Origin of the sequence: Sphingobacterium sp. xlx-96, from assembly GCF_011007365.1 — a bacterium.
In the GTDB taxonomy this organism is placed as follows: domain Bacteria; phylum Bacteroidota; class Bacteroidia; order Sphingobacteriales; family Sphingobacteriaceae; genus Sphingobacterium; species Sphingobacterium luzhongxinii.
Genome location: NZ_WFKM01000015.1, coordinates 57,672 through 151,173, shown reverse-complemented (window position 1 = coordinate 151,173; position 93,502 = coordinate 57,672). Strand labels below are relative to the sequence as shown.

General features: G+C 39.8%; 86 protein-coding genes (1 of these 86 running past the window's edge). 39 read left to right on the top strand and 47 right to left on the bottom strand.

Annotation, left to right across the window (positions count from 1 at the left end; translation table 11 throughout):
• Positions 1–201: 201 nt before the first annotated feature.
• Together G7B20_RS18320 and G7B20_RS18315 are read left to right on the top strand one after the other, a co-directional pair.
• Positions 202–1,155, top strand: a complete 954-nt coding sequence (locus G7B20_RS18320; RefSeq protein WP_164112870.1) for a TIGR01212 family radical SAM protein — start codon at positions 202–204, stop codon at positions 1,153–1,155.
• A gap of 360 nt (positions 1,156–1,515) precedes the next feature.
• Positions 1,516–3,069: a gliding motility-associated C-terminal domain-containing protein gene (locus tag G7B20_RS18315; RefSeq protein WP_164112869.1), complete on the top strand. Its 1,554-nt coding sequence runs from the start codon at positions 1,516–1,518 to the stop codon at positions 3,067–3,069.
• A gap of 29 nt (positions 3,070–3,098) precedes the next feature.
• On the opposite strand, the gene G7B20_RS18310 is transcribed toward G7B20_RS18315, so the two are convergent.
• Both G7B20_RS18310 and G7B20_RS18305 read right to left on the bottom strand, forming a co-directional pair.
• Positions 3,099–3,566 carry a nucleoside triphosphate pyrophosphohydrolase family protein gene (locus G7B20_RS18310; protein ID WP_164112868.1) on the bottom strand — a complete coding sequence of 156 codons (468 nt, stop codon included), beginning with the start codon at positions 3,564–3,566 and terminating at the stop codon, positions 3,099–3,101.
• A gap of 97 nt (positions 3,567–3,663) precedes the next feature.
• Entirely contained in the window at positions 3,664–5,007 is a 1,344-nt protein-coding gene (locus G7B20_RS18305) for a pseudouridine synthase (protein ID WP_164112867.1), read from the bottom strand.
• A 398-nt stretch (positions 5,008–5,405) separates the two neighbouring features.
• Here G7B20_RS18305 and G7B20_RS18300 point away from each other — a divergent pair, with 398 nt between their 5' ends.
• The 7 genes from G7B20_RS18300 (at position 5,406) to G7B20_RS18270 (ending at position 12,025) form a co-directional block, all read left to right on the top strand.
• Positions 5,406–6,005, top strand: coding sequence for a lytic transglycosylase domain-containing protein (locus G7B20_RS18300; RefSeq protein WP_240452888.1), 600 nt, complete (start codon positions 5,406–5,408; stop codon positions 6,003–6,005).
• Between the two features lie 176 nt (positions 6,006–6,181).
• Positions 6,182–8,326: a cytochrome-c oxidase, cbb3-type subunit I gene (gene ccoN / locus G7B20_RS18295; protein ID WP_164112865.1), complete on the top strand. Its 2,145-nt coding sequence runs from the start codon at positions 6,182–6,184 to the stop codon at positions 8,324–8,326.
• Positions 8,327–8,359: 33 nt separating this feature from the next.
• On the top strand, positions 8,360–8,560 hold the full coding sequence (locus G7B20_RS18290; RefSeq protein ID WP_164112864.1) for a hypothetical protein: 201 nt from the start codon (positions 8,360–8,362) through the stop codon (positions 8,558–8,560).
• The gene (locus G7B20_RS18285; RefSeq protein WP_240452889.1) at positions 8,557–9,462 is read left to right on the top strand and encodes a cbb3-type cytochrome c oxidase N-terminal domain-containing protein; all 906 of its coding nucleotides are present in this window, start codon (positions 8,557–8,559) and stop codon (positions 9,460–9,462) included. The genes G7B20_RS18290 and G7B20_RS18285 overlap by 4 nt, the downstream gene beginning before the upstream one ends.
• A gap of 31 nt (positions 9,463–9,493) precedes the next feature.
• Positions 9,494–10,885, top strand: coding sequence for a cytochrome c oxidase accessory protein CcoG (ccoG, locus tag G7B20_RS18280; RefSeq protein ID WP_164112863.1), 1,392 nt, complete (start codon positions 9,494–9,496; stop codon positions 10,883–10,885).
• A 12-nt stretch (positions 10,886–10,897) separates the two neighbouring features.
• Positions 10,898–11,323 (top strand): FixH family protein, encoded by a 426-nt coding sequence (locus G7B20_RS18275; RefSeq protein WP_164112862.1) that lies wholly within the window; start codon positions 10,898–10,900, stop codon positions 11,321–11,323.
• Between the two features lie 9 nt (positions 11,324–11,332).
• Entirely contained in the window at positions 11,333–12,025 is a 693-nt protein-coding gene (locus G7B20_RS18270; protein WP_164112861.1) for a sulfite exporter TauE/SafE family protein, read from the top strand.
• A gap of 11 nt (positions 12,026–12,036) precedes the next feature.
• Here the strand turns inward: G7B20_RS18270 and G7B20_RS18265 are convergent, their stop codons facing one another.
• Positions 12,037–13,398, bottom strand: a complete 1,362-nt coding sequence (locus G7B20_RS18265; protein WP_164112860.1) for an MATE family efflux transporter — start codon at positions 13,396–13,398, stop codon at positions 12,037–12,039.
• 134 nt (positions 13,399–13,532) lie between these two features.
• Between G7B20_RS18265 and G7B20_RS19700 the strand changes: the two genes are divergently transcribed.
• Both G7B20_RS19700 and G7B20_RS18255 read left to right on the top strand, forming a co-directional pair.
• On the top strand, positions 13,533–14,054 hold the full coding sequence (locus G7B20_RS19700) for a twin-arginine translocase TatA/TatE family subunit (RefSeq protein WP_164112859.1): 522 nt from the start codon (positions 13,533–13,535) through the stop codon (positions 14,052–14,054).
• An 80-nt stretch (positions 14,055–14,134) separates the two neighbouring features.
• A complete protein-coding gene (locus G7B20_RS18255; protein WP_164112858.1) occupies positions 14,135–16,357 on the top strand; it encodes a Tex family protein in 2,223 nt (740 codons plus the stop codon).
• 27 nt (positions 16,358–16,384) lie between these two features.
• Here the strand turns inward: G7B20_RS18255 and G7B20_RS18250 are convergent, their stop codons facing one another.
• Positions 16,385–20,662: a translocation/assembly module TamB domain-containing protein gene (locus G7B20_RS18250; RefSeq protein ID WP_164112857.1), complete on the bottom strand. Its 4,278-nt coding sequence runs from the start codon at positions 20,660–20,662 to the stop codon at positions 16,385–16,387.
• A 144-nt stretch (positions 20,663–20,806) separates the two neighbouring features.
• On the opposite strand from G7B20_RS18250, the gene tsaD reads away from it, so the two are divergent.
• Positions 20,807–21,814 carry a tRNA (adenosine(37)-N6)-threonylcarbamoyltransferase complex transferase subunit TsaD gene (gene tsaD, locus G7B20_RS18245; RefSeq protein ID WP_164112856.1) on the top strand — a complete coding sequence of 336 codons (1,008 nt, stop codon included), beginning with the start codon at positions 20,807–20,809 and terminating at the stop codon, positions 21,812–21,814.
• 2 nt (positions 21,815–21,816) lie between these two features.
• Here the strand turns inward: tsaD and G7B20_RS18240 are convergent, their stop codons facing one another.
• Positions 21,817–22,962: a calcium:proton antiporter gene (locus G7B20_RS18240; protein WP_164112855.1), complete on the bottom strand. Its 1,146-nt coding sequence runs from the start codon at positions 22,960–22,962 to the stop codon at positions 21,817–21,819.
• A 264-nt stretch (positions 22,963–23,226) separates the two neighbouring features.
• Positions 23,227–24,423: an ADP-forming succinate--CoA ligase subunit beta gene (gene sucC, locus G7B20_RS18235; RefSeq protein ID WP_164112854.1), complete on the bottom strand. Its 1,197-nt coding sequence runs from the start codon at positions 24,421–24,423 to the stop codon at positions 23,227–23,229.
• 141 nt (positions 24,424–24,564) lie between these two features.
• Here sucC and G7B20_RS18230 point away from each other — a divergent pair, with 141 nt between their 5' ends.
• From G7B20_RS18230 to G7B20_RS18210, 5 genes are all read left to right on the top strand, one after another.
• On the top strand, positions 24,565–25,218 hold the full coding sequence (locus G7B20_RS18230; RefSeq protein WP_205600281.1) for an ABC transporter ATP-binding protein: 654 nt from the start codon (positions 24,565–24,567) through the stop codon (positions 25,216–25,218).
• An 85-nt stretch (positions 25,219–25,303) separates the two neighbouring features.
• Positions 25,304–25,774, top strand: a complete 471-nt coding sequence (locus G7B20_RS18225; RefSeq protein ID WP_164112852.1) for a hypothetical protein — start codon at positions 25,304–25,306, stop codon at positions 25,772–25,774.
• Complete coding sequence (locus G7B20_RS18220; RefSeq protein ID WP_164112851.1) at positions 25,771–26,331, top strand: HAD family hydrolase; 561 nt, start codon at positions 25,771–25,773, stop codon at positions 26,329–26,331. Before G7B20_RS18225 ends, G7B20_RS18220 begins: the two co-directional genes overlap by 4 nt.
• A 19-nt stretch (positions 26,332–26,350) precedes the next feature.
• Positions 26,351–27,931, top strand: coding sequence for a S41 family peptidase (locus G7B20_RS18215; protein WP_164112850.1), 1,581 nt, complete (start codon positions 26,351–26,353; stop codon positions 27,929–27,931).
• A gap of 139 nt (positions 27,932–28,070) precedes the next feature.
• Positions 28,071–29,078, top strand: coding sequence for a LacI family DNA-binding transcriptional regulator (locus G7B20_RS18210; RefSeq protein ID WP_164112849.1), 1,008 nt, complete (start codon positions 28,071–28,073; stop codon positions 29,076–29,078).
• Positions 29,079–29,121: 43 nt separating this feature from the next.
• On the opposite strand, the gene lpdA (G7B20_RS18205) is transcribed toward G7B20_RS18210, so the two are convergent.
• Positions 29,122–30,510, bottom strand: coding sequence for a dihydrolipoyl dehydrogenase (gene lpdA / locus G7B20_RS18205; protein WP_164112848.1), 1,389 nt, complete (start codon positions 30,508–30,510; stop codon positions 29,122–29,124).
• A 238-nt stretch (positions 30,511–30,748) separates the two neighbouring features.
• Between lpdA (G7B20_RS18205) and G7B20_RS18200 the strand changes: the two genes are divergently transcribed.
• A complete protein-coding gene (locus tag G7B20_RS18200; protein WP_164112847.1) occupies positions 30,749–31,084 on the top strand; it encodes a DUF3817 domain-containing protein in 336 nt (111 codons plus the stop codon).
• Between the two features lie 26 nt (positions 31,085–31,110).
• Here G7B20_RS18200 and G7B20_RS18195 read toward each other — a convergent pair whose 3' ends face one another.
• The 7 genes from G7B20_RS18195 to G7B20_RS18165 all read right to left on the bottom strand — a co-directional run bounded on the left by G7B20_RS18195 (position 31,111) and on the right by G7B20_RS18165 (position 40,570).
• Positions 31,111–31,521, bottom strand: a complete 411-nt coding sequence (locus G7B20_RS18195; protein ID WP_164112846.1) for an acyl-CoA thioesterase — start codon at positions 31,519–31,521, stop codon at positions 31,111–31,113.
• Between the two features lie 66 nt (positions 31,522–31,587).
• Positions 31,588–32,994 carry a dihydrolipoyl dehydrogenase gene (lpdA, locus tag G7B20_RS18190; RefSeq protein ID WP_164112845.1) on the bottom strand — a complete coding sequence of 469 codons (1,407 nt, stop codon included), beginning with the start codon at positions 32,992–32,994 and terminating at the stop codon, positions 31,588–31,590.
• Positions 32,995–33,335: 341 nt separating this feature from the next.
• Positions 33,336–33,869: a plastocyanin/azurin family copper-binding protein gene (locus G7B20_RS18185; protein WP_164112844.1), complete on the bottom strand. Its 534-nt coding sequence runs from the start codon at positions 33,867–33,869 to the stop codon at positions 33,336–33,338.
• A 186-nt stretch (positions 33,870–34,055) separates the two neighbouring features.
• Positions 34,056–35,678, bottom strand: coding sequence for a response regulator (locus tag G7B20_RS18180; RefSeq protein WP_164112843.1), 1,623 nt, complete (start codon positions 35,676–35,678; stop codon positions 34,056–34,058).
• A complete protein-coding gene (locus tag G7B20_RS18175; protein ID WP_164112842.1) occupies positions 35,675–36,253 on the bottom strand; it encodes a chemotaxis protein CheB in 579 nt (192 codons plus the stop codon). Before G7B20_RS18175 ends, G7B20_RS18180 begins: the two co-directional genes overlap by 4 nt.
• A gap of 82 nt (positions 36,254–36,335) precedes the next feature.
• Entirely contained in the window at positions 36,336–37,172 is an 837-nt protein-coding gene (locus G7B20_RS18170) for a CheR family methyltransferase (protein WP_164112841.1), read from the bottom strand.
• Positions 37,160–40,570, bottom strand: a complete 3,411-nt coding sequence (locus tag G7B20_RS18165) for a response regulator (protein ID WP_164112840.1) — start codon at positions 40,568–40,570, stop codon at positions 37,160–37,162. The genes G7B20_RS18170 and G7B20_RS18165 overlap by 13 nt, the downstream gene beginning before the upstream one ends.
• Positions 40,571–40,818: 248 nt before the next feature.
• Here G7B20_RS18165 and floA point away from each other — a divergent pair, with 248 nt between their 5' ends.
• The 3 genes from floA (at position 40,819) to G7B20_RS18150 (ending at position 43,428) form a co-directional block, all read left to right on the top strand.
• Entirely contained in the window at positions 40,819–41,802 is a 984-nt protein-coding gene (floA, locus tag G7B20_RS18160) for a flotillin-like protein FloA (protein WP_164112839.1), read from the top strand.
• A 509-nt stretch (positions 41,803–42,311) separates the two neighbouring features.
• Positions 42,312–42,830: a KdsC family phosphatase gene (locus G7B20_RS18155; RefSeq protein WP_164112838.1), complete on the top strand. Its 519-nt coding sequence runs from the start codon at positions 42,312–42,314 to the stop codon at positions 42,828–42,830.
• Between the two features lies 1 nt (position 42,831).
• Complete coding sequence (locus tag G7B20_RS18150) at positions 42,832–43,428, top strand: Maf family protein (RefSeq protein WP_205600279.1); 597 nt, start codon at positions 42,832–42,834, stop codon at positions 43,426–43,428.
• Between the two features lie 32 nt (positions 43,429–43,460).
• Here G7B20_RS18150 and G7B20_RS18145 read toward each other — a convergent pair whose 3' ends face one another.
• Both G7B20_RS18145 and G7B20_RS18140 read right to left on the bottom strand, forming a co-directional pair.
• Positions 43,461–46,106: a TonB-dependent receptor domain-containing protein gene (locus G7B20_RS18145; RefSeq protein ID WP_240466036.1), complete on the bottom strand. Its 2,646-nt coding sequence runs from the start codon at positions 46,104–46,106 to the stop codon at positions 43,461–43,463.
• Positions 46,107–46,277: 171 nt separating this feature from the next.
• Complete coding sequence (locus tag G7B20_RS18140) at positions 46,278–46,703, bottom strand: hypothetical protein (protein WP_164112836.1); 426 nt, start codon at positions 46,701–46,703, stop codon at positions 46,278–46,280.
• A gap of 317 nt (positions 46,704–47,020) precedes the next feature.
• Between G7B20_RS18140 and G7B20_RS18135 the strand changes: the two genes are divergently transcribed.
• On the top strand, positions 47,021–47,899 hold the full coding sequence (locus G7B20_RS18135; RefSeq protein WP_164112835.1) for an energy transducer TonB: 879 nt from the start codon (positions 47,021–47,023) through the stop codon (positions 47,897–47,899).
• Positions 47,900–47,970: 71 nt separating this feature from the next.
• Here the strand turns inward: G7B20_RS18135 and G7B20_RS18130 are convergent, their stop codons facing one another.
• From G7B20_RS18130 to G7B20_RS18120, 3 genes are all read right to left on the bottom strand, one after another.
• Entirely contained in the window at positions 47,971–49,290 is a 1,320-nt protein-coding gene (locus G7B20_RS18130; RefSeq protein WP_164112834.1) for a carboxypeptidase-like regulatory domain-containing protein, read from the bottom strand.
• Positions 49,283–49,855, bottom strand: a complete 573-nt coding sequence (locus G7B20_RS18125; RefSeq protein ID WP_164112833.1) for an RNA polymerase sigma factor — start codon at positions 49,853–49,855, stop codon at positions 49,283–49,285. The genes G7B20_RS18130 and G7B20_RS18125 overlap by 8 nt, the downstream gene beginning before the upstream one ends.
• A gap of 80 nt (positions 49,856–49,935) precedes the next feature.
• The gene (locus G7B20_RS18120; protein ID WP_164112832.1) at positions 49,936–50,835 is read right to left on the bottom strand and encodes a hypothetical protein; all 900 of its coding nucleotides are present in this window, start codon (positions 50,833–50,835) and stop codon (positions 49,936–49,938) included.
• A 195-nt stretch (positions 50,836–51,030) separates the two neighbouring features.
• Between G7B20_RS18120 and G7B20_RS18115 the strand changes: the two genes are divergently transcribed.
• Positions 51,031–51,594 carry a C40 family peptidase gene (locus G7B20_RS18115; RefSeq protein WP_164112831.1) on the top strand — a complete coding sequence of 188 codons (564 nt, stop codon included), beginning with the start codon at positions 51,031–51,033 and terminating at the stop codon, positions 51,592–51,594.
• Positions 51,595–51,652: 58 nt separating this feature from the next.
• Here G7B20_RS18115 and G7B20_RS18110 read toward each other — a convergent pair whose 3' ends face one another.
• From G7B20_RS18110 to G7B20_RS18085, 6 genes are all read right to left on the bottom strand, one after another.
• Positions 51,653–53,833, bottom strand: a complete 2,181-nt coding sequence (locus tag G7B20_RS18110; RefSeq protein WP_164112830.1) for an alpha-galactosidase — start codon at positions 53,831–53,833, stop codon at positions 51,653–51,655.
• A gap of 17 nt (positions 53,834–53,850) precedes the next feature.
• Positions 53,851–55,542 (bottom strand): RagB/SusD family nutrient uptake outer membrane protein, encoded by a 1,692-nt coding sequence (locus G7B20_RS18105; RefSeq protein ID WP_164112829.1) that lies wholly within the window; start codon positions 55,540–55,542, stop codon positions 53,851–53,853.
• A gap of 18 nt (positions 55,543–55,560) precedes the next feature.
• On the bottom strand, positions 55,561–58,953 hold the full coding sequence (locus G7B20_RS18100; RefSeq protein WP_164112828.1) for a SusC/RagA family TonB-linked outer membrane protein: 3,393 nt from the start codon (positions 58,951–58,953) through the stop codon (positions 55,561–55,563).
• Positions 58,954–58,957: 4 nt separating this feature from the next.
• On the bottom strand, positions 58,958–59,920 hold the full coding sequence (locus tag G7B20_RS18095; protein WP_164112827.1) for a FecR family protein: 963 nt from the start codon (positions 59,918–59,920) through the stop codon (positions 58,958–58,960).
• A 59-nt stretch (positions 59,921–59,979) separates the two neighbouring features.
• Positions 59,980–60,549 carry an RNA polymerase sigma-70 factor gene (locus G7B20_RS18090; RefSeq protein ID WP_164112826.1) on the bottom strand — a complete coding sequence of 190 codons (570 nt, stop codon included), beginning with the start codon at positions 60,547–60,549 and terminating at the stop codon, positions 59,980–59,982.
• Positions 60,550–60,650: 101 nt separating this feature from the next.
• A complete protein-coding gene (locus tag G7B20_RS18085; RefSeq protein WP_164112825.1) occupies positions 60,651–61,823 on the bottom strand; it encodes a hypothetical protein in 1,173 nt (390 codons plus the stop codon).
• 129 nt (positions 61,824–61,952) lie between these two features.
• Here G7B20_RS18085 and G7B20_RS18080 point away from each other — a divergent pair, with 129 nt between their 5' ends.
• Positions 61,953–64,418 (top strand): phosphocholine-specific phospholipase C, encoded by a 2,466-nt coding sequence (locus tag G7B20_RS18080; RefSeq protein ID WP_164112824.1) that lies wholly within the window; start codon positions 61,953–61,955, stop codon positions 64,416–64,418.
• Positions 64,419–64,425: 7 nt separating this feature from the next.
• Here the strand turns inward: G7B20_RS18080 and G7B20_RS18075 are convergent, their stop codons facing one another.
• The gene (locus G7B20_RS18075; RefSeq protein WP_164112823.1) at positions 64,426–65,520 is read right to left on the bottom strand and encodes a hypothetical protein; all 1,095 of its coding nucleotides are present in this window, start codon (positions 65,518–65,520) and stop codon (positions 64,426–64,428) included.
• A 2-nt stretch (positions 65,521–65,522) separates the two neighbouring features.
• A complete protein-coding gene (locus G7B20_RS18070; protein WP_164112822.1) occupies positions 65,523–66,323 on the bottom strand; it encodes a sigma factor-like helix-turn-helix DNA-binding protein in 801 nt (266 codons plus the stop codon).
• A 680-nt stretch (positions 66,324–67,003) separates the two neighbouring features.
• On the opposite strand from G7B20_RS18070, the gene G7B20_RS18065 reads away from it, so the two are divergent.
• The 6 genes from G7B20_RS18065 (at position 67,004) to G7B20_RS18040 (ending at position 71,840) form a co-directional block, all read left to right on the top strand.
• A complete protein-coding gene (locus tag G7B20_RS18065) occupies positions 67,004–67,279 on the top strand; it encodes a GIY-YIG nuclease family protein (protein WP_240452891.1) in 276 nt (91 codons plus the stop codon).
• A gap of 1,080 nt (positions 67,280–68,359) precedes the next feature.
• Positions 68,360–68,812 carry a helix-turn-helix transcriptional regulator gene (locus G7B20_RS18060; protein ID WP_164112821.1) on the top strand — a complete coding sequence of 151 codons (453 nt, stop codon included), beginning with the start codon at positions 68,360–68,362 and terminating at the stop codon, positions 68,810–68,812.
• An 82-nt stretch (positions 68,813–68,894) separates the two neighbouring features.
• Positions 68,895–70,130 carry a hypothetical protein gene (locus G7B20_RS18055; RefSeq protein ID WP_164112820.1) on the top strand — a complete coding sequence of 412 codons (1,236 nt, stop codon included), beginning with the start codon at positions 68,895–68,897 and terminating at the stop codon, positions 70,128–70,130.
• Between the two features lie 100 nt (positions 70,131–70,230).
• Positions 70,231–70,620 carry a VanZ family protein gene (locus tag G7B20_RS18050; RefSeq protein ID WP_164112819.1) on the top strand — a complete coding sequence of 130 codons (390 nt, stop codon included), beginning with the start codon at positions 70,231–70,233 and terminating at the stop codon, positions 70,618–70,620.
• A gap of 201 nt (positions 70,621–70,821) precedes the next feature.
• Entirely contained in the window at positions 70,822–71,298 is a 477-nt protein-coding gene (locus G7B20_RS18045) for a CPBP family intramembrane glutamic endopeptidase (RefSeq protein WP_164112818.1), read from the top strand.
• Between the two features lie 56 nt (positions 71,299–71,354).
• The gene (locus G7B20_RS18040) at positions 71,355–71,840 is read left to right on the top strand and encodes a hypothetical protein (protein ID WP_164112817.1); all 486 of its coding nucleotides are present in this window, start codon (positions 71,355–71,357) and stop codon (positions 71,838–71,840) included.
• 301 nt (positions 71,841–72,141) lie between these two features.
• On the opposite strand, the gene G7B20_RS18035 is transcribed toward G7B20_RS18040, so the two are convergent.
• The 12 genes from G7B20_RS18035 to G7B20_RS17980 form a co-directional block, all read right to left on the bottom strand.
• Positions 72,142–72,639 (bottom strand): CPBP family intramembrane glutamic endopeptidase, encoded by a 498-nt coding sequence (locus tag G7B20_RS18035; RefSeq protein WP_164112816.1) that lies wholly within the window; start codon positions 72,637–72,639, stop codon positions 72,142–72,144.
• A gap of 9 nt (positions 72,640–72,648) precedes the next feature.
• Positions 72,649–72,849 carry a hypothetical protein gene (locus G7B20_RS18030; protein WP_164112815.1) on the bottom strand — a complete coding sequence of 67 codons (201 nt, stop codon included), beginning with the start codon at positions 72,847–72,849 and terminating at the stop codon, positions 72,649–72,651.
• 197 nt (positions 72,850–73,046) lie between these two features.
• Positions 73,047–74,141 (bottom strand): carboxypeptidase-like regulatory domain-containing protein, encoded by a 1,095-nt coding sequence (locus tag G7B20_RS18025; RefSeq protein ID WP_164112814.1) that lies wholly within the window; start codon positions 74,139–74,141, stop codon positions 73,047–73,049.
• Between the two features lie 165 nt (positions 74,142–74,306).
• On the bottom strand, positions 74,307–74,522 hold the full coding sequence (locus G7B20_RS18020; RefSeq protein ID WP_164112813.1) for a hypothetical protein: 216 nt from the start codon (positions 74,520–74,522) through the stop codon (positions 74,307–74,309).
• Between the two features lie 528 nt (positions 74,523–75,050).
• Positions 75,051–75,245, bottom strand: coding sequence for a hypothetical protein (locus tag G7B20_RS18015; RefSeq protein ID WP_164112812.1), 195 nt, complete (start codon positions 75,243–75,245; stop codon positions 75,051–75,053).
• Between the two features lie 117 nt (positions 75,246–75,362).
• The gene (locus G7B20_RS19840; RefSeq protein WP_164112811.1) at positions 75,363–75,500 is read right to left on the bottom strand and encodes a class IIb bacteriocin, lactobin A/cerein 7B family; all 138 of its coding nucleotides are present in this window, start codon (positions 75,498–75,500) and stop codon (positions 75,363–75,365) included.
• Positions 75,501–76,226: 726 nt separating this feature from the next.
• Positions 76,227–76,400: a hypothetical protein gene (locus G7B20_RS18005; protein ID WP_164112810.1), complete on the bottom strand. Its 174-nt coding sequence runs from the start codon at positions 76,398–76,400 to the stop codon at positions 76,227–76,229.
• A gap of 39 nt (positions 76,401–76,439) precedes the next feature.
• On the bottom strand, positions 76,440–76,568 hold the full coding sequence (locus tag G7B20_RS19635) for a lactobin A/cerein 7B family class IIb bacteriocin (protein ID WP_164112809.1): 129 nt from the start codon (positions 76,566–76,568) through the stop codon (positions 76,440–76,442).
• Positions 76,569–76,870: 302 nt separating this feature from the next.
• Positions 76,871–77,038, bottom strand: coding sequence for a bacteriocin (locus tag G7B20_RS17995; protein ID WP_164112808.1), 168 nt, complete (start codon positions 77,036–77,038; stop codon positions 76,871–76,873).
• A gap of 137 nt (positions 77,039–77,175) precedes the next feature.
• Positions 77,176–77,358: a class IIb bacteriocin, lactobin A/cerein 7B family gene (locus G7B20_RS17990; protein WP_164112807.1), complete on the bottom strand. Its 183-nt coding sequence runs from the start codon at positions 77,356–77,358 to the stop codon at positions 77,176–77,178.
• Between the two features lie 93 nt (positions 77,359–77,451).
• Positions 77,452–77,769 carry a DNA-binding protein gene (locus G7B20_RS17985; protein WP_164112806.1) on the bottom strand — a complete coding sequence of 106 codons (318 nt, stop codon included), beginning with the start codon at positions 77,767–77,769 and terminating at the stop codon, positions 77,452–77,454.
• Between the two features lie 14 nt (positions 77,770–77,783).
• Complete coding sequence (locus G7B20_RS17980) at positions 77,784–78,881, bottom strand: HlyD family secretion protein (RefSeq protein ID WP_164112805.1); 1,098 nt, start codon at positions 78,879–78,881, stop codon at positions 77,784–77,786.
• A 66-nt stretch (positions 78,882–78,947) separates the two neighbouring features.
• On the opposite strand from G7B20_RS17980, the gene G7B20_RS17975 reads away from it, so the two are divergent.
• Entirely contained in the window at positions 78,948–79,640 is a 693-nt protein-coding gene (locus G7B20_RS17975; protein ID WP_240452892.1) for a rhomboid family intramembrane serine protease, read from the top strand.
• Here G7B20_RS17975 and G7B20_RS17970 read toward each other — a convergent pair.
• Positions 79,630–79,776, bottom strand: a complete 147-nt coding sequence (locus tag G7B20_RS17970; protein ID WP_164112804.1) for a hypothetical protein — start codon at positions 79,774–79,776, stop codon at positions 79,630–79,632. The genes G7B20_RS17975 and G7B20_RS17970 overlap by 11 nt on opposite strands.
• 162 nt (positions 79,777–79,938) lie before the next feature.
• Here G7B20_RS17970 and G7B20_RS17965 point away from each other — a divergent pair, with 162 nt between their 5' ends.
• From G7B20_RS17965 to G7B20_RS17940, 6 genes are all read left to right on the top strand, one after another.
• Positions 79,939–80,229 carry a helix-turn-helix domain-containing protein gene (locus G7B20_RS17965; protein WP_240452893.1) on the top strand — a complete coding sequence of 97 codons (291 nt, stop codon included), beginning with the start codon at positions 79,939–79,941 and terminating at the stop codon, positions 80,227–80,229.
• Between the two features lie 367 nt (positions 80,230–80,596).
• On the top strand, positions 80,597–81,580 hold the full coding sequence (locus G7B20_RS17960) for a helix-turn-helix domain-containing protein (protein ID WP_164112803.1): 984 nt from the start codon (positions 80,597–80,599) through the stop codon (positions 81,578–81,580).
• A gap of 599 nt (positions 81,581–82,179) precedes the next feature.
• Entirely contained in the window at positions 82,180–82,788 is a 609-nt protein-coding gene (locus G7B20_RS17955) for a hypothetical protein (protein WP_164112802.1), read from the top strand.
• Positions 82,789–82,847: 59 nt separating this feature from the next.
• Entirely contained in the window at positions 82,848–83,528 is a 681-nt protein-coding gene (locus G7B20_RS17950; protein ID WP_164112801.1) for a hypothetical protein, read from the top strand.
• A gap of 71 nt (positions 83,529–83,599) precedes the next feature.
• Positions 83,600–84,100: a hypothetical protein gene (locus tag G7B20_RS17945; protein ID WP_240458454.1), complete on the top strand. Its 501-nt coding sequence runs from the start codon at positions 83,600–83,602 to the stop codon at positions 84,098–84,100.
• Between the two features lie 130 nt (positions 84,101–84,230).
• Complete coding sequence (locus tag G7B20_RS17940; RefSeq protein WP_164112800.1) at positions 84,231–84,854, top strand: outer membrane beta-barrel protein; 624 nt, start codon at positions 84,231–84,233, stop codon at positions 84,852–84,854.
• Between the two features lie 35 nt (positions 84,855–84,889).
• Here the strand turns inward: G7B20_RS17940 and G7B20_RS17935 are convergent, their stop codons facing one another.
• The 4 genes from G7B20_RS17935 to G7B20_RS17920 all read right to left on the bottom strand — a co-directional run bounded on the left by G7B20_RS17935 (position 84,890) and on the right by G7B20_RS17920 (position 88,780).
• Positions 84,890–86,266: a nucleoside permease gene (locus G7B20_RS17935; protein ID WP_164112799.1), complete on the bottom strand. Its 1,377-nt coding sequence runs from the start codon at positions 86,264–86,266 to the stop codon at positions 84,890–84,892.
• Positions 86,267–86,275: 9 nt separating this feature from the next.
• Positions 86,276–86,914 carry a bifunctional nuclease family protein gene (locus G7B20_RS17930; protein ID WP_164112798.1) on the bottom strand — a complete coding sequence of 213 codons (639 nt, stop codon included), beginning with the start codon at positions 86,912–86,914 and terminating at the stop codon, positions 86,276–86,278.
• A gap of 118 nt (positions 86,915–87,032) precedes the next feature.
• A complete protein-coding gene (locus G7B20_RS17925) occupies positions 87,033–88,007 on the bottom strand; it encodes an electron transfer flavoprotein subunit alpha/FixB family protein (RefSeq protein WP_164112797.1) in 975 nt (324 codons plus the stop codon).
• 35 nt (positions 88,008–88,042) lie between these two features.
• Entirely contained in the window at positions 88,043–88,780 is a 738-nt protein-coding gene (locus G7B20_RS17920) for an electron transfer flavoprotein subunit beta/FixA family protein (protein ID WP_164112796.1), read from the bottom strand.
• A gap of 578 nt (positions 88,781–89,358) precedes the next feature.
• On the opposite strand from G7B20_RS17920, the gene G7B20_RS17915 reads away from it, so the two are divergent.
• Both G7B20_RS17915 and G7B20_RS17910 read left to right on the top strand, forming a co-directional pair.
• Positions 89,359–89,691: a tetratricopeptide repeat protein gene (locus G7B20_RS17915; RefSeq protein ID WP_164112795.1), complete on the top strand. Its 333-nt coding sequence runs from the start codon at positions 89,359–89,361 to the stop codon at positions 89,689–89,691.
• 29 nt (positions 89,692–89,720) lie between these two features.
• Complete coding sequence (locus tag G7B20_RS17910; protein ID WP_164112794.1) at positions 89,721–90,176, top strand: copper resistance protein NlpE; 456 nt, start codon at positions 89,721–89,723, stop codon at positions 90,174–90,176.
• 30 nt (positions 90,177–90,206) lie between these two features.
• Here G7B20_RS17910 and G7B20_RS17905 read toward each other — a convergent pair whose 3' ends face one another.
• The 3 genes from G7B20_RS17905 to G7B20_RS17895 form a co-directional block, all read right to left on the bottom strand.
• A complete protein-coding gene (locus G7B20_RS17905) occupies positions 90,207–91,340 on the bottom strand; it encodes a cysteine desulfurase family protein (RefSeq protein WP_164112793.1) in 1,134 nt (377 codons plus the stop codon).
• A gap of 223 nt (positions 91,341–91,563) precedes the next feature.
• Positions 91,564–93,186, bottom strand: a complete 1,623-nt coding sequence (gene lnt / locus G7B20_RS17900) for an apolipoprotein N-acyltransferase (RefSeq protein WP_164112792.1) — start codon at positions 93,184–93,186, stop codon at positions 91,564–91,566.
• A gap of 8 nt (positions 93,187–93,194) precedes the next feature.
• Positions 93,195–93,502: the 3' portion of a PH domain-containing protein gene (locus tag G7B20_RS17895; RefSeq protein WP_164112791.1), read on the bottom strand. 418 nt of this gene lie beyond the right edge of the window; the window shows 308 of its 726 coding nt (coding positions 419–726); its start codon lies off the right edge, out of view; it ends in the stop codon at positions 93,195–93,197.

The following is a 93,502-nucleotide window of genomic DNA, read 5'->3' as shown; positions in this document are numbered from 1 at the left end:
AACAGAGAAGTCAAGCCCGCCAGAGCCGATGGTATTGCCGTAACAGGTGGGAGAGTAGGTCGGTGCCTTTTTTTACACGAAGCCCCTTCAGGAAACTGATGGGGCTTTTTTGTTGTTGTAAAGTTGTATATGTTCCCATTAAAACCAAATATCCCAGATTAGCCTAAAATATGCTATCTAATCTCTATCTTTGCAACTACAATGGGTACATTACTAGACAACGGCGTAAAGCCATATAATCATTATGGAGCATACTTGAAAGAGAAGTATAGTGGACAGCGGGTATTTAAAGTTATAGTTGATGGAAATTTTACCTGTCCAAATCGAGATGGTAGTAAGGGATATGGAGGCTGTACATACTGTAATGTAGATTCATTTACACCGGATACTGCTAGGAAAATTCCAAGTATTAAAGAACAGGTGGAAAATGGGATTAATCGTGCAAGAAATAGCTATGGAGCAGAGAAGTTCATTATCTATTTCCAACCTAATACAAACACCTATGCTCCAACTCATCTTCTTAAAATGATGTATGACGAGGCACTTAGTATTGATCCAGAGAATACCGTCGGGTTGTCTGTCGGCACCCGACCGGATTGTTTAGATTTTGAAAAGATAGCTTTACTAGAGTCTTATACAGACAGACTTGATGTTGATTTAGAAATGGGAATGGAATCTATCTATAATGAGACTTTAGATCTTATTAATAGGGGATGTTCACACGAAGAGTTTTTAAGTACAATGAAGCTACTTGAAGGAACTAAGTTAGAGCTCTGTGTACATACCATATTTGGTTTTCCTTGGGAGAGTGAAGAGATGATGTTAAAGTATGCTGATGAAATCAATAAGCATCCGCATATTAAGTTTGTTAAACTACATCATTTGCATATTGTCGAAGGCTCCATTATGGGAGTGAAATACAAAAGAGACCCTTTCAAACTTTTTAGTATTGAGGAATATACTGAATTTTTAGCGAAGTTCATTCCATTGTTAAGGCCAGATATTATAATACAGCGCGTTTTCGGTATTGCAGATAAGGAACTTTTAATAGCTCCTAATTGGAATTTTCCTAAGTCGAAGATACAGACTTATATCGATAAAGGATTGGAAAGTCGTGGTGTAAAACAAGGTGAAAAGTATTTAAGTTTAGCTTAAGTGTTTTTAAATGTGTAGGTCAATATCTAAGCTGTAGTAACAAATTAATGTGACCGCTTTATAAGTGTCACGTAATATTTTTTCTATTCTTTATAGTTTTCTGCTTTTTATTTTCTTTCTTTGTGTATACTTATGAAAAACGAGAAGGTTATCCCTCTTGGGATAAACATTCTTAATATCTGATTTTGGTCGTTCATGTATTAGTTTTTGGACTGTCTACTGTTGTAATTCGAATAATATTATTTGAGCACACGGATTTTTACGGTCGTTTAATTCTAATTTGCTAGACGAGCACTTCAGGTGTTTAAACATTGGTATGTGATGATTAAATAATTGTTCATCGTAAAAGCATATCGAATTATGAAGTGGTTATTTTTGTTTGTGCTGACGATTGGGGCGTCACTCAACACTTACTCTCAGGTTCAGATTACGAAGACCGTGATCTTAGATCAAGTTCAGACGATTGGCAAGGATGAGTCGCTGGTTATTGCCGCAGATACATTAATATTTGGACACAATGCTGATCTTTATATCGAGGGTGTTTTGGAAATACAATCTCCTTATATTCTGCTGGATCCTGGTGCGCAGATGAAAGGCTTTGGTACAATTCGGATTGTATCGCCAAGTTTAATGAAAGATGCACGCTTTACAGAGAATACGCCTACGGTGGTTAACGGAAATGGGAATCTCAACATTAAGGTCGATATTGAACTTAGTAATCAGGCAAATTTGCTTTTGGATAAATTGAAACATCCGTTTATAAAAGGTGAAGATTTAAGGCCTGGTATCTTTGTTGTTAATTCAAAGTTCAGTCTTATGGACGACGGCGTTTGTATTGAGCTGAGGGGGAATCGCTTTACACTCGGACTGAATGGTGTTTTAGATAATGCTTCGCCAAGGAGAATGGTAATCTCTAATGGTAATATCAATTCTTTATTCTCAAAAAATATGCACGCAAATTCTGTTTTTGAGTTTCCTATCGGTTTGGTAGAGGGGGATTATAGTCCTGTTATCGCTAAACCCGAGAAGAATGTTGAACTTTTTGTAAGTGTAATGAAGCATTCGTTGGAGAATGGAGTTTTGTCTTTTGTTAAAAAGGAGGGAGGAATTGACAGGATTTGGGGCGTGCATGCTGATAATAGTGTACGTACAACCTATACCTTTGAACATAATGAAAAGGACGAATCCGGATTGCTTAAAAGTTCTGGTATGGAGATTTTTCAATATTCTGATGCTCATGAATGGAGATTGACCACGACCAATTATTTAGAGAATAGAAGACATAGTACAAAAAATTTGGCTAACATGTTTACTAATGCTCCTGTGAATTATTTTTCTAAATTCGGAATTAAGAGAGCTACACCTCAAAGCAAGGATGATCGTGTGACCATGAAGGAAGGACAAAGTATTGTAATTCCTGTCTTGTCGAATGATAAAGAAGGAGATGGTAAGTTCGTGATGGAAAATGCTAAGATTGTAGAGGGCGCTTTGAATGGGTTTGCCGAGTTCTTACCGTCTGGTGAGGTTCGATATAAGCCAGTTAATAAATTCATTGGTTCGGATTCGCTAATTTATGAAGTTGTTGATGAATTCGGTTTAACCTCTCGAAGTACTGTTTTCATTACCGTAGATGGAGAAGGTTTCAACGAGGGCTTATTTGTTATGAGCAATGTACTGACACCGAATGGAGATGGCTACAATGATCAATTGATATTCGTGAATCAAGGGGAGATTTTACAACTGGAATTGACTATTGTTAATCGTTGGGGGGATCGTCTTTATGAAAGTAAAGCTTATAATAACACTTGGGACGGGGTAGGGCTTAGTGGGGGGACATATTATTATATTATAAAGGGTCGACAGCAAGATGGAAATATTATACACCAAAAGGGCTGGATATTATTAAATAAATAAAACTAAAGCGATCAATGATCGCTTTAGTTTTATTGTTCTATAATGGACTTAAGGTCTGCAGGGGAGTAATTTACGGACTTAAGGGTTTTATGATCTCCATTTCTGAATACCAAAAATTTACCGTCTACTTCTTTGTAATAAGAATCTACTCCTTTTGCTTTGTAGTGTGCTTGTGTCGCAATAGCTTCATCTTCACTTTTGCAAGCCTTACTCATGTTGGAGCGTTGTACCTCTTCAAATAGCGCACTGAATTTGTCTTTCAGACCAAATTCTAATATTGCACCAGATAATACGTATTGTATGTCGCATAGGGCATCCGCAATCTCAACGATGTTATTATCTTGTATAGCTTCCTCAAGTTCTTTTAATTCTTCTTCAATTAGAGAAACCCTTAATTTGCATCTGCTTTCTGAAGGAATTTGAGGTGTCTCAAGAATAGGATGCTGGAAAGTTTGGTGAAATTCAGCAACGGAAGTGAGTGTTTTAGGGTCTGTCATAGCTCTTCTTTAATTAATCAATAAAAATACGAATCTTTACGTGAATTTTATGTGGTCTGGAAAAAACTAAAGTCTCGACATTGTCGAGACTTTAGTTTTATTTTATCAGATGTTTCAACTGAATGAGTTCTTTTTCTTCAAGATACCTCCAACGCCCTCTAGGTAAGTCTTTCTTTGTTAGACTAGCGTATACAACCCGATCGAGTTTTATAACTTCATATCCTAAGGATTCAAAAATGCGACGTACAATCCTGTTTTTTCCCGAATGGATTTGTATACCAACTTCACGTTTTGAAGCTCCTTGTACATAACTCAAATCATCTGGCTTGATAAAGCCGTCCTCAAGTTCTAGACCAAACTCTATTTTATTAAAGTCACCCTGGGTAAGACTTTTATTTAACTCAACCTGATAGATTTTGGTAATGTTGTTCTTTGGATGGGATAGTTTGTCAGCAAGGTTACCATCATTTGTCATTAGTAATAACCCGGTGGTATTTCTATCTAACCGACCTACAGGATATATTCTTTCTTTAGTAGCCTTTGAAACAAGCTCCATGACAGTACGACGCTCTTGTGGATCATCTGTGGTAGTAATATAATCTTTTGGTTTGTTTAATAAGACGTAAACCATTTTTTCGCGTTTCAATCGTTCGTTATTATAACGGATTTCGTCTTTAGCAGGATCTACTTTTGTGCCTAATTCGGTTACCGCTTCACCATTCACAGAAATTACGCCTGCACTAATCAATTCATCAGCTTTTCTTCTTGAACATATTCCAGAGTTCGAAATGTACCGATTAAGTCGAATTAAGCCATCGTCCTCAACCTCGTGATTTGCAGGTTTATGAGCAGGCCTAAATTTATGTTTATCCGAATACTTGAAGTCATTGTTTTCCTTCTGTTCTTTATATTCGTCACTAAATATACGTTTTCTGCCTTTTTTGAAATTTCTGTTGTCTCTTGATTCGCCATCCTTAGATCGGTCAAAAGCAGCAGAACTTGATTTTGAGAATTTTGAGTGTTTGCCAGTAGACCTTTTCTCTTCAAATCTGTCTTTAGAGAAGGATGATTTATTATTAGACCTGTCATTGTCTGAACTTTTTCTAGCGAAGGAACTTTTGTTGAAAGACTTTCCTTCTTCGGATCCACTTCTTGAGAAGGAACTTCTGTTAAAAGACTTTCCTTCTTCGGATCTACCTTTTGTGAATGAACCTTTGCTAAAAGATCTCCCTTCTTCGAATTTGCTTTTGCCAAAACTGGATTTTCCAAATGATGTTTTTTCTTCTTTGTTGTCTTTAGAAAAAGATGGTTTACCGAAGCTCTCACCTCTAGGATTCGTGCTTTTTCTTCCAAAACTACCTTTGGATTTGAAGTTTTCTGAGTTGCTTCTTTGTTTTCTGGAGTTGTCATCTCGACTGTTCCGTTGATTTTTGAATGGCATAATTTTTAAATAAAAATAGAGGTACAAAGGTACTCAAAATAATGTAATTATGGATTTTTTTTTGCTTTCTATTTTCTTTGTTTAAGTGGCGTTAAGAGGTTGTTTTTAGATATTCATATTATAGCTAGATTTATAAGTGTTTGTTTTTTAATGTAATAGTTTATACCTTTGACCCTTCATAAATGGACCAAGCTATCTTTTGATCGACAGTTGTCGTGGATAGGGTAGCATTAAGGGAGTGAATGATTAGAAAAAAAGTATTATGTATTAGTGCAATTTTTTCGATAATGGTTTTATCGAGATTGTATTCAAATCCGCAACTGGATTCTTTTGAAAATCCGTTCAAAAAATTGATGTTAGAGCACGCTGAAAGGTTGAAGGAAGAAAAAGTAAGCTCAATGTCAAATTCAAATGAGGATTATGTTAATTCTCTCACTTTCGCAAACGAAAGTATTCCTACGGAGCTCACAACCGTCAAGCAGAAACTTGGTAAATATCTTTCCAAGTTTTCCTTTAAAAGACAACAGTCTTATCAAATGCACAAAAAAGCCGATAAGTATCTTCCGCAAATTGCATCCATCCTTAAATCTTATGGAATACCTGAGGATTTTAAGTACATTCCACTGGTAGAAAGTGGACTTGATGCACGAGTTACATCACACAAGGGTGCTGGTGGATACTGGCAATTTATGCCTGCTACAGCGAGGTTGTATGGCTTACGTGTTAATGGTAAGGTAGATGAGCGTGTTGATTTTCTAAAGTCTACACATGCAGCTGCTCGTTATCTGAAGTCACTTTACGAAGAATTTGGAGATTGGACGCTAGTAGCAGCAGCGTATAACGTTGGCGGTGGGAGTTTAAAGGCTTCTATGCGTAGACAAAAGGAAGATAATTATTTTAAACTACGTCTAAACTCAGAGACCGCTTCTTACGTATACAAACTTGTTTCCGTGAAAGCGGTTATTGAAAATCCTGGAAAGCACGGGTATCGAATCTAAAATAGATCTATTAACAGACTAAAAATCAAGAGACATATATCGTATATGTCTCTTTTTTTTGCTTGATATTTAAAAAAGAAAGAAAGTGACGAAAATCACTTTTATTATAGCTGTGTATCATTGGAATGTCAAATTTTTGTCTATACTTTTATATTGAAAATCAAATATGAAATGTAATGCAGCTAGAGCAATTTAATTACGACAACAGGATTGTACGCAACTTCGGGATTGCAACAATTGTCTGGGGTATCGTCGGCATGTCTATTGGTTTACTAATAGCGATGCAGTTGATATGGCCAGCGATGAATTTTATGACGCAGTACACCACCTTTGGTAGGGTGCGTCCGGTACACACCAACGCGGTCATTTTCGCTTTCGTTGGTAACGCCATTTTTATGGGAGTATATTACTCTTTACAACGGGTACTGAAAGCAAGGATGTTTAGTGATGTGTTGAGTAAGATCCATTTTTGGGGATGGCAATTTATTATTGTTGCATCGGCGATTACGCTACCTTTAGGTTTTACCAGTTCGCATGAATATGCAGAGATGGAGTGGCCTATAGATATTGGTATTACATTGATTTGGGTGGTGTTCGGTATCAATATGTTTGGTACTATTATAAAACGAAGGGAGCGTCATATGTATGTCGCTGTGTGGTTTTATATAGCGACTTTTGTCACCGTAGCCGTCTTACATATTGTTAATTCGATCCAATTACCAGTGGGTTTCTGGAAAAGTGTTTATGTGTACGCTGGGGTGCAGGATGCGTTGGTACAGTGGTGGTATGGACATAATGCGGTAGCGTTCTTTTTAACGACACCATTTTTAGGGATGATGTATTATTTCTTGCCTAAAATGGCTAATAGGCCTGTCTATTCTTACAAGCTTAGTATCTTACACTTTTGGTCCTTGATTTTTATTTATATATGGGCGGGACCACACCATTTACTTTATACGTCTTTACCATCATGGGTGCAATCTCTTGGGGTTGTGTTTTCGATCATGTTGATCGCTCCATCTTGGGGAGGGATGATCAACGGGTTATTGACGTTGCGTGGCGCTTGGGATAAAGTCAGAGCCGAACCTATCTTAAAGTTTATGGTTGTTGCTTTGACCTGTTATGGGATGGCGACGTTTGAAGGCCCCATGCTGTCATTGAAGCAAGTAAATGCGATCGCTCACTTTACAGACTGGATCGTAGCACACGTTCATATTGGGGCGCTAGGCTGGAACGGTTTTATGACATTTGCTATCTTGTATTGGTTGTTGCCTCGCATATATAAAACTCAGCTTTACTCAAAGAAACTAGCCAATGTGCATTTCTGGATAGGAACATTAGGGATCCTTTTCTACGCAATCCCTATGTATTGGGCAGCAGTTGTACAAGGGTTGATGTGGAAAGAGTTTACGCCAGAAGGTGTTCTTAAATATCCTAATTTCCTTGCAACAACATTAGAAATCCTACCCATGCACATGATGCGTGCGTTAGGAGGAGCATTGTATTTAACAGGTGTTATTATTATGACATACAATCTGGTGAAGACAATGAAGTCAGGGAAACTTGTAGCAAATGAGCCTGCAGAGGCTCCTGCCTTAATACCAGTTACTGTTAGCGAACGTTCGTCCCATAGACGATTAGAACGGAAGCCGGTTCTTTTTATGGTGTTGGCATTAATTGCTATTCTGATTGGTGGGATAGTGGAGATGGTACCTACTTTTATGATTAAGGATAATATACCTACGATTAAAAGCGTACAACCTTATACGGCATTGGAACTACAGGGAAGGGATCTTTATATTAAAGAAGGTTGTGTCAACTGTCATACACAAGCAGTAAGGCCTTTCCGGTCTGAGACGTCACGTTATGGAGAGTATAGTAAAGCTGGCGAATATGTTTACGATATGCCGTTCTTATGGGGGTCAAAACGTACTGGTCCCGATTTACATCGTGTAGGAGGTAAGTATCCTAATAAATGGCACTTTGACCATATGTTGGATCCGACTATTACTTCTCCGGGAAGTATTATGCCTCCCTACCCTTGGTTAATTGATCAACAGCTAGACAACAGTACACTGGTCGCTAAAATGAATGCGATGCGGATATTAGGTGTACCGTACTCTAACTCGGATGTGGACAATGCTGTAGCAAATGCAGAAAAACAAGCACAGATGATTGCGAAGGATTTAGCCTCTAATCAGGTGAATGTAAAAGCTGATCGTGAGATCATAGCGCTTATCGCTTATTTGCAACGTCTCGGCACAGATATAAAGGCTGAAGTAAAGACTACAGCAGATCAGACCGTTTCTGCAGAGAATTAAGAACTGAATATTATTCAATTAAGTTAAAAAGATATGTTCAAACAAATAACAAACTTAAATGGTGATGAGATGTATCTAATCACATCATTATGGATATTCATCATTTTCTTTGCAGTGGTTGGTATCATGTTGTTTTTTATGAAGAAAGATTATATCCAGTATATGAAGGATATACCATTTGACGAGTCGGAGAAAAAAACCAAGTGTTCATCTGAAGATAATTTGAAATTATGAGTTTATTTTTAATGGCTGCTGAACCTGTGGAAGGTGTTACCCAATGGAAATTTGGGGCGGCCGATTTATACAGCGATATCCTAATCATCGCTTTGATTGTAGTGATGATTACCTTATTGTTTTCAGCTATAGTGGTTAATAAGGCAATGAAATCCATTCTTCGGCTCACGATGCCAGAGCTCGCCAAACAAGAGGATGAAATAAAGCGATTAGCGAAGGCTCAAGGAAAAGGTAGGTGGGGGAGGATCTGGAGTAATCTATTGGAACTACGCCCTATTGAAGAAGAGAAAGATATGGTTATCGATCATGAGTATGACGGGATCCAAGAATTGAATAATCCTATTCCAACTTGGTTTAATGCTTTATTTTACTCTACTGTGCTCTTTGGTTTTGTCTATCTTTTGGTGTACCACGTTTTTGGATGGGGAATGAACCAAGACCAGGAGTATCTGCAGGAATTGGCCGTGGCTGAAAAAACAAAGCAGGAATACCTTGCTCAAACGGCTAATTTAATAGATGAGAGCTCTGTTCTGTTTGATGCTGCGCTGGCTCCAGCCGGTAAAGCAATATTTGCTGTTAACTGTGTCGCTTGTCATGGCGGTAATGGTGAAGGCGGAATCGGACCTAACTTAACCGATAGATTTTGGATACATGGAGGAGAAATTAAAGATGTATTTAAGACGGTTAAGTATGGAGTACCTGAGAAGGGGATGGTTCCATGGGAGCAAACTTTGACTCCCGGCCAAATAGCAGAGGTAAGTAGTTATATTTTAACACTTAGAGATACAAAGCCTGCTAATGCAAAAGCATCTGAGGGAGTTGAAATTAAGGCCTACGAATCTGAGGGGGGCTCTGCCGATGATGCAAACAAAACCACAACTGATTCAACTGCGAATAAATAGAAATTTCAATAGTGTTTAATTATTAGGAGCAATGGAAGCAGTAGTAAATGACAAAGGACCAGTATTACCTTCGAAAGAGAAAAAGAGAACTTGGATATACGCTAAAAAACCATCGGGTACATTTTATAATGCCCGACAGTATGTAGGCTATGGTTTGCTACTGTTTCTATTTGCCGCTCCTTTCATTAAGATCAATGGCAATCCCTTTGTGATGTTTAATATCGTTGAGCGTAAGTTCTCGATATTCGGAAATATGTTTTTCCCTCAGGATCTTTATATTTTCGTGTTTGGAACATTGATAGTTCTTGTAGGAATCGTGTTGTTTACGGCTATTTTTGGACGTGTGTGGTGTGGGTGGACCTGCCCTCAGACTATCTTTATGGAGCTTGTCTTTAGACGGATCGAATATTGGATAGAGGGCGATTGGACGCAACAGAAAAAATTAGATAACGGACCTAATACGGACGCTCGGGCATGGAAGAAATTGTTAAAACATACGGTGTTTTTAGTTATTTCATTTTTAATCTCCAATATCTTTCTTTCTTACATTATTGGTGTAGAGGCATTATTTAAGATAATCACTGATCCTATCGATAGTCATATAGGAGGATTGATTACTATTGTAATTTTCACCTTATTATTCTATGCTGTATTTGCCTTTGTGCGGGAGATTGTGTGTACCACGATATGTCCTTACGGAAGGTTTCAAGGAGTGCTGCTCGACGATCAAAGTCTTACAGTAGCTTACAATGAAAAAAGAGGAGAGCCTCGAGGTAAACAACGTAAAGGCGAAATTGATGCGAATAAGGGGGATTGTATCGACTGTAACTTATGTGTACACGTATGCCCGACAGGTATAGATATCCGAAATGGTATACAGCTTGAGTGTGTTAACTGTACGGCTTGTATTGATGCTTGCGATGCCGTTATGGAAAAGATCAACAAACCAAAGCGCTTGATCGGGTTTTATTCGTTGGGTGAAATCGAAGGAAAGAAAGACTTTAAGAAAAGCCGTGTTCGTCATGTTATTTATGCAATAATATTGTGTTTTCTGATCGGTGGCTTTGGGTTTATGATATTCAACCGTTCGCTAATAGGAGGTTCTTTGTTACGTGCTACTGGAAGTACATACCAAATTCGTACGGATGGGACTGTCAGTAATTTGTATACATTAGAATTGATTAATAAGAGTGGCAAGGAAATCACATTTGACTTGGTTCCTCAAGATTCTAAATTGACTATCCAGTTGGTTAATAATGTAGGCAAACTTTCAAAAGATGGATCCGCAAAACTGAGCTTCTTTTTAATAGGCGAAAAAGGTATTTTTGATAAGTACAAAACAGATATACGTGTAAATGTCGTATCCGAAGGCGAGGTGGTCGAGACATTAAAGACTACATTTATTTCACCTTCGGGATCTTAAAATAGCATAGGTATGAACTGGGGAATGAAAATAGTTGTAGGCTTAGGCACTTTTATGTTACTTATTGTCAGCGCAGGTGTTTATATGGTTTCGAAGGATACCGATACGCTCGTAGACGATGATTACTATGAAAGAGGCTTGGCGTACGATGATATTTACACGCGCAAACAAAACACCTTGGATGATGGGGCTAGGCCTCGACTGCAATTGGAAGGGGATACACTATCCATTTTTTTTATTGGAAATATCAATAAGGGTGAACTTAGCTTCAAAAGGCCATCAGACGGCAAATTGGATTTGAAAATTCCTTTTTACACCGTCTCTAATGTGTTTAAACTGCCACTTTCAACTTTTCTTAAAGGAAACTGGATACTGGAATTGAATTGGGAAAGTAAAGAAAGGAGTTATATGGATAGTCAAACCTTGTTTTTGCAATAGGAGGGATATATGACTTATTATTATCTGGCTTTTTTTATGGGGCTTTTTGGAAGTATTCATTGTGCTGTAATGTGCGGACCACTTCTGATAGCTATTCAAGGCAACCAAAAAATATCCTGGCAGCAGACTTTCAATAAATTGCTTTATCAGTTTGGACGAATATTGACTTATGGTGCTTTAGGCTTGTTATTGGGACTAATCGGGACTATGGCATCTGTTCAGGGTTGGCAACAGCTTTTCTCCTTGTTGACGGGTGCGATCCTTGTACTAATAGGTTTATCTCACCTGTTTGCTAAAAATTCCAAGACGTTGGCTCAGTTTCAAACACGGGCGATTCGACCCTTTGCAAAGCTTATGGGGCATTGGTTATACAGACCAGGAGGTGCTTTTGTTGCAGGTGTGTTGAACGGACTGTTGCCTTGTGGGATGGTGTACATGGCATTGGCATCCGCTATGAATGCCAATGGTACAGCATCAGGCTTTCAGTTTATGGTTTTATTTGGTTTAGGGACACTTCCCCTCATGTTATTGTTCTCCATTACTTCTCTATGGACAAAAAAGATGTTTAAGTTAAAATTTTCGACAATAATTCCAGTTTTTTATCTGTTAATGGGAGTTTGGTTTATCTTACGTGGAGCAAATTTGGACATACCTTATTTAAGCCCTCTGTTATATATTGATGGAGCTATTAATTGTGCTTAATGAAATCAGGATTATCCGGTAATTTTTAGTTTTTGTTTTGTAATATACCGGTATCGTGTATTGAGTAAGATGGACGAGGTTAACAATCCAAGTGTCAAACCATACCAAACCCCTTGAATCCCCCATTGAAAGTTTATTCCCATTACGTATCCAGTTGGTATACCCACAACCCAGTAGGCGATGAATGTAATTACCGTTGGGATATTGACATCCCCCATACCTCTTAAAATACCCAAACCGACAACCTGAGTGCCATCAAATAATTGGAAAAGACCTGCTATAAGTAGCAATTGTGCGGCCAAATGTATTACCGCAGTGTCTTTACTGATGAGGTACGGTAGTTGATGATTGAATATAGCAAATAAGGCGGCAGTACATATCATGAATAGTAATACCAGATGATAGGACACCTTTGCAAACTTGTGTAGCCTACCATACTTTCTATTACCAAAGCTATTGCCCACTTTAATGGTTGAAGCAGCTGCAATACCGCTGGCCATCATATAAGTCATAGATGCCAACGTGATGGCTACTTGGTGAGATGCCTGTTCTAAAGCTCCAATTTTACCCGCGATAAGTGATGCTCCAGCAAAAGCTCCTATTTCAAAAACGTACTGTAACGCAACGGGAGTTCCGATTTTTAGGATGGATAAAATTCTTTTTTTACGGATAGAGAATAACTTGAAATGAGTGGTATAACTTTTAAAATGTTTAGACCGTAATACATAGATCATCATGACCAACATCATTAGCACCCGATCAATTAAGGTTGCGATCCCGACGCCTCGTATTCCCATAGGAGGGATGCCGAACATTCCCTTTACCAGAATAATTGCTAGGACAACATTCAGTATATTTCCCCAGATAGTTACTTGCATCGCTTGCTTGGTAAATCCCAGCCCTTCCGCAAATTGTTTGAATGTATTGAAGGTCATCAGAGGCAATATGGATAGACTGAGCAATAGTAAATAGGGTTTAGCTTCCTTAACGACCGCAGGATCTTGGTCCGCATGCTGCATGGCAAACATAGATCCAAAATATACAACACAAAAAAGCAGTATCCCCGATATGATATTGATCCAAAAACTATTTGATAGCAGTTTTGCACATTCTTCTTTATTTGACTTACCGTTTTCTTGAGCAATAAGCGGAGTGAGACCGTAGGCGATTCCTAATCCTATTACTAAGACTACCATAAATACAGAATGAGTTAAAGAAACTGCCGCAAGCGAAATTGTGCCTGCAAAGTGTCCTACAATCATGGTATCTGCTGTTTGCACAAATGTGTGACCCAATTGAGAAATGACAACGGGCCCTGCTAGCGCCATCGTACTCAGGTAATAAGATTTATTGAGTTTTATATTCCCAAACATATTTTCGACTAGTTTGCAAAGGTACTAAAGTTTGAATTGAAAAATTAGGTTATAAATGTGTTCAAATAATTACAAGAAACTATTGATGTAAAAAGATAATAGACTTACCTTAGCCTTTCTAAAATTTTATAGTTATGACATTAGCATTTTTAAATATTGGTACGCAGGAGATGATTTTAATAGTAATTGTTATACTATTATTATTTGGTGGAAAGAAGTTGCCAGAGTTGGCTAGAGGGCTAGGTCGTGGTATTCGGGAGTTTAAAGACGCTTCTGAAGGAATAAAAAGAGAAATTTCGGATCAAATCAACAATTTTGAAAAAGATCTGGACGTTACGGTTGAAGACAGGCCAAAAGCGGATAGAACAGAAACTAAAGTAGCAAGTACGGAACAACACGACGTTGTAGTAGACGCGGATGTGGTTGCAGACAACGCTGCTGAGAAAAAGTTTCCACAGTTTTCTGCGCCTGAGAATACGTATCAACATAATCCAGGCGGACATCCTGTTGATGATACCGAGTATTATAAATATGGTTATAATGACCACTTTGCTTCCGAAGAATCTGCTGCCGAACCTGTAGAGGGGAAAGAAGTGGCCTCGAGTAAATCAGAAGAGGAATCTTCTGATACAAATACACCAACAAAACAAGCTTAAAAACTATATTTTAAATTTATGGAAAGCTGTTGAAATGAATCTTCAACAGCTTTCTCTTTCTTATTTGATTATCCCAATTTATGTTACACGAAATTATTATTTCGAAAGAGTTGTCACTGACAGACCGACAAGTGCGTACGACTATTGAACTCTTGGACGAGGGTGCCACTGTTCCATTTATTTCTCGTTATCGAAAGGAATTAACAGGTAGTTTGGACGAGGTACAGATTACAGCTATTCGTGACCGAATTCAACAATTGCGCGATTTGGACAAACGCAGAGAGACGGTCTTAAAATCAATTCAGGACCAAGGCAAATTGACACCTGAACTTGAAGCGCAGATTAAGTCTGCTGAAAACATGGCCGCTCTAGAGGATATCTACTTGCCCTATAAGCCGAAGCGCAAAACAAGGGCCTCCGTCGCACGTGAGAAGGGTTTACAACCGTTGGCTGAATTGCTGTTGAACCAAAATACAGGAGAAGTAGATGTGCATGCTGAACACTATATCAATACCGAACTCGGAGTCAACAATATCGAGGAGGCATTGGCAGGTGCTAGGGATATTATTTCCGAGACTATCGCTGAGGATGCCGAAGTGCGAGCCACTGTACGTAAGTTATTTTTGGCGAAGGGGCTATTTGTGTCACGAGTAGTACCAGGTAAAGAAGAGCAAGCGTTAAAGTATAAAGATTATTTTGAATGGAATGAGTCTCTAAACTCCGCTCCATCGCACCGTGTACTGGCTATGCGCCGGGGAGAAAAAGAGGAATTATTGTATTTAGATATTGAAGTTGAGGAAGAGGAGGTTATACCTCGTATTGAAAAAATGTATATCAAAGGCAATAATGAAGCTTCTAAACAGGTTGAATTGGCTTTAATTGACGGTTATAAGAGATTATTAAAGCCATCAATGGAAACGGAAGTACGTGTGTTGACAAGGCAACGTGCCGATGAGGAAGCTATCAAAGTATTTGCCGATAATGTAAGACAACTCTTGCTGGCGGCACCATTGGGACAGAAGCGGCTTTTGGCTATCGACCCTGGATTCCGCACAGGATGTAAGACTGTTGTATTGGATGCTCAGGGCAATCTGCTAGAAAATACGGCTATTTTTCCACATACGGGAGCTGGAGGAGCAATAGAGGCGGAGAAGACAGTAAAACACCTAGTCGCAAAATATAGTGTTGAGGCTATTGCAATCGGAAATGGAACTGCGGGGCGTGAAACGGAAGATTTTGTTCGCAAATTAAATCTAGAAGGAGTCACCATGGTTATGGTGAATGAAAGCGGAGCTTCTATCTACTCGGCTTCCGAAACGGCTCGTGAAGAGTTTCCGGATTATGATGTTACTGTGCGTGGAGCGGTATCTATTGGGCGAAGATTAATGGACCCTCTCGCTGAATTGGTGAAGATAGACCCGAAATCAATTGGAGTAGGCCAGTATCAGCACGATGTGGATCAAAATAAACTACAGTCTGCATTGGATGATGCTGTTATTTCTTGTGTGAATGCGGTAGGGGTAGAACTCAATACAGCATCTAAACAGATTTTATCTTATATATCTGGTTTAGGACCTGCTTTAGCGCAGCAGATTGTAAATTATCGGAAAGAAAATGGACCATTTAGTTCGAGACGTGAATTGAAGAAAGTACCTCGCTTGGGAGACAAAGCGTTCGAGCAGGCCGCAGGTTTTCTTCGTATCCGCAATGGCGAACATGCGCTTGATGCTTCGGCTGTTCATCCTGAAAGGTATCGTTTGGTCGAACAGATGGCAAAAGATTTGGGTGTAGAAGTAAGAGAGTTGATAACAGACGGACAACTTAGAAAGCGTATCGATTTAAAGCAATATATAAATGATGAGGTAGGATTACCGACCTTAAATGATATTATTTCCGAATTGGCCAAACCTGGCCTAGATCCACGTGAGCAGTTTGAAACTTTTTCGTTTACAGATGGGGTCAATGCCATTGGAGACCTTAAGACGGGTATGAAACTGCCAGGTATCGTAACAAATATTACAAATTTTGGAGCATTTGTGGATATCGGTGTGCATCAGGATGGTTTGGTGCATCTTAGCCAACTGGCTAATCATTTTGTTTCAGATCCACATGAGATTGTCAAAGTACAGCAGAAAGTAATGGTGACAGTTACAGAAGTGGACGAAAAGCGTAATCGTATAGGACTGTCCATGAAGACTGAAGATAAAGCTCCTCGTAAGCGTTCGGTAAAAAAGGAAACACAACATGCACCAGAAACAGATATGGCATCTAAACTAGCTGCACTGGCAAGCAAGTTTAAGTAACATAAAGGCTCTCCAATTGGAGAGCCTTTATTTTTTTAAAGCTTCTTTTGGTTTTTGTTCTTTTCGATATCCCCAATTCCACATTTTTCTCCAGAATTCACTGAAAGAGTCAAATTCTTGCCTATATACAACACCAAAGGCACTGATGTACTCCCCGTCATTCATGCGTATCAAAAAATTGCGGGTATATGGTCTATTGTAAGCTCTTAGAATAAGATTTCCATCTTTTCGCAATCGGTAGGTCAATTCAGCATCGGTTGTAATCCCCTCTCTAAAAAAGGTAAGGTCATTTGCTTGATAATTGGTCCGGTCTGTGATCCCACCTGTCAATATCAGCCGATCATTCAGAAGTCTGACGGATGCAGAAGCGTCATTGAAGGAACGTATGTTGAGGTCAAAAAAATTGACATTGAGTGACTGAGAAATGATATTGTTAAGCTGGTTAAATGCAATCTCCGTTCCTGCAGATAACAGTGTACTATTTACTTCTCTTCCAATTTCACTCGTAGAATTTGGCGTGAAGCTTCGTCGTACGATGAGACTTAAGGCTTGTTGGTTGACATTGTTGATGTCGCTTAAATAACTTTGAAGTTGATCCTTGATGTATGGATTTTGTGGGAAGTTAAGGTCAAACGTGATATCGGGTTGCTCCAACGTACCCTTTATCAGCATATCGGCCTGTGCTAGTACCCGCTCGTCATCACCAGTTCGTCCTGCTGCATTATATAGCGGACCCACAGCAGTTCTTTGTTGGTAGATAGCTGTAAGGTTGATCGTTGCTTCATTTGGTTTGCCTGTCCATCGAATAGTTCCGCCCTCGCGGATGTCAAAGTACTTGTTTATAAAATCCTGAGCCGTGAAATGAAACTTTCCAGTATTTACAGTGTAATCACCAAACATCTCGAAATCCCCAAGGGATGTTATTTTCATTCCTATCTCTCCCAATCCGTTTCCTTTCAGTGAACCTAGATTTGTTTGTAGATTGATTTCCGCATCAGCTGTTAGACTCAGGTCCATATTCATTGTAATTCCTTTGAATAGGGATTTTTTACGTTGCTTTTCATTTTCCGTAGAGTCCTTGCTAATGAAATAAATAAAATCGCTTTCTTCCGAGACAGTCATTGCACTATTGAATGGAATAGTGAGCGTAGTTCCTTTCTCCGATTTTGCTTTTATGTCAATATCAATGGCAGAAGTATATCCTTTGAAACGGAATACTCCTGTAGCATGTGCTGTACCGTAGTACAGATTATTGTCCTTATAATTGGTGTTTAACACCATGAAATTGTTTCCATTAACGTCAACATCGATGTAAGGTGTTGCGAGTTTAGAAAGATTGACAATGCCATTTGCTGTTGCAGTTTGATTTTTGCTGTCCCGGATTTGAAGGTTTTGGAGCATTATAGCATTGTTTTCGACCATAGCCATCTGATTGTCCACATAGTAATCCGTTTTCAGGTAGTTCACGGTAAAGGATGTGTTTGTAAATCGTCCCAACCCGGTTATTTTAGGATTTTTGAAGGTCCCTTTTATATTGACGTCTGCATTTCCCTTTCCCTGTAAATTGGAAACCAGATTTTTTAAAAAGGGTTGAAATAACGTCAAGTCCGTTTCTTTGAGCTTCCCTGATAAATTTAACGGTTCATTTTCATCGAAAAAATTATAATTACCATTAAGGTTAATACCCCTTTCTTGTTCATCAAGAAGGGAGAGATCTATATTTGCTGTGCCTATGTCCGGATCAAAATCACCTTTTAGTTTCAGTTGTCCGATGGATACCCCATTATAGATAATGGGGGTAGTCTGAATTCTACCCGAAGCAAAGGGTTTTTTGAAGAGTGAAGTCAATTCAACATTACCACTCAAGAAGCCCTTTAATTCAATGCCTAATGGTTTGGTTATCCCGTTGAGTGACGTTAGACTAAAGCGGTCAAATAGAATATTGATTTTGTCATTTTCATTGGATACGATACCATCGAGTTTTACGCGTTGTTCTGCTTGGCTTAATATCAGATTTGAGATGTAGAATTTTCCTTTTGAGACACGCATCGCTGCATCATTATTGAGATGCCAAGCTTCTTTATTGATTGTAATAGAAGAAGGTTTAAATTTTATATAAGCAGGTGCATTGTGTTCAAAGTGTATGTTGCCATGAAGATCAAGGTGATTGACAGCACTCTTTTCAGACATGCGTACATTGAATAAGAGGCTATCATTGGCCAATATATTACGGATAGCGATGCTGTTGATATAAGTGCTATCCCCAATACTCATCCGATCCGCTAGCACATCGAGGGAAAATGCACGATCATCTGCTTTTTCTTGGATAGATAGGTTCGTTAATTTGACTCCCTTGTAAATCAATGTCGGACTGTAAGCTACAAAGCTAGCCGTGTAATTTTCAGACGAAAATATAGCATTCAGGTGCGCACCATCAGCGATATTCAATGACGGGTCTAATAAAGGTGCGATAGGCTTGAAAGATTTGACATTTATTTCTAAGTTGAAATCCTGGACATCGTAAGGCTGTGTTTCAATTCCTATGGCTGGCGCATAACGCATAGCCAATGATTTAAAATAGGGTACAATTGTATTAAGGTCAATAATGCCTTCCATTTTAGCATCTAAAACATCTGATGCTAGTGTCAGCGATCTGTTTGTTTCATTACCTTCAGCCGTAAATGCTAAGGATTTAATCCTGAAATCTCCTTTTGTCGTTGAGAGCTCGATAGAATCAGCATTGAAATGTCCTACAATAGTATTTAAAGAATTACCAATTAAGTTGGTGTTAATGTTTGCTTCGTGGATGGTGACACTGTCTTTGTTTAGTAATTTCAGTTTATTCAACGCTGCGTGATGTACTTTGGCATCCAACAGATAGCTAGGAGAACTTTGTTGCCAGTCCAGAGTTGATCTATAATCTACCTTAAGGTTTTCATCATTGATATCACCCTGTATCTCTAGTTTTTTATTGGTCAGGCTACCACTGACTAAGACCTGTTCGTAGGTGTAGTTCAATAACTCGCTGTTTTTCATCTTTCCTGAAAATTGAAGGGCCAATTCTTCTAATGTCAAGCCATTTCCCTCAAAACTTACTTCTAGAGATGAGTTCCCAATACTTGAGGAAGAAACGAAAGTACCGATGTCGAAACGAGGTGATGACAATTCACCTTTGTACTTCAGAGCCCTTGTTATATCGATGTGGCTTTTTGTCTTTAAGCGGCCTATCGCTGTATTAAATGTCCCATCTACTAGGAAATCATTATAGAGGCCATTGAAAGCTCCTTCAAATGTTACTTCTTTAAGACGATGAAGTTGATCTGGGAGACTAAAATTCTTTTTGTTCGCGAGTTGAGATACTATTTTTTCTACATCCTGAGGTGTTGTATGAAGCTTTTTTAGGTCAGCAATAAATAGAGTCTTATCTATGTAAGGGAGGCCTTTTATGGATAAATCTCCTTTTAACTCTGTATTTTGTCCTGTCGATAGATGAATATTTCGTGCCTTGATATTTGAGACAGTGCCTCTAAGAGTAGCACGGTGTACTTCTGTTTTAAAGATGACATGACGCATAGTCGGCGCGAAGAATTCAATATCACGAGAGTCTACGGATGAGTTTTTGAGAGTGCTCTTGATATTTACTTTGGTAAGAAACTCGGAAAAGTCATTTATCTTGTCATATTCAAAACAAACATAATCCTGTAACACCGATCGGTTTGTCTTTAGATATAGTTTCTTAAACTCCATAAGCTTGTCACTATAAGAAGCATAGGTGTTAAGTTTCTGAATGGATAGTCCTGATTTTTCAAGTAGTGTAAAGCCCGTTATTTCTGCTGAAATGATGGAGTCTAATCTGATTTTATCGAAAACAGCAGAGAAATTCTTGACATCTAAATCAGCGAAATTGACGCCTCGATTATTTTTTTTGAAGTTGTGGTTACGTAGTTTAAAGCGATTATCTACAAGTTCGACCTTGTCTAATCTAAAGCTAAATTGTTGCTTCTTTTTTTTCTTGTTGTCTTTTTTTGGAACGAAGTATTTTGCTAGACTAGAAAAATTTGAACTGTCTTTGTAGAGTTCAATATTAATATATCCCTCGTCGAGATAGAGCTCTTCAACAATTATTTTATTATTTAATAGTTGAGATAATACCAAATCCGCTGAAAGTTCTTTGATGCTCATTAATGGAATTCCTTTTCGATCCTTGATGGCGAATCCTTGGAGAGTGACGGCGGAAAAAGGTTTGAAGTATACGTAGTCGATCTGAATATCGCTATCGAGTTCCTTGGATAGATAACGCGCCACCTTTTGAGAGAGATAAGTCTGGACGCTTTGAAATTGTAGGACAAAAATAGCCGCAACAACAAGCAGCAGGATACTGACAGTAGTAATTAGCGTTATTTTTAGTATTTTTTTGATACTTTTGTGTTTTAAAATTACTTCCTCAAAATGGCTATTATCCTCGGAATAGAATCCTCTTGTGACGAAACTTCAGCATCCATCTGTATAGACGGTGAAATTAAGTCAAATATTATTGCGAGTCAAGCAATTCACGCGAAATATGGTGGTGTCGTCCCGGAATTAGCATCGAGGGCACATCAGCAAAATATTATACCGACTGTTGACCAAGCGATAATACAGGCCGAAATTACAAAAAATGATGTAGATGCAGTAGCTTTTACGCGCGGACCTGGTTTATTGGGCTCTCTTTTGGTTGGAACTTCCTTTGCGAAATCTTTTGCACTAGCGCGTCAGATTCCGTTGATTGAGATTAATCATATGCAAGCCCATATTCTAGCACATTTTATTGACAATCCCCAGCCATCTTTTCCCTTTTTATGTCTTACCGTGTCTGGAGGCCATACGCAAATCGTATTAGTGAAGGATTACTTTGACATGGAGTTGATTGGACAGACATTAGATGACGCAGCAGGGGAGGCATTTGATAAAACTGCGAAAATTTTGAATCTTCCATATCCGGGAGGGCCCTTGATTGATAAGTATGCACAATTGGGCGACCCCAAGGCTTTTACTCTTCCTGAGCCACAGATACCCGGTTTGGATTTTAGTTTTTCTGGTCTCAAGACAGCCATTTTATATTTGGTGCAACGCAAAGTGAGTGAAAATCCATCTTTTTTAGAGGACTATAGGGATGATGTGTGTGCTTCTGTACAACAACGTATAGTGTCTATTCTATTGAACAAAGTAAAAAAGGCAGCTAAACAAACGGGCGTAAAAGATATTGCTATTGCAGGTGGAGTATCTGCTAATTCCGGTCTACGGAAAGATTTACTGGCCATGGGCGAAAGGTATAAGTGGAATGTGTTTATTCCCAAATTTGAATACTGCACAGACAACGCGGCGATGATTGCCATCGCCGGTTATCATAAATATCTGAAGAAAGACTTCGTCGGGCAGGATATCGCTCCTTTAGCACGTATGTCTGTCGGGTATTAAACTTAAGGGTTAAATACGAGAAGGATAAATAAGAAAAATAGGATAATATGCATGATGCCTAATATGGGAGACGTGCGCTTACCTAAGAAGCTCATCAAGCTGAGCAAAAGTGTTATAATAAATAATATTGTTTCTGTTGATGTAAGACCTAAAGCGACCGTCTTACCAGTCAATAATCCGATAGTCAGTACAGCCGGTACTGTAAGTCCTACGGTAGATACAAAGGCTCCATGACAAAGGTTAATTGCTCGCTGAAACTCATTATTTAATGCAGCTTTTACAGCAGTCATCGATTCCGGTGTGAATACGATAATAGCAATCAACACTCCGCCTAAAAGAGGAGGAAGCTGTGTGGTCTTTATTCCGTAATCGACAATACTGGCCATGTGGTGAGACAAGAGTACAATAGGAAGGATCATTGCTATAAGTAAGACACTACGAAGAATAATTTCTTTTTTATCAATAGATTCTCCGTTTTCTTCGGTCAATTCTCGATTGTTATTACGTTGTGCATAGACGATTTCCATGTGACCGGATTCAGGTTGTAGATATAGATGTCTATATCCCTTCATTTGATAAGCAAGAAAGAAGGCGTATAGAATGGCTATCAACAAAGAAATTCCGATAGCTTGTATATTCGTAAATATTCCGTTTCCTGCTCCTTGGATAAAGTTTGGTAATAACATAGATATTCCTGAGAGCATGATAATCATCGAGAGATAAGTCATTGTGCCTTGCGCATTATATTCCTGTTCGCCGTATTTCAACCCTCCAAATAATAAACATATCCCTACCACTAGATTCATGATAATCATCATCACGGAGAAAATAGAGTCTTTTGCTATTTGAGCCGATTCACCGGGGCCTAACAGCACAGCCGAAATAAGTATTACTTCAATTGCGACAATCGATAAGGTAAGGATTAGTGTACCATAAGGTTCGCCTAGTTTGTGTGCCAATTTATCGGCCTCTTTTACCACACCAAAAGATGAAAATATGATGGTACTTAATAGTATTACGAATAAGATAGATCCATTAAGAGGGTTCAGCTCTTGGCTGAAGTCGTGCCCATAAATACTAAATACAAGAACAACTAACCAGATGATAACTAGTCTGAATATTGTCTTCTTTGAGAAAATAGTGTTCATAATGACTTTAAATATTAAATGTTTTTGTCACTTGCAAAAATCGGTTTTATAGTAGTAATAAATTTTTACATATGTTAAAAATCTGTTCTGTGGATTCCGAGTTTTTAGAAATTTGTAAGGGAATGTAAGATTGTTATTCGGTTCTTGGATTTTCTTTGCCTTCGTGTATTCCGGGGGGGGACGATATAAAAAACAAAAAAAGTATAGAAAAAGGAAAAGGGGTAAAATTTATTTTACCCCTTTTCCTATCTTATTGTTGAAAGATTATTTTTCGCCTAATACTTTTGTAACAAGTTCTGCAGCTTCTTTCAATAATATTGCTGAGTAAACTTGTAAGCCAGACTCATCAATTAATTTTTTAGCTTCTGCTGCATTAGTTCCTTGAAGACGAACGATAATCGGAACAGGGATGTTGCCAATTTCGTTGTATGCATCAATAACACCTTGAGCGACACGGTCACAACGTACGATACCACCGAAGATGTTGATTAAGATTGCTTTTACATTTGGATCTTTAAGGATGATGTTGAATCCTGCTTTTACAGTTTCTGCATTAGCAGTACCACCTACATCTAGGAAGTTTGCAGGTTCACCACCAGCTAGTTTAATGATGTCCATTGTTGCCATCGCGAGTCCAGCACCATTTACCATACAACCTACGTTACCATCCAATTTAACATAGTTTAAGTTGGATTCACCCGCTTCAACTTCTGTTGGGTCTTCTTCTGTGATATCACGCATTGCAGCGATATCAGCATGACGGTATAATGCGTTTTCGTCTAAATTTACTTTAGCATCAACAGCTAAGATTTTATCATCAGATGTTTTTAACACTGGATTGATCTCAAACATAGAAGCATCGATAGAGTCGTAAGCTTTGTATAAAGCAGCTACGAATTTAACCATGTCTTTGTGGGCAGCTCCTGATAAACCTAGGTTGAAAGCAATTTTACGAGCTTGGAAACCTTGAAGGCCAACTTTAGGATCGATTTCTTCTTTGAAGATTAAATGAGGAGTTTTTTCAGCGACTTCTTCGATGTCCATACCGCCTTCTGTCGAGTACATGATGATGTTACGACCAGTTCCGCGATCTAACAAAACAGACATATAGAACTCTTTGGTTGCACTATCGCCTGGGTAGTAAACATCCTGTGCGACTAGCACTTTATTAACTTTTTTACCTTCAGGACCTGTTTGTGGAGTAACAAGTTGCATGCCGATGATATCTGTAGCACGTTGCAATACTTCATCATGGTTTTTGGCTAACTTTACGCCACCACCTTTACCACGGCCTCCTGCATGAATTTGTGCTTTAATCACAACCCAATCCGAGTTGAATTCTTCTTTCATTCTCTTAGCAGCTTCAACTGCTTGCTCAGGCGTTTCGGCAACGATTCCTTCTTGGACTCTTACACCAAAACTCTTAAGTATTTCTTTTCCTTGATATTCGTGAATGTTCATTGATAAAAAAATTTGACGTAAAAATAGGGTTTTTATTCTTATGGAACAAGGCTAAAAATTAAAAGCTTGTTCTATAAGGGAGGTGTCTGTAGGTCGTTATAGGGCTTGGTTTTTGATTCTTTTTAGTAAATTCGCATTATGATTCTTAAAGCCACAAATATTCATAAGTCTTATGGTTCACTACCCATACTAAAAGGGGTAGATTTTGAAGTTCAACGTGGAGAAATAGTTTCCATTGTTGGTGCTTCGGGAGCAGGGAAGAGCACTTTTTTGCATATTATTGGCACATTAGACAAAGCAGATAGAGGCGAACTTTTTATCAATGATACCGCCATACATACGTTGTCCTCGAATGAAATGAGTGCATTTAGAAATAAACATATTGGATTTGTGTTTCAGTTTCACCATTTGCTACCCGAGTTTACAGCCCTGGAAAATATTTGTATCCCTGCTTTTATTAATGGTACTCCTACACAAAAGGCAGAACGTAGAGCGATGGAACTATTGGATATTCTTGGTGTTGCAGATCGGGCGCAGCACAAGCCGAACGAGCTTTCTGGAGGTGAACAACAACGTGTCTCTGTCGCCCGGGCTTTAATTAATAATCCTTCGTTAGTATTAGCCGATGAACCTTCTGGCAATTTGGATTCTGAAAATGCAGCTTCTTTGCATCAGCTTTTTTTTAATCTGCGGGATACAATGAATCAGACATTCATTATTGTTACGCACAATGAAGAGTTGGCGGGAATATCAGATCGTACGATCCATATGCGTGATGGACTCGTATATGCGTAGCGAATAGATTTGAAATGCCACTGTCTTCGAAACGCCTAAACAGGCCAATCAGTAAGCAGGCTTTCAATAGTCAAACATATCATACATGAAGAAGATTTTACTTACCTGTGCCACACGTTCATTTTCAATGCGTGTCGCGCAGTTGTTGTCCCCTCATTTTGAGGTTATATCAGCAACGTCAGACGAAGTGCCTACAGTCTTGCAGGGGCGTTATCACAAGATTCCGAAAGGTGCAAATCCTACCTATGCTCATGAAGTTCTTAAAATTGCATTGGATTTGAAATGCGATTACGTTCTTCCTTTAGCTATAGATGAAATTGTTACGTTGAGCGGCTCTTTAATTCTTTTTGAGGAGTATGGGATTCACGTATTATGCCCTGGGATCGCAGATTTAGAAATGCTTTCGGTTTTGGACAATCCAGCAAAGGAGTTAAAGTTAAGTCTTTTTGTCGGCGGGTATGATGTTTTCGGGGTGACATCAGAATCGGTTGCTTTCGATGGTTTGGGCATGCTTTCCGATTCAGGAGATGCATTTATATTAGCAGTTGCCAAATGAAGTTAAGCGAAATATCTTTTGACAAAGTACTTTATTTGTTCGAGTTGGACGATGTGCTTTTTTGCAGGCGAGAATACTTGTTACAGGTTTATTATCTTTTCGGTAGTTTTTATGAATTTACCGAAGGGACTGCGAAGGCCAGTGATATGGCCGAGTTTATGAAGAAAGTATACGATCATCACGGTGAGGAAGCTGTATTTCCAGCAATAAAGGTCATGTTTGGGGTTGATGATAAGTATGAAGTCAATTTGCAGCGTTTGCAGGCTAACGCACAGCTGCCTCTTAAGTTAATATTACCGGAAGCACGAGCCGATCTTTTAGTGCGACTGGTCGAAGATAAAAGGCAGGTTGCTGTATTGACAAAGGGTAATCCTGTTGAGCAATTAAACAAATTGAAATTTTTAGATTGGGGCAAGGCAGATTCGATCAAGCATACGTTAAAAGTATTTTTTGTGGACGAGCTTGAGTTTAAATCTTTCGTGCCAATTGATTATATTGCATCAGAATATGATTTGCCGAAAGATCAGATTGTTATTGTTAATACGATTGTAGATTAGTTATAGAACGATTGTGTGTATGAAAAATAAAGCATCCTATATCATACTTCTTGCCTGGGTAATTATAACGGTCGGATGTAAGAAGACACCTCCAAACCTAAAGGAGGATACGGAGATTGAACCCCCGCAGAAGACAACGGTTTATAATTCTGATGTCAAGGAGAATATGATCAAAGACAGTGTCTTTTATTATACTAAACTATTTTCATTGTGGCAGGACAATATGCCACCAAAGAATTTGAATGACTTGAACAAACCCGATTTAATCCGTACAAAATATACGCAGTATTTCGAGCGAGGAGAACATGTGCTGGATTGGTTAGTGAGCCTAACTCCCAAAAATACCGAAACGGGACAGCCTATAGACAGGTACAGTTATTTGGATCGAGCGGGGGTGGTAAGTGGCGAAGTTCAAGACGCGATATCTACAAGTTTTGGAATGCAGGTGTTTTATCTACAAACAGAGAGCACTGGAAATAACGCGGATTTGTATGTCCGTATGGTTGAGAAAAATTCGTCGGCATGGGAGGTCGGAATGAGACGTGGTGATAGGATTATTAGTATCAATGGCGATACCAAGATAGACTATGATGCGCAGAAGGCACAAAGTTTTAGAAGCTTAAACGGTTATCTAAATGCATACACTTTGACTGTCGTATTCCAGCAGCCCTCAGGAACGATCTTAACGCAGACTATTACCCAAAAGCCATTTGAAAAAAATCCAATCTTAGATTACCGTGTTATTTTGAACAACGGTAAGAGGATTGGATATCTTGCTTTTAACTCTTTTCTAGCGATAGAAAAGTCGGAGAATGGAAATTGGATAAAAACTTCAATGTATGATAGATTTGAAGAGGCTCTGAAGAGTTTGCAAGGCATCGATGAGTTTGTTGTTGATTTGCGATATAATGGAGGAGGTGCTGTAATCACGGCCGAGTACTTGGCCGATTGGTTTGTGCCGGCTTCCAAAAACAAAGAGCTGATGTATACCTCTACGATGAATAGTTATTTTCAGAAAGAGGGGTGGACACGTCCTGGAGGTGAGTTTGGTCCAGTCTTTTTTAATAAAAGAGGAGGGATAGAATTAAAGCGTATATATTTCTTAGTGTCGAGTTCAACTGCATCCGCCAGTGAGCTTTTGATTAATGTGATGAAACCTCATATCCCTGCGTTTATGATAGGGACGAAGGCAGTAGATGCCAACGATAGAATAATTGACGAATATACCTATGGTAAGCCTGTTGGTTTTTGGGAATGGCCCATTGTGGAGGATGCGAATAACCCCGGCAATGATGTTAGTCTTTACCCGGCATCGTTCAAGACTTATAATAAACTTGGTGAGGGCGATTATTTTAACGGTATGAAGCCGAGTGCACATGTGTGGGAGTTTAGTAATTTTCTGGATTTTGGCCAGGAGGGAGAGTCTATGTTACGTGCTGCGATTACGCATATTAATACGGGCAGCTTTACGGCTCCATCTCTGCGATCAAGTGGTTTTGTCCGGAAAAACCGAGTTATGGACGAGCGGATACAACAAAGAAGTAATACGAGGGGACGTATGTTCAAGTTTAATAACGGGACATCACGTTTTAAAGAATAAGGTTATAGCTCCTCTCTAAAAAATCTAAATAGATGAGGAGAGCTACAAAATTCGTTTTATATTACAGTACAATTATATTGCGTGTAAACACGAATTTGTGTAGGTTTGGATTAGAGGGGGTAAATAAAACAGTGTCATTATGAAATCGAACAAACCGGCAACGATTAAGGAAATAGCGAGGAAATTAAAAATTTCACCATCGACAGTATCGAGAGCTTTGAATGATCATCCAAGCATAGGTCTGGTCACCACAATGCGGGTGAAAAAGATGGCAGAGGAGTTGAACTATGAACCTAACCAGACAGCTATCTTTTTTAAACAGCGCAAAACTTTTACGATAGGTGTTATTTTACCGGCATTATCTGAGCCTTTTTTTTCTTCCGCCATCAGTGCTATAGAAGCGATTGCGGAAGATAGAAAGTACACGGTGTTGTTAGGGCAGTCATTGGATGATGCCGATCGTGAGGCTAAAATTGTCGCTACTTTTAAAAAGCACCGTGTTGATGGTATATTGATGTCCCTCGGGAAGAATACAACGGATTTGAGCTTTGTAGAGGTTTTAGAGAGTTCGGATATACCGGTAGTATTTTTTGACTGTGTGCCAGAGTCTACCTCTGTCCATAAAGTTTACTGTAATCTGGCTACGGGGATGGATGAAGCTATTGAGGCATTTATTAGTCGCGGACATAAGAATATTGCATTGATCAATGGCCCCGAAACATTGCTTTCGGCGACGGAACGCACAGCTTCTTTCAGGGAAGCGTTAGTAAAGCATGATTACGATTTTAATGATAAGTATGTGGTGCACACAGACCTAACCGAACATGGGAATCATGCTGCTATGGAGCAACTGTGTGTATTGCCTGAGCGGCCTTCTGCTATCGTTTCTTTTAATGATTTTGTGACGTTGGATGTCATCAAGTACGCTAGAAGTAAGGGGATTATCGTAGGTCAGGACATGCATTTTATTAGTTTTGCGAATTATCCGCTGTGGAAATATATGGAAAACCCTCCTTTGGCTAGTATAGAGCAGTATCCCGATGAGCAAGGGAAAAAGGCGGCTGAGATACTTTTCGAAATTTTAGAAAGCAAAGAAAAGGTTGAACCTCAGGAGATAATCTTTTCTTCTAAATTAGTGCTGAAATAAAAAAAAGCGGATTTAATCCGCTTTTTTTATTTTCTATATCCTTTTATAAGTGGATTACTTCGCCGTATGCATCTGCAGCAGCTTCCATAATAGCTTCACTCATCGTCGGGTGTGGATGTACTGATTTAATCATTTCATGACCTGTAGTCTCTAATTTACGGGCTACAACAACTTCTGCGATCATCTCTGTTACATTTGCTCCAATCATGTGAGCGCCCAAAAACTCGCCATATTTTGCATCAAAAACTAGTTTTACAAAACCATCTTTTGCGCCTGCGGCAGAAGCCTTACCTGATGCTGAAAATGGGAATTTTCCAACTTTAACCTCATAACCTGCTTCACGGGCAGCCTTTTCAGTATACCCCACTGAAGCAATCTCCGGTGAGCAGTAAGTACATCCAGGGATATTGTTATAGTCGATAGGTTCAACATGTAGTCCTTTGATTTTCTCAACACAGGTTATACCTTCTGCTGATGCTACGTGTGCCAAAGCTTGACCTTTTACAATATCACCTATAGCATATACGCCATCTATGTTTGTTTTGTAATAATCGTCGACAACTACACGACCTTTATCTACTTTTACGCCTACCTCTTCAAGACCTAAGTTCTCGATATTTGGCATAATACCTACAGCCGAAAGAACAACTTCTGCTTCGATCACTTCAGTACCCTTTGCTGTTTTGATACTAACTTTAGAAAGAGCACCACTTGTATCTACAGATTCAACCTCTGATTTTGTTAGAATTTCAATACCAGCTTTCTTTAGAGATTTTTCTAATTGTTTAGAAACCTCCTCATCTTCCACTGGAACAATTCTGTCCATGAACTCAACGATAGTTACCTTCGTGCCGATAGCGTTATAAAAATAAGCAAACTCTACACCGATAGCTCCTGAACCAACAACTACCAAAGATTTTGGTTGAGTAGGTAGATTCATAGCTTGGCGGTAACCAATTATTTTTTTACCATCTTGTGGAAGGTTTGGCAATTCTCTAGAACGAGCACCGGTAGCTAGAATAGTATGTTTCGCAGTATATTCTTTTGTACTTCCATCCGCTGCTTTTACATCTATTTTACCGCCTTTTTTGATTTTAGCAGCGCCTAATATAACATCGATCTTATTCTTTTTCATTAAGAATTGGATGCCCTTACTCATGCCTTCAGCTACACCGCGACTTCTTTTTACAATAGCGCCAAAATCAGCCTCACCTCCTTGTACTTTAATTCCGTACTCTTCAGCATGGTTTAAATATTCGAAAACTTGTGCACTCTTTAATAAGGCTTTAGTTGGTATACATCCCCAGTTCAAGCAGATCCCACCCAAAGCTTCACGCTCTACAACGGCAGTTTTAAAGCCTAGTTGAGCTGCACGTATAGCTGCTACGTAACCGCCTGGGCCACTTCCAATCACGATGATGTCGTAGTTCATATATTTTTAGTATTTATATTAAACATATTTGCTCCCAAAAATACATCTTTTTATTGAAAGTATCTGTTTTTAAATAGACAAGTGACAGGCATTAATTGCGTCAATCGGTATTTGTATCGGATATATTAATAAAAACATGACATCCAATGAAATAGATTGTCAAAGGGCAGTCAATTCTATGAAATGATTTTTGAGAGGTCAAAGTTTGGTTTATTTTTGCCTGAAATAATTTATCACGATGTTACGTATTTTTCAGCAAGTTGCTCTTTGGGAGGCTATTTCCACCATTATTTTATTCTTTATCGCGATGCCGATTAAGTATGTTTTGCCACATCTTATGGATGTGCCAGATGACATCAGGAATGGTGCTGTACGCATAGCTGGTTCCATCCATGGTTTTTTGGTCGTATTGTTCGTTATTCTTTTGGTGGCGTGTTGGCAAAGTTATAGCTGGAAGTTCACCAGAGTTATTAAATACTTTGTATTATCGTTGATTCCTGTTGTTTCTTTCTGGGTGGAGCGTGACGTAAAGAAGGATCTTGTATCCTTCAAAAAGACAGTTAAAGCGGCTTAATAATTCATACGAATTCGCCAAGGACGTTACGGAGTCTCGTCCTTGGTGAATTTATCGACACTCATATACGCATAGGTTATCTCGGTCTTGCCATGCGGAGTCGGGGTACCGTCTTCATCTAGATTGACAAATACTAGTTTGTCAATAGAAAGTATTGTTTTCCGAGTTATCTTATTTCTAACCTCGCAGCGCATTGTAATCGAAGTACGTCCGAATTCTGTTGCGGTGATACCCAATTCTATAATATCGCCCTGTTTGGCTGAACTGACAAAATTTATTTCAGAAATATATTTGGTGACTACGTGCGGATTTCCCAATTGTACAATAGCGTAGATTACCGCCTCTTCATCAATCCATCGTAGTAGCGTGCCACCGAATAGCGATCCATTTGGATTTAGGTCTTCAGGTTTTATCCATTTACGTGTGTGAAAATTCATAGAACAATTAAAAGGTTAAAGGTAAAAACTAAAAAGGCAAGACTGAACATCTTGCCTTTTTTTATACTAAGCGTGAATAGCTCGATTTGCTGTTGCGGCCAATGCTGCTTCTTTCAGTGCTTCGGTATATGTCGGGTGTGCATGACATATTCTGCCGATGTCTTCTGCGGAAGCCCTGTATTCCATGGCTACTACTGCCTCAGCAATCATATCTGCTGCCCGTGGGCCGATCATATGTATACCCAAGACCTCATCTGTTTCAGCATCAGCTAATACTTTGACAAAACCATCGGTATCTCCTGAAGCTTTAGCACGGCCAGAAGCTTTGAATGAGAAGGAACCTGATTTGTATTTTTTACCTGCCTCTTTCAGTTGCTCTTCAGTCTGTCCTACAGATGCTACCTCTGGCCATGTATATACGACCCCCGGGATCAAGTTGTAGTCGATATGCGGTTTTTGACCTGCAATACGTTCTGCAACATATATGCCTTCATCTTCCGCTTTGTGTGCCAACATAGCACCCTTTACTACATCACCAATTGCATATACTCCTTCGATCGAAGTTTCCAAGTGCTCATTGACTGTGATTTTGTTGCCTCTCTCTTCTGGAGTGATTCCAATATTTTCTAAGCCTAGATCTTTGGTGTAAGCGATACGGCCTACAGATACAATACAGTAATCTCCTTCAAAAGAAACAGCTTGACCTTTACTGTCTTCAGCGGTAACGGTCACTTTCTTGCCTTTAGCGGAAGCTCCGGTTACTTTGTGTCCTAAGAAAAACTCCATGCCTAAAGATTTTTTAAGTACACGTTGGAGTTCTTTTCCTAAACCACCATCCATTGTGCTGATGATAGATTTAGCATACTCAATGACAGAAACTTTGGCACCCAAGCGTGCATAAACTGATCCTAATTCCAGACCGATTACACCACCACCAATAACAATAAGGTGTTTAGGTACTTCAGTAAGGTTTAATGCTTCTGTAGAAGTAATGATACGCTGTTTGTCAATAGGGAGGAATGGTAACGCTGTAGGTTTGGAACCTGTCGCGATGATTACATTCTTACCTGTGATTTCTTCTGTCGTACCGTCTTTTTTAGTGATTTTTATCGTGTTTTTATTGATGAAAGAACCTACTCCCTCGAAAGAGTCTACTTTGTTCTTTTTAAATAAGTAAGTGATACCTGCCGTATTTTGGGCAATGACATCGTTCTTACGATCGATCATTTTCTTAACATCTATTTTAAGACTGCTAAGACTGATACCGTGATCAGCAAAGGCATGAGCAGCATTGTGATAGTGCTCTGATGTGTCCAATAGGGCTTTAGAAGGGATACAGCCTACATTAAGGCATGTGCCTCCAAAAGTGCTGTATTTTTCGATTACCGCTGTTTTTAAGCCTAATTGGGCGCAACGGATAGCGGCTACATAACCACCTGGACCACTGCCTATAACTATAACGTCGTATTGCATGATTGCGAGTTTTAAATTTTGAGGCTAAGTTAAGACTTATCTCTAAGTAATTCCAAAATATTGATTCAAAAATCCCTCTTAAAGTTTCTGTTTATTTGGTTTTATCGCTTTTTAGCGATTTGCTTTGATGTTGAAAAACCATAACGATAGAAAAAAAATCATGATTCTTTTGGATCACCAGTAGGCATAAACCGATCCCGATGTTATCGGGAGAGCTCTTGAATGCCAATGCGAAAGAATAATAGCATGAAAAAAGTTCTTGATGGCCATTGAATACAGACACTTTCAGAAAAAAAGGCACGGAGTCGTGCCTTTAGTATAACGAAAAAAATCCGTTACGATTATTCAGCAACAATTTTTCCCTGCATTACGCCGTAGTGTCCCGGGAAACTACAGATAAAGGTGTATACGCCCTTATCTAAAGTTACAGTGATTTTATCTTGTTCACCTGGACCAAGCAATTTGGTATGTGCTACGATGGATGATAGTGAAGATTTAGGAATGTACTCGTTATCAGCTGCGGCAGACGCTTCACCGCCAAAAGTAGGTAAATCAACACCAGGATTAAGAATCACCAAGTTATGCCCCATTGATTCTTTTGGCATTGAACCTACATTTTTCAATGTTAACTCTAAAGGTTCTCCTGCTTTTACGCGGATCAGCTCCGTGTTAAATTTCATTTGATCGTTACCTTCTACAGTCCAGTTGTTTGAGATCGCTACATTTTCGATACCGGGAACCGTTTCAGCAGGAGATTCCGAAGTTGATTCTTCTGTTGTGTTTTGTGTTGAACTTTCTGTCTTCGTGTTGTTTCCTCCGCAAGCAGCTAGAGTTACAACGGCAGCTAAGGCTGGGATAAAAAATAATTTTTTCATTGAAATGTAATTAAGTTTAAGATTCTTATAAAGACTCTACTGTACGATAGCGTTAAGTTACACCGGGATTGTTGTTAACGATAAACAAATTAAAAACAGGTGTGAATACTGTTTACGCCATTATTCAATTGTTAAATAAAACGTCTAAAGGTACTAAAAATAAAAATCTTAGAGGGCAATTGAATCTCAAAATGTCAATTTGTTGACTTTCTCTGATTCGCATATTTTTGTTATTTTTTTGTAAAGCTCAGCAGGATCAAAAGGTTTACCGATAACTTCATCAGCACCTACTTGAAAAGCTGCTTGTTGTTCATGCTCAAGTACGGATGCCGATATGGTAATAATAGGTGTTTGTCTTCGCGTTGAGTTGACGTTGCTCCTGATTTCTTTAATAGCTTCAAATCCGCTCATGACTGGCATGTGGGTATCCATGAGTACCAAGTCAAAGTTGTCTTTTTCCAAAGCTTCTAATGCCAAGCGTCCATTCTTTACGACGGTAACATTGCAGTCCCAACTCTGTAATATATGTGCCAGCATAAAGCTGTTTAATTCATTGTCTTCGGCAACCAAAACGTTAAAACTTTCGAGTTTAGGGAATTGAGAGTAGGGGAGGTTAATTTCCCTTTTGATTTGTACCTTGTCTTTAACTTCTCTGATGTCTACAATGAATGAGAATTCGGATCCGTCACCGTACACGCTTTGGGCATGCACTTCACCATTTAAAAGTTCAGAAAGGCGTTTTACAATAGCTAATCCTAGACCAGTACCACCAAATTTTTTGGTGATTCCGTGATCACCTTGTTCAAATGCAAGAAATATCTTATCCACTGAGCCGGGCTTTATGCCGATCCCGGTATCACGGACTGAAAACTTTATTTTATGAATATTATCCGTAACATCTAGAGTCTGTACTGACAATGTTATCTTTCCTCTCTCCGTAAATTTTAAACTGTTGGATACAAAATTACTGATGATCTGTTCGAGTCGCAGGGAGTCAAAATGTACATGTTTTGGTAATTCTGAATCGAGTCTTACCTCAAACTCTAGCTTTTTGTCCGATGCTTTGATTTTGAACATCTGCCCGAGGTCTAAAAGTAGATTAGTGAGATGGAAGTCCTCCATTTCGATCTTCATCATACCCGAATCGATCTTTGAAATATCTAAAATATCATTGATAATAAGTAATAACGAATTCGAGGCAATCTCCAGTCGGTTGACCCAATCTAGCTGCTCAAAACTCAGGTTGGCATTTTTCAACATATGCACTATTCCTTTGATACCGTTGATAGGGGTACGGATCTCGTGACTCATATTCGCTAAAAATATTTCTTTAGATTTTCGTGCTTGTTCAGCTTCTTGACTGGCTTGTATCAGTGCCTTCTTGGAATGTTCAAGTTCGATATTCTTTTGGATTATTTCTTCCTGTATATGTATCTGTTTGATAAATGAGGTTACCTTAGCAATGGTGATTTCGGGATTGAGGGGCTTGTAAAGATAGTCTACAGCACCACTTTGTAAACCTTTGATCAGGTATTTGTCTTCTTTCGATATGGCTGTAACCATTACTGCCATGATGTGGCTTGTCTTTGGATTGGCTTTGAGTAAAGAAACAAATTCAAAGCCGTTTATTTCTGGCATTTGAACATCTACCAAAGCTAGAGATATATCGTTTTTCCAGCACAGTTTGAGTGCTTCATTCGGATCAGTGGAGCAGATGATATTAATATTTTCAATATCGGATAAAAGAGCCTGCAGGCTTATGATGTTCTCTTCTTTGTCGTCAAGTATTAATAAGTTGATATTTTTCATGTTAAAAAGAGATTGTAGCAAAAGTAACGTATTATTTCTTGATTTTTAAGTACAGTAGCAGCGGTAGCTTCTTGGATTCCAGAAAGAGGCATTGTATTAATTAAGGCTTCATCTGGATCCTGTATAAATGTCTTTCCTCCAAAATATTCCACGGTACTTAGGCCGCGGGCACCATCTATATTGGCTCCAGAGAATAAAAAAGCTTTACAGTTTTCTCGGTACACTTGAGCGCTCGTTTCAAGAAGAACGTCAATTGATGGTTTTGAAAAGTTAACATGCTCTGAGCTGTCCAGGGAAAATGTTCGGTCCGGCTCGACAAGTAGGTGGTAGCCTGCCGGTGCAAAATAAATATAGCCGTCTCTTATTTCCGTTTTGTCTGTCACAGATACAACAGGTCTGTTCAGTTTTTTTGAAAGACTAGTTTCGATTTTGGTGTTAAATGTACTACTGCGATGAATTACAATACACAAAGCATAGTCTATCTGTTGCGGTAATTTTTTCAGTATTTCAGTGATTAGTGTAAATGAACCTGCTGAGCCTCCAATGATTACTATTTTATCTGCAGTTTTTTTCATCCATTTAAATTGCTTTTTCATTTGCGATGAAACGATCATGATTTATTCATTCCTCTGTTCGATCGAATAAATCATGATCATTTCATCTAATTTTTTGGTAAATATTTAAGGCGTTATCAATAACTTTAAATTTACTCTTTATGGTATGTCCATATAGACTTTCTTTAGTCCCCAAACACAAGAAACCAAAAAGAGCTAATGATTGATAAAATAAATTTAAAGTTCGTTCCTGTAGTTCTTTATCAAAATAGATCATCACATTACGGCATAAGATCAGTTGAAACTCATTGAAGACATTATCTGACACTAAGTTATGTGTCGAAAAAAGCACCTTATTTCGGTATTCATTATTGATTATTGCTGCGTCATACATCGCTGTGTAGTGAGAGGCAAACTCTGACGGTAGTCCTGATTTGTTATAGTTCTCTGTATATGACTTGATTTTCTTTAACGGGTAAACTCCTTTTCGGGCAAAGTCCAACGCTTTAAGACTGACATCGGTTCCGTATATAAAGGATCTATCTAATAAATTATTTTCTTTCAGCAATATCGTGAGAGAGTAGGCTTCTTCGCCTGTAGCACAACCTGCACTCCATATCCTCAATTGCGGATAGGTCTCTAAGTAAGGGAATATCTTAATTTTTAACTGTTTGAAAAAATCGGGATCCCGGAACATCTCCGTTACATTGACGACCAGTTCCTGTATGAAATAATTCTCAAATCCGTCGACATTTAGTATCGCATTTTTTAGATCGAGTAAATCTATTTTTTCAACCATGAGAAAGCGCTCTACCCTTCGTTTTAATGAAGACTTGGAATATCCTGTAAGATCGAAGTCAGAGATGTTCTTCAGTAAATAGATGACTTCATCTAAATCAGCGAAACTGATGAATTCACTTTTATTTGCTACCCTAACCATACCTGCATTAATGATGTTAACTTGTCTATATCGATAGGCTTGCTGACATAATCATTAGCTCCTATTTGTATAGATTTCTCCCGATCGCCTTTCATTGCCTTGGCCGTGACGGCTAGAATTGGTACATTTTTATATTTTAGGTCCTCACGTATTATTCTGATGGCTTCGTAGCCGTCCATTTCAGGCATCATAATATCCATCAGAATAATGTCGACATTATTGTCTGGATTACTCATGATCTGTACAGCCTCTTTGCCATTATTGGCAATCTCAATATCCATCTCAAAACTTTGCAATGACGTAGTTAAGGCAAATACATTGCGCATGTCGTCATCGGCGACAAGAACCCGCTTTCCTTTTAAATTGGTTGTTTGTTGGATATTCCCCATATTCTTGATGGGTTGATAGGAGGAATCATTGATCTTGTTTAGAAAAAGATTCACTTCATCTATTAATCGGTCGCTTGATTTGTCTGATTTTAGAATCGTTGCTCTTGCATCTGCGATGATCTGATCATATTGCTCTTTAGGTAGCTCATAGGCTGTATTGATGATGATTGGAATATTTACTAAACGGGGTGTTTTTTTTATTTTTTCAATCAGATTTAGACCATTCCCATCCGGAAGTTGCATGTCAAGAATAATACAGTCAATATTCGTTTCTTCAGAGAGTTTGTCCCATGCTGCAGCTAATGAAAACGCCTGAATGACGTTGATGCTATGGTCAGCAAATGAATCCTTGATAAAATCACTCTGAAGCTCCTGATCCTCGATCAATAAGATTTTTTTGACGGCCTGACTTAGGTTAAGATTGATGGTTTCAAAAGTATGCTGGATCGTATCTGCTGTCACTGGCTTGTGCATAAATCCTATAGCACCTTTTTCTAAGAAATCTTTTTTATTGAAAGTCGCTGCAGACATCATGTGTACAGGAATGTGTTTGGTCACAGGGTTTTCTTTGAGAAGTCTTAATACTTCCCAGCCATCAGCTATAGGAAGCATAACGTCAAGGATGATGGCGTCAGGAACGGTTTGTTGTGCTACCTCTATTCCTTTGGCCCCATCATGTGCAAGACTGACCACAAATCCGTACTCTTCGGCGAAGCCCTTTAAGATATCAGCAAAATTGATGTCATCCTCTATAATCAGAATTGACCTTTCTTTTCCTATATCCAATGGTTTACTTTCGATAATTGGCATTACCGAGCTAGTTTGTATTTCTTTTTTCTCTATGGGCAGTTGTGTTTTTGGTATAACTATAGTTTCAGATATAGTTTCAGACGGCGTATAAGGGATGATCAGGGAGAAAGTACTTCCTGCTCCGATCCGGCTTTCCAGCGTAATCCTACCTCCGAGTAGGGATGCTATTTCACGACTAATGGATAGACCTAGTCCAGTCCCACCATATTTACGGCTTGTGGAGCCATCTTCTTGTCTAAAGGCTTCGAAGATGAGTTCTTGCTTTTCAGATGAAATACCTTTCCCAGAGTCCTTGACCTCAAAGCATAGATTGTTGGCTTGCATTTTTATGCTAAACTCTACCGTACCGTTAAAGGGCGTGAATTTAAATGCGTTTGAAAGAAAATTTTTGATAACCTGTTGTAAGCGATACTCGTCACATAAAAAGTGTCTAGGTACATCGTCGGCTATTTTTGTTGTAAATGTTATACCTTTATCTTTCGCTACTGCTTTAAAGAGTTCTTCGGTGTTGCTCGCAAAATCTTTGGAATATATTTTTTCAATGTTTAAGTCTATTTTTCCTGATTCTATCTTAGCTAGATCCAAAAGTTCGTTGATCAATTCAAGGAGGTCTGTGCCCGCCCCATGTATTACACTGGCGTATTTTACCTGCTCTGTGTTTAAGTTTTTTAATTTGTTATCCTGCAATAGCTTTGCCAATATCAGAATGCTGTTGAGTGGAGTCCGTAGTTCGTGGCTCATATTGGCCATAAATTCAGACTTATATTTGCTGGCTTGCTGCACTTCTGCTATTTTTTGCTCCACGACTCTGTGGGCGTTGTTTAAGTCTGTATTTCTTTTTTCGACTTCGGCAGCTTTTTGATTGAGTTCCAGATTGGTTTGAGTGAGTTCTTCTTGTTGTACACGAAGCTCTTCTTCAGAGGATTCCAAAAGGTGTGTTTTATGTATTAATTCCTCGTTGGTGATTCGTAGTTCTTCCTGCTGTGCCTCTAGCTCCTCTGTCTGTCTTTGCGTTTCTTCCAGCAATTGTTCGACCAATAGATGGCTCTGTCCAAATTTGATACGGGTAGCGATCAATTTACTGATTCGTGTCAAGAAATCTTTATATTTTTTTTGTTTTTCAGGGGGGCATAATGATGCTATTTCAATGATGCCGAGGCAATGGTCCTCATGTATCAATGGCGAAATGAATACAGTAGCTGGTAATTGATGGAGTGTAGCCGTATTTGTATTTAAATGATTCGTGTCTTCTATTTTTTGTATGACAAAGCTTTTATCTTCTGCGATTTTGCCTAAGAAACCTTCTCCACTTACAAAATTTTCAAGATTTAGTGTGTTTTTTAGACCTAAAGCTGCAGTTCTTTCGAATTGGTAAGAGTCCAATTTTCTTATATATATTGCAATCGCCTGTATTGAAAGGTGTTCGTTGAGTAATTTGACGACGATCTGGCTTATTTTATAGCTGTCATCAATACCACTTATTCTGTCTGCGAGATAAGCACTTTTTTCCAGGACCCAGTTTGTCTCTTCAATTTGTATTCGAGCCTCCTCAAACTCTTTGTTTACACTCTTCAGTTCGTTGCTGGATTTGCGGAGTTGCATGAGGATCTGGAATATTTTATAGAAGGAATAGGCAATCATTAGTAAGCTGATGATAATCAGGCCTATCGTAATGTTTTCAACATCGTTGATGTCTTTTTCGTTTTTTACCATCTCTATTGCTCGATTAGCAATAACAGATTCTATAAATATGTTGGTCGCTTCCAAGTTTTTTTTCTCCTCTTTGAGCCAATAATTGATCGTCTCATCCTTGGTTAGTCCTTTATCAGGTGATGACAATGTGTTTAATACGGTCTCAATACGGTCAATGAGGTGTTTTGCGTTTTCGTTGTTCTGAGAGCTTAGCATCTTTACATTTGCGACTTGCTCTTCTAAGTTGTCGATATTTTTAGAGATTTCGACTTCAGCGCCGTTGATTCCCTTTATGAAATCTATCCTTGCTCTAGTTAAGTTATAAAATTCTTTGTTAACACTTGTAGCTAACTGTAATTGTTCTTGCGAGTTTGTTATTATTTCGTCGTTTCTAAACATGAAGTTAGAAAACTGACTAAATAAATGTATGATTGACAACAGGATAATACTGGTAGCGATGCCAATGCTTATAAAAACCTGGGTTTTTAATTTGTTTCGTTTATTCATGTTTATGGTATCTAGACTGTTTTTTTGATCCATTAGGATTAGGATAGACGTATACAAAGGTATATAATAGTTTAATTTCTTTATACGTATTGTTAATAATATAAAGCATAATAATGCACGAAAAACTAAAATAAATTAATATCTTTAAAAAGCTATTTTATTTTCAATATATGAAATATCCATGTCGTAGAAACCGGACAAACACCCATGAATATTACATAAGACTCTAAAAAACAAATTATTTACATATGAATCCTGACGTATCTTTAATTTTAACCATCATCGGTGCTGTTATAGCCCTATTTTTTCTGTTTTATTTATTGCCTGTTAATCTATGGTTTACAGCACAATTGTCCAATGTACGGATTAGTCTTTTGAACCTGGTCTTAATGCGTTTACGTAAGGTGTCGCCGGCATTAGTTACCAATGCAATGATTACATCAACAAAAGCCGGATTACGTATCAGTACCAACGATATAGAGACGCACTATCTTGCTGGAGGAAATGTTAATAAAGTAATAAAGGCTCTAATTTCGGCTGATAAGGCTAATATTCCTTTGGATTTTAAGTTAGCGACCGCTATTGATTTGGCAGGACGTGATGTTTTCGATGCTGTTCAGCTTTCCGTTAATCCGCAGGTTATAAATACACCTCCAGTAGCAGCAGTTGCAAAAGACGGTATTCAATTAATTGCCAAAGCGCGTGTTACGGTACGAGCGAACATTAATCAATTAGTTGGAGGCGCGGGAGAGGAGACTATACTTGCGCGTGTTGGCGAGGGTATTGTTACTACGATAGGTTCTTCGGCCAATCACAAGGAAGTTCTAGAGAATCCAGATCGTATATCGAAAACTGTATTGTCCAAAGGATTGGATTCGGGGACGGCATTCGAGATATTATCTATTGATATTGCTGATATTGATATCGGGGAAAATGTAGGGGCAAAGCTACAGACTGATCAGGCGGAGGCTGACCTTAAGGTTGCTAACGCGCGCGCTGAAGAGCGTAGAGCTATGGCAGTAGCAAGCGAGCAGGAAATGAGAGCCAAGGCGCAGGAAGCAAAGGCTAAGGTTATTGAAGCCGAAGCTCAGGTGCCCTTAGCGATGGCTGAAGCTTTCCGAAGCGGCAATTTGGGTGTGATGGATTATTACAAAATGCAGAATATTCAGGCTGATACAGATATGCGTTCTTCTATATCTAACCCGAAGGGGAATGATAAAAGCAAATCGTAAGATTCGTGTTGTTTAGAGTTGTCTTCATTTCGGTGCATATTTTTTGAAGTCGGAATGAAGACAGTTTTTTCTGAAAGGAGGTGTTCCAAAAGCAACCCACGTCGTCACTGCAATAGAATAAATCAGTCTCTGGATTACCTAGAAATTGTTTGGTACCTTGCAAATCCGAGAAATAAAACTTTCTGAAAAGGTTTATTTTAGCTCGTTGTGATGTTGGTTTTTGAAAAAAACAAAACCTTGACGATGGGCGCCAAGGTTTGCTACTAACCAATTATAAACCTAAATTATGAAAAGACTATTTTATAAACAACTCATTATATTTCCGAATTGTTAACACAAAGTTACGTCAAGAAATGATAGGAGTCAATACCTTTGATAAAAAAAGTTGTGAAAACAACTACTTTGTGACAAATTTTTGATGTTTATGGTTTATATTGATAAATCTGTGGCTATTATGAGTAAATAAACGATTTAGCATATATGATTTAATCTTTACCTTTGTGTCTATTATGATTTATTCAACGCTGAAAAATATAAAATGTGTCGTTTTGGATGTCGATGGTGTCTTGACAAATGGCGAGATTTTAGTGACGGAAAGTGGCGATCAGCTACGTACATTTAATGTGAAAGACGGTTACGCAATTCAATATGCTACCCAACAAGGTTTATTGATTTTTGTAATTACAGGGGGACGTTCTCAGGGGGTTTTGAGCCGCTTGGAAGGCCTTCGGGTATCGGAGATACATTTAGGGGTTTCGGACAAATTAGGGCTTTTGCAGGATCTCGCCATCCACTATGGGTTGAGTTTTACTGAGATTGCGTTTATTGGCGACGATATGCCTGATTATACGTGTATGCAGCAGGTTAGTGCAGCCATTGCACCAGCGGATGCTGTTGAAGATATTAAAAAACTCAGCCACTACGTCTCTTCCAAAAAAGGGGGAGAAGGTGTTGTCCGAGAGATCATCGAAAAGATTTTGCGACTTCAGGATAAATGGCATTCCGATGTTTTTATAAAAAGTATTTGATATGTTGTTAGCAGAAGTTATGCATCGGATCCCGGTTATATTGGGGTCCCAATCACCACGTAGAAAAGAGCTTTTGGCATCTTTGGATCTGAGTTTTGAGGTGTTGGTGCGCGAGATTGAGGAGGTTGTACCCTCGCATGTACTGACAAGAGATGCGGCCGAATACATAGCGGTAGAAAAGATTAAAGCTTTTTCCGATTCTGAATTTTATGATCATGTTATTATTACGGCAGATACTGTTGTTGTAGACAACGCGGATAGGGTTCTTGGCAAACCTAAGGATGCGGCTGAGGCAAGGGAAGTTTTGTTAGCTTTGAGCGGATGTGCACATATTGTTTATACAGGGGTGGCAATAGCCTATCGTGGCGAAGTAAAAAGCTTTACCAGTATGACTGTAGTACGTTTTAGATCATTAGAGGTCGCTGAGATAGACTATTATCTGGATAAATATAAGCCTTATGACAAGGCGGGATCTTATGGTATTCAAGAATGGATAGGGCGTATAGGTGTGGTTTCAATCGAAGGGTCTTTCGAAAATGTCGTAGGGCTACCTACGAGTCATCTTTATAAAGAACTCAAGCAGATGTTTATCAAATAAAAAAAGGGCTGTTTTTGAAAACAGCCCTTTTTTTATTTGATATGGTATCTTACTCCCGAGTAGAACATTCTACCTGTAAGAGGCCCCCATAATAGGTTGGTGTCAAAGTACTGTCCAAATGGTTGATCAAAACCAAGTATTGGATCCTTTTGGTAATAGTTGCCAAGATTCTCTCCTCCGATATAGATATCAAAATTTTTGTTTCTACCTAAAGTTTTGCTGACTTGGGCATTCATCGTTACATAACCTTTCGAATGTGATGACAACTGGAATTCTACAGGATTAGCAGCTGTCGACGGCATTCTTTTTTCTCCCATAACATTTAATGTATAGTCAAATGACCACCCACTGTGTAGGTTATAGGCTAGGTTCATAAAACCTCTGTGTTTTGCTGTCAATGGTTTTTGTAAGCGCCCATTTTTATAGTCTGTCTGCACGTCTAATAGACGGTATGCAAAGCGTGCCTCAAAGTGCTGAGCCGGCATAAAGCGTAGTTCTGTTTGTAGGCTGTTTGAGAAAGATTTTCCATCCAAGTTATAGAAAGAAACTGTTCTTGCATCCTCGAAGTCGATAACAACTTGGTCTTGAAAGTTGTTATGAAACAATTCCATCGAAAAACCAGCTTCCCTTCCAAATAATTGAAAGTTTTGGTCTAATGACAAACCAGTATTCCAAGATACTTCGGGTTTCAAACCATAAGCATTATTCTGATTCGCTAAAGAAGCAAAATCTATAGTACGGCTAGAGGCAAAGATACTCATGTTTTCTGCGAAAATATTTGCAGTGCGCTGACCTCTTCCAGAACTAAGACGAAGTGTAGTTGTCGATGTAGGAGCATACCGTAAAACGGCTCTTGGCGTAGTAAACCAGCCGTATAAGGAGTTGTAATCCTGACGTAATCCCAATACAGCGTCAAAATTTTCAGCAGGACTGTATGTATATTCCGCGAATGCTCCCGTGACAGCCTCTTTTCTTTTAAAATTAAAGGTATTCACCGTTTCGTTGTAATCGTCATACGATACCGATGCACCAATTTTATATTTATGAGCTACCGAACCAATAACATCTTGAAAAATAAGATTAGCATATCCACTGTTTTGTTCACTTAGATAATTGGTAAGTCCGAAGTAGCTGTCCTGTTTATAGTTTGATCCTGACAACTGTAACCCCACGCTTCTTAATCTATTTTCAGGGAACACATACCCAATTTTAGCAAAGCCTTCAATACGCTGGTTGTCAAAGCCTAGGCCATAGCGGTTAGTTGTTCCTTTGTCGGTAGACTTATCAAAATCGGTTTGTCCTCCCGTGCGGTCATCTTTTAGATATTTAACACCGAACTGCGCAATTACACCCTTGCCATCTTCGTAATGCCATCTATTAATTCCCGAGAATAGGTTTCCTATAGGTACATCTCTAAAGCCATTGTCGCTATAGTTCATGTTCTTGTTGTACATGAAGTTGTCGTGTAATAAGAATCCGACAGACCATTTGTCGTTGAGTTTTTGAGCCAAGTTTAAGTTTACATCCGTCCGCCCAATATTATTAGCATAGGCATTGAAAAATAATTTGTCCGAATCGTGTGGTTTTTTCAATTCTACGTTGATTTGTCCGGCCATATTTTCAAAACCATTTACTACCGATCCGATCCCTTTAGAGATTTCGATCGAATTGATCCATGTACCAGCGATACTATTGAGTCCTAAAGGGGTAGCAAAACCACGAGGTCCTGGTAAGCCTTCAACTGTAAGTTGTGTATAGATACCGCTAAGACCTAGCATCTGAATCTGTTTACTACCCGTTACAGCATCGTTACTCACTACGTCTACAGAAACATTCGTCGAAAAACTCTCGCTAAGATCACAACAAGCGGCTTTGAACAACTCCTTTGTTGTCAATACTTCCATTCGATTAGGCTTTAATCTGTCGATGTATGTTGATTTTCTGCTTCTAGATACTATTACTTCAGACAGTACATTGTCTTTTGAGTGGATTATTAAAACTTCATGTAAATCCTTAACTTCTACGGTGTCAGGCGTCATTCCTGAATGGGAGAAAATCAAATGTTTATATCCTTTTTCGTGTTTAATTTTAAATACGCCGTTTTCATTACTGGTCGTTTGTTTTGCTGGATATTCTAACCATTTAATATTAACGCCTGCGATAGGAGTCATTTCTGCTTTTACATCTTCATTTACCACGACACCAGTCACAATATGATCGTGGTTATGGTGTTCTTGTTCAGCTCTAGCCCCCCCTTTTTTATTGTCCTGACTGTGTTCAGCATGGTCATCGTGATTATGTCCGGCATGATCATCATGGTCATGTTTTTCTTCTTTAACAGCCCCTAGTCGCTCGTAGAGACAACATTCATGAAGTTTGGCATAGACCTCATCCGTTGTTTGTATTAAAGGTGTATCGTGACCTGCGTTGGCAATAGCTTGTTGAAGCTGCTTGAGATTCACTTGTTTTGAGTTGTATTTGGTCGTTAGTTTATGTGTTTTTAGGTCCCAAACGGCAGATTCTACACCTTGTATCTTTGCAGCAGTTTCGATCCTTTTTTTACACAGACCACAGTTTCCTGGTACTTCAAATATTGCCGTGCTATCAATTTGCGCGATACTAACCTGCGCTAGGAAAACAAATATAATTAATGATGTTATTTTGTATATAGTATTCATATATGTATTTAGTTGGACTTTTATAGCCATTAGATTACCTCGAAATATAGAGGCTGAATATATCCATGTAGTTGATTTTTTGAACATGAATAATCCATATAGATTCTCTTAAGTGACGAAATTATAAAGCATGACTATTGATGCTTAATATTGCCATCTGAAGATTCTATTCTAAATCCTAAAAATACAATTCAATAGAAAAGTCGGTGGAGAGGAGTTTGCACAGACAAAGCTATTTTTTAGAGGAAGCTTTTCTTTTTCCTTTTCCGACGCCACTGGTTTCGAATTAATCCAAAGCCTTGTCAGGATAAAGGGGGCAAAATGCACCGAAAAATGTGATTGTCCAGAAAATAGTTTATTAGCCAGCTGATCGATTTTAATCTCAATATCGCTGCATTTGCCATCGGAACATGTCTTTTGGTGCTCTGAGCCGGGTTTTTGCTCTTCTTGTTTTGCGCATAGTGGGCACGCGTCATGCCCTGCTTTTTCGTAGATACTAATTGATGTCCCTCCACAGCAATGATGCATGTACACCGAGCCCCCGAAAGAAACAGTGGTGTAGATCATACATATTAATACGGCTAGAAATCTTTTCATCGCTGGCAAATATAAAGTAAAATAAATGATAAAAAATACGATATACTTGCAACATTATTGTTATCTTGGTGTTAGCTAACCTTTAACTAATTATTATGATAGATTTTTTTGATCAGCCACTGGTGGCCATAGCCGGTATTGTGGGGCTAGTTTTAGCAGCTCTTTTATTGCTTAAAGTGTATACCAAGTTTATGTCGCGTGTCCAATAATTGACAGATTTCCCTCTTAGGGAGGACCCTTGAGAAATTTTTTATGGAAAAAGCGAGAGGGGGGCATCATAGCATTAAACAGCTTTATAAACCTTTAATTTTATTGCTATGCTATTTTCAGAGTCAGTTATTTTCAACAAAGAATGGATGGATGTCGTTTTTGTTGGTCGGAACAAAGCTTATGGAGCCTATCAGTTAAGACTTTTTGGAGAGAAAGCGATCCAGATTTCATTAGGTGGGGTTGTATTGATAGTTGCTGCTCTGTGTGGGCTATCTTTCATTGAGCCTACGTCGGAAAACATGTCGAATCAGCCAACAGCTACTATGAGCCTGACTGTTGTGGAGGTTGATGATTCCTTGCCATTGGAGGAAGAGATTGTCAGGCCTAAGGAGCCGGAAGGCGACGTACAACAGGTATCACAGGATGTACCAGCTGTCGATCTGGTAAAGTTTACAGAAATAAATCCTACAGATGCAGCGTCTGTCAAAGAAGATGTGATCGCTACGTTAGAGACCTTAGCGCCCAAGAAGATGATTGCGGCTATTTCTATTAAGGGTGAAAAAGGTGGTACCTTGATTCCTAAGGGGACGTTTGGCAAGGAAAAGCGAGAAGGGGCTTCCGTTGGCCGTTCTATAGGAGATGTGACAGGTGGTGGTGGTAAGAATGGTACATTTACATCGGTAGAAATAATGCCCATGCCCCCAGGAGGAATGAAAGCGTTTGTGGATTGGGTGGCTGTTAATTATCAGTTCCCATCGGCAGCTGTAGACAATGAGGCTGCTGGTGTGATACAGGTTTCTTTTGTCGTTGAGAAAGATGGCGGACTGAGTTCCTTTGAGGTGATTAGAGATTTGGGATTCGGTACAGGAGATCAGGCTATAAAACTGTTGAAAAAAGCGAAGAAATGGAGCCCCGGTATCCAAAATGGTATTCCTGTTCGGGTTGCTTACACCTTGCCGATTCGGCTTAGTACGATTCAGCAATAATAATCGATTGTCATTTCGAATAATAGATTTCAATTTGTTATCTCTCGTTCGAAATGACTTCTGAGAAATATTTATAGAGATTTTATTTGCAGATAAATGTTTTTCCAATCGGTTCCTCTTTTCCAAGATGGCCCCTTTTCTACTAATGAGATTACTTTTGAATTTAACGTTTTGTCAGAAGACTTCAATACAGAGATGCGAATCGGAGTACCCTTCTTATCCAATTCCATTTGGATATTAAAAGTGTAGTTGGTACTAGTGTGTTTTGCAAGTTCTTCATGAAAATAAGCTAGGTATTTTTCCCATCCGACAGAAGGTATGCTCTTGTTGATTTTTGCTGCACCACTGGCATCCACCTCTTCCGATCTATTTTCTTTTGGGGATAGTAAGATAGTTTGTTCGCCACTTTCAGCAGCAATTTCCCTTGCATTGTAGCCATTAGCATTGATTTCCAGATTTTTTTTGCTGTTTGCAGCATACGCAAAACGCCCCTCTGCATCGGTGACTACCACATTGTCGTTTTGCAGATCTTTTACAGCAGCTCCAGCCAGGGGTTGTCTAGATTGTTGATCAATAACCTGACCCAATATAAAGCTGGTTTGTGGATCTAAGCCCATATTACTGAGCCTTGCTCTCATCTGTGCTGCTGATGGCGTATTATTTGGGTTAACACTTACCCGAGCGTCAGGGACTTTAGACTGAAGCTGCCTTCTAGAGTTGGACGCCAATAAGTTTGATTTATCTGTAGCTTCTGTGTTGATCATAATCACATCACTCTCGTGTTTTGGATGTCCTAAGTTTAACGTTTCAGCTATATCTTGCGAAAGCTCCACATTTTTTTCCACCGGCGTATACGCTAGTATATGTTTTTCATGGGGCGTGAGCGATCTATTTCCTGAAGACGCTTGTTCTTCGCTCTGTCTGTTTTCCGGATGCGTTGTTGAGGGCTGTGGTGTTACATGGGACAACACCTGGTTGGTGCTGTCATTTGCTGTAGCTTCTAGAATGTCAGCCTGAGTAGGAGCACTTATTGATTCAGGGGCCTTACTTGCCATAGCTTGCTCTGTTTTAGGGGTGTTGTTCTGTTGGTTCCAGAACAAAATTCCTACGGTAGCTAGCAATATTATTGAAGCAGCAATCTGGAGATATCGATTGTACCATATGGGGCGTTTAAGACTTTGTTGTTGCGTGCGCTGATCAATCTGTTGGCGGATGCTGTGTAGTAGTATAGGATCCGATCCGTGTTCTTTCTCTATTTCCATTCCCATAAGTATATCCATCAGCATCTCATCCTCATGAGCAGCACGTTCTATTTCGTGCATTTCTCGTGCAGATAATTCGCCATTAACATACTTGCGTAGTTGGTCCATATCGAAAGTGAATTTACGCATTGGTTTTATCCATACAGTTTTTTAAATTTCTTTTTCCGTTCTGAATGTAGCTTTTCACTTCATTCATGCTATACCCTGTTATTTGCGCGACTTCTTTGTAACAATGCTCGTTGATAAAAAAAAGATCCACGGTTACCTTTTGCTTTTCCGGAAGCTTTTCTATGCAATGTTCCAATAAAGACAGCCTTCCTTCTTTTTCAGCATAGCTTTCTTCCTGATGCATATTCGTGGGAAATTCCACAAATTCGTCCACAGAAATTTCTAATTTGCCTTTTTTTGATCGCAGATCCATTAAGCAGTAGTTTTTGCTTACCACATATAGCCATTTCGGAAAACTTGCAATATCCTGTTTTTTAATTTTGGTTATCAATTCTTCAAAGATTTGCATCACACTGTCTTTGCTTTTTTCCTCGTCTTTGAAGTAGCGTAAGCATACGTAGTATACCATTTCGGCATGCTTGCTGTACAAAATGCCCAACGCTTCCATATCATTAGCCTGAAGATACCGTCTCAATAAGACAGTGTCTTCTTCGTTCGGAGGAAAGGCAGGATTGTACAGTTTCATAAAATTGCGCTCAAATTAGTGCTTTTTTTTCAGAGTATCAGTTATTTAATGTTAAAATTAGGCTTTTTGCCCCATCTTATTTACAATGGAGACCAATATACATATGCTTCTTTAATGTACTGATACCTGTTTTGAGCGTCCGGGGCAATGAATGATAAGTTGCCGCCTTCGGCGCCCGGGAATGAGGTTGCCAACTCTATTTTACCATAGTGCTCAAAAGCATTTAGGATGGTGAAATCTTCCATAGGGAATTCGCCTCCATCATCCACACGCCAGGTACTCATTTCATTATATTCGGCATTAAATTCCTGAATAAACAATGTTGATGTAGCATTTGTTTTGGCTACGAGTACGACAGTCAGGCTATCTGCAACGGGGGCTAATTGCATTAAGAAGACACTGTCCTTTTGTGATGTCGTCGCTATCAGTTTAGCATTTGTTATGGATCTGTTGTATGTTTTTTTCAACTCGGAGGTTACGCTACTGCTCGAAGCATCTGCAAAGTTGTTTTTGATCGTAAGTGGCTTTCTGTTTTTCAAAAATACATCGCTACAAAGTAGGACATACGCTTCATCTGGTTTTGCCTGTTCCGTAAGTGTGAAAACGGCACCTGGGATGTTGTCAAAATTATCAGGTGTTTGTCTTCCATTATACGTGTTCCCTTCTTTTTGGGTTTTAGTAAATTCTAATTTATAGGATTGCGCATTGACCCAAGCATGCTTGAGTTTCTTTTTGTCTGCAGGCCGTTCTTCATCATCGATCAAGATAATTTGGTTGCGCAAATTATTGAATAGACCAAAGCCAACGTCACGATAGGAGAGTGTGTCTTCCATTGTGCTTTCTATCGTTGGCTGGGCTACGCTGTCTTGGCCCTGCGTACTTTTGCTCTCCTGTGGTTGGGTGCTGTTACAGCCGGTGTATAAGCTTAACGATAGGATGCCTAGCGGTACGAATAACCACTGGTTGAGTGCGTTTTTCATGTTTACAAATTTAGTGTAAAATGTTCTGGAATTACAGTTGTTTGTACAAAAGGATTTGATGTATTTTGGCTAGTTCATGAGACGAGCGCTGAGTTATGTTTGAAATAGGTCATGTTTAAATCACAAATGTGGAAAACTATCTGTTTTATGGTATTATTGTGAGCGACTATATTCGTGTAAATAGGAGGATATACTATGACACTAACGAAACACTTATTTATATTGCTGCTCCTCGTATCGCTCATTTTTACATCCTGTGGGGCCAGGAAGAAAACTTTGTACAGCAAGGAGCATAAACCGACAACAGGGACTAGCAATCCAACAAATAAAAAAAATAAGGGTAATCTTACTGCTTACTACGCAGAGCTGCTCGGTACAGATGCTCGGGGTATGAATGCAGATCTTTATTCCTTTATTGATGATTGGATGGGCAGCCCACATCGTATGGGAGGACTTACACGTTCAGGCATCGATTGTTCAGCTTTTGTAGGAATGGTCTATAATGAAGTATATCGCAAAGATCTACCGCGCACATCTCGGGATATGGCCGAGCATATCAAACGGAAGTATGATGACCAACTCAAAGAAGGAGATCTGGTGTTTTTTTCGTTTGGAGGGAGAGATATAGATCATGTTGGCGTTTATTTACACAATGGAAAATTTGTACATGTATCTACCAAACAAGGTGTCGTCATCTCCAATCTTAAAGACGTATGGTATTATAAATATTTTAAACGTTGCGGCACGCCGAGCGTTTAAAACACCAAGATCCAACTTGATGACCTTGGTGTTTTTATTATCTTTACTGTTTAATACGTTATTCAATAGTAAACCATGTATAGCTTTCCGCTGGTATAGTAAATGTGTACTGTGCTTTGAAAAAGCGATCCAGTTCTAATTTTTCGACTTTATCTCCATCCACCTTAAGGGTTGCTACCTTAGTGAGGCCTGTGTAGTACAAAGGGATCTCCACAGTTCGGCTGATTGGAGTTTTTAATGGGTTGAATAACATCCCCAGGGCTTTGTGTGTTTTTTCCAGCGCGTTGACATGCAAAAAGCCATCCCAATCACGGCCATCAGCTCGTCTTAGGTGAATGATATCAGAGTTTAATATTCTTCTATGGTCCTTGTACCATCTTATCACTTCTGTAACCACTTGTTTTGTCGCTTCAGTATCATATAATCGTGGTCCTCGATAACAAGCTTGCACACCTGCACCGTAATATTGCATCATTAATTGCTTGTAATCTTCCAGGTGATCGTTCAATGGTTCTAAGATAGCCTCTTTCCCTCCACCTTGATAGGCCGTTAACGGTACGAATCCCCAGCCCATTGACGGGGTTTGTTCCCACAATGCGTCGTAAATATTTTGTCTGTTCAATATCCGTTGGTTCTCACGAGGTAAAGAAAAATTCACTTCACGGTAGCCAAGTCCTGTTTTATTTGCGCCGTCTAGAAAATACCAATCCGGAGAGTTGATGTATACACCTCTTGCATTGAGCCAGTGATACAGCTCCTTCTGCATGTTGAATTGGGTCCATTGGCTGTCTTCAAGACCATGATGTCCAGGATGCGACGTCGAGGCGCACTGATCCCCCGGAAAGGGACCATCATTTTCCCATATATCAAACCCTGTTTTTTCAAAAAATGTCTTTATGCGTTGTGCATAGCCAATTCCCCAGTGAGAACCGAAGCAAGGAGCATTGTTAAAAAAAGTCCCTCCAGTCTTACCTGTTTTTGGATTAATAATGTCGTCGTCTTCACTGATCTTGCGGGAGCTAAAGAGTGAATATGTGCCGATCTTAATATTTTTGCTATGGGCATAGTCTGCAATTTTCTTTAAGTTGGATAGGTTCTGTGCGGTCGTATCTTCCATATTTACGTGACTTCCAAAACTTAGAATAAGGGCTTCATATCCCGTGGCTGCACATTGATCTATGGCTGTATAAACCTGATCATCGTTACGACTTACCAAATGCATGAAAATAGGATTTGCAGTCGTCCATGGTGCGATTGCTCTGTACATTTTGCGTATAGCAAGCCCCCGTCTTTCGCGGTCATAGCTATCCATAAGGAGTTCCCAAGAACGAATGGATGTAAAGTTCTCTCCCGTGGAGATCTTTATGCCAACCCCTTTTTTAGGATATATTTCTAGGATGGCAGGTGTCGTATATGCATAATTGACCTGTGATGTATACGTCGAGTCAGTGTTCCAGTGCAGTGATTGATCACTAAGGTGATAGCGCATAGCATTATTAAAAGCAAAATTGCTCTCGATATAAATACCTTGCTGTTTGCGCATGTCTTGGAGCGAACCGACTACAGCGCTTTCTTCTTCTACGAGTGCTAGCTTCTCATGAATCACCTGGTTGATCTGTATGGACTCTTTGCCATTGTTAGACAGTGTCACCCATTTGGAAAGCAATGGTAGATCATCATATATAGCATAGTGTACCCTTAATTCTATAGCTGTAAGCTTTGCGTCTGCGGGAGGAGCGAATGTTAGTGTTAGTACCTTGCCTGTTCCTGCATTTTTACGCATAGCCCACCATCGATCACCATCCCAAGGGAGTAGGGGAGATAGGTCACTGATTTCATGTTTGACATAGCTGAAATCTTTCTGATGAGCCTTAAAATCTTTCATCCATTCCGGACGGAGGTACGCTTTTTCTTTCTGTCCATGTGCCCCACCAACATTGTACCAGTGACCATTGAGCTGGATTTGAGCTTCGGGCTGTACCGCCCGAAGTAATTGCTGTCCAGTGATTAGATTGGTGTAGTCAAAACAGTATGCATTAGGCGCTATGTTGAACGATCTGCGTACCAACCCATTTTGTAATATTATTTGGCTACCTTTGATTTGTATCTGTGCGACATGACTCCCAGTCTGTGCTAGCTGCCAGTCATTTTTTTGATAACTTTGTGCAAATAGCGCTGTAGAGCAAAGTATACAACCCAGTATCGTGATTAATTTAATTTGAAAGTGTCTTATTATCATGGTTATTTGTTTGCGTGTTACATTCCTGCCAATGGATCAAATGTTCCATTGCCCCATCCTTTCGTTTGTTGCAGCTTGGAGTTGCCCTGTAAAGTTGCCGTAGAAAGAGGCAAGAAATACATGTTTTGATTATAGATCATAGGCGAAAAATCTTTTTCTGTCAGCGTATAAGTATAACCTCCCGGTTCTCCTGCTTGCTGGTGCAGGACCAGTGCAAATCTCTTTTGCTGTCCGACCATGATCTGATCCATCAGTTTCCAACGTCTCAGATCCCAAAGACGTTTTTGTTCAAATGCGAATTCGATATAGCGTTCATCCTGTATAGCTTGACGCATGGCAGCTTGTCCCATATTCGGATCTAAACCATATAGTTTGCCCGCTAGTTCAATATCACCAGGTGTCGTCTCGTTGATTCCGGCACGCTTACGTATGGTCTTAAGTACGTCAAATGCTTCATTTAGCTTATTGCTCTCCATGGCAGCTTCAGCCATATTCATCAAGACCTCTGCGTATCGCATTTCTATAAAATCCGTTCCCGAGATCTGTGAATTTGTGATATCGAGCGATTCGTCTATAGCCTTGCGCGAATAATAACCCGTTATGGATCCATTTTGTTTACCATAAGCATACCCATTTTGCGCATTGTCATATAGAGCCATGGTTGTACCTAAATAGTTTACGCCGTTGTACACGATGGTTGTGTAGAATCGGTCATCTCTATTCTGCCAACTCAAAGTTGCATTACCGGCATGTTGAGCTGCATTCCATTGTGTTTTTTTACCACTTTTTAAGGGAAATGCGTCCACCAGTTTTTGGATAGGATGATTGGCGCCTGTGGCATTGGCTGTAAAATCGATGGGGCGTACAGCTGCATCCCGATTTTGGGTTCGGCCCGGTTGTAGGTAGCGGATCGCAAATATTACCTCTTTATTCATTTCCGCTAAGAATAGCTCTTGGTTACTGTATTTTGCGGTAAGTCCGTAACCATTAACGTCTAGAAACTGAAGCGCATCCTTGTTGGCTTGGTAGGCATTTTCCCAATGTATCGTAGCATTGCTTGGGTTGAATTGAGGACTGGCTCTAAACAAGAGGATCCGGCCTTTTAATGCTAATGCCGCACCTTTCGTTATTCTCCCAAGATCTTCAGCTGCAGGATATTTAATCGGAAGCTCCTCTATTGCCTGATTTAGTTCGTTGATGATAAAGTCGAAACAATCTTTTGTGCTACTACGTTCTATCAATAGATCGTCATTGCGATCCTGAGCTGTAGTGATTAATGGCACACCTCCATACAGTTTTACCATTTCGAAATAGGTATATGCCCGGATAAAGCGGACCTGTCCACGTAGTTTTTGACGGATATCTTCCGCTATAGTACTTTGGGGACCATCGATTTCTTTCAGGAAAATATTCATATTCCTAATTTGTGCATAAGGCCAATATCCAGGACCTCCATTGTCAATGGTGGTAGTTCCGTCAATCCATTGGTTCCTCCTGGCAGTTTCGTCGGTTGCGTCAAATAGACCTGTGTTCCATCCGGGGATAGTCATATAGATACTGTTGGCAAAAGCTGTCGCCAATTTTGGATCTGACCAGACATAAGGCTCACTGATTGCGGATAGATCATTTTTATCTAGTACTTTGCTGCAGGAGCTGAAAGTGATCAAACCTACAGCAATAAGGTTATATAATGTTGAAAATCTTTTCATCGTTAATCGTGTTAATCGTTAAAATTTAAAAGAAAGTCCACCCGTTATACTCTTCATGATCGGATACTGGTAGACCCCGTAGTTTCCGCTGATGGCTTCTGGATCGGCGACATCCACTTTATCAAAGGTAATTAGATTGTTTCCCGATACATATAGACGCAAGCCTTTGATACCGAGTCTTTTTATCAATGATTCCTGTAGTGTGTAGCCTAGTTCTAAATTCTTCAACCGCATATAGTTGCCATTCAGCATCCAGAAAGACGACGCTTGTCTACTGGCACCGATACTACTAGCGCCGATACCTCCTACACGTGGGTATGTAGCATCTGGAGTCTCTGGAGACCAGGTATCATTGAATATGCTTAAGACTGCTTGTTCGTCCCATAGATCTCCTCTATTCGGAAACATAATTTCCCTATTGGCTACTCCCTGAAAGAAAGCATTGATATCGAGTCCTTTCCATGCTGCACCAAGATTTATCCCGTAGATTATTTCAGGATTCATGCTCTTTTGGCTCAGGACGACCATGTCTGCACTAGTGATATTACCATCATCATTCTGGTCTAGTAGAATAACATCTCCTTTACTGTAGTTAAATCCCGAGTAGGTAGGTAAGCCGACAAGATCTGCGTCGGTACGTGCGATACCATTTGCTTGATAACCCGTTATAAAGTCTATCGGTCTGCCTACGCGTTGTTGATAGTCAAATGCTCCGGGAGATACATCCCACATCTTGACCTTGTTGCGGGCAAAACTAAAATTACCACCGATGAAATATGCGAAATCATTGCCAATCTTTCGGTCGTGGCGAAGAGAGGCTTCTATTCCATAATTATCTACTACACCATAATTTTCGCGGGGCAGGGTTGCACCGAAAGTATTCGGTATAGAAGCAATACGGGTTCCCAAGATATCATAAGTATGTTTTTGGAAATACTCCAAGGAACCGCTGAGATTTCCTCTCAGAAAGCTGAAATCAAGCCCTGCATTAGTAATACGGGTTTTTTCCCAGGTGATAGCGTAGTTGGGTAATGCACCTGGGAGGATTCCAGAAGTCGCCCCGCCAAATACGGCGCCTGCGGTCGTACTAAAGCGGTTGATGTAGCCATACTCTGAAACTTGATCCCCACCATCATTTCCGAGTAACCCGTGAGATAACCGGAGTTTAAGGTTGTCGACAAATTGCCAGTTGTCTTTTATAAACGATTCCTCCGACATAATCCAACCGACAGCGACGGAAGGAAAGAACCCCCAACGTCCTTCAGGAGCAAATTTTAAAGAAGCATCATATCTAAAGTTCGCCTCCAAGAGGTATTTGTTGTTGTATCCGTACGTTAACCTTCCGACGTAGCCTAGACGGCCAGTTTCGGTTTCAGTGCCGGTTGCGTCTTTATTTGCCGCCGCCGCGTCACCTATAAAGAGCTGCTCTATGGATGTAGACAGCATTTTGTTACGGAAGCCATAGAGATAGGCCGTAGTACCTTCACTTTGCTCATAGAGAAGTAAGCCCGTCACAGCATGTTTACCAAATGTACGATCGTAATTGACCGATAGATTCATGGTGTATGAGTTGTTTTGGTTGAAGGAAGCAAATGTACTATTATCCCAATCTCCTAGTTGTAGACTGTTCAGGGGTTTATCGGTGACGATGTGATTATGACCTCCTGTCATCTCAAATTCAGTCACATCATATTTTTTTCTCAACGTCTTGTTGTAGTCATAGTATTTACGGTAGTTCATTGTTCCGTTTACTTTTAGGCCTTCCACTCCCGGGATGTTATAGTCTATTCTTAATAACCCGTTAAAGGTATTACGGTTCCATTTGCTAAAACCAGCATTATCGATCAGCGCTATGGGGTTCCACTGTTGATAGGCCCGAACATACTTGTCGCCGATTTTCCATGGCATCATAGAGGGTTTATTGAGCAGGGCCCGATAGAGGTCGTATAAGCGGTCATCATCACCGCCATCGTAAGGCCAGTATGGACGGCTTCTTTCCTGCAACGAAGCATCGAGGTTCAATGAAGCTGTTAAGTTTTTAGCGATTTTGGCATCGACATTTGATCTCAGGTTATATCTATTATAGTTCAGGTTATTGAAAGCACCGTCTTGGTAGTAATATCCGATGGAGGAGAAGTAGTTTATTTTTTCACTTCCTCCATTGATACTGAGATCATGTTTGGTATATACCGGGTCATGCCAAGCGCCCTCAAACCAATCGTAGTTCGTGTTATTGTCTTTAAAGTATTTTATTTCGTCGTCCGTGTAATAGCTAGGATCTGTGGTCGGTAGGTTATTAAATGTCGCCACGCGATTCCGATAGATGGCATGCTCATAGGCATTCATTCTTTTTGGTACTCTGGTATAGGTGTCTTTTCCGACAAAGGATGAGTACACTATTACTGGATCTTGGTTGCTTCCTCTTTTGGTGGTTACCAATACCACTCCATTAGCCGCCCTAGCTCCGTATACAGCAGCGGAGCTAGCGTCTTTGAGTATCGAAATGGTCTCGATTTCTTCGCTATTGAGTGCCTGGAAATCATTGAATGTCCTCGGAATACCATCAATGACATATAATGGAGAAGTTCCGTTTGTTGTGCTTTTACCCCGGATTACGATGTCGGATCCTGAACCAGGGGCGCCGCTCCGTTGACTGGCAAATACGCCATTCACACGACCGGCTAAGGCATTGGTAATATTCGATGTTGGAAATGTTGCAATATCTTTGCCCGATATCGAAGAGATAGAGCCGGTGACATTTCTTTTTTTCTGATTACCGTATCCCACGACAACGACTTCATCCAATCCGACATTGGATGATTGCAATTCAATCTGTATATCGTCAAAACTTGTTACCGTGAGTTCCTTTCTTTCGTATCCTAAAGAAGTAAATGTCAGTTTGTCTTGTAATACGACCCCTTCTAACAAAAATCGACCATTTGCGGAGGTTAATGTGCTATGATTCTTGCCTAGTATGGTAACACTCACTCCTTCTATCGGTGTCCCCACTTGATTGGTTACGGTACCGCTGATCTGTTGTTGCTGTTGTCTGATTTGTGAAGGTGTGTTATCCTTAGGCGCTATAGTATACAGATGTTCATTCAGTTTACTGATAGATACCGGCTGCGCGATAGCCTTTTCGAGAAAGGGGATCAGTTCGTTTTTGGATAATTTTTCAATGTCAGTATCTTTTAGAGCTATTGATTTCAACAAATCTGGACTGTAGCTGAACTTAATGTTGAATTTTTTCTCCATCTTGTTTAGTAGTTGACCTATGGAGGAGGTGGAGACACGTGATTGGAGAACGACTGTCTCGTTGATACCGATAGCCCAGCTATGAGTGGGTATCGCTATGCCAAGGGTAGCCCATAGAAAGGCTGGCTTGGCGAGGTGGTTTAAAATTTTGATCATAATTTTATAGTGGTTTTACAATATATTGTTCATTGTTCTTTTCAATATGGCAATTGAGCGATTGTTCTAACGTTTGCAGCGAAAGATTAAGACTGTCTTTAGGTATGGATCCAGTGAATCGTATGGCAGCGAAATTAGTGTCCATGATCTGTATCTGACAGTTATAAAGATATTGTATACTTTGTATGACTTCTGATAGAGGCCTGTTTTCAAAAGATAAAACATTGTTTGTCCAAGACGTATAAGACTGTTTGTCTACTTTTGATTTTAATAAATTATTTTCATTTGGATTGAATGCGATTTTCTCGCCTGGTTGCAGCTTTATTTTCTGGTTCGCGGTCTGTATCTCAACACTCCCCTTGTCCAGGATAACCATAGATTTATTATTGAAAGATTGTACGTTAAAGGAAGTTCCTAAAACTTTGATATTCATGTCGGTCAGCGTATGTACTACAAAAGGTTTAGCTTTGTTATGAGCCACATCAAAATAGACTTCTCCTTCCACCCATACTTCGCGTAGCGAATCTTTGTTGAAGTCAGTTGCTAATCGTAGACGAGAGCCCGTGTTTAGTGTTACAGACGATCCATCAGGGAGGTAAAAGCTTTCTTTCTTTTTTGAGGTCTCAAAAGCGGTTACCTCCTCGTTAGCAGATGCTTTGAATTTTAAATATAATAGCGATACCGTACCAATGGCGATCAATGCTGCTGCGATAGATAACCATTTTCTCCAGGCTAGGATCTTTCTATTTGTAGCCATGTGAGGAATGATCGTATGATACAGCTGTTCCGCTCGGTCTTTATCCAGAGCGAGATTATCGGGCAATGTCTTATCGATCTGTTGGATCTCTGGAAAGGCATCACGGTAGGTGTCGGATTTCAGAATCTCGATCAGATGATCTATATCTTCTTTGGTACATTTGCCCGCGACAAATTTTAAATATAATTCGTTTACTTCTTGGTTGGTCATATAGTTGTATTGTATAAGAGTTAATACAACTAAGTTGGGTAGAGGGACGACGCTCTAAATTATTTTTTTTGCAGATAATGGTAGAAGACCGCAATGACCGTAGTCAGTTCGGCATTGCTTTCTAAATATTGCTTAATGAATTTCAGCGATTTGACGATTTGATCCTTTACTGTATTCTTTGATATATTGAGTTGTTGGGCTATTTCTTCGTGCGACATGTGCTCTTCGCGGCTCAGTCTAAAGATACGTTGGCGTTGTGTAGGCAGTGCCGAAATGGCCTGATCATACACCTGTTTTAGCTCGCGGTAGTGTACTAATTCTTCTACCGTATTAGAAGACGCTACATGTCGGTAGAATATATCATTCAGATAGGTTTGCTGTATAGCAAAAGATTTTAATTTGTTGTAAGTTGTATTACGGGCTATGGTGAAGATGTATGATTTTACATTGTTTTCGAGGTCTATAGTGTCAATATTTTGCCAGATCTTCACGAAGACATCTTGTACAATTTCTTCGGATTGCTCGCGTGATCGAAAAAAACGATATGCATAAGCGAAGATATCGTTCTTATACTGATCGAATAATGTTCTGAAAATACGTTCTGCATTTCGTTCTACGCTATTATTCATGGCCGTATCACATTTTAGGAGATGAACAAGATAGGAAGAAATAGTCATTCCTAAATATTCCCGACAAAGACAATCGATTGCGTATCTTGAATGTAACAGATTTAAAAATCCCGAACCTCATCAAACCACTGAGCAGCGAGCTCCTGTGTTAGGTTGAGCTTGGAGGAGGCGACTAGCTGTTCTACTGCGGTACCTGTATCTTCACGCTCGACAGTTTCGATATTGGGCAAGGTGTTGATCAATTGGACTAGTTTTACGATGGCTAGCTTGACATCTTTTTCGGTTTTAGCTTTGTTAATCTCTTTCAATGCCACTTTGTAGGCCTTTGTCGCTGTTTTTGCATTATTTCCATCCCAGTTGGTAAAGGGAATCCCATATTCCGTTGTAAACCATTTTTTTTTTCGCAGTTTGGATACTGATGAATACTCCATTTCTTTTTCTTTCAAAAGGGCTTTCAGTTCCTGCTGGAGGATTTTGCCCTTGGTTTCTTCGATATTCCAACCGATGAAACTTTTGAGTTTGCTCCACGTTGCGAGAGAAGGTAGTCCTGTTAGATCAGGTATTGTCCTAAGGCCTAAGTCCTCCAAATTTGGTAATTGTGCTAAGGCTTGCGGATTTGTTATATTGCCACGTAGATTCAGACTGCTCATTTTTTTAAACTGTACTAGGCTAGCGCAGTCGAAAGCCGCCCCTATGATGGCATTGTCTAGGTGGATTGAGGTAGCAATATTGCTTAAAGAGGGAAAATTTGGTAAGCCATATATAGTGTTGGCGTCAGCATCTGGAGAGAAGTGGACAAGTGTAGTGCCTGGACTTGCTCCTATAGTGATGTTATTTATGTTTCCGTTAAGATGTAGTTTTAGAATATTCTCCCCAAGTATTAATTCGATCGGATTATCTCCTACATGTATGGTGAGCGTATCGATATTGGCTTTTGTAAAATCGGCTTTCAACGAGCTTATCGGGCTCCAGTTTAGACTCTCTATTCTCCGTTTTTCAGACCATTGGATAAAACCGCTGTCATCTCCAGAATAGTAAAAGAAACGTGGCCAGTCACCGCAAGGGTAGCGGTCTGTATTTTGCTTGCCATGTGGTGTGTACATCTCATTGAATACATCCCAATTGATTGTACTATCTGCCGTCACTAATACATCATATTTCCCTTTGGAGATATTTTTTGTGCCTATAGAGAAACTACCCTGTCCAGGAGGGATTACTATTTTGTGGCTATTTTCTCCTGTTAGAGAGATGTGAGTAGGGGTATTTCTTTCCATACGTGTACAAATTCTACGTCGCCCAAATTTAGGGATTTCAATCAACTGATGTGGATTTTGAAATAAAATCTATTAAAACTATATTAGAAGGTGCTCTCCATGGGCACCTTCATACTTTAAACAATCTAAATGGAAAGCAGAAGAGATTTTATAAAAAAGGCAGGAATGTTGGCGGGTTCTTTGGGATTATTCAATAGTCTTCCATCCTCGATTCAGGCCGCATTGCGCATTGATCCCGAGTATGGTAGCACTTATTTGGATGCGGAGCATATCGTTATGGTCATGCAGGAAAATCGGTCGTTCGATCATAGTTTTGGCAGTCTCCGTGGTGTCCGCGGTTTCAATGACCCTAGAGCGTTACGCCTGACCAACGGAAATCCGGTATGGTTGCAGTCCAATAAGAATGGTGACACTTATGCACCGTTTCGTCTTGATATCAAAAACTCTAATGCGGCTTGGATGCGTGATCTGCCTCATTCCTGGGAAAATCAGATAGGAGCGTGGAACAATGGGAAGTTTGATAACTGGTTAGAGTCCAAGCGGTCCGGTAATAAGCAATATCGGGATCTACCTTTGACATTGGGGTATTACACCCGTGAAGATATCCCATTCTATTACGCTTTTGCAGATGCATTTACGATCTGTGATCAACACTTCTGTTCTTCTATTACAGGTACTACGACCAATAGACACTTTTTTTGGACCGGCAAATGTGTTCCTGAAAAGGGCGCAAAACCTCTGGTTAGAAATTCGGATGTATACTTCAATAAGGAAGCACATTGGCGTACATTCCCTGAGTTACTGGAGAAAAATAACATCAGTTGGAAAGTGTATCAAAATGAAGTCAGCGTACAGAATGATCTGAGCGGTGCAGATGAAAGCTGGCTCGGCAATTTTACCGACAATAATCTGGAATGGTTTAGCCAGTATAAGGTGCGGTTCAAAAAAAGCCATATTGATTTTTATCAGCGACGAATCCAGGAGTTGCCTTCCGAAATCCAAAAGATGAAAGATGAACTGGGCAATCGCAATGATCAAAAGCTAAAGCAGAAAATTGAGCAAAAGGAACAGCAGCTTAATAGTTTTAAAAAAGAGTATCAAAATTATAATGCGGCCAAGTTTGACCAGCTGGACGATTATACCAAGTCCCTGCACCAGCGTGCCTTTCAGACCAATGAGGGAGATCCAGATTATCATAACACACAGACCGTAGAGATTGACGGGCAAGAGATTGTCGTGCCCAAAGGGGATGTCCTGTATCAGTTTAGACAAGATGTGCGTCAGGGCCGGCTACCTACGGTGTCCTGGTTGGTTGCGCCGCAGTATTTTTCTGATCATCCGAGTGCTCCGATGTATGGCGCTTGGTATGTATCGGAGCTTTTGCAGATTTTGACCGAAAATCCGGAGGTATGGAAGAAGACCATCTTTATCCTTAACTATGATGAGAATGATGGTTATTTCGATCATATACCGCCATTCGTGGTGCCCAAACCGGGCGATCCTAGTACAGGAGCGACCAGTGCCGATCTGGATTACAGTACAGAGTATGTGACAAAGGAACAAGAGATTGCTTACGGCATAGATCCGAGCTACGCTACCGAAGGACCTGTGGGGCTAGGGTATCGGGTACCACTTATTATCGCTTCGCCTTGGTCTCGAGGTGGATGGGTCAATTCCGAAGTCTTTGATATCACGTCCACCATACAATTTGTAGAACACTTTGTCCAACATAAATTTAAAGTCAATCTTGTCGAGGATAATATTAGTTCTTGGCGGCGGGCGATCACGGGCGATCTAACATCTGCATTCAGACCTTTCCAGAAAGGGAACTTCAAACTGCCCGACTTTCTGGATCGCGACAGGCAAATCTTAGCGATTAACAATGCCCGGGAGAAACCTCTTCCCAACAATTTTCACCAATTTGATGAGCAAGAGCGTGCGCTCATAAAGCAAGGAGAAAGCCGACATTTCCTTCCTGTGCAGGAGCAAGGCACGAAACCGTCCAATGCCCTTAACTACGAGTTATATGTCCAAGAGCATGTGGAAGACGGGCAGTTGGTATTGCGTATGGAAGCTTCCGCATCGTATTTCAAGAAAAAGTCTTTGGGAGCAGCCTTCAACGTCTATGCGCATGGATACAAAAAAGAGAAGGCCAACTGGGCCTTTGCTACTTCAGCCGGAAAGTCTGTTTCTTACGCTTGGTCTCTGGACGATTTTGAACAGCAGGCCTATCACTTGGTATTACACGGGCCAAACGGTTATTACAGATCGTACCGAGGAAACCGAAAATCCGATAATATCCTGATCGAGCAGTCCTATAGGGCTTCTGATGAAGAAATTGTCTTGACTATTCACAATAGAAATAGTCATGCGATCACACTTCAGATTACAGATCATTACAAAAAAGCAGATGCTGCTCCTATCGTGATTGCTTCATCTAAGACAAAGGAAATCAAAGTCAAGACAAAAAGTACATACCGTTGGTACGATCTTGAAATTAAGAACCTCGACCCGAAATCTCCGTATAGCAGAAGGTATGCCGGTCGAGTAGAAAATGGTAAAGATAGTCTGACAGATCCTTTAATGGGGGCGTGAAAGTCTTTTATTCAATAATAACCTGTATCCCGGCCATATTCGCTTTGTACTTTATCTTCTCAATAAGGCCATAGTATGACCAGTTGCGCAGTAAGAACTCGTCTTCTTTAGCAACTTCTTCTTTTAGACTTTGGTTGACGAGTAGTAATGTACCTGCTTGGGCTTTGATACAGACATCAATCAGTCTTCGGCTGTAGAGGTGTAGTTTGTTGTCGACGTAGTTTTTCTCTTTTTCGTTATAATGTTCGAGACTTTTTAGCTTTTTCTTGCGCCCATGGCCACTCCTGGAGAATGCAGCCCCTCGTTGTAAACGATGACGAGCAGATTGAATGGCAATTCTGCGGTAAAGAAATTCTTCCTTGCTGCCTATTTGAAAGTTGTCTTTTTCAATCTGTACGGTTATAGGATGTTCTACAGCTAATGAAGCCTCGGCAATAATATGATCTTTTAGCTCGTGTTGTTTCTTGGGCATTTCTAATACCAGTAGCAGGAAGATTTTACCTTTTACGATCTTGATGGAACTACCGCAGATCTTGATTTGACCTACAAGTGCCCGCTGCAACAATACCCGCTTGTCCGAACGGTCTTTACCTAGATAGGTTCGGAAGGGAATTTTAAAAAGTGTGAATTTAAAATCTCTATTATTTTCATCCTTACTGAGCTTGATTTGGCTTCCCGAGAAGGGGATGGGCATATCTTTCTTGTAGTTCCGCAGCGACTTTATGCCTTTCCAATAATCCAATCGTTCACTATTAAAAGTCTTGATGAGTGTCATATTGATACTAGATAGGATATCGGAATGAATCTTTCCCTTAAAATAACGGGACAATATTTTATAGGTCGTATTCATTCGTGATGTGTTCAGTATGCCTTCTTCATCCTTGTTGCGGTCGGCTAGTTTGATTTTCACATCATCCTGTAGGTAGATCAGGTCTTTCATCTGCTCCTGTATGTACTGGTGAGACATCACCATATTCGCGCCGCGGAATACGACATCCTGCCACTCGAATAATGTCTTGTAATATTCGGATCGTTTTTCCTTGTCGTCCGAGTCAATGTGTAACTGTATTTTTCTAGTGAGTACGATAGTGTCTTTTTCCATGATTATGCGGTCTTTTTAGTAGGTTTAACTTTTGTTCGTGCTTCTATGAATATTTTTTTAACGATGGAGGAATTTAGTTGGAGCGATTCGGAAATCTCGTCGAAAGACATCTGCATCTCGTAGCGCATACGGAGCACTTCGGCTTGTTCATCAGAAAATTCGCCTTCCAATGTCAGCTTTGTCGGTTTATTCAAGAGGTTTAATTTGTCTTGACTATTGAAAATGGCCTTTAGTGCATCAATGGTTTTCTCTACCTGAATACTTACTTCATAGTCCGATATACCGCCCAAATAATAGGCTATGCGTTCGTAGTTAAAACTGTATTTAAGGCAAAGCCTGATGAATTGCTGCTGTTGCTCGGATAGGTGAGGGATTAGGTTGTTAAGTTTATCAAGCTGAGCCTGTTTTTCCTCTTCTAGGCGTTCGATGTATATTGTGTCTATTTCTTTTTCTTCTTCCATGTCATAGCCTAGCATAAATTCCTGATAGTCGTCAATACCATCCAATCGAAGTAAGCTCCTTTGAAATCTATTCCTTGTTTTGGTGAAGTATATACCAATCGCCGCTCGGATTTGTTTTTTTAGAAAGTTAAATACGGCTTCACTGTCTTCGATCTGTTCTCGGAAGAGCCACAGACGAAAGAAGGCCTCCTGAACAATACTCTCTGCTGCGCACAAGTCTTCGGTGGCACGTTCGGCCCGATAGCAGAATGTGTCGAAGTATTTTTTGTAAAAATAATCCAAACCTTTCTCCTTCCCCTCCTTGAGTAAGGAGAGGTGGAGCTGTGTGTTGCATAGCTTCATGTCTTGATTGTTTAGTCTGTTGTCAAATAGCTGCGAATAACCTTGGCGTTTTGCTGGTTTTATCTTTTGTTGCCAAGGCTATCGCAGTTGTGTGTTATTTTGCTGGACTTATCGGTATGGGGGTAAAAGTTTCTCACGCCTGTTGTAAGTATCCTAATAGTTGTAGTGGCTTAGTGAATTTCCTGGGTCTGTGTCGTTGTTTTCCAATGAATTGCGAACGCTTCGTACACCCCGTCATCTCGACCTTGTGGAGAGGTCTATGAACTATATAGGGGTGACTATTGTCGTTAAATCCCCCCGCTACGGTCGATGACGGATAGAGATTAACTGTAATAGTCTACAGGCGTAAATCTTTTTATTATAAAGTCGAACTAGTTATTACTACCCTACAAACTATGATCATCTACAGGTTCCAAATCACATGAAAGCAAAGGAAACTAGTTGTTACTACCCTACAAATTGTGAGCATCTACAGGCGTTACAAAGGATATGTTACAGACGGCGTAGTTGGGAATACCCTACAAATTGTGAGCATCTACAGGGTACCCTGTATGTTTTCAATATAAGGGTACTTAGTGAGTGGCAATACACCCTCACCCTACGGCTGAACAAGCAGCCTCGTGTGTGTTGTTTAATTTTTTTAGTATCTTAATCCTATGTAAAGAGGTGGTGTAATCTATATGTTAACCAATGCAAACCGAACGGTGCTTTATATTGGAGTTACTTCTGATTTATACTCCAAGTTGGTTGAGCATCGCCAGAAGCGCTATCCCAATTTGTTTACGAGTAAGTATAATTCTTGTCTCTGTGTTTATTATAAATCCTTTCCTACTATTGAAGAAGCCATAGACAGAGAAAAACAACTCAAGAAATGGAATCGCTCCAAGAAAGAAAATCTCATCAACAAACTTAATCCGCAGTGGAATGACCTCTGGGAGGATATTAAGGAGTGGTAAAGAGCTGTTATTATTCGGCGTATCTCTAGTATTAAGGAGGAACTTGTTGTTACTATACCCTACGAAATCTGATAGGCATATCGTTAGATCTCTCCGCTGCGGTCGAGATGACGGTATAGTTCGAGGATTGTGAAGACCTACAGGTAGTCCTTTCGTATTTTGCTTGGTGGTTTTGTTGTTATTACCCTACAAATTGTGATAATATATTGTTAGATCTTGCTTCGCAGAGCCCTTCGGGGTTCTCCGCTACGGTCGAGATGACGGCTAGGAGGATAAGTTGTGATTACTTTATATAGGACCTTATTCAAACTCCGAGTCTCGATTGTTAATACCCTAAAATTGTGGTTGTCGGCAGGCATTATTGATTAGGCCACACAGTTATTGTCAATACCCTACAAATTGTTTTTGCTTACTTCCTTACGTCATCTCGATTGGAGCAACGCGGAATAGAGAACCCCGAAGGGCTCAACGTAGTTAAATCTATGAACTGTCAAGGAGTAACTATTATGTCGTTAGACCCATTCGACTGCACTGCGTTCCGCTAGGGTGACGGCTAGCGGACAAACTGTATTCATCTACAGGGGACCATATACAGGACTCTATCTTTAATGTGGTTGTTCCTACCCTACAAACTGTGAGCATCTAAAGGAATAATATTAAGGGTACTTAGTGAGTGGCAGCATGCCCTCACCCTACGGCTGAACAAGCAGCCTCAAATATTTTTTACCCATACCAATATGTCAAAGAGCAATATTGTTCCTGTTTCATGCTAAAAACATAAATGACGTGAACTAAAATTAATGGAGGATTTTTAAGCAATAATTGGTTTTTGTATAAAATTGGGCGCTAATGCTGTTGCTTTTTAATACCTCTGTCTGTAATTCGCCTGCTTTGATTAAACAGGGGATTTAACGATGTTCTTATATAGTTTGTCTTTCATGTTTATATATAAGTATTGGTTATCTCTAATCAAAGATAGAAATAAAATTCAGCAAAACAAATAATTTATTTAAATATAAATATATTGTTTGCGCAAATGTTCGTTCTATTTGTTTTGTGAGTGCAACAAATAAAGATGTTTTGATTAAAATAGGAGATGTTTTCCGTCAAAGGAGGGAAGCTCTTTCTTATTCGCAAAATGATGTAGCGGATATGACCGGTTTGACTATCAATACTATTCTTTTTCTCGAAAAAGGAAGAGGCACTACGCTTAATAACTTTTTGCTTATTTGTCGCGCATTACAAATCCAGCCTCGTGATGTATTCGAGAGTGACATCGAATTGGCCCCACTCTTTGGCCTTTCGCCCGAATCCAAAAAGCGTATTGAAAAGAATCAAAAGTTGGACTATCTCGTTTATGAGTCTGATTTTTTTGAAACGCCTAGACGTGTCTCCGATGTGATCAAGGAACTTGATGCCGATAAAGCGGATAGCAATAAGTACTCCGTTTACCTGACAGGCTACTGCAAAGAAGGGGGCTTAGACTATATCAAAGAAGGTAACTATAAAAAGTATTTAAAACCTAAATCTTAAACCAATAAATATTAGTTCAATAAATTAGGAAACATTTGTTTATATTTATAGCAACCTCTTACGAGAAGCTATATTATAAACTATGATCAATCAGCCTTGGACCGTCTCGACTAAAATCGGCTTTCGCTTTGCGTTTATCTTTATTCTGTCTTTTATTCTTTTTAAGAATAATGGTGCCTTTCCCTTTATGCAGTACATCATGCAGCCTCTTATGCCTCCACTGCGTAAGCTGGTTCATTGGTTCTCGTCGCATATCCTAGATTATCCGTACGACTACGCTATATATACCAATGGGAGTGGGGACACTTCTTATGACTGGGTTTCTTTCGTATTCTTTTTAGTGTTAGCGGTGCTGGGTACAGTAATCTGGTCTGTGCTGGATAGAGACAGAAAGAGCTATAATACCTGTTACTATTGGTTGACAGCGATCACTAGGTATTACATCGCATTTATGCTGATTAACTATGGAGTGATCAAATTGACACATTCGCAGATGCCTCCTCCCGGGCTGGGTAGACTGATGCAGCCTTTGGGTGAGTTTTCTCCCATGGGGTTAGCGTGGACCTATTTCGGCTATTCGGCAGGGTATAATATTTTCGTAGGTATGGTAGAGATATTCGCGGGCTTCCTGTTGTTCCGGAGGACTATGGTGCTAGGAGCATTGATCACCATGACCGTGAGTATCAATATCATGACGACCAACTATTTCTTTGATGTTCCGGTCAAGATCGTCGCAACAGCATTGTTTGCTTTATCGTTATTTCTGCTATTGCCTCACATCCGGCCTTTACTTGCCCTTTTGATACAGGGCAAGCCCGCTCAGCTACATGTTGTCGCCAAACCTGTATATGCTAAGCCTTGGAAAAATAAACTAATGATCGGGGTTAAGGTTTTCGTACTCCTGATATTCTTGATACAGCAAGTCTCCGGCCTGTTGAATAGGCACAAGCTGATGGATCATTATTTCAAAAAATCGGCATTGTATGGAATTTATCGTGTTGAAGATAATGCTGCCGAGCGTACCATTATCCCCAAAGATTGGATGTCCATCGTTTTCGAATACGAAGGGCATGCCTCAGTACGGGATAAATACTACCAAAAGACCGCTCTGGAGGCCAAGATTAACCCCGGGGACAAGACGATCTCACTGAATAACTATACGCTAGATTATACCGTGCTGGAAAATGGAGATATCATGCTGATGAAGTCCTTTGAGGATCGTACCGAAGTGGTCAAGCTGGTCAAGCAGAAGCCCGAAGAGTTTGAATTGAGAAAGCGTGAGTTTAACTGGATACAAGAATACCCGTACAATAGGTAGCCGCTGTACGGGTATTTCCAAATACAACTACAGGTTGTAGGTATCGTGCTTGTGGAAGACTATTTTTGTGAAAATGCTTAGGTAATAAATAAACGGTCAAATGAGGAAGTATTACATTCTGCTTAGTCTTACCTTCCTTTGGGGAGGTTACTGGCTGAGTTCTATCTACAGACCATATGCGTACGAGTGCGATTTGCAGGATTTTGGCTTAGCCGATGCTGGAAATAATCTGGTCTTTGTACCTGGGGTATACTTTTTAATTCTATCGGTGCGAAATAGGCCGTTAGTATCTTACTTCAAGGACATTGTGTTGGTGTGGGGGCTATATGTGTTTATTGAGGTATTACAATACTCCTGTTTTGTGTCTGGCACGTTCGACTGGCTAGATATAACAGCCCTTACAATAGGTGCCGTACTTACTTTTTATAGCACTAGAATACTACATGGAGCTGATTTAACAATCTCAAATAAGCTGACTAGTTATAAATAAATGAAAAAAAATCAAAAATACATCATCGGAGCAGCAGCAGGAGTCATAATCTATCTGTTACTAGTCTATCTCTTTAAAATATTTGGTTAGGTTATGGGGATTTTTATACTTAGTCTCATACGTATGATATGCGGTTTTATCGCATGGATTATTCATCTATTGGATAAAATATTGTTTTAGCATTGTTATGCTATGAATGAAATGGCCGAACAAAATAGGAATATTCAGCGGCTGTACAGTTTGCCTGTACCTTATTTGTATGTACTGGCGATAGTTACGTATTATTTGCTGTCATTTCTTCATTATTTTACGCTGATAGAGCTACTTGGCGTAGATATCGAAGAGAATGATATCGAGCAATTGGGGACTGGCAAAATAATATCGGCACTGCTTGTCGCACCTCTGCTAGAAACATTGATTTTTCAGTTTGGAATCGTTGGTCTGCTATTCAAGTGGACGTTTTTTGATGAGTGGAAGGGACTAACGATTTTTATCTCTGCATCGTTATTTGCTTTATCTCATAATTATCAACTGCACAGTATTATATACTTTTTTTTCGGAGGTGTGATTTTCGCCCAGTTTTATTTAATAATGCGTGAACGAAAACATGCAGTATGGCATACTGCAGCTCTACATATATTGATCAATTTATGCGTTTTGATCAAGAAGAGTTTGTAAAAAAATGGGGCCATGTATGAAAGATAGCTTTTTTGGTTAAAAACAAGAATTAGAAAATGAAATCAATATTAATCCTAACCCTTGTTAGTTTGTGCTCGTTGCAAACAATGGCTCAACGTCGACAAAATGTAATGATAAGTGCATTGGGTACCACTCCATTGATCGGAGTGAAGTACGATACAAGGATCTTCAAAAACGTGAATGATGGATTTGGAGCCAGTGTAGGGCTTGGATCTATCGAGGTCATTGACGATGCGGAACACAAGGCATCTTTGGCGATTGGGCCTAATTGGTTATTTGGTAAAGGGCAACATCAACTGCTAATAGGTGCCAATGCTGTATTTGTGTTGTCACGTGAATATCCCTTGGAATCCGAACCTGAAAATAAGGTAAGGACAATGTTCATTCCTGATATAGGATACCGTTTTTCATCAAAAGGGAAGGGATTTACAGGTCAAGTCACCTGGAATCCTCTCCGTTCCAATTTGGATAGTGAATCAGCATATTACTACTTTGGAGTAGGTGTTGGTTACTGTTGGTAGTAGATATTAGCAACCAATGTAAAAACTCCATATATAAGAATTATAAGGTGATTCATATAAAGTTTTTAAAGCATAAAAAATGGTCGGAAAAAATTCCGACCATGACTGCCTTATGGGACTTTCTTATTTTTGATCTTTCAATCTTCTATGTACCCTCGTACATGCTCACTCTATAAAAACTGTAGCGGGAGAAAATGATTTAAAATATTTTTTGGATGTGGCGAACTTAATGTTTATTGATTGTTATAATCAAGAAGGAGGAATGCAACCTAGGGTTGTATTTTGAAATAGATTGTTAGCACTATGGTGCTAGCTCATGTGCAGCTAGGTGTAAGACGACAGCAATTAAGTTTAGAAGCGCATGTACAATGAAAACTGTTACAACGGCTTTTCCTTTGGTTCGATAATAAACCAAGATATATAATGCCATAAATATAAATCCAACGATCGTTACAACGAAAAAATTACTAGTACCAGTGCTTAGGTGAGCTAACCCAAAAATTAAACCAGACAAAACTATTATGATTGTGGGATGCAGTTTGTTTTTTAGAATTTTATATGGGATATCTTGAAAAATGTAAGTTTCTACCAATGGAGCTATAAAAACCATCAATAATAACTGTTCACCAATAGAGAGCGAGCTATTTATATTCTCTGCTACAGGTGAAAAAAATGAAACGAAGATATTGATTAAAAGACAAAGACCTGTTGCGACAAGAATCAGTGCATAAAGGGGTACCTTAAGAAGTCGTTGATATATTTTGTTGATAACTAATTTAGGTTTTTTCTTTATGCACATGATTTTAGATTATCTGTTGGCAGCGGTATTATCTTGTGGAACAAGTGGTGTCTCCCAATTTCCCATATGAGGACCAGGTTTAGAAAGATCTATTAATTGTTCGAAAAATGTAATCACAGCACGTCCCCAAAAATTTCCTCCTTCAACTTCTACCACTTCTGTAGAACTCAATTCTTGAAGTCCCATTTTGTTTAAATCTAATGTACTCATTTTTATTAAGTTTAAAATTAACCCCTACTCTATTACTAAGCCAGTTTTCGCTGAAGAATTCTGTTTTAATAGAAGCGAAGCTACTCTACCTTTCGGCCGAATCCTGTAGTTTTTTGTTGATCAACACTACTAAGTTATCTGACTTCAATGCACAAAAAAGCATTCTTTCTAAAATCATCGATTTACTAGAATTTTTTTTACAACTCTTTTAAATCTTTACCAAGCTGTTTGTCAATACCGATTGCCAATGGAGGGATACCATGGCGATCTAAGTCAAGCCAATATTTTTCTGAATAGCTACTCTTCTCTTCTAAATAGATGCTTTTCTGGAAAGAATTTTCCAAAGCCTTTACTTCGTCTGCCATGAGATAAGCTCGCTCTGTAACGTAGAATTCAGAAAATGTTGCGATATGCGTAAATCCATCTTTCTTCTTACGCTGCACAGCACCGACCTTGGTCACTATTTTGCTCAACAGATTTTGTGTCGGTAGATTGTCCAAGTCCGTAGGTCCATAATTTGCCATTGTAATACCTCTATACTGCTCTCCCTTGATCCTAAAAAAACTACGTGCAACTTTACTATTAGGAGGGACTTCATCCAGATAAATTTGCACATTGCCCGAACTTGTCTTTTGAATAAAACCTAGGCTTTGACCATTCTGCACGATCTTCTTTTTACTTCCATTATTTACCAATACACTGCCTTTGGGCAAATTTTCTAACATTGATTCCTTCTCTATTCTTAGCAATTTAGGTGGATCAGTAAAAGATTTTCCAAACAGTTCCGTATATTCCGCTAAGCTACTCCGGTTAGCGTAGAGCCGATATCCCAACAGCTGCCTTCTTACCTTCTCCTTTGTATTTTTTAGGGGGATATAATAAGCGATCAAACCGTCATAAAAATATCTTGATTTACTGTTGAAGGTATCATGGGTTCGAAAATATCCTTTTAACACCACATAGTCCGAATTTCCTTTATTATTGACTCCTATCTCTTCGATCTCAACCTGTCGAGGTTTTAATAAAACACGATCAGATTGTTTGAAGCTCCCGTAGGAAATCCCTTTATTTTCATAACCAATATGCTGTAGGGATAGGTTTCTAGTCTCGTTCTGAATATTATTAATATTGACCTGACCTTCGCTACTTGATATAGCCAATAACTCACCGTCGTCGAAATAGATGTTTACTCCTGATATAGGCTCTAATGTCAAGCTATCTAATACTCTTATCTGTCCATTAGTCAGATTGGATAGGCAAATAAATGTTATAAAGATTATGAGTGTTTTCATTTGTATATAATATGGTTTTCATTCCCCTTTCTGATCCGGAAGCAGGCGAATCACGATGATTTTATCTTGCTTTAACGAACTGAAATAATTATATTTAATAAGGCCGTTAGAACCCTCTCAGAAAACTAACGGCCAGTCCCATACGATGGGAACTACTTTTTCAAGTTACTTAATTTCCCAGCCTAAAACCTCTATTTCAACATCACTCCGAGAATTAGCGCCAAACACCCAGCTTAATAATCCTTTCGCTTTAAAAAGGGCACCACCCTCAACTTCTACCATTTCCTCAGTGTTCAATTCATGAAGTCCCATTTTGTTTAAATCTAAACTCTCTCTATATGGCCTTGAGTTTGGGGCCGTGTGACGTATAAAATTACTCATTTTTTATTGATTTATAAATTAGTTCCTACTCTTTACAGGTTGTTTTCGCTGAGCTATATATTTTAATGGGATCGAATCTATTCTTTCCTTCTATCGAATGGTCGGAAACATCTTGCCTATAAAATGAAGAGTTTGGTCATTCAATGATGGAGAATATTACTGCTATGACAATAATAAGAAGGAATTCTATTATCGTTCTCACTATATTCTTGCTCCTCCGCAATGACAATCATTCAGTACATCAACAAAAACTTATTCCAACGAAATATCAATAATTTAAAAATCAACATTATTTAAAATGCACAACGGGTGAAATATACTCTTTGGTGTGTTTTCCGGAGAATTGTCTTGCTTCGTGTACCTTTTGGAAGTGAAATCGTGTTGTAATTCATCTTTAAGTTGTCAGCAAAAGGGATATATTAGGGCCTAATATATTACAATAAACAAGATAAGAAGAGTCAAATCATTGTTTTTTGTCTTCAACCCTTCTTATTTTAACACTTTTGTATACGGTACTAATAAATATTATTAGACTCTAGTAGCACTTTCGTAAGCTTGGAATCCGGAATATTGATAGTCTCCCGTTGGGGCCTTATCTAACTTGCCATGGATATCGCCAATGCCCATGGCGACATACTCGAGCAAATTCCAGCCACCTTCGATATTGATCATTTCTTTATTATTCAGCTCTTCTAACTGATGTGTTTTATTAATGTTTTTCATTTAAATATATTTTTTAACCAGTTGATAGCATTGTCTATATCAAGTTGTAATAAGACAACTAAACAAGCTACAATTAGTATTATAATTAGTGAATTTATAATTTTTTTTCTTTTCGTTTTATGATGCTGCGTCATATCCTTTTTGGTAAGCCTCTTTCATTTTATCGAGGTCTTGGGTGAAAGCTGCGCCAATTAAGGCTCCAATTATATATGGCCAAATTCCTCCCTCAACTTCTAGAATTTCCTTAGCATTCAATTCCTGAACACCAATGTTGTTTAAATCTAAACTCTCTCTATACGGCCTTGAGTTTGGGGCACCGGATATGTCGATACTCTTGCCTTTCTTTAGCTACTCGTTTTACTAGAGGCTGATACCTTGGTTTGCCTAGGCTAAGGGCGTAATGTCAGTCCGATTAAGAACCCCACAAACTCTGATAATTCCCCTAGTAAGATTATCATTACGCTTACGATGAATATAAGCCTAGTTAAGCGCTTTGACCTTTCTTTTTCTAAGCTACAATAGATGTTTCTTTTCATTATGTATTCCAAAAATAACAAGCATATTATCCCTCAATTCTAAAACTCAAAGATCGTATAGGGTTGGTTATCTAAAGGATTGACCTACAAGTGTACTATTCCTTCGCGTGCTCGGTCTGAGCCAGCGTCGCAGCTGTTATGCTATTTGATCTGTACCCGTCTTTTCATGTTCAGTAAATAAGTACAAATCTCGGCAGCTTAATGCTCATCTACGAACTCAAGGATGTGTTTTTAAATAAATTGTACAGCATTTTCATAGTGCTAAATTCAAAGTGTTTTAAGCATAAAAGTTATACAAATAAATTATCAATGATAATACGAACCATATTTTTAGTATGATATTCTCTCGTCGAAGTTTTTTGTTTTGATTCTCGATATTTTGCATAATAGATTGAAATTTACTATTCAAAATGGGATAGTAAATGTCTATCCTATTTTTCTTTTATTAATGACGTCTAGCACTAGGTCCACTTATACCATCCAATTCTCTTTCTTGAGCTTCTGAGAATGACTTTAATCCTAGCCAAAGAGCTCCCACTCCCTTGCCGAATAATTGTCCTAAATCACGTAAAAAATCGTCTCCACCATTAACTTGTTGCTGTTCGTCTACTGTCATCATAATGACATCTATATCTTCAATTCTCATAGTGTGAAAAAATTAATTAACAATGCTATCGAAGCCTTCTTTTACTCCTTTAATAAAATCATCCCCTTCATTATATAGGTAGATCAATGCACCAGCAATGGTTATTGCAGGAATAATCCACCCTCCCTCAACTTCTACCATTTCCTTAGTATTCAATTCCTGAACACCAAGATTGTTTAAATTCTCTTCTCTTCTGAAAAAATTAAAGAACTATTTTTAGCTTTTGGAAAGAAGCTAAAAATAGTTCGAGATATTGTTCAGGCAATGGCCTGAACAATATTACATTCTTTGAATTAAAGAAAAATTAACTTCAGAATTGAGCCAACGTATTTTCCCAATTCAAATAAAACAATCCCAGCCAACGCTAGTAAGCCAATTTTTACGAACTGAAAAGTAAATCCATTCGAATCAATAAATATGTTTAATTTATCTATCATAATCTTCTAATTGATAACATGGTTTTTAATAAATGATCCAGTGTATCTTCCTGCTTCATAGATAGCGACTCCTGCGGCAGCTATAGCGCCGATTGCAATAAATTCAACAATAAATCCACCTTCAATTGAGTTCATTTCTTTTTCGGAAAGTTCCTGCAAATTTAATATATTCATATGTAAATGTTTGATTATTAGTTTTTATTATTTGTCTCTAAAGTTCCGAGATGGAATATTCAGAATGTTTTAACTGGCTTTTTTATCGTATGTTGTATAGCAACTTAAATAAAGCTAAGGTTTTCGTTTGAAATGTTTTACTCCGTTAGCCCGGCATAAACTCCAGCAGCAAATATGCTTCCAGCAGCAATCCAAGCAGCAGTTTTTCCAGATATTACCACACCCGCTATAACAATAGGAAATATCCCTCCTTCAACTTCTACCACTTCTGTAGAACTCAATTCTTGAAGTCCCATTTTGTTTAAATCTAATGTACTCATTTTTTATTGATTTATAAATTAGTTCCTACTCTATTACTAAGCCTTTTCGGATCCTGCTTGTTTCGTTGATCAACAGGACTAAGTTATGTCCGCTCACTCTATAAAAACAGTAGTGGGCAAAAAGATTGAAAATAAATTATGGCCGCCGGAGATATGACGGTGATCATCAAGGCTGAGATTCTGCATTTGCACCGTAATAGATATCGAAAAGTCGTACGCATAATAATAGCTCAAAAGCTTACGACAATAGCCAACAGGGGCTCCTTTACCTTTTAGCTCATCAATGATGACGTACAGGCGAGATACTGAAATCCCCAACCGCCTCGCTAAGTCGGTAGGTGTACCGGTGCGGCGCTGGCTGATGAGCTTGTCCAGCAGATTGATGCGGTCGATGTATTTAAAAACAGTCATATCTTATTCCTCCTTTAGCTATATTGATTTTTAAGATTAGGATTGAACCAGTCGTCTACCTTGTCAAAGAGCAGTTGCCACAGTGTGCGGTCTGTCAGATAGAATCGGGCGGTATAGGTATTGCCCTTACCTACCTGACCCCGATATCCATTCTTGAGCGACAGGTGGTGCTGTGCCAATTTGCAACGTACGACAAAGTAAGATTCTCCGGTCTGTTCGTTCGTCATTAGATTATTATTGATGTCGAGTACCTCGCCGTCCAGCATGCCCCATTGGTTATAGTGGTAGGTGTCTATCTGAAATTTTACGGCTTGGCCTGTCTGTATGTATCCGATGGCAGAGGTGGGGACAAGGCACTCGGCGACGAGTGCGTCTTCGACCGAGATATCAGCAAGGTGCTGGCCCTGCATTAGGTGATTTCCGCTTTGAAATCCTTGAAGGTTAGTGATCCGGCCTGTCACAGGTGCTTTGACAATATAATTGTCTGCTTCGATATCTAGGGTAGCCACATCGGAGGACAGGGAGATCAGCTGTTGTTCCAATTCCCGCTTCTTGCTCTGCCATGTGGCAAACTGCTGTTCGCGGAGTGCGTTCCGCTGTCCTTGCAATTGCTCGTGCTGGTATAAGGTCTTTTCGTACTCGGCAAGCGAAATCACACCATCCTGATACAAAGTGCTGTTGCGATCCAGTTCTTTTTTGGCTAGCGTAATCTGTGTCTGTATCTCCGATAGCCTCTGCTGCAATGCGGACCATTCTAGTTGATACAGCCCAGTCTGTACTGCCTGTGGGGTATGGTTGACCAGGCTCTTAAGATCACGTAACTGTGATTCGTAATCCTGGCGCATCTGCTGCTGATAGTCTTTTTTGCTATGAAGTGTCTCGGAGGTGATGATCAAGAGGGTGTCGCCTTGATGCACCAATTGGTTATTGGTATATAGTGCCGACTTTATAATACGGCCACTGACCAAAGAGATAATCTTGGTGTTTTCCTGATTGGGACGTACCGTGCCCCGTGCCGATACCGAGATGGGGACCTTGATCAAGGGTAAGGCTACAACGGCTAGTGCAATGCCAAGAAGAAGGATCTGATATATGATTATAGTCTTTCGCATATTTATCTCAAATCTCTGCAAGAGAAAACACTTTCACCACAACCTAGGGTTGTATTTTAAAATTGTTTGCCCTATCTTTCTCCTGTAAATGGTATTCTAGACATGTCCTTGTTTGATATCTTCCCGACCTTTGCTGAGGCTCCCTATTCGTACATAGTGGTGCCGATCATGCTCGTGAGCAGTGTCATTGGATTTTATCATAAACCTTATTTTCACGCTTTGCTGCTGCATCCCTACGAAGTATACCGAGGCAAGCGCCTGCATACGCTACTCACCTCGGCATTTGTACACCGCAATTGGTTACATTTGATAAACAATCTATTGATCATTTATGGATTGGGTTACGACATGTTCGGGAATATCGATCAAGAGTATGGTCTGTTTGCAGCTTATGTATGGAGCCCGATACTCTGGTTTGCTTTGATCGTATTACCTAATGTAGTACAAACCTTGTCCAAAAAAGATGACTTTATCTTTACTGCTGTAGGTGCTTCCGGTTTATCTTTTGGACTGTATGGTTTTTCAGCCTTGTTTTTTCCATTGCAAAAGATGGGTAATTTTATACTTCCATTTGTGACAAATATGTTTCATAATTGGTTATTTGGCCTTGTCATTGTTTTTCTTTTGTCTGTTTTGAATCGCAATAGAATAGTAAACTCTCGATTACATTTGTCCGCTTATTTTATTGGTGGTATTCTAGGTTTCTTTGTAAGACCAAGTGCTGTGGTCGAAATAATTGATTTTATTTTTAGTCAGTAGCTCCTGTAAGTTTAGCCCATAATAACTCTAATATATTGGTCTGTTTCTCGTCCTTACGTTCACTACCGCCATCGATTTCGATCTGCTCTGTAGTTGTTAAATCAACTAGCTTTAATTGTTTAATTGTCGTTTTCATAATTATTCCTTAATTTTAACTACGACAAAATTGTGGCAAAGCCGAAAGGTAGACCACAACCCTAGGTTATATCGTACAACCTCACGTTGTAATCAGACTATTTTTCATAACGCTAGGTTATAATTAAATTATTGAGAGTAAATCCATTTTATAGTATTAGGTATGGCATCGTTGCATTTAGGCGATTATATCCGAAGGAAACGCGAAGAGTTGAAGATATCACAGGAAGCCGTGGCGTATGAGTTGAATATGTCGCAGGCAGCCTATTCCAAGATCGAACGTAATGAGACCAAGCTCAAAGTAGAGCAGGTATACACCATAGCCAGCTACTTCGGACTCAGCGTTTACGAATTGTTACCCCCGTCCCTCGCCTCCGATATTACCAATGAGAATATATTTGGCTTGACTTGGCAGTACGGGAAGTTGGTTTTTAGAAAAATATTTAGTAAGTAAGCAGTCCGCTTAGTTTAAAAATTATACTTTTTTTTCTGAAAGTGTGTGTTTTCAGAGGCCATCAAGAACTTTTTTCATGCTATTATTCTTTCGCATTGGCATTCAAGAGCTCTCCCGATAACATCGGGATCGGTTCATGCCTACTGGTGATTCAAAGGAATCATGAAAGTTTTTTCTGAAAGTGTGCGTTTTATTGATTTGACATTATATTTCGAGGCATCAATGAGCTCTCTTCGTTCGGTTCAATGGACATCAAGAACTCTCCCGATAACATCGGGATCGGTTCATACCAGTTGTTGATTCAAAGGAGTCATGAAAGTTTTTTCTTATCTTAGGGTTACCATCAATTGTAAACTTAGGAAGAATCATGTCACAAAAGGAGCTCTCCCAATTATGGAAGGAGACTGTAGCGGCCAGACCAAGCCCTCGGGATATCACAAAGACGATGTATCTGTCGACGCTATCGCAAGCTGTAAAACATAGTCCTAAAGAAGGGATGCATCAGATCCAGTTCACTATTCAAGATTTTATTTTACTGGAGGTCAAAGGGACATTAAACGCACTACATATGATTTGCCCGCACGTCGCCGAGCAAGAGGTGCTATGGCTGTGTCTACAATTTCATGGTAAGGCCGTATTTCCGAATGGCGAAAGCCGAGATGCTGATAAATTGTTCTCTTTCGTCACTAAACATGCAAGCTATTCTATAACATTGGCTGCCGAGAAGCAATGGTCTCTTTTTTTTGGCGTGACGGGTGCTTCGAGGTTACAGCTTTTGGCAGAGCTGCCTCAGATTAAGGAGGCTTACGATCAGTTCCCTACTAATAATATGCTTATGCCGGTGATTATTTCGACGTCCGATCGGCAGAACATAGAATCTTTGTTTAAGAAAAAGCTTGGCCCGTTTAGTAAGATACACCAGCTCGGGATGGCTTTTTTTCAGTTTTTTGGAAATTATGCCACAGAACTGGAAAAGCCAAAGGTCCTATCGCAGGGTGAATCGCTGATTCAAATCTATCACAATGCGCTGGATTATGTGCATAAGCATTGTTTGACGGAGGAACTGACCCGCGAGAAGATAGCCGATGCGTTGTGTTGTTCTACACGAATATTGAATAGGGCATTTGAAGGGCGCTCCTTGGGGTTGACGGCAACCATATTGGCAGTTAAAATGTACAAAGCCAGGGAGCTGTTGCGTACTAAACCTGAATTGTCGGTTGAGAAGATTGCTGGGATGTTGCATTTTTTTGATGCCAAGCATTTTGCTAATCATTATAAAAAGCATTTTCATCGATCGCCGCGTGAGGAACGTAAAGAATGGGTAGAAGATGCAATGAAAAATGTAACCTGATCGCTGCGGTTTGGGTTACAGCCTCTAGCGTTTTGGGGCTGGTCGCTTGCACTATTATGTCAGGTGCTAGCGTTCCGTGCTTAATCGCTAATACACAGCGTCAGATGGCAGTTGCTTGGACTTAAATGGCATACGTTTGCATTTGCCGCGATAGCGATTGGCTGTTTCGCCTTAGCGTTTACACGGCGAGTGCAAGTGAGTGCGGGGTATGTGCTTGCGTTTTAAGGCTGGACGTAAGCGTTTTTTGTTGCGGTGCAAGCGTATGAAGGGTAAGGGCAAGCATTTAATTTTCGATTGCTAGCGATTGTGGGGTGCACGCTAGCGATCAGCCTAGACACGCTAGCGTGTCTGTTCAAAGTTGTAGTTCTCGCAAATTGTGTTTTTGGAGTGCTGGAGTTATCTTTTTTCGATGTTTAAATAGGTTTAAAGTTGGTTTTTAAGGGTTCTTAAGGGGGGTAGATGAATGGGGGAAGGTGTAAATTTGTGCCACAAGAAGTTTTGCAAAGTCCGAATGTTGGCACAAATTTACACCTTTTTGCTTTTTTTCAGATGCATCTTTGTAGTGTTCATTATTAATTATTTATTTAAAATTTAACAGAATGATTAAACCAAATTACAAGAGCAAAGATGCAACAGAATTGTTGAACTATGCCGAGCACATCTTTAAGAAGATGACTGAAAATGCAAGTATGTTTGTGGATCCAGTACCGAGTCTATCGGTCTTGGAGACTAGCCTCTCCAACTACCGTGCTGCCTATGTGGAGGCTACGCATAGGGATATGCGTGCGGTCGTCCTGAAAGGACAGAAGGGTAAAGATCTGCATCAAGTCGTGTACCGCTTGTCGCATTATGTAGATGCACAGGCGCAAGGTGATCCCAGTATTATTCTGGCTGCTGGTTATCGACCGTCCAAGTCTACGCAGAACAGGTCGGGGCGCACGCCAAAAGCAACAGGCGTGACTGTTTTGAACCAAGAAGTGGGGAGTGGCATAATCCGTATACGGGTGGTTCCTTGGAAGCACGCTAGGTTGTACCAGTACGACTACCGCTTAAAGGGTACTGATGAGTGGTCCAGTGTCTTGAATAGCAATTCGGTGTTGGAAATGGATGGCTTGATGAAGTTGCAGGAGTATGAGTTTAGAGTGTCCTATTTGGGACGGGATACGACACCAAATTTTAGCGATATCGTTACAGGTTTAGTTGTTTAGTGTTTTTTATCGTCAGGGATGGTATCAAGGTGCTTTCCCTGACTTTTATAAATTGAGATATGAACCAAATTATTACAGCACATCCGCTACGTACAATCATCCTTCAATATCATGAAGGGAGGGTCGCTCCAGAATGGGAGACTGCGGCATTAACAATTTATAGGGAGATGCACGACCGCGTTGGTCAAATGGAAGAACGCCTGAGGGTAGCGCGTGAAAAGATTCCTGCACTCCAATTTCAGAAAGAAGCTGTAGAAGAGGTGATACAGGACGTAAAGCGGAAGTTTGAACACCTGCAGGTGATGATTCCCGAAAATCCCGAACGTGCCCGCGTCACCATGCAGTTGCAAATGTATCTAGAACGATTGGATATCCTGATGGGGGATTTTCTACCCGATCTGATCGATCATACGATGGATTTTTTCGAATACGACGAGTATACGATCAAAGAAGATGAATGGTTAAATGAAGTCGCGTTTTCAGCATTCAGGACCATCTTTGCACAGTATGAAAGTTGTGCGGTTGACATGGTTTCATTTGACAGAGACTTGGACGATTTTAAAGGTGCATTGGGGCATATCCGCAATCGGGAGGAGAAATATTATGAGTTGATGAACGAATTGACTGATAGTTATACAGATATTAATGAAGCGGTAGGGGCGCTTCATGATCAAATTGATGATTTTGATGAGCGCATTTTAGCGTTTATACGTGATGAGTCTACAGATAATGGAGAATAGTATAACGCTAATTGCTATTCTCTGACACAGGATCATTGTAAATTGTGTATTTTTGCCGATATTTTTTAGTTATGAGCGATAAGACAAGAAAAATCTTTTTAGGAATCTGTATCATTGTTCCATTTGTGGTCTACTGTGCAATTTATTATTCATCAATGATCAAAAATGCACCGTATCGGTTTTCGGATTTTGAATCTATTGAAATCACGTACGGAACACCGGGCGAGATGTTGAATACGTACAATTCTAAAACGCAGATCTATCATTACGTGACTAAAGACAACGAAGTGCTGACAGATACACTCAAGATGCGGGATAATGACCTGTTGTATCTTCATCGCAAAGCAATGGAACTGGGATTTTGGAATGTGGACAATGATATGACTACAGTACGCAAGGATTCTACAGAAGGAAAAAATGTACCGCGCTACATTCTCAAGTATACCTATAAGGAGAAAACGAAAGAAGTGACATTGGACGCGGACTATCCTGGTACACAGAAGATGAAGGATGCGGCCAAGTCGACAATAGACGCGGTGCTGACTATGTTGGCCGAGGTTAAGGCAAGATAATAGTTTTTATTTAAAAAATTAAAGGCAAGGTAGTTATATCTTGCCTTTTTTAGTTAATAATAGTTAAATAGTTTTTTTGTGGAAATTAATTTGAATATTATTGTTTTCAATAAACTTTAAAAATAAAACTATGAGAAAAACTCTACTAACTATTGCCGTGACTGCCGGCTTAACATCGATGCTTCAGGCCCAGGAGTTTGGGCTGAATAAAGGTAACATACTACTGGAAGGACAAATCAATATCCACAGTAGTAAAGATAAAAGTACTGATCTGAAAAATAGTTATTTTAGGTTTTCGCCTAAGGTTGGCTATTTTTTAAGCGATAAGTTTGCTGTCGGGGTTGATTTAGGATTTTCTAAAACTAATCAAGAGGAGCTAGGTGCAAATAATAGTATATTTAAGAGCAAATACAACGAATTTAAGGTTGGTGCTTTTGGAAGATATTATTTCCTGAACATTGGGGAGCGCTTTAAAGCTTATTCAGAATTGAATGCAGCTTATTACACTTTTAGAACGAAGACTGAAGGTTATGATTTTAATCCAAAAATGAATCACTATTCTCTTAATGGAGGAATAGGCGCGAATTTTTTCTTAACAAAGAATGTAGCTCTCGGGTATTCTTTTGGTAATATTATAGGATTTAATACTTCGAAAAAAGATGAGGAAAAATCTAGCAACGGATTTTATCTGAATGTGAATTCATTTAATAACTTTTTTGAGACGGGACAGTTTTCATTGACATTTAAATTGTAAAACAAAAGAGCTCTTCCGAAAGGAAGAGCTCTTTTTTAATGACCTGTATTTTCTAAATCTTTTGGATCGTGCTTGTGCTTGAACAAAATAGAGAAAGCAATAACAATCACCAAGGTATATGCAGCGAAGGCGAGCCAGATATGTTGCCAGTCTTTGAGGTATATTGCTGCGTCAAATGTACCATTTGTAATCTGAACCCCTTTCTGAGCGATAAGGTCCAAAAGTTTGGGATTATCTGCTGAAGTGTCCAGTCGGCTTGCCAATGCATTGATATCGTTGTAGGGTTGGGTATAATACTTGTCAATCAACCATCCGGAAACCTGTGAGCCCAATATAGCCCCAAATCCATTAGTCATCATCATAAATAGTCCCTGTGCGGAAGAGCGTATCTTAGAGTCTGTGGATGTTTCGACAAAAAGAGACCCGGAGATATTGAAAAAGTCAAAAGCCATTCCGTATACGATACAGGATAAGATGATCATCCATAAACCAGAGGAAGGATCTCCATAAGCAAATAGACCGAAGCGTAATACCCAGGCTACCATCGCGAAAAGCATAACATTACGGATGCCAAATCGCTTTAGGAAGAAAGGTATCGCTAAGATGAATAGGGTCTCGGAGATCTGTGATATCGACATGATGATCGTTGATCTTTCGACCACTAAGGAATCTACATATTTTGGATAGAAGGCAAATTCACTTAAGAACACATCGCCGTAGGCATTGGTCAACTGAAGAGCGGCCCCTAAAAACATCGAAAAAATGAAAAATAAGGCCATCTTATAGTTGCCAAATAACTTAAACGCCTCTAATCCCAAGAGTTCGGTAAGTTTTGCGTTTTCTTTGGTGAGGTGTTGGGGAGGGCATTTTGGTATCATGAATAGCGCGTATATGCCGAGGAATATAGAGCCACCTGCTGCGATATAAAATTGATACTCGGTCGCTTTATTGCCTGTAAGGTTGGTGAGCCACATGGCCGCTATAAATCCTACTGTGCCCCACACTCGAATTAAGGGAAATGCTTTGATCAGATCGTGATTGCCTTTGGTCAAGGAGCTGTAGGCAATAGAGTTGGATAGCGCGAGGGTAGGCATGTAACAGCACATGGCCAATAACATCACCGTGAAAAAGCTGTCTGGACTCGTGACCCGTGCTAGATAAATCAAGCAGGCCGCATAGAGCAGGTGGAGGCCGATATAAAGACGCTCCGCATTGACCCATCTATCGGCGATAATCCCCATCAGGGTGGGCATAAATAAGGAGGCAATCCCCATCGTCGAAAAAATGGCGCCAAACTGTGTGCCATCCCATTGCTTGGTGCCAAACCAATAATTGGCTATGGTGATCAACCATGCTCCCCACACAAAAAACTGCAGGAAGTTCATGATGGTCAGTCTTAGTTTAATAGACATATATGTGTATTATGATTTTCTTCTTTCGATCTCATCCCGAATGCGGGCTGCGGCCTCGTACTGTTCATTGTCGATAGCTTTTTGTAACGTCTTGTTCAGTTGCTCATCGCTCAATGAAGCGTAAGGAGAGGGAGGCTCAATAGGTTTTTTCTTTTTTTCTTCGGGAGTGGAAGTCGGATTGTCTGTTTCTGCTGCTGAGGCAGAGGATATGTTTTCTAAAAAGGCAAAATCATTATTTTCAATAATGATCCCTGCCGAAGACATGATAAAGTCGTAGGTGAAGATCGGGCAACCGAAACGTACCGCCAGCGCTACGGCATCTGATGTGCGGGCATCGAGCTCTACCTTGAGGTTATTGGAGGTTTTGCAAATGATCTTCGCAAAGAAAATCCCATCGACTAGGTTATAGATCAGTACTTCTTCTAATTCGATATGGAAGGCTTCTGCGAAGGATTTGAAAAGATCGTGGGTCAGTGGTCTACTGGGCGTCATTTTCTCAATTTCAACCGCGATAGCTTGCGCTTCAAATCCACCAATGATGATGGGAAGACGTCTGTTCCCATTAACTTCGCCCAAGACCAATGCATACGCTCCAGACTGGGTCTGGCTATACGATAAGCCTACAATGTCTAACTTTAGTTTCTTCATCCTAATTCACGCTGTGATATGGATTAGGCGACTTCCTCTTCCAATGGTACAAACTTAGATAAAATGAGGGAAATAAGCAACGGCACCAAGTACTTGGTGCCGTTGCTTCTCTAATTTTTTAATTTCCTTTATGTTTTTTTAAAGCTTCAATCAATTTTGGAACGACGACGAAAGCATCTCCTACGATGCCATAATCGGCTACCTTGAAGAAAGGGGCCTCCGGGTCTTTGTTGATGACGACTATAGTCTTGGATGAAGAAACCCCGGCTAAGTGCTGTATCGCACCAGATATACCGATAGCGATGTACAAATTAGGGCTTACCACAATTCCCGTCTGACCGACGTGTTCTGAATGCGGTCTCCATCCTGCATCTGAAACTGGTTTTGAGCAGGCTGTAGCAGCTCCCAATACTTGAGCAAGTTCTTCGATCATAGCCCAGTTTTCTGGACCTTTGAGACCTCTTCCTGCCGATACAACGATCTCCGCTTCTGGCAACGAAATAGTATCGGTAGCACGCACAATTTCTTTAACTAATGTATTAAGATCTGACGATGCAAAATCAGGCGTGTAACTTTCAATGGTTGCAGTGCCGCCGGTTTCTTTTGCTGCAAATGCGTTAGGATTTACCGTCAATACTTTTATGGCAGACTGAAGTGATACCGTAGCAATTGCTTTGTTTGAAAAAGCCGACGTCTGTACTTCAAACGAATTGCCTGCTATATGCGGTACAGCGGAGGCTCCTGATACCATACCAGCGCTTAATTTTGCGGCTACACGTGGCGCAAGTCCTTTGCCGCTAAAAGTATTGGAAAGGATGACTACAGACGCATTCTCTTTTTGTACGGCAGAAGCTATAATCGCGGCATAGGCTTGGTTGACAAACGACTTGAGGCTATCCGTGGAGACTTTAAGGACTTTTGAAATTCCATAATTGCCTAATTTTTGCAGTTCGGTATCTTGCACATCACCGATGGATATAGCGACGGCTTCGGTTTGAAGTAGGTCCGCTATCGCCTTACCGTAAGATGCTGCTTCAAAAGCAGATTTCTTGAATTGACCTTCTGTATTCTCTATATATATTAATACTGACATAAGAATTCTTGTTTATAGTTTGGAAGTAATCCTTATTAGATCACTTTCGCTTCATTGTGTAATAGGTTGACAAGCTCCTCCACCTGATCTTCCTTCACTAGGGTTACGCTACCTCTTGGTGCTGGAGTCGCATAGGAGGTGATTTTTGTAAGGGCATCGATAGCAATGGGCTCGATTACATCCAAAGGTTTTGTGCGTGCACCCATGATGCCACGCATATTAGGGATTTTAGGCTCAGCTACTCCTTCGGCTGCACCGATGACGATAGGTAATGATGCGGATAAGACTTCTTTGCCGCCTTCTATTTCACGTTCGACACTAGCTTGACCATTTTCGATATGCAAGCCTTTGGCAATGGATACGGAGGGAATGCCCAATAACTCGCCCAGCATGGCCGCTACCTGTGTCCCGTTGTAATCGATGGATTCACGACCCGTCAAGATTAAATCGAAACTGTTGTTTTTGGCATATGCGGCAATTTGGTTGGCTACAAACCACGCATCGGAAGGTGATGCGTTGATACGCACTGCATTGTCTGCACCTATCGCCAATGCCTTACGGATGGTAGGTTCTGTACCCGCATCTCCTACGGTGATTGCCGTAACTGTTCCACTAGCTGCTGTAGCTAGGTCAACAGCCTTGGATAAAGCAATCTCGTCGTAAGGGTTGATGATGTACTGGACGCCGGTCGAATTGAAGGTTGTGTTTTCGTTGGAAAATGTTATTTTCGATGTAGTGTCAGGGACATTACTTATGCATACTAATATCTTCATATACTAATCTTTTATTTCAAATCTACTGATTTACACTTAAGTTTACTTATCAAATATAGTCAAAATTTTGTAAAATCCTATGCACGCATAATATCAATTCTCGCTTCTGCCGCGAGTGGCTCTTACTTTTATTCAATGACTTTGAGCTTTCAAAGGAATGAATGAGGACTTAGTCGTTTTCCGCAAAAAGTAAGCAAAACCGAAACGAAGTGTAACTCAGCGAAGCTAAACTCCTCGCTTAAAATTTTTGATACAATGTCCATGCTTCCCTCTGCTATTATCAAAAATTTGTAGGCGATAAAAGGAGCGAATGTAGGGAGCTTTGCTTTATTTAGCATTCACTTACAAGGAAGACCAGTGTCGCCTGTGAAGATTCTGACAACAGTAAGGGGAGGCACTGCCGTACGGTCAGAATATTCGAGCGACTAGGCTTGGACACTTGGCCGATACCAAGTGTCACGCCTGTCTGGCATGGAGGACAGAGTGAGCACTATCGTTTTACAATATTAGAAAAGTAGTATTTTGTTTTTTGATGGTCTTTGGTTTTCTTTGTAGATTATCACTAAATTTTAATACCGATGGATAGGATTGCGCAGCTTAACGACTTTATAAAAGAAACCCCCAATGATCCTTTCTTACACTATGCGCTCACCATGGAATATGTTAAATTGGATGACCGCGATCGGAGTAGGGCAGGGTTTGAGAATCTAGTATCGGTCTATCCTGACTATGTAGGTACCTACTATCATTATGCTAAATTTTTGGAGAAGCAAAACGAAAAGGAGGCAGCAGAACTGATTTACGAAAAGGGGATATTAGTTGCAAACAAGATGCGGAATAGGCATGCTATGGGTGAATTGCAGGCGGCGTTGAATCTTTTGCGTGGGCTAGAGGATGAAGACGACTATTAAGTAGGGCAAAATCTGTTAAAGACTAATTTTTGGTACTGTTTTTGAACTTCTTTTGGAAAGAAGTTCAAATGCGGATTTTCGCCTACATATCGACTGCTTTAATAGCGATTGCTCTTTTTGTTGGTTGTATAAACAATAAAAAGAGAACTACAGCAAAAGATAAGCTGGAGAATATAGAGCTATTGGCCGCAAACGTCGTGGGTGTTTATGGCGGAAGCCTCCCTTGTGTAGACTGTGATGCGATCAGTACCGTGCTGGAATTGCATCGCAATCATTCCTACACCTTAATCTATATGTACGATGGTAAATCGGATGATCGGTTTGTGAAAGAAGGAAAATGGCAAATCGAAAAAAATAAATTGATATTGGACGGAGTGGACTATAAGTATAAGATCGAAAGTGAGATTCTTGTACAGTTAGATCTGTCCGGAAATGAAATAACAGGCGACTTGGCCGAGCGGTATCAATTGGCCCGGTTGGAGTAAAATAAAAAAGGAACTTTCTAGTTCCTTTTTTTATTTATGTTCGCAGATTTCCTTTAATTTTTCTACAACAAAGTCTATCTCCTCTTTGGTATTCCATTTGCAGAAGGAAAAGCGGACAGATGGTCTTGCGCTATCGGCTTTGATACCTGTAAGGACGTGTGAGCCGATGTCGGATCCGGAACTGCATGCGCTACCACCGGATGCGGAGATTCCCATGATATCGAGATTGAACAATAGTACATCGGCCATTTCTGTACAAGGTAGTGAAACATTCAATACAGTGTAGAGGGAGCGCTTAGGATCTATACAACCATTGAATTGGATCTCAGGTATAGCCTTTGACAATTCGTCAATCATATAGTCTTTTAGTCCTTGAATGTAGGCCTGATGTTCCTCCATATCACGATAAGCGATCTCGAGTGCCCGAGCGATGCCCGCTATACCATAAACATTCTCTGTCCCACCACGCATGTTGCGCTCTTGGGCCCCACCATAGATTAAAGGTTTGATTTTGTTCTTACCGTTGATATATAAAAACCCGACACCTTTCGGACCATGAAACTTATGACCAGCTCCAGTAATGAAGTCTATTTTAAGTTCCGATAGATTGTGCGTATAATGCCCCATCGTCTGTACGGTATCCGAATGCAATACTGCATTATATCGTTCGCATATTTCGGATACTTGCTGCAGATCTGTAAGATTGCCTATCTCATTGTTGGCTTGCATAATGGATACAAAGCTGCGCGGATTGGATGCTAAGAGTTGTTCCAGATGTTGTAAGTCTATATGTCCTTCACTATCCAGATTTAATATGTCAAGATGGATTTTGCCCGATTTTTCGAGCTCTTCTAAAGTATGGAGTACAGCATGGTGCTCAATGGGAGAGGTAATGGCATGTGTAATGCCAAAATCTTCAATAGAACGGAAAATAGCCATATTGTCCGCTTCGGTACCGCCCGAAGTGAAGAAGATTTCGGAAGGAGAGGCGTGCAGCAAGTTGGCAATGGTTTTTCTTGCTTTTTCGATAATAGTTTTTACCTGCCTACCATGCGTGTGTATGGATGATGGATTCCCAAAATCATTTTGCATAGTAGCCGTCATGACTTCAATGACCTCAGGATCAAGTGCTGTAGTAGCTGCGTTGTCTAGATATACTTGCATGTAGCAAAATTAATTATTGTGCGTGTATTTCTTTGTATTTTTTTTCTGAACGTGTCCGTATTATTGATTCGACATTATATTTTAAGGCATCAATGAGCTCTCTTCGTTCGGTTTAATGGCCAACAAGAACTTTTTTCATAACATTTTACTTTATTGTTAGCATTCACAAGAGCTCACGCGATACAATCGGGTTCGGTTCATATCTGTTGGCGATTCAATGGGATTATGAAAGTTTTTTTCGACTAGGTATTGGAATGAATAAGAGCAAAACACTTGCAGAGCAGCCCAATAAACCTAAATAGGCAATAAGATCGCCATATTGTGTGTAAAATGTGATATCCTCATTCAGGTTGATCTCTTGGCTTAGTGCTGCTGGAACCCACCATTCTGTCTGTTGCACGATATCACCACGTTGATTGATAAAACCGGATATTCCGGTATTGGCGGAACGAGCTACCCATCGTCTATTCTCGATTGCTCTTAGCTTGGCATAGGCCAAATGCTGGTCTTTGCCCGAGGTATCTTTCCACCAGCCGTCATTGGTGACGATAGCGATAAACTGTGCTCCCTTTTTGATGTATTCGGAGACGTATTCGCCCCAAATGGATTCGTAGCAGATCACCGGAGCTGCACCAATACCACTCTGACTATAGAACACAGAAGGTTCTTTGTCGTAGCCGTAGCCTCCAGTAGTACCTCCAAAATGTTCAAAGAGGGGCTTCATAAAAGATAACGCTTTGCCAAAGGGCATTTGTTCTACCCCGGGTACTAACTTCGATTTGTGGTAAAATTGTACTTTGCTCGATCCATCAATCAGTACGGCGGCGTTGAAGTAATCTTCAAATCTATCACCGTAAGGCCTAGCGGTAGGTGTCTTCTGATCCGAGTACATACGATAGCTTTCGATCCCAGAGAGAATATTACCATTGTGGTACTTCTCTAAAAAAGAAACACTGTTTTCGTAAGCTGGATATGCTCTAAACTCTTCCTCATCGATGCCGTTACGGTCGGAAATGGCTGTTTCTGGCCATAAGAAGAATTCGGTATTGGGTTTGGCCACGCTTTCGGAAAGCTTGAATAGTCTGTCCAACTGTTCTTCAGGAGTGATCGAACCAAATTTCTGGTAAGGATCAATATTGGGTTGCACGACGACAACTTCCGAAGGGTTGATGTGCTCCTCGTAATTAAAATATTGAATCAGTGAAACGGTTATCGGTAATAAGATCGTTGATAGTAGCCCTACAATTAATCTTTTTTGCGAAAAAGCCGTAACTTTTTCTTTGTATTGCCAATACAAAAGGAACGCAAAGATATTGGTCAACCAAATCCAAAGTGTACCTCCGTACACGCCTGTAATACTATACCATTGTATCAATTGATGGACATTAGCGAGTCCATTGCCTAGATTCATCCAAGGAAATGCTAGACCCCAAGTCTGGTGCAAGTATTCGTAACCGATCCATAAAGACACGAGCCCAATAAAGCTTACTGCAATGTGTCGTTGTTTACGAAGCTGGTAGTACAGCCTAAACGCTGATGCCATAAGTAGCGGGGCTAATGCATACGGAATCAGTGCGATAAGCAAAGATACCGCTGTGGGTAAGAATGCATTCATGGCGTTGAATACCCAATAGATAGATGCTGTATTCCAGACAAACCCCGTTAAGAAAGCGACTTTAAATATCTTCGCACCTTTTTTGCGATAGTCTCCCCGGATAATACGCTCAACAGCTACTAGAAGAGGAACGAAGCCTACGAGCAATAAGAATCCGGTGTAAGGAATCGGTGGCCAGGCGAGCCATAGCAGAATGGCACTGAGTAATGCCAGTAAATAGTTTTGTTTCACGTGCTATGTTATAACTGAGATAGAATTTCGGCTTTCTTACTTTCGTATTCTGCTTGAGAGATCAGTTGTTTGTCAAACAGTCCTTTCAACTTTTTCAACTTTAATGTGATTTCATCTTCTTCGACCTCTGTAGCAGCAGGTGTAGCTTCTGTTCTTTCGAAGATTGGAGTGGGTTCAACACGTATATTGTCTTGGACGACAATAGGCTGTTCGATCAGGGGTTGTTGTGGCGCCTCGAAAACCGGCTGGATGGGGGTGGGGGTTGGGGTTTCTCTCTTTGGGCCTTCGTAAAGATCACGGATAGGGACTATCGGCT

Coding starts and splice junctions, on each gene's coding strand:
- G7B20_RS18320 (WP_164112870.1), top strand. CDS start 202: ATGGGTACATTACTAGACAACGGCGTAAAGCCATATAATCATTATGGA.
- G7B20_RS18315 (WP_164112869.1), top strand. CDS start 1,516: ATGAAGTGGTTATTTTTGTTTGTGCTGACGATTGGGGCGTCACTCAAC.
- G7B20_RS18310 (WP_164112868.1), bottom strand. CDS start 3,566: ATGACAGACCCTAAAACACTCACTTCCGTTGCTGAATTTCACCAAACT.
- G7B20_RS18305 (WP_164112867.1), bottom strand. CDS start 5,007: ATGCCATTCAAAAATCAACGGAACAGTCGAGATGACAACTCCAGAAAA.
- G7B20_RS18300 (WP_240452888.1), top strand. CDS start 5,406: ATGTCAAATTCAAATGAGGATTATGTTAATTCTCTCACTTTCGCAAAC.
- ccoN (WP_164112865.1), top strand. CDS start 6,182: ATGCAGCTAGAGCAATTTAATTACGACAACAGGATTGTACGCAACTTC.
- G7B20_RS18290 (WP_164112864.1), top strand. CDS start 8,360: ATGTTCAAACAAATAACAAACTTAAATGGTGATGAGATGTATCTAATC.
- G7B20_RS18285 (WP_240452889.1), top strand. CDS start 8,557: ATGAGTTTATTTTTAATGGCTGCTGAACCTGTGGAAGGTGTTACCCAA.
- ccoG (WP_164112863.1), top strand. CDS start 9,494: ATGGAAGCAGTAGTAAATGACAAAGGACCAGTATTACCTTCGAAAGAG.
- G7B20_RS18275 (WP_164112862.1), top strand. CDS start 10,898: ATGAACTGGGGAATGAAAATAGTTGTAGGCTTAGGCACTTTTATGTTA.
- G7B20_RS18270 (WP_164112861.1), top strand. CDS start 11,333: ATGACTTATTATTATCTGGCTTTTTTTATGGGGCTTTTTGGAAGTATT.
- G7B20_RS18265 (WP_164112860.1), bottom strand. CDS start 13,398: ATGTTTGGGAATATAAAACTCAATAAATCTTATTACCTGAGTACGATG.
- G7B20_RS19700 (WP_164112859.1), top strand. CDS start 13,533: ATGACATTAGCATTTTTAAATATTGGTACGCAGGAGATGATTTTAATA.
- G7B20_RS18255 (WP_164112858.1), top strand. CDS start 14,135: ATGTTACACGAAATTATTATTTCGAAAGAGTTGTCACTGACAGACCGA.
- tsaD (WP_164112856.1), top strand. CDS start 20,807: ATGGCTATTATCCTCGGAATAGAATCCTCTTGTGACGAAACTTCAGCA.
- G7B20_RS18240 (WP_164112855.1), bottom strand. CDS start 22,962: ATGAACACTATTTTCTCAAAGAAGACAATATTCAGACTAGTTATCATC.
- sucC (WP_164112854.1), bottom strand. CDS start 24,423: ATGAACATTCACGAATATCAAGGAAAAGAAATACTTAAGAGTTTTGGT.
- G7B20_RS18225 (WP_164112852.1), top strand. CDS start 25,304: ATGAAGAAGATTTTACTTACCTGTGCCACACGTTCATTTTCAATGCGT.
- G7B20_RS18220 (WP_164112851.1), top strand. CDS start 25,771: ATGAAGTTAAGCGAAATATCTTTTGACAAAGTACTTTATTTGTTCGAG.
- G7B20_RS18215 (WP_164112850.1), top strand. CDS start 26,351: ATGAAAAATAAAGCATCCTATATCATACTTCTTGCCTGGGTAATTATA.
- G7B20_RS18210 (WP_164112849.1), top strand. CDS start 28,071: ATGAAATCGAACAAACCGGCAACGATTAAGGAAATAGCGAGGAAATTA.
- lpdA (WP_164112848.1), bottom strand. CDS start 30,510: ATGAACTACGACATCATCGTGATTGGAAGTGGCCCAGGCGGTTACGTA.
- G7B20_RS18200 (WP_164112847.1), top strand. CDS start 30,749: ATGTTACGTATTTTTCAGCAAGTTGCTCTTTGGGAGGCTATTTCCACC.
- G7B20_RS18195 (WP_164112846.1), bottom strand. CDS start 31,521: ATGAATTTTCACACACGTAAATGGATAAAACCTGAAGACCTAAATCCA.
- lpdA (WP_164112845.1), bottom strand. CDS start 32,994: ATGCAATACGACGTTATAGTTATAGGCAGTGGTCCAGGTGGTTATGTA.
- G7B20_RS18185 (WP_164112844.1), bottom strand. CDS start 33,869: ATGAAAAAATTATTTTTTATCCCAGCCTTAGCTGCCGTTGTAACTCTA.
- G7B20_RS18180 (WP_164112843.1), bottom strand. CDS start 35,678: ATGAAAAATATCAACTTATTAATACTTGACGACAAAGAAGAGAACATC.
- G7B20_RS18175 (WP_164112842.1), bottom strand. CDS start 36,253: ATGAAAAAAACTGCAGATAAAATAGTAATCATTGGAGGCTCAGCAGGT.
- G7B20_RS18170 (WP_164112841.1), bottom strand. CDS start 37,172: ATGGTTAGGGTAGCAAATAAAAGTGAATTCATCAGTTTCGCTGATTTA.
- G7B20_RS18165 (WP_164112840.1), bottom strand. CDS start 40,570: ATGAATAAACGAAACAAATTAAAAACCCAGGTTTTTATAAGCATTGGC.
- floA (WP_164112839.1), top strand. CDS start 40,819: ATGAATCCTGACGTATCTTTAATTTTAACCATCATCGGTGCTGTTATA.
- G7B20_RS18155 (WP_164112838.1), top strand. CDS start 42,312: ATGATTTATTCAACGCTGAAAAATATAAAATGTGTCGTTTTGGATGTC.
- G7B20_RS18150 (WP_205600279.1), top strand. CDS start 42,832: ATGTTGTTAGCAGAAGTTATGCATCGGATCCCGGTTATATTGGGGTCC.
- G7B20_RS18145 (WP_240466036.1), bottom strand. CDS start 46,106: ATGAATACTATATACAAAATAACATCATTAATTATATTTGTTTTCCTA.
- G7B20_RS18140 (WP_164112836.1), bottom strand. CDS start 46,703: ATGAAAAGATTTCTAGCCGTATTAATATGTATGATCTACACCACTGTT.
- G7B20_RS18135 (WP_164112835.1), top strand. CDS start 47,021: ATGCTATTTTCAGAGTCAGTTATTTTCAACAAAGAATGGATGGATGTC.
- G7B20_RS18130 (WP_164112834.1), bottom strand. CDS start 49,290: ATGCGTAAATTCACTTTCGATATGGACCAACTACGCAAGTATGTTAAT.
- G7B20_RS18125 (WP_164112833.1), bottom strand. CDS start 49,855: ATGAAACTGTACAATCCTGCCTTTCCTCCGAACGAAGAAGACACTGTC.
- G7B20_RS18120 (WP_164112832.1), bottom strand. CDS start 50,835: ATGAAAAACGCACTCAACCAGTGGTTATTCGTACCGCTAGGCATCCTA.
- G7B20_RS18115 (WP_164112831.1), top strand. CDS start 51,031: ATGACACTAACGAAACACTTATTTATATTGCTGCTCCTCGTATCGCTC.
- G7B20_RS18110 (WP_164112830.1), bottom strand. CDS start 53,833: ATGATAATAAGACACTTTCAAATTAAATTAATCACGATACTGGGTTGT.
- G7B20_RS18105 (WP_164112829.1), bottom strand. CDS start 55,542: ATGAAAAGATTTTCAACATTATATAACCTTATTGCTGTAGGTTTGATC.
- G7B20_RS18100 (WP_164112828.1), bottom strand. CDS start 58,953: ATGATCAAAATTTTAAACCACCTCGCCAAGCCAGCCTTTCTATGGGCT.
- G7B20_RS18095 (WP_164112827.1), bottom strand. CDS start 59,920: ATGACCAACCAAGAAGTAAACGAATTATATTTAAAATTTGTCGCGGGC.
- G7B20_RS18090 (WP_164112826.1), bottom strand. CDS start 60,549: ATGAATAATAGCGTAGAACGAAATGCAGAACGTATTTTCAGAACATTA.
- G7B20_RS18085 (WP_164112825.1), bottom strand. CDS start 61,823: ATGGAAAGAAATACCCCTACTCACATCTCTCTAACAGGAGAAAATAGC.
- G7B20_RS18080 (WP_164112824.1), top strand. CDS start 61,953: ATGGAAAGCAGAAGAGATTTTATAAAAAAGGCAGGAATGTTGGCGGGT.
- G7B20_RS18075 (WP_164112823.1), bottom strand. CDS start 65,520: ATGGAAAAAGACACTATCGTACTCACTAGAAAAATACAGTTACACATT.
- G7B20_RS18070 (WP_164112822.1), bottom strand. CDS start 66,323: ATGAAGCTATGCAACACACAGCTCCACCTCTCCTTACTCAAGGAGGGG.
- G7B20_RS18065 (WP_240452891.1), top strand. CDS start 67,004: ATGTTAACCAATGCAAACCGAACGGTGCTTTATATTGGAGTTACTTCT.
- G7B20_RS18055 (WP_164112820.1), top strand. CDS start 68,895: ATGATCAATCAGCCTTGGACCGTCTCGACTAAAATCGGCTTTCGCTTT.
- G7B20_RS18050 (WP_164112819.1), top strand. CDS start 70,231: ATGAGGAAGTATTACATTCTGCTTAGTCTTACCTTCCTTTGGGGAGGT.
- G7B20_RS18045 (WP_164112818.1), top strand. CDS start 70,822: ATGGCCGAACAAAATAGGAATATTCAGCGGCTGTACAGTTTGCCTGTA.
- G7B20_RS18040 (WP_164112817.1), top strand. CDS start 71,355: ATGAAATCAATATTAATCCTAACCCTTGTTAGTTTGTGCTCGTTGCAA.
- G7B20_RS18035 (WP_164112816.1), bottom strand. CDS start 72,639: ATGTGCATAAAGAAAAAACCTAAATTAGTTATCAACAAAATATATCAA.
- G7B20_RS18030 (WP_164112815.1), bottom strand. CDS start 72,849: ATGAGTACATTAGATTTAAACAAAATGGGACTTCAAGAATTGAGTTCT.
- G7B20_RS18025 (WP_164112814.1), bottom strand. CDS start 74,141: ATGAAAACACTCATAATCTTTATAACATTTATTTGCCTATCCAATCTG.
- G7B20_RS18020 (WP_164112813.1), bottom strand. CDS start 74,522: ATGAGTAATTTTATACGTCACACGGCCCCAAACTCAAGGCCATATAGA.
- G7B20_RS18015 (WP_164112812.1), bottom strand. CDS start 75,245: ATGAAAAACATTAATAAAACACATCAGTTAGAAGAGCTGAATAATAAA.
- G7B20_RS18005 (WP_164112810.1), bottom strand. CDS start 76,400: ATGATGACAGTAGACGAACAGCAACAAGTTAATGGTGGAGACGATTTT.
- G7B20_RS19635 (WP_164112809.1), bottom strand. CDS start 76,568: ATGGTAGAAGTTGAGGGAGGGTGGATTATTCCTGCAATAACCATTGCT.
- G7B20_RS17995 (WP_164112808.1), bottom strand. CDS start 77,038: ATGAATATATTAAATTTGCAGGAACTTTCCGAAAAAGAAATGAACTCA.
- G7B20_RS17990 (WP_164112807.1), bottom strand. CDS start 77,358: ATGAGTACATTAGATTTAAACAAAATGGGACTTCAAGAATTGAGTTCT.
- G7B20_RS17985 (WP_164112806.1), bottom strand. CDS start 77,769: ATGACTGTTTTTAAATACATCGACCGCATCAATCTGCTGGACAAGCTC.
- G7B20_RS17980 (WP_164112805.1), bottom strand. CDS start 78,881: ATGCGAAAGACTATAATCATATATCAGATCCTTCTTCTTGGCATTGCA.
- G7B20_RS17970 (WP_164112804.1), bottom strand. CDS start 79,776: ATGAAAACGACAATTAAACAATTAAAGCTAGTTGATTTAACAACTACA.
- G7B20_RS17965 (WP_240452893.1), top strand. CDS start 79,939: ATGGCATCGTTGCATTTAGGCGATTATATCCGAAGGAAACGCGAAGAG.
- G7B20_RS17960 (WP_164112803.1), top strand. CDS start 80,597: ATGTCACAAAAGGAGCTCTCCCAATTATGGAAGGAGACTGTAGCGGCC.
- G7B20_RS17955 (WP_164112802.1), top strand. CDS start 82,180: ATGATTAAACCAAATTACAAGAGCAAAGATGCAACAGAATTGTTGAAC.
- G7B20_RS17950 (WP_164112801.1), top strand. CDS start 82,848: ATGAACCAAATTATTACAGCACATCCGCTACGTACAATCATCCTTCAA.
- G7B20_RS17945 (WP_240458454.1), top strand. CDS start 83,600: ATGAGCGATAAGACAAGAAAAATCTTTTTAGGAATCTGTATCATTGTT.
- G7B20_RS17940 (WP_164112800.1), top strand. CDS start 84,231: ATGAGAAAAACTCTACTAACTATTGCCGTGACTGCCGGCTTAACATCG.
- G7B20_RS17935 (WP_164112799.1), bottom strand. CDS start 86,266: ATGTCTATTAAACTAAGACTGACCATCATGAACTTCCTGCAGTTTTTT.
- G7B20_RS17930 (WP_164112798.1), bottom strand. CDS start 86,914: ATGAAGAAACTAAAGTTAGACATTGTAGGCTTATCGTATAGCCAGACC.
- G7B20_RS17925 (WP_164112797.1), bottom strand. CDS start 88,007: ATGTCAGTATTAATATATATAGAGAATACAGAAGGTCAATTCAAGAAA.
- G7B20_RS17920 (WP_164112796.1), bottom strand. CDS start 88,780: ATGAAGATATTAGTATGCATAAGTAATGTCCCTGACACTACATCGAAA.
- G7B20_RS17915 (WP_164112795.1), top strand. CDS start 89,359: ATGGATAGGATTGCGCAGCTTAACGACTTTATAAAAGAAACCCCCAAT.
- G7B20_RS17905 (WP_164112793.1), bottom strand. CDS start 91,340: ATGCAAGTATATCTAGACAACGCAGCTACTACAGCACTTGATCCTGAG.